This window comes from Neorhizobium tunisiense, from assembly GCF_039631515.1.
Taxonomy (GTDB): Bacteria; Pseudomonadota; Alphaproteobacteria; order Rhizobiales; family Rhizobiaceae; genus Neorhizobium.
Genome location: NZ_JBDIUU010000007.1, coordinates 57,672 through 173,014 on the forward strand (window position 1 = coordinate 57,672; position 115,343 = coordinate 173,014).

Below are 115,343 nucleotides of genomic sequence, written 5' to 3' on the forward strand. Positions count from 1 at the left end.
TCATCGCCGATGAGCCCACCTCAGCGCTGGACGTGACCGTGCGCCAGCAGGTTCTCTCGATCCTCGACGATCTGGTGACGGAACGGAACCTGGGGCTGATCTTCATCTCCCACGATCTCAATCTGGTGCGCAGCTTCTGCGACCGCGTCATCATCATGTATGCGGGTCGTGTCGTGGAAACGATCGCGACCGCCGATCTGGACGACGCGCAGCATCCCTATACCCGCGGCCTGTTGAACGCGCTGCCGAGCCTCGACCATCCGCGCGATCGGCTCGAAGTCCTGCGCCGCGATCCGGCCTGGTTGGAGAACTGAACCATGACCATGACCATGATCAAGGTCGATCATCTTGCGGTTTCCTACGGCCACGGCGACAGCATTCTCCGTGTCGTCAACGATGTGTCTTTCGAGGTTGCGAGGGGCGAGACATTCGGACTGGTCGGCGAAAGCGGCTGCGGTAAATCCACGGTCCTTGGAGCGCTCGCCGGCCGCAACCGACAATGGACCGGCTCCATCCGCATAGATGACGAGACGATCGGCCAGAAACGCTCGATTTCGCAGCTCGCCAAGCAACAGATGGTGTTCCAGGATCCGTTCGGCTCCATCCATCCCCGCCATACGATTGGGCGGACATTGCTGGAGCCTCTCGAAATCCACGGCAAGGACAACCGGCAGGAGCGCGTCGAAAAGGCGCTCAAGGATGTCGGACTACCCCTCAATTTCCGCTATCGCTTCCCGCACCAGCTTTCCGGCGGACAGCGGCAACGCGTGGCGATTGCCCGGGCACTCATACTGGAACCGCGGATCCTGCTGCTCGACGAGCCCACATCGGCTCTGGACGTCTCCATCCAGGCGGAAATCCTCAACCTGCTCAAGGATCTGCGCGATCGGGAGAAGCTGACCTATATCCTTGTCAGCCACGACCTGGCGGTCGTCGCTCATCTCTGCGATCGGGTCGCCATCATGCAGAACGGAGGCTTCGTGGAAGTTGCGACCAAGGCACAGCTGCTCGCGGACACCGTCGCGCATCCCTATACCCGCGTGCTGATGGATGGCAGCCGAGGCTATGTCGCCTCCCAGCGTCCGGTTGGGGTTACAGCCCCCTGACTAAAGGAGACAGATGGAGGGATCGAGATAAACATCCCGTTCCTCTCCTGACTCTTGCCGTGCCGCACATCGCCATGCTTGCGCAATCGCCTGAGGCTGGCCTAACGTCCGCTTCATCGCATGCAGACGAAGGGTGCCTCGTGAGTCCGTCCCGCAAATCGACAGCCCAGCAACAGCCGCGCTCGCTCGAGGCACGCATCTACGCGATCTATTCCACGCTCTCGCCCGCCGAAAAGCGGCTTGCCGACATCCTGCTGCAATACCAGATGGACCTGCCGAGCTACACGGCGGGCGAGCTTGCGGAAAAGGCGCAGGTGTCGAAAGCGACGGCGGCACGGCTGATCCGCTCGCTCGGTTATGCGACCTATCCCGATGCCAAGCGGCAGATCCGCGCCGACCAGCACTGGGGATCGCCCCGGGCGGGCCTGGAAGACCCCGATCGCGCGCCGTCAGGCAAGGTCTCGCTGAGCAGCACGGTCCAGATGGACCTCGACAATATTCGAACCACCGCCGAAAGCCTGTCCGAAACCACGTTGAACGAGGTAAGCCAGGCGATCGTCGGCGCCCGCCGCCTGTGGATCATGGGCCTTCGCAGCGGTTACGGCCTGGCGCTCCAGGCCGCTCATTATTTCACGCTGATGAAGAGCGATGTGCAGGTGATCCCCGTCGGCGGGGGAAGCTATTCGCACGAGATCGCCTCCATCGCCAAGGGCGACGTGGTGCTCGTCATCGCATTCCGCCGGCGCCCCAGACTGTTGCCGACGATCATCAAGGAGGCCCGCGCAGCGGGCGCGATAACGGTGCTGATCACCGATCTCAGCGCCGCGGCGAGCGCCAAGGCCGCCAACCACGTGCTGCGATGCCGCTGCCAATCGCCGTCGCCCTTCAACTCCTTCGTCGCTGCCGTCACCATCATCAATTATCTCGCCTGGAGCGTATCGACGGCGATGGGGGAGGAAAGCCTTGCCCGGTTCGAAAAGATCGACAGGCTGGTGAAGCTGCTCGACGACGTATCGACCCCTCAGACCAATATCGGCCGATAGCCCCCAGGCACGACCCCGGTCAGGAAAATTTCTCGAGCACGTGCAGACGCGTCGGTGGTGCCCAGACGCCGGATTTGGAAGTGGTCAGCCCGCACCTGACGAGCGTTTCGGCAAGACCGACGGCCGCCGAGACGCCATCGACCACCGGAATGCCGTGCATGCGCTGTAGGTCGAGCGCAAATTCCGCCATGCCGGCACAGCCGAGCGAGACGCCCTCGGCCCCCATGGCCAGCCCCTGGCGGATGAAATCCGAGATCCGCTCGAACGCCCCGCTTTTCGGATTTTCCAGCTCGAGCACCGGAATGTCAGTCGCAAACACCCGGCGGCAGCGATGACCGAAACCGTAGCGGTGGATATTGTCCTCGATGACCGGCGCCGAGCGGGAAAGGGTCGTCACCACGCAGAAGCTGTGCGCCACAAGGCTGACGGCGTGGAACGAGGCTTCGCCGATGCCGATCACGGGTTTTGTCGCGATCGCCCTTGCCGCATCCAGCCCGGTATCGTCGAAACATGCGATGATATGGGCGTCGGCGCCGTCGCGTTCGGCGGCAACGATTTCCTTGAGGAGGCCAGGCACCGATAACGCACCGTCAAAGGGACCTTCGATCGCTTCCGGACCGGTTCCCGGGTGCCGGCCGATGATTTCGGTGTCACGGCCGGCAACGGCGCGCGCCGCAGCCGTGATGCGCTGCGTCATCGACGCAGTCGTGTTGGGATTGATGACGGCAATGCGCATCGTATTTGATACTCCAGGGATCAATTTGGGGTCAGGCGCCGGCGAAGGCCGCCGTCGGGCGGGTGTCGATAAGATCTCCGTAGGCGATGGGCGCCCTGGTGAGATGACCGTCGGCAATACCCCGCTGCCAGCGTGCATAGGCATCGGGGTCGATCCGTGGCGTCGTCCACATGCCATTGGCCCGATAGATGTCGGTCAGCCTCACGAGCAGGTCCGGCGAAAATTTCGGGAATGTCCGGGCGAGGAAGTCGCGGTACCCCTCGGCTTCATTTGCCAAAATCCACGCCATGCCGCGGCCAAGCGCTCTCGAAAACCGGATCTGGGTGTCCAGCCGAACATCGTCGCTCTCGCCCTCGGCATAATAGACGCTCCACGGCACGTTGCCTCCCGTGATGGGGAGTTCGGCCACCACATGGACGTCCGTCTTCGACGCGAGCGTGACGGCGGAGGGATAATCGATCACCAGATAATCGCCCATGCCGCCCACGAAGAGATCGGACAACATCTTGCCGTCGAGATCCTGGACGAAATTGACCGCCCGCGGATCGACGCCGTTTTCGCGCAGCAAAAGCTTGGTGAACAGGCCGACGCTGGCGCCATTGCTGCCCTTCATCGAAATCGTCTTGCCGGGCATGGCCTGCCAATCGAAATCCCCGCGCTGTTCGTGGCCGAGGATGGCGAGCGGGGCGCGGGCGGCGATCTGCGCGAAAGGCGTGTAACGCTTGCCACGGCCATGGAACATCGACGGGACCCAGATGCCGCCCAGCGCGGCGTCGGCCTTGGCGGAACCGATGTCGCTGAGCACGAGATCCCAGGGAGAAGGAACGCTTGCGGTGACGCCGAGCCCCTCCTCCTCGAAGAACCCCTGCCAGACGGCGACGTATTCGGGAAGATAGTTGAGGCTATGCCCGGTCGCCGAGACGTGGAAAGTCTGCATGATGTTTACTCCTGGCCCGGGAAAATGCGGTCGCCGCTATCGATGTCGAACCACAGGACGTCGCCCGCCTGGTAATCCAGCGAACAAAGCTCGCCGATCCTGACTTTTGGATTGCCGGAGACCCTAACGAACACCAGATCGTGTTCCAGCAACCGCTGATCGTTGTTTTCCTCGCCGGTCATCAGCCGGCAACCGATCACCGTCTCGGCGCCCAGGCGTTCAACCACCGCCACCTGTGCGGGCAGGCGCCCCTCCCCGGCCGGATGAAGGGTGAGCTTTTCCGGCCTGACGCCGAACGTCATGTGCCGTCTCGAAGGAAGCGGCGCCGCATGATCGACCGCGAGCTTGCCCGAAAGCTGAAGAGCGTCGTTGCTGACCGAAGCTGGAATGAGGTTCATCGGGGGCGACCCCACGAAACGCGCGACGAAGGTGTTGGCGGGGTGATCGTAAATCTCATCCGGCGTATCGACCTGCTGGACGATGCCCTTGTTCATCACGATGATGCGGGTCGCCATGGTCATGGCCTCGACCTGGTCATGCGTCACATAAACGAAGGTCTTGCCGACCTTGTGATGCAGAGCCGAGATCTCCGAACGCATCTGCGTGCGCAGCTTGGCATCCAGGTTGGAAAGCGGCTCGTCGAGCAGGTAGAGGTCCGGATTGCGTACCAGCGCGCGGGCAAGCGCGACGCGCTGGCGTTGCCCGCCCGACAGGCTCGCCGGTCGTCTGTCGAGCAAGGGCTCGAGCTCCAGCTGGCGGGCGATGCTGAGCGTCCGCTCGGCGATATCCGCCCGCTTCATCAGCCGATGGCGGGCGACGATGTTGACGATCGGCAGATGGTACCATTTGCGGAACGCGTCCATCACCAGCGGAAACGCGATATTCTCGCGGACCGTCATATGCGGGTAGAGCGCATAGGTCTGGAAGACGAAGGCGACGCCGCGCTTTTTCGGCTCCCAATCGTTGGCGACGGAGCCGTCGAAGAGCAGGTCCCCGGAGGTAATGTCGCTGAGGCCGGCGATCATGCGCAGCAGCGTCGACTTTCCGCAGCCGGAGGGGCCGAGCAGGACCAGGAATTCGCCATCATGGATATCGGCGTTGAAGGCGTTGATCACGGTGTGATCGCCGAAGGTCTTGGAGACTTTATTGAAGGTCAAGGCGGGCATGGATTATCCCTTTACGGCGCCAGCCGTCAGACCGGCCACGATCTTGCGCTGGATAAGAAGGAAAAAGACGATGGCGGGAAGGCTGAACACCAGGGCCGCGCCAAGTACGGCGGACATCGGCGTTTCATACTGTCCGACGAACGAGGCGAGACCGACGCTGGCCGGCCACAGGGTCCGGTCCATGAGGAAGGTCGAGGCAAACAGGAACTCGTTCCAGCCGGCAAAGAAGGACACCACCGCCGCCGCCGCGATGCTCGGCATGATCAGCGGCAGGATGATCATCGTCAGCACGCTGAACCGCGGACAATTGTCGATGATCGCGGACTCCTCGATCTCGTAGGGCACGGCATCCATCGCCCCCTTGAGGACGAAACACGCGACCGGCAGCGAGAACCCGACATTCGCGAGGATCAGGCCCCAGAGACTGTTCAAGAGGCCGAAGGTGATGAACATCGCATAGAGCGGCACCAGGATCAGCGCTTCGGGAACGACCTGCGTCATGAACAGCAGAAAACCGACCAGGCCGCGCCCATGGAACTTGAAGCGGCTCAGCGCGTAACCGGCAAGCGCGCCGAGCGTCAGGCTCAGCACGGTGCCGCCCGAGGCGATCAGCAGCGTGTTGAACAGCCAGCGGCCGATCGGAACATTGCCGAGTTCGGTCACCAGATCCGGCAGGTGCTGTAGCTGCGGCCAGGCCACCTGGCCGGTTCCATAAAGCTGGGAATTGACGTTGAGCGCGGTGGCCGCCATCCAGTAGACCGGAAAGCCGGCGAGCACGACCAGAATTCCGATCAGCATATATCGCAGCGCCTTCACGGCGAGTTTTCGGGGTGTCGTCATCGAGACATCCTCTTCATGCGGCGTTGTTCGGCGGTGTAGTGGATGGCCGCCACCATCAGCGCCAGCGCGAGGCCGATCGCGCCGTAGGCGCTCGCCATTCCCAGCTCATGGCCTTCGAACGCGGTCTGGCGGAGCTTGACGACGAGGGTGCTGGTCGAACCGAGCGGACCGCCGCCGGTCAGCAGGTAGATGATGTCGAAGCGGCGGATGGACCAGACGGCGACCAGAAGGGCCGCGAGCTGGATCGATGGACGGATATGCGGCAGGGTCACGGCACGGAAGGTGCTGATCCCATCGGCGCCATCGATCCTGGCTGCTTCGCGCACCTCCTGCGGCACCGATTGAAGAGCCGCCAGCACGACCAGCATCACGAACGGCGCGACCTGCCAGACGGTAACCGCGAGGACCGAACCGAGCGCGTAATCGGTGCTGGTCAGCCACGAGAAGCGTCCGAGGCCAAGCAGTTCGGTGATGCGATTGAACACGCCCGATCGCTCGTTATACATCCAAAGCCAGATCAGCGAGGCCGCGACGCCCGGCACGGCCCAGCCGAACAGCAGGATGGCCCGCGCGACCGCCCGTCCCTTGAAGGGGCGATCGATGGCAAGTGCTGCCACGACGCCGAGTGTTACCCCGATGATGACCGTCAGAACCGTGTAGACCAGGGTCGCCTTGAGGGAGACGTAGAACGCCGGATCCTCGATCAGCCGTTCATAGTTGCCGAGGCCGATGAACCGGCCTCGGTTGGGATTGACGATCCGGGTGTTGGTCAGGCTCATGTACATCTGCCGCGACAGCGGCCAGAACATGAAGACCAGCAGGTAGATCATGGGCGGAAGAATGAAGGCATAGGGCAGCAATCTGACCATGCCGCTCCTGTTTTTCAGGCCACTCGCGCTCACATCAGTCTCCCTTCTTGAGGCGACGTTCTCAGAACTGCTTGTCGATGGCGGACTGAGCTTCGGCGAGCGCCGTCTTCGGATCGGCATTCGCAAGGATGACCTTTTCGACCGCCTGCATCACGAAACGCATGATTTGAGCCGTTTCGACTTCATATCCCTTGATCAGCGTGCTGCGGGAGGTTTCGGCGAGCTTGACAAAGGTCGGCGCCCAGGGATTGGCCTTCGAATAGGCTTCACTGACCGGGACATCGGTCGCAAGCGCGTCCGGGCCTGACGCCTCACGCAGAGCCTGCTGGCCGACGGGACCGACCAGCCACTTGACGAAGGCCATCGCTTCCTTCTGATGTTTGCCGTGCGAGCTCACGCCGACGAAGATCTGCTGATGCGCACCGGGATTCTTGAACGGCATCGGAGCGGCATAAAGATCGCCGGACTGAAGGGCGCCGCCGGAGGCGATGTTGAGCGTGCCGCCGGAATTGTCGATCGAGAAGGCCGCGTGCTTCTCCTTGAAGCGCGTGCGCTGCGTCGGGAAGCTGTCGCCGATCGGAATGATGCCGGCGTCATACGTCTTCTTGAAAGCCGTGACGGCGGCGACGGCTTCCGGCGTGTTGATCGTCAGCTTGCCGTTCGCATCGACCCAGTTGACGCCGTAGCCATAGGCCCAGCTCTGGAAATCCATGAACCAGCCTGAAAAGTCGTTGATCTGGTGACGCGCGGTGAAGCCGATCACGCCCGGTGTTGCGGCAGATACAGCCTTGGCGGAGGCGATGAGCTCATCCACCGTCGTCGGCACCTTCGCGTTGGCGGCATCGACCAGGGGCTTGTTGTAGATCAGGGCATAGACGGCACGCTGCCAGGCGACGCCGAGGCGCTTGCCGTCGACCACGCCGTTTTCATTGGTCTTGTTCAGCTTGGCGCCCTCGGCTGCAGCCGAAAGATCGACGAGGAAGCCTGCATCCGCCATCGCGTAGAACAGGCCCTCCTGCATCATCGCCACATCCGGCCCCTGGCCCGCACCCATTTCGGTCGTCAGCTTGTCAGCGAATTCCGCAGACGGAATCGCTTCCTGCTCGAGCGTGACGTTCGGGTTGGCTTCCTGGTACTTGCTGACGGCTGCCCAGAGGTTCTTGCCGCGCAAGGCATCCAGCCATTGGGAATTGGCGAGTTTCAGCGTGACCTTCTCGCTCGACTGCGCACGCGTTTCGCCTGCGCCGAGCCCGACGGTCCATGCAAGCGCCGCAATGGCTGCCGTAGCCAACAAGTTTCGGCGGCTTATCTTATCAAACATATCTGTTCTCCATCTGGGTTTTTTATTTGACGGTTTCTTATTGGCATTCACGGATCAGGCAGTGCGTCAGGCGGCAGGCATCAGATGCCTGCTTTGACACGATGCACCGCAAGCGGCGTATGGTGGCTGAGATTTTCGGCCCCGGTATCGGTAACGAGATAGCAGTCGCCGACATTGCAGCCCGCAACCTCGGGCTCGAGCCATTGCGAGTGCAGGACGAAGGTCATGCCTTCCTCGAGCTTGTCGTGGTTGTTCGACTGGATGTTGTAGTTGGTGAACTTCACCATCGACACGGAATGTCCGACATTGGGATTGTGAGGACCGAGCGTCGCCGGATAGACATGCATCAGCTTGCGGCCCTGGCGTTCCCAATCTTCGTCGACGACATGCTTTCGCGGGATCAGGCGCGGCTTGCCGTCGTCTTCGGACACCCAGTTGTAGGGCATCGTCCGGCTGTCGTGGGACGAAAGGTAGCCGCGGGCGATATAGGGTTCGAAGGAGGCGTTCGCGAGGTCGGAGATGATTGCGCCGGGCCTGATCAGCGCCGCCGCTTTCTGGACTCCCTCCGTGCACATCTGCAGCACGTCTTCTTGTCTGTCGGTAATGTCGCCGACCGCGATCATGCGGGCGATCTGGGCCGTGTAGCCCTGATAGATCACCGCCGAAATGTAGAGATTGATGATGTCGCCGTTGCGGACCACGTGACCGTAGGGCTTGCCGCAATGGGTGCCGTATTGGTTGATGCCGATCTGATAGCCGTCCCCGCTTTCGCCGCCTCGCGCCATCTGGGCGTAGGTGAAGGCGGCATAGATTTCATAATCGGTCACGCCAGGTTTGATGACGTGATATGCGGCCTCGATGCCGATGCTCGCCAGCTGTGCTGCCGCCCGCACCACCGCCTGTTCGCGCTTGGAACGCACCTTCTGCATGCGGTCTATGATCGCGCTTGCCTGCGCGAACGAGCTCTTCGGCAAACGTTTGCCGAGACCGCTCCAGTAGCCGGCGGACGTCGCATCGCCGATCAGGCCGATCTGCGACGACGCAAAACCCTCGCGCTCCAGGAAGGAGCCGACCGCCTCGACGACCTTGTCGACGGTCTTGCCGGGACGATTGTAGGTCTCGCGGCCCCAAGTACCGACCTGCCAGATGTCCTCGACCAGCACCGCCTCGCCAGCCGGCGGCAGCAGCACCGAACTGCTGAAGATGGAAAACAGCGTCAGCGGCTTGTCTTCGTCAGTCGGAACCACCAGCACACCTTCACGTGCCCAGTCGCACATATAGCGAAGGTACGAATTGGAAACGCGATAGGAACCGATGGAATCCGCATGGACAAGCATGACGTCATGCCCTGCGACGGTCGCCTCGCGCCGAATGCGGCGCAACCTGTCGACGAATTCGCTTTCCGGGAGCGGACCGACCGGCTCGAACTCGAAGCTCGGGCTGAAACCGTCCAGCAGGCGCTCGAAACGCACATCACCGTGCTGAAAGGGGTGATTAGGACGAGTTTGGGCGGTCATTGGGCGTCTCATTTAGCAGATACTGATGAGACTAGATTATATCTGAAAATTAATTTGCATAGTCCGCCGAACGATCATTTATCGATCGAACTGCCGTCAAAACAGGCATTTGAAAAAAATGGCGCGGATTCCCGCTCGAAATGATTCAATCAGGAGCGCTGAATTTGCTCCGTTTTTCATTATATATCAAGGATATAAGCGGCTTTCCGGCTTGAGACGAGGGCAAAAAAAGTATCTTCGCTCATGAAAAATCGGCATCCGCGGTTGGTGCCCACGCCTATCGTTTAGTCACGCGCGGCGCCCGCTTTGGTGCGTGGCAATACAAGAAAGATGAAAAAAAAGTTTCTAAACCGCCTGTGCGACCGCATCGGGGAATGACTGGAGGATAACGCTCGCACCGAGCGGCGGCCTTGGGTTTCGAGGCTCTTTCCGCCCTGCTTCCCGCAGCCGGAACGCGGGCCAGCGCACCGAATGGATCCGGCGCTCGATAAGTACAGCTTTATCGCGCGCACCGAGCGCTACGGTTCGCGTGTTTCAATTTGCCAGCGCGACGAGAAGCACGATTTTCCCGGCATCGCGGAAGATCAAGGTCATCGATCAATAGCGGATCGTCAGGATCACCGATGCCAAAGAAGATCTCTGCCGGCATCCATTCTGCCAATACCCGCCACGTTCTCGATCAGCATCGCCATATAGCACGGCGCGCGAACAACCTCGGCCAGGTTAGATAACGCCGATTGAGATGGCCGGTATCAGCGCTATGGCAAGCAAGCCGATGAAGAGGGCCGCGAGATAGAACCATACCGTCTTCATTGCCGCAGCCGGATCGACCTTCCCGATCGAGCACGCGATATAGTGACCAATACCTATGGGAGGCGCGAACAAGCCGATATTCATCGCGACCACAACAACCATCGCATAGTGGACACTGTCGATCCCCAGCTGTTTCGCGATCGGGAACATCAAGGGCGCCAGGAGGACGATCGCGGGCAGCCCCTCAAGCAAGCAACCGAGCATAAGGAACGTCACTATAGTGACACCCATGAACACGATCCAACCGCCCGGAAGCCCCTGCATAACGGTAGCGAGGTATTGCGCAAAGCCAGTCTGGGTGAGAGCCCAAGCCGCTGCGGAGGCCGTGCCCAGGATGAGCAGGATCGCCCCTGTCATCGCCGCCGTCTCGACCAGCATGCGATACATGTCGGTGAGCTTGATGCCGCCATAAAGGATCATGCCGGTGACCGCCGCGTACAGAACGGCAATGGTCGACACCTCGGTCGCCGTGGCCACACCCTCCGTCACCGCACCACGGACGATGAAGGGTAAAACTAGAGCCGGCGCGGCGAAGATGAGCGCCTTGCGAATGACCTTGAACGAGGCTCGATGAACACCTTCGAGGTTCTCATGACGCGCCTTCCAGCGCGCCCCGATAGCCAAAATCACAAGAAGAAAAAGGGCAACGATGAAGCCGCTCGCGAATAGCGCGGCGATTGAAATGCCCGCCACCGAGCCGATTACGATAAGCACGATACTGGGCGGAACGGTATCGGCCATGATGGCACCAGTGCCAAGAAGTGCCACCATTTCTTCGGGCTTGTTACCCCGTCGCTTCATTTCAGGAAAGAGGGCCGGCGCGACCGTCGCCATATCCGAGACCTTCGATCCCGAGATGCCGGACACCAGGTAAAGAGAGCCGAGCATGACGTAGGACATCCCGGCCCGGACGTGGCCGAGAAGCGAACCAAGGAAGTCAACAATAGCCTTGCCCATCCCCGTCGCATCCAGGATGCAGCCGAGCAGCACGAATACGGGCACGGAGAGGAGGACCAGGCTGGACATGCCCTCGTCCATGCGGCCGATAATCACGCTCAACGGCAAATTCGTTGAGAAGGTCAGGAACACAAGCGCGCCTGAACCGAAGCAGAACGCGATCGGGACGCCGATCGTCAGGCAGATCGCGATGGTCCCGACTAGAAGCACAAGAATATTGGCTCTGCCGATTGACGCGAACATCGGGATTGCGACCCAGAGCAGGCACAGCAATGCGACAAGGCTGGCAAGGCTGATCAACAGATCGACCGGGCGCGACTCGCGCACGAGTTTCACTGCGATTACCATGAGCATAAGCGCCATGCCGAGCGGCACGCCGGCCGCGCGCCAAGCCATGGAAATTTCGAGACCAGGCGAGACGATATCGTTTTCGTAATAGGTGTGTTCGATCGCCGACGGCAGAAGAGCCCCGAGAAGTGCGGCCATGATGACCAGCCCCAGAGGCTCGAGTATCTGCCTCACGCGAGGCCGCACGGCATTGAGGACGATCGCCAATCGCATGTGTTCGTTTCGATCGATGGCGATCACCGATCCGAACATTACGATCCACAGGAACATGAACGATGCGATCTCATCAGATGCCGTGATGGGTGAGCCAAGCGCATAGCGCCAGAAGACACTCGCCAGGATCAACCCGATCAGAGCGACTATGAGGACTGCCGCGATCATCTCGATGGGGCGCATCAGCGGCCCGATGCTGGAGCGGCGAGCCTCACCGGCGTTTTCGAATCCGGCAAGCGCAAGGGGATCCGTGTTTGGTAAACTGTTGGAGGGTGCATCGACCATAGCTGCTTCCTTCAAGAGGGCACGCCTCGAGACGAACCGCCGACATGATGATCGGCAGTTGCTGTCTGCTCCGGCATCGTCTTCGATGGCTGCGACCAGGTCAGGCCGCAGCCAATCCAATGGATGGTTTTATTAGGCGAGCTTGCCCACGGATTCCTCGAGCAGTCCCCAAGCGTCCTCGCCGAACTTGTCGCGCCATTCCTTGTAGAAGCCGGCTCCAGACAGTTTGGCGCGGAACGGAGCCTGATCGACTTCATTAAAGGTCATGCCCGCTGCGGCGAGTTCCTTGCGCAGGTCGATGTTTTTCTGAGCGACATCAGCACGCTGGGCCACGCAGGATTCGTTGATGATCTTCGAGACCGTCTCCTGGAGTCCCGGCGGCACTTGGCCCCACGCACGTCGGTTCATGAGGAACCACCAGCCGTCCCACATGTGATTGGTGACCGATGCATAGGTCTGCACTTCATTAAGCTTCGCGGCCGCGATGATCGCTGGAGGATTTTCTTGGCCGTCGACAACCTTTGTTTGAAGCGCGGTATAGACTTCCGCGAAATTCATGCCGGTTGGAGCCGCTCCCAAGGCCTTGAACAGCGAGAGCCAAAGAGCACTGACTGGTACGCGAATCTTCATGCCCTGAAGATCCTCCGGCTTTGTGATCGGCTTGGAGCTGTTGGTGATCATGCGGAAGCCATTGTCCCAGACTTTATCGAGGACGACGAGCCCGCCCTTGCTGATCTGCGAGCGCAGGTGGATACCAAGCTTCCCGTCAAGCGCATTCCAGACCTCCGGATACCCCTTGAACGCAAAGCCCACACCGGAAATGGCGGCCGCGGGGATGAGCGTCGATAGGACGTTAACCCCCGAATTGAGGAAGCATTCCAGCGCACCGGACCTGAGCTGGGAGAGCATGTCCGAATCGGCGCCCAACTGGTTGTTGGGGAAGAGCTGCAGCTCGAAGCGGCCGCTCGTCTCGGTCTTAACCTTTTCCGCAGCCTTTGAGAGATGGACGTTGAGCGGATGCGCGGCCGGGACGTTCGTGCCGATCTTGAAGGTGAACTCCGCCGCGCGTGCGTAGCGCAACGGAAGGGCCGCCGAGACGGTGGCTCCTGCCAGTATGGTTGCGAAGGTTCGGCGTGTCATGCAGTTGGTCATCTGTTCCTCCCAGATAGTCGAGTGATTGGATTTAAGGCTGATCTGTCTGCCCAAGGTTTTTGCTACCGCGGAACATCAGGCCCGCTTCCCTGAACCCTCCGTCCACGTTCAGCGTATGGCCTTGGATGTAGTTGCTTTCTTCAGAACTGAGGAAGAGAGCCGCGTCGGCGATTTCCTCCGGCGTTCCGTACCTTGTCATGGGGATGAGGTAATTGTAGGCGGCGCGCGTCGAGCGATCATGGGCAAACTTCGCCATTTCGGTCTCGATCGCTCCGGGAGCGATGTTGTTTACGTTGATGCCGAACTCCGAAAGCTCGACGGCCATGACCTTCGTGAGGAGTTCGAGACCTGCCTTCGCGGCTCCATAGGCGGCACGACCGTGACCGCCGCGCTGTCCGGAAAGGGACGCGATGTTGATGATCTTGCCGCTGCCTTGCTCGGCCATGACGCGAGCACAGGCTTGGGCGACCAAGAAGGCGCCCGTCAGGTTTATAGAGATGGTTCGATTCCATTCCTCAAGCCTCAGGTCGAGGAACGGCGTATTCCCCCCAATCCCGGCATTGTTCACGAGGATGTCGATGCGGCCGTAGTGGTCGACGATCGTCCTGATCATCGCGTTGACGGAGACCTCGTCTGCGACGTTCACCGCGATGCCGAGGCTTTTTTCCGACCCGAGCGCTTCAGCGGCTTCGCGCGCGCCCTGCTCATTGATATCCGCAATCACCAGAATAGCACCCTCGCTGGCAAGGCGCTTGGCGATGGCGAACCCGATGCCGCGTGCCCCGCCGGTCACCAGCGCAATCTTCTTTTCCAGCCTCATCTGTTTTCTCCTGAGAACTGCCCGTCATTTAAGCCTGTTGCGAAACACCGTCGCGCGCGACGCAGAAAAAGTCGTCGCCGCCGACCTGACCACCCTTCAGGGCGAGCTGCAGACCATTCCGGCCTGGATCGGTCGAGTGACCGAAGCAGAGCGGGGACCCCGGCGAGAGCGGTGCGAGAGCGGTAAGCGCGTCGATGCCGAGCATCGAGGCTGCGTGGCTCGAGGTATCGCCGCCGGAGATCACCACCCGCTCAAGCTTCGCATCGCGCGCCACGCCATCAAGTAAACGGCCAAGTCCCTCACCGATCCGGTCGTTGGTCGCTTCCAGAGAGGCACCTGCGGATTTTACGGCCTCGCGCAGGGTGACCACGGCCGGATCGTCCGGCCCCGTCGCCGTGTAGACTAGCGGGCTGGCGCCGTGAGCCAGCACCGCCAGCGCTTCCTGCTTGACGTGGACGAGCTCGTTTTCCCAGGCTCGTTTGTCGACCGCCTTGTCGCCGCGGATGCGAATACCGGTAAAACCATGCACGACCGCATAGGCGATCTGATCCGCCGTCACCGGTGAGACCGATCCTGACACGCAGGCGATGCGATCGACACGCGCCACGCGCCCAAGCGCCTTCGTTTTCGGTAGTAGGCCCGCGGCTGACCAATAGGCGGCGAGAGCCGCTTCCAGCCCTTGGGAGCCGACCGCAAACAGCGGCTTTTCGCGTCGTTCCCACACAAGACGGCCTGCTTCGACCAAGGTTTCCTGGTCGAGCACGTCCAGCGACACGATCCTCGAACCTTCGGCGAGCGCTTCATCGAGGCTGCTGTCGCCGGACCCGTGTTTCATGGAAACGAAATCGACGAGGCCGCATGATAGCGCGGTCTGTTGCGCCAGGTGCAGCGCGAGGTCGGACTCCCCCATCGGGGTCACCGGGTGCTTCGCCATCGTCGGATGGCGATCCAGCCGGTAGCCCTTGCCCTTCGCCAGGGCAAACAGATGACCAAAGCTTTGGAAGCGACCCATTCCGGGGTCGGCAACGATCATCGGGATCCAGCCTTCAAAGAGTTTCGCCCCGATGTCCGTCGCCCGTCCGATCGAACCGACATGGGGAGCCGAATCAAAGGTCGAACACACTTTGTAATGGACGACCGGCGCACCCATCTTTTGCAGCAGCGAGAAGATCTGCGGCAGGTTGGCGTCCATCCATTCCGGGTTCTGTGACCGTGCGATGCCGGCGATCCCGATACCGCGGTATCGCTGGAATGCACTAAGGCGCTCAGCTGTCGGCGTCGCAAGAAACAACACTGTCTCAAGGCCGGCGAAGGCGAGCGCCTCCATCGCGGCCGACGAGCCCGTAAAATCATCGCCATAGAAGGCAACAAGGCACCCGTCGGGGAGAGGTCGCGGCGTCCTCATCTGCTCATCTCCAAGGCACGGCTGAGGGCAGGATGGGCTTTGGCGTGCTCGTCCATTGCAATGCCGGCCACAGTTGCGTCCCATGCCTCGCGCATCGCACGCACGCCTGCCCCCGGACCATCTGGGTGAGCCACGATGCCGCCGCCCGCCGTGACGATCAGGTCCGTGGATTGCAGGCCTGCATAGGTCCCAGGAGCCTGCCGTACGGTTTGTCCGGACGAGAAAACCGGCATTACGGTGCACGGCTTGTCGTGGAAGATCGGCGTCAGGCAAGCGCGCGCCGAGGCGATCACACTGGCGTCATCCTCGGAAAACTTGTTCTGCAGCCCATTGACGTGCATGTGATCTGCGCCGGCGAGACGCCACAATTTCTGCCAGGCGACATAGGACCAGCCGAGCAGCGGATGCCGGGTCAGGTAGCCCCAGCCATTGCGATGGGCATGGACCGGCAGCTGGGAGAAGCGGCCGAGCTCGATCATCCCCGCCAGCCCCACCGAGTTGATGCTTGCCATGACGCAAGTCCCGCCGTTTTCCAGGACCAGATCGTGACGACGCCGCATCTGATCGATCTCGCCGGTCAGATTGAAGGCGTACATCACCTTCTTACCCGCGCGCTCGGCATTTTCGTTGATGATGCGCATGACGGCTCGCACCCGCTCCTCGAACGGGCAACTCGGGCCATCCGATTGAAGTTCATCGTCTTTGATGAAGTCGATCCCCGCCTCGCAAAGATCGCCGACTAGGGCACCGGTCGCCTCGGCACTCAGTCCGATACTTGGTTTGATAATCGTCCCGATCAGCGGGCGATCGTAGACGCCGGAAAGACGCCGAGTGCCTTCAACGCCAAAACGAGGTCCCGCATAGGCTTTACTGAACGCAGGCGGCAGGCGGATATCGAGCAGGCGAAGGCCGGTGACATCTCTCAGCTCATAGAGATTGCCAGCGATTGTGGAGACGAGGTTCGGCAGCGACGGCCCGATGTTGGTCAGCGGCCACGACAGCGTCAAATGCGCCTGGGTCACGCGCTCGCCTTCTTGCTGCGGAGTCGTGGATGGGAGAGCACGACCCTTCACATCCGTATCAAGAATTTCGAGCCGGGTCACACGGGCGGCGGACCGCTCCTTGAGTTCGGGCGTTTCACCGGGTACCGGTACGAAGGTGCCGCTCGACTGCTCACCTGCGATGATCTGCGCTACGCGTTCGGGATTGCCCGGCGTTTCGATGAGATAGTCCGCTTCAAACCGGTCTTCATGCATTACCATATTCTCCAGTTTCGCAGAGTGTACAAAGGGTCCAGACGAGCTCTGTGCGGGATATTGAGCGGGATGCGTCGCCGGCGTGTAGCGAATTCACTTTGCGCAGACCGGCTGGCATCAAATGCAGGGGAAACAATTCAGCACCCATCGTGTCTTATGCTGTGCCGCGTCCTTAAGACCCCGCCACCTCAGAAACTTCCGGTGCCAAGTGGTCCCAAATACAACTGACTTGGCTGCCGCGCGCTTTTCACCGCACCGGATCGGTACGGCGCACGCCTGGCTCATAACTGCGGTTCCTCGCTCGTATGCGCGTGCTCGTCCTTACGGCGGCCGAAGGCCGTCGCACGCTGACGTTCCTGTTTCTTTAATCCAGCTCCCGGGACTGCCGCCTGGCCCAGCGTGGCTTTCGCCTAGCCAAGGCGTAGCCTTGGGTCTCCTAGCTTGCGTCGACCGTCAAATTCTGCCAGTCCCCTCCCATTCGTCCGTCAGGATCGAGGGTAAAGGCGCGGCCCCATGCGAGGTGCGCTTGCATCCTATTCCGTGACTTGTCGGCCTCGCCTCCGCGTATCGCGTCTACAATGGCCCGATGCTGTTGAGCATTCAAACTCAGCCTCTCCGGGTGGGTGCGGTGCAAGCGGCGCGAAAGCCTGTGCATTTTGTCGCGCATCTGCTGCAGCGTCCGAACCATCTCAGAATTGCCGTGCAGCTCCGCCAGCGTGGTGTGAAAATCGAGGTCGAGTTGGTGGTAGCGGATGGTGTTGCGCGATTGAGCGCAACTGTCTTGTTCGTCTAGTATTTCGTCCAGTTGCTGGAACTGATCGCGGGAGAGTTTACCGGTAAGCGAGGCGACGACATGCGTCTCGATCACCATTCGCATCTCGTAGAAGTCCAAAATTTCTCGCGCGGTGATGTCAGGTAGACGAAGTCCGCTGTTCATCATCGCCGTCAGCAGTCCTTCGGCCCTCAGACGCTCGACTGCAGACCGCACTGGGCCGAGACCAAGGTTGAGGCGCGCGGCAAGCATCCGTTCCGACAAAGCTTCTTCAGACTCTTCTGCGAACAAAAACTCTTTGATCGTTGTATACGCCTCATCACGCAAAAGTACGCGCTTCGGTCCGCTGCCTTCCCAATCCGGGCTGGAGCTAATTTTCATGCTGATCCTCCTTGCAATCTGTGTATTGACATTTCAGTGACATGTCAATGACATTCCGCGGTATGCCAGCTTTTTACCACGTGATAATCGAACGACCAATCACTCCTCGCAGTTTCGCCGCCATGAAGGAGGTGTAAGCGATTCTCGCTTCCACCTCAGGGAGCAGCAAGCAATTCGTCAGGCTTGACCGGCGAATTGGCGAGCTATCAACTCTCACAGAAAGCGACCGGACGAATGGGCGATCCTGATCCTTCCTTGATCTTCAGCGGCGTCGCTACGAAGAGACTGCGCAGCGACAGCTGCTGCAGGTTCGTCAGCATCTCGATAATCAGGATGCCGTTGGGCAACCAATGCGTGGTGTGGCCGGGCGTTTCCTGACCGACGCCATCGACGACCGCCATGTCGCAGGCGACCGTGTCGCAGCCGATCGCGCGGATTCCTCTCTCCTTGAAATAGATGATGGCGTCCTCGCGAATGCCCGGCGCGTTTCTGACGAACCAGGTGCTCCGGTCGTCGGTGCGCCAGAAGCGTTGCATCCAGCCGAAATTGACCAGCGGGATCTCCCCGGCGCCGACCTGCACGCCCTTCTCCGCTTCATAGGCCTTCACCATGTCGAGCGAGATCAGATCGCCCGGCTGAAGGTCCTTGTCGGAAAAATCGTAGAGGACAGCTGGTGCGATCAGGGTGTCGGCCGGGAAGGCGTCGATCGACATGTGCATGAGGTCGTCGTGGAAATGCGCCGGCGCATCGACATGGGTGCCGGTGTGTTCGGATATCCTGCCCGAGCACGCCGCTATGATCGCCGGTCGCGCGGTAACCTCCTGGGCAGGCATCAACCTCGGTGACCTCGTCGTAGCGCAGGGGCCGACCGTCGCGACCGGTCCGCGTTTCCAGCCCGTGACGAAGTTGCGCCTTATTGGAAGTCACCAGCGGCGGGGATTTCTGGATCGTCGCCGTGGAGCCGGTCAAGCGGGCAATACCCGGGCGAGCGGTATCGGTCATTGAGGAGGCTACCTTTATGTTCGAGGTGACGCCAAGCAAGAACCGCGCCAATCAACTGGACCAAACTGATGACGGGCAAGCTACTCCGTCGGCGTGCCTTGCTGCAGGCATGTGGCTGCAAAAGCTATGGGCATTTGCTCGAAAGGCGGGGTCGGGTTGAGAGAGTTCGCGTCGGTCTTCCACACTTTGTGCGGTTCACTCGCCGTTGGATGTGATGCCGCTATGCGCGGGCATGCAAACGAAAGCGAAATGGTCGCCCGGCTGGGGTAAACGCAACGCGTTGAGAGCCTGTTCTCATCGGCGCCGGTAAAGTATCAAACAGTCTCGGCTGCCATCGCCGCGTCCTTCAGGCACCGCCGTATCGCATCTGCCGATCCCGATCAGGGCAGGTGCAACGCAGACCCGTATTTGCATTTAGTGCAGCCCGCCGACACCCAGAAGACGTTCGACAGTATTTTGATCCCGGGCTAGCACTTCAGGCGCGCCTGCCCAGGCGAGCCTGCCGCGTTCCAGAATTATAACCTGCTCTGCGAAATCAAGCGCACTTTGGATGCGCTGTTCCACCAACAGGATCGTCATATTGCCGGTCTTGGCCAGTTCGGCAAAGGCCGTCATCAGTTCCTCGCAAATGACTGGTGCAAGACCTTCCAACGGTTCGTCCAGCAGTAGAACGGACGGGCGGCCGAGAATGGTGCGGGCTGTGGTCAGCATTTGCTGTTCACCGCCGGAAAGCTGGTTGCCGAGGTTGCGGCGTCGTTCCTTTAGGCGCGGAAACATTTGATAGGCCTCCTCGATCGCCGTCCTCGGCCGAGCCTTCAGACCCACAAAGAGGTTTTCCTCGACCGTGAGTGTCGGAAATATGCAACGAGCCTGCGGAACATAGCCAAGACCTTGGATCGCGCGCGAAGCACTCGGCGCCGCGGTAATATCGGCGCCGCCGAGACGGATACGGCCGCCATATCGTTTCGTCTGGCCGACGAGTGAGGCGAGCAGCGTTGTCTTGCCCATGCCGTTGCGACCGAGCACGGCGAGCCGCTGTCCGGCGGGCACGGAAAAGGATATGCCCTCCAGAACCCGGGTAGGCCCGTATCCGGCGGAAAGGTTTTCGACCTCAAGCGACGTGGCTGGCATTGGCGTAACTTCCGAGATAGGCCTCGCGCACGCGGGCATCCTTGGTGACATCGGCGGGCAAACCGTCGAAGATGATGCTACCGCCAGCGAGCACGATCACTCGCTTGGCGAAGCGGAAGACAAGGTCCATGTCGTGCTCGATCATCAGCACCGCCAGATCCTTCGGCAAGTCCTCGAGCGCCTGCTCGATAAGGCCGGTATCGCTCTGTGGCACGCCGGCCGCAGGCTCGTCGAGCAGCAAGACTTTCGGCTTCAGCGCGAGCGCGAGCGCGATTTCCAAAAGCCGTTGCTGGCCATAGGCGATCTCGCTGACCTTGCGATGGGAAAGTTCTGCGAGGCCTAGCTTCTCCAGCAGGCCGGAGACTTCGGCCATCACATCCGGCATCGAGAGGAAGTTGCCGAACAGCCGGCCAGCGCGGCCATCCCGCTGCAGGACGGCAAGCCCAACATGTTCGGCCGGCGTCATGTCCTGGAAGAGCCGCGTTACCTGGAAGGATCGGACCAGGCCCCGCCGCACCCGGCCGATTGCATTGATCCTGGTGATCGTCTCGCCACCGAGGCGCACCTCGCCGGAACTCGGCGGTAACGTGCCGGTTACAAGGTTTACGAATGTGGTCTTGCCGGCACCGTTCGGACCGATCAGCGCCACCCGGTCACCCGGCGCCATGGAAAGCGACACGTTATTGGTGACCACGAGCCCTCCGAACGATCGCTTGAGATTGGTGACTTCAAACAGGGCGCTCATTGGCTGTCCTCCTGGCGGCGGCTGAAACGCGCGACTGCCGTGCCGTAAATACCCTTGGGCGCGAAAAGCACCACAGCGATCAGCAGCGCGCCGACCATTGTAAGCCAATGGAAAGGGTTGGCGGCCGAGACATAGTCCTCGAACAGCATGAAGATCAGCGTGCCGGCCATCGCCCCGAATAGCGAACCGGTACCACCAAGGACCAACATGACCAGCGCTTCCGCCGACTGCGTGAAGGACAGTGCATCGAGCGCCACGACCTGAGTGGAGATAGCACTGAGGGCCCCGCCCGTCCCGGCCACCGCTCCGGAAATCACATACATCTTGACGAGGGCGGTTTTGGGCGAAGCGCCCATGGCACGGATGCGCAACGGGGCCTCCTTGATGCCGCGACACAACAGGCCAAAGGGCGAACGCACCAGGATACGCAGCAGCACGAATACGATGAGCAGCAGTGCTACACCGAAGAAATAGGCGGTATGGCCGAAGAGGTCGAACTCATAGAGGCCGAAGACCGGCCCGGGCATGATCCCGGCAAGGCCATCGCTGCCGCCCGTCCATGAGGAGGCTTTGTTTGCGAATTCGTGAAACAGGTAGATCAGTGCGATCGACAGCACGAGCTGCGGCAGCCCATGCGCCCTGAGCATGATGACTGCACAGAAAAGACCGGCAATTGCACCCGCGATAATGCCACCGAACGTCATCAAGAACGGATTGTTGATGCCAAAATGCGCCGAAAGGATGCCAGCCGCATAAGCACCGGAACCGAACAGGGCCGCATGGCCGAGCGTCGCAACGCCGCAATACCCGGTCACCAGATCGAGTGACAGCACCAGCAGCGCAACGGCCAGAATGCGGGTCAACAGCGCGAGATTGTCCGGGAAGAGGACATAACCCAAAGCGGCGAAGGCCACGATGACGATAATGCCGATCAAGTCCCACTTGAGGGCATCGCTTCGGGGACGGTTGAGAATGGTCTCGTTGTTCATGGCCACGGTCATTTGTTCAGGTCCACCCTACCTTACACGCCCGGCAAAGCCGCGCGGGAAGACGCAGATGATCGCGATCACTGCAAGATAGAAGAAAAATTCGCCAAACTCCGGCATCATGTAGCGCCCGGTCGTATCGATCGCGCCGAGCACGAGACAGGCGATCAGAGCGCCCGGTATGGAGCCCGCCCCGCCGACTGAGACGACGACCAAGAAGGTCACCATGTAGCGCAGCGCGTAATAGGGTTCGACCGGCAAAAGCTCGGCGCCGACCACGCCGCCGAAGGCTGCAAGCCCAACGGCGACGGCGAAGCTCACCGCGTAGACAAACTCGGTGCGTACGCCGAGTGCGGCCGCCATCGCGGCATTGTCCACCGAGGCGCGCAGCTTTACGCCAAAACTGGTCTTCTCGATCACGAACCAAAGGCCAAGCGCCACAACGAGGCCGCATATGATGGCAAAGAGGCGATGGATGGAAATGGCCCGGAAGCCGAGATCGGCGGATCCCTGTAACGGACCGGCGAGCGGAATCGTCTTCAGCGTCGGTCCCATCACGTAATTGGCGATACCGATGATGCAGAAAGTGATGCCGATCGTCATCAGGACCTGCGTGAGCTCCGGCTGCCCATAGATGCGGCGATAGAGCAGTCGTTCGATCGGGATGGCGATGGCGATGGTGATCACCACGGCGGCGATGACCGCCGCCGCATAGCCCATGCCGAGATCGCGCGCGACATAGGAGGCGATATAGCCGCCTATCATCGCAAAGGCGCCGTGCGCGAGATTGACGACCCGCATCAGGCCCATCGTCACCGAAAGCCCGATCGAGATGACGAACAGCACCATGCCATAGGCAAGCGCGTCGATGGCTATGCTGAAGACTGTCTGCATAGGGTTCGCTTAATCCTTGTTATCGGTGCGGAGATGGCCAGCGGGCTCGCCCTGCGTGGCCTTTCGTTCGCCTATCGGCACCTTCTCCCCGCTGGGGGAGAAGTAATTTCTGGGCCGGCCACTCGCGCCGCCTCTCCCGGAGGAGAATGAGGGCTCACGGCACAACAGTAGATATCAACAACCACTTACTTCGCAGCAGCCAGACCCGGATCGCCCTGCTTCTCGAAGGTCTGGGTTTCCTTGTTGATGTAGGTCCCGTTGGTACCTTTGGCGACTTCTCGCAGATAAATGTTCTGCGTGATGTGGCGGCTTTCCGGATCGATGGAAACCGGGCCGCGCGGGCTCGTCCAGGAGAGGCCCTTTACCGCTTCCACCGCCTTTTCGGCATCCTGTTTGCCGCCGGTCGCCTCGATCATCTTGTAGATGACATGCATGCCGTCATAGGCGCCGACAGCCGGGAAGGAGAGTTCCGCCTTGTTGCCGATCGCCTTGGCCGCTGCATCGACGAACGTCTTGTTTTCCGGGGATTCGTGCGAGACGGCGTAGTGGAATGTCGTCTGGATGCCGAGAGCCGCATCACCGAGTGCGGGCAGATCGGATTCCTGCGTCAGGTCGCCGGGTGCGAAAAATTTGATACCGGCGGTCTTCAGGCCGTTGTCGTTATAGGCCTTGACGAAGCCGAGTGTCGTCGGACCGGACGGCAGGAAAGCGAAAACGCCCTGGGCCCCTGAATCCTTGATGCGCTGCATGATCGGGCTGAAGTCGTTGGTGGCGAGTGGTATGCGAATCGACTCGACGACTTCGCCGCCGGCCTTCGTAAAGCCCGCCTTGAAGGCATTTTCCGCGTCTATGCCCGGGCCATAGTCGCTGACAACCGAGATCACCTTCTTCACGCCCGCGTCGAACGCCACCTTCGCGATCGGCGTGGAGGTCTGCCAGGTGGTGAACGACGTGCGCACCACGAGCGGGCTGGTTTTCATGATCGCAGAGGTGGCGGCGTTCATGATCACCATCGGCACGTTGCCCTGTTTCAGGATCGGCGTAACGGCCATGGCGTCCGGGGTGAAATAGAAGCCGGCGAGATATTTGACCTTTTCTTTTACGATCAGTTCCTGGCCGAGCGCCTTGGACTGGGCCGGATCGGCGGTCGGGATGTCCCGGTAGATGATCTCGATCGTGTCGCTGCCGACCTTGTTGCCGTTGAGCGTCATATAGGCGTCAATGCCGGCCTTGAAGTTCTTGCCCTGCAGCGCGAACGGACCCGAGAACGGGCCGACCACACCGACCTTGATGACGTCGGCATAAGCCGTGCTGTTCAATGCCAGAGCAGCAAGGGCGTAGAGAATGATTTTTTTCATGGTTAGTCCTCCCTCTTCAAAATGGTGCACGCCTCCGTAGCTTGTGCACCGATTACAATCGAAATTCATCCAAGAAGCCCGCTGGCGATGGCATGCCATCAATACGGCAGGCCCACATAGTTTTCCGCAAGCGCCGTCGATGCTGCCCGCGAATGCGTCAGATAGTCCAGCTCGGCTTCCTGGATCCTCTGGTCGAATTCGCCCGTCTGAGGGAAGCGATGCATCATCGTCGTCATCCACCAGGAAAACCGTACGGCCTTCCACACCCGGGCGAGCGCCTTTTCGGAATAGGCATTGATGCCGGCAGCGGAACGTTCATGGTAGTGCTCCCGCAATCCGTTGAAGAGATAGTACACATCACTCGCGGCAAGGTTCAGACCCTTCGCCCCGGTCGGCGGTACGATGTGTGCCGCATCGCCAACGAGGAACATGCTGCCGAAACGCATCGGCTCGGCAACGAAGGACCGGAGCGGTGCGATCGACTTTTCAAACGACGGCGCCGTGATCAGCGCTTCCGCATGATGCGCAGGCAGGCGGCGGCGAAGTTCGTCCCAGAACCGGTCATCGCTCCAGTCCTCGATCTTCTCGTCGAGGGCGCACTGGATGTAATAGCGGCTGCGGGTTGGCGAGCGCATCGAGCAGAGCGCAAAACCGCGCGGATGGTTGGCATAGATCAGCTCATGGCTGACCGGCGCAACCTCCGCCATCACGCCGAGCCAGCCGAATGGATAAATCTTCTCAAAGATGTTCATCGCATCGAGCGACACAGCCTTGCGGCTCGCCCCATGGAAGCCATCGCAACCGGCGATGAAGTCGCAATCGACTCGATGGGTCGTGCCGTCCTTTTCGTAGGTGACGTAGGCCGCGGCGCTGTCGAAGTCATGCGGCTGGACATTGCCTGCCTCGTAGATCGTCTCGGCACCGCTCTTTTCGCGGCTCTCCATCAAGTCGCGCGTCAATTCGGTCTGACCATAGACCATGACCCGCTTGCCGCCGGTGAGACCATAAAGGTCGATCCGGTGATCACGCCCGTCGAATGCAAGTGAGAACCCATCGTGTGGCAAGCCTTCAACATGCATGCGAGCACCGGCTTTCGCCTCGTCAACGAGCCGAACAGTGCCTTCCTCCAGCACGCCGGCGCGGACGCGGCCGAGGATATAATCCTTGCTCACGCGGTCGAAAATGATGTTGCTGATGCCCGCCTCCGTCAGAAGCTGGCCAAGCAGTAGACCGGACGGGCCGGAGCCGATGATGGCCACCTGAGTACGCAACCCTTTCCTCCCAAAATCAAACTTGTCTTTTGCCAAATAGTGAGCGGACGCGATTGCAGAAGCAATGGACAATTCGGACCAAAAATTGCACTAATCTCACATTATCTTCCGGAGAAGCCTCGTGGCGAGACGTGTGCCTACCTATCATCTCTATGGTGAAAACAGCGGCAAGGAGCCCGATTTTTGGCTGCATTGTGAGACTATCAAGTCGCGGAGCAGCCTTCACCGCTGGGAAATACGCCTGCACCGACACGAGTCATTTTTTCAGATAATATATGTCGAAGCAGGATCGGGCGACGCGACCCTCGACAGCAGAGTCCACCCATTGGATCCCCAGGTGGTCGTCACGATCCCGCCCGGCGTGAACCACGGTTTTCGCTTTTCGCGTGATATCGAGGGCCTGGTCATTACGATCCTCACCTCGCATCTTGGCCATTCATCGTCGGAACGAAGCCGTTTTGGCGACTGGCTGGCAGCAGCGCGTGTGACGCGGCTCGATCCGCAAAATGACGAGGCGGCGTTCGCAATGCTGACCCTGCGGCGGCTCGGTGAGGAATTCGAGCACCGCCGCAGCGGCCGAAACGAACTCCTGGCCGCCTATGTCACGCAGGCACTCAGACTGACAGCGCGGATCTCGCACGAGGCTGAAACCAGTCAGCTTCCGGCCGAAGGCGGAGAACGTCGGATGGAGGTTTTGAGCGGCCTTATCCAGCAACATTTCCGCGCGCATAAGCCGGCATTCTTCTACGCCGCCGAACTGGGCATGTCGCTGACGCATCTCAACCGCATTACCCGGGCGATGACGGGACATACTGTGCACGACCTTCTCTCCGCCAAACTTATCGAAGAAGCAAAACGGGAATTGCTGTTCTCGATCGCCTCCGCAGGCGAAATCGGACTACGCCTCGGCTTCGCCGACCCCGCCTATTTCTCACGGTTTTTCCTCAAAGAGACCGGCCTGACCCCGCGAACATGGCGTGTGAAGGAAAGAACGCGACTCGATATGGCGATTGGTGGCCAGGTTGCGTTGAGAACCGTTGATCTCAGTAGGAGCACCGACGATTTTCAGCGCGATTCTTGATGAGCGGTTTCAAATGGTTCTGCTTGCAGAATGAGGTGATTTTTGTAAGCAGTACGAGGCGCCCGTTATGCGAAAGCGAAACCTGACCGACAGATGATGCCGCGCTGCGCATGCGATAGCGGCCATTGCAGAGAGGCAACCGCAATTGCCGTCGAGCGACATCCGTAGGGTTCCGGCCAGACCACGATCGAATTCTGGCGGGCGGCGCCAGCCCGTGGCTTAGCGCGGCCAGCCAGCGGACGATACTACGCACCCCCACCCAAAGCCTTCAGAAAAAAGTGGATCTGGTCACGCAGACCTGTTTCGGTATCTTCGCCGTTTCGAACTTGTTGCTCGACGAGGACGGGGTGGTAGAACGGCGTGAAGGCGTTCATCACATTCAGGGCGGCTTGCGCGGCATCCTCAACACCAAGCGCACCTGCTTCAATCCCCTCCGATACGATCATCTCGATGATCGCCGCGATCTCGTCGCCATGGGTCCTGGCAATCGCCCAGTTCTCCTCCGTTGCGACGACGATCAAATCGTGGACCGTCTTTTCCTGGATGAAGGTCGTTTTTCGATTCTGGTGGAGGCAGATCAACAGGTTTGCGAGTTTCTCCTGTGCAGGAGCCCGCATCCGAGAGATCGACTCTGCGCACTGAACAGTTTCCGCGAGGAAGCGGCCACAGATCGACCTGTTGATCACGGCCCTTGAGGGGAAGAACCGGTAGATATTCGCGGTGCTCATTCCCAGGGAGGACGCAATGTCGGCAACCGATGTCTTTTGGTAACCGATGCGGCGAAAGTGTTTTTCCGCCACATCCAGAATGCGCTCCCGCGAGACGTCGATGTCAATCTCCATTGGGGTAAGGCGACTCATGGCGTCTCGCTTCAAGAGCTGCGCTATTCCGCGGCCATGGCCCCGGCAAATTGCGGCGCATCGACAATGGTTTCCGGCTGGCTCTCTTGCTTCGGAGGCTTGATCCGGAACCACACAGCGTATAGCGCCGGTAGGAAGAGCAGGATCATCACGGTGCCTGCTGCCGTTCCGCCGATCAGCGTGTAGGCCATAGACCCCCAGAAGACCGAATGGGTCAGAGGGATGAATGCCAGAACGGCTGCGAGCGCGGTCAGGATGACAGGACGTGTCCTCTGCACCGTCGCTTCGATGACCGCGTGATAGTCGTCAAGACCTGCCGCCTGGTTCTCCTTGATCTGCTCCGTCAGGATCAGCGTGTTGCGCATCACGATACCCGCCAATCCTATCAATCCGAGAATGGCATTGAAGCCGAACGGCTGATTGAAGAAGAGCAATGTTGGGACCACTCCGGCAAGGCCAAGCGGTGCGGTCAGCATCACCATTGTCATCGTCGACAGGCTGCGAACCTGCAGGATGATGATGATCAACATGGCAGCGATCATGAGCGGGAAGACCTGGACGAGTGCGACATTGGCCTTGAGGGATTCCTCAATGTTGCCGCCCATCTCGATGCGGTATCCGACAGGAAGCGATGCGATCAGCGGCTGAAGCGCCTTCATCACCTGTTGCGAAACCTCGGGGGGCTGTGTCGCCTCGTTGATATCGGACCTGATCGTGATGACCGGCGTTCGGTCGCGACGTTTCAGGATCGGCTCCTCAAAGCGGATCTCGGAATGCCCGATCTGATCGAGGGGAATCTGGCGGCCATTCCTGCTCATCAGAGAAAAGTCTGCAAGCCGTGATGGATCGAGGCGGTTCTCGCCAGCACTTCGTGCGACGACGGGCACGTTGCGGATATTGTCGCGCACCTGCGTGACAGGAATGCCGCTGAGCAGCAACTGCATCTGCTGGGCCGCCTCCGAAGGTGAAAGACCGATCAGATTAAGCCGCTCCTGATCAGGGACAAAGCGCAGCACAGGGGTTCGGTTGCCCCAATCGCGATTGGCCTGACGGACATCGGGCACACCCTTCATGATTGCCAGAGCTTGCTCGGAAATCTTGTACAGTTCCTCCTGATCTGGTCCCGTGATCCGAAACTCGACTGGGAACGGCGTATAGGGGCCAAATACGAGCTGCGTGACGCGTACGGATGCCTCTGGCACAAGGCCGTTAGAGATTGCGGTGCGAAGGCGATGCTTCAGCTCTTCTCGTGCATGCGCATCGGGCGTGAGCACAACGACCTTGGCGAAGGCAGGATCGGGCAACTCGGGCGCCATGGCAAAGAAAAAGCGCGGAGCGCCCTGCCCTATATAGCTGGTGACGATTTTGGTTTCCGGCTGGGTTTGCAGCCAGCCTTCGACTTTCTCCACTGCGGCCGTCGTGGCTTCGATGCTCGTACCCTCAGGCATGCGAACCTCGACCAGAACCTCGGGCCGGTCCGATGTCGGGAAGAACTGCTGTTTTACACCTCCCATCCCGACAACCGAGACAGCCATCGTGATGCCGACCACAGCGCAGGTTATGAATTTATGGCGAACCGCAAACTCGATGAGTGAGCGCAGGCGGCGGTAGTTCGGCGTATCGTAGATGGCGTGGTGCCCACCCTCGACCGGCTTGATGTCAGGCAACATCTTCACGCCCATATACGGCGTAAAGATCACTGCAACAAACCAGGAGACGGTCAGGGCAAATCCCACGACCCAGAAGATGTTGCCGGCATATTCACCTGCGGTCGATTTGGCGAAACCAACGGGCATCAGTCCGATGATGGTGACGAGCGTGCCGGACAGCATCGGCGCCGCCGTGTGGCTCCAGGCATAAGCGGCCGCCTTGATGCGATCCATGCCCTCCTCCATCTTCACCACCATGACCTCAATGGCGATGATGGCGTCGTCCACGAGAAGGCCGAGCGCGAGGATGAGCGCGCCGAGCGTGATGCGGTCGAAGAACCGTCCGGTTTCCAGCATGATCAGGAAGACGACGGCGAGCGTCAGCGGCACGGCGAGCGCGACAACAATGCCGACACGCCAACCGAGTGCGACCAGGCTCACGAATAGCACAACACCGAGCGCCATGGCGAACTTGAGCATGAATTCGCCGACCGCCTCATCGATGTTGACGGCCTGATCGCTGACTTTGGTGAGCGACATGCCCAGCGGCAATGTCTGCGCGATCGCGGCGGATCGTGCTTCAAGCGCCTTGCCAAGCTCAAGGCCATTCCAGCCCGATTGCATAACCGCACCCAACATGATCGTCGGCTCGCCCTCATGGCGGATGATGTAGGTCGCGGGATCCTCGTAGCCGCGCCGCACATCCGCCAGATCGGAAAGCTTCAGCGTCCGTCCGGCAGCCACGATCGGCGTGTCGGCAATGGCCTGCACGCTGTTATAGGCTCCGTCGAAACGGATGAAGACCTGCGGCCCACGCGTGTCGATCGAGCCTGCGGGCGTAACCGTGTTCTGTCTTTGCAACGCTGCGGCGATATCCTGCGCCGATATTCCAAGCGTCGCCAGCTTGGCGTAAGAAAATTCGACGAAGATCTGTTCGGGACGTTCCCCGAGGATGTTGATTTTCTTGACACCGGGAACATGCAGGAGATCCTGCCGGATGACCTCGGCCTGCCGCACGAGGTCGCGCATCGGCATCCCCTTCGCCTTCAAAGCGTAAAGGCCAAAGCTCACATCCGAGTATTCGTCATTGACGAACGGACCCATGACGCCCGGAGGAAGATTTCGGACTTCGTCGCCGAGCTTCTTTCGCGCCTGGTAGAACTCCTCTTCAACTGCGGACGCCGGCGTATTATCCTTGAGTGTGACCGTGAGGAATGCGTAGCCGGGCCGCGTCGTGGTTTCGACGCGGTCGTACCATGTGAGCTCCTGGATGCGCTTTTCGAGTGGCTCGGCAACAAGATCCTGCATTTCACGCGCGGTGGCGCCCGGCCAGACTGAGGTGACCGTCAAAGTCTTGATGGTAAAGGAGGGATCCTCAGCGCGGCCCAGCTTGACGAAGGCATAGACCCCGGCGGCGGCCAACAGAACAATAAAGAATAATGTAACGGCGCGTTCACGAACCGCGATGGCGGAAAGATTGAAGCTCATTATTTTGCCACCTCTTGCTGCGAGGCAATCCTGACGGTTGCGCCATTTTCAAGCAGATGCGCACCCAAAGCGACAACCTGTTGACCGACCCCGACGCCGGTGACAAACGCCGTCTCGTCGCCGATCCGTTTGATCTCGACAGGCGTGAAGTTCACGGTGGATGTGACATTGTTGATAGTCCACACCCCTGTGCGGCTGCCGTCGTCCAGGATGGCACCGACTGGAACACCGACCTCTGACTGCCTGTTCGCGTCCGATATTTTGATCGTCACCGTCGAGCCGAGTGGAGCAGACGCAGCCGCGCCTTCGAGAACATAACGCGCCTCGTAGGTCCGCGTTTGCGGGTCGGCAGAATCGGAAATCTGTCGCAGCCTAGCCTTTCCGCTGAGACCATCACCTCCATAAACACTGGCTTGCGCTTCGGATCCAATGTCCAGCCGTAAGGTTTCAGGTAGCCAGACAACAGCTTCACGCGGCCCGGCCTGCGCCAGTTGGACCACCGTCTGCCCCGCGGCCACCACCTGTCCCGGATCTCCCAGAGTATCGACGACTGTTCCATCCGAATCTGCGACAAGAACAGTATAATTGGCAGCGTTTTCGGCGACCTCGGCGTCTGCTTCAGCCGCGGCAAGCTGTGCCGCGGCCGTGTCCAGTGCCGCCTTTGCCTGTTCATAACGCTGTTGAGTGGCAGCCAATCCATTTTTCACCAGCGTCGCATACCGTTTCTCGTCCGCCTGTGCCTGGGTCAGGACAGCACGCGCTGCGGTAACCGTATTGCGCTTCGCCGTCAGCGCGAGCTGGAGATCGGTTTCGTCGATCCGCATCAGGGCCTGGCCTTTTCTCACCTGCTCGCCCGCATCGACCAGCCGCTGGACGATCTTGCCCGGAACCCGAAAACCGAGGTTGCTCTGTACCCGCGAAGCGACCGTGCCGGTAAACGAGCGAGCCGCTGTTTCAGTCCTCGTCGCCTCTGCTACCCTTACCAGTGGCGAGGCAGTCCTTGGGTCCGCAGCCTCTGCTTCCCCTTTTGGCGTTTCGAAAACCAGAAAGAAGGCAGCGGCCCCCGCCGCCATAAGACCCACGAAGGTCAGGACATGTTTGCGTTTCATCTTAAGTTCTCTTCTTGACCATCGACCTGGACGATTTAGATTGCGATCTAACTCTATTTGTGTTATAGATGTCAAGTGAAATCTAATCGGAGATCGATATGAGAGTGAGCCGAGCACAGGCTGAGGAAAATCGGGAAACGGTGATCAACGTCGCCAGCCGTCTGTTTCGAGAGCACGGCTTCGACGGGATTGGCCTCAAGGATCTGATGAAGGGGGCCGGCCTGACCCAAGGCGCGTTCTACAAGCAGTTCTCGTCCAAGGACGATCTTGCAGCCCAGGCGTCCAGGCGCGCTCTGGAAAGCGCTACCCGCAGATGGTCGACGGCGGCTGCGAGCTCCGATCCTCTCGAAGCTGTCCTGGAGTTCTATCTCTCACCGGGACATCTCGGGGAAAAGGCCGACGGTTGTCCTCTAGTAGCATTGGGATCGGACGCGGTGCGGCAGAGTGAAGCGGTCAGGCGTCCGTTTGAGGATGGTGTCCGCGCTCACTTCGAGGTTCTGGATGAGCTGATGGACGACGCCAAGAGCTCCAATCCCAGCAGTAAAGCCATGGCGATACTGTCTCTCATGGTGGGCGCCGTCACGCTATCCCGCATCATGCAGGACGAAAATCTGTCGCAAGGCATCCTCGACGCGGCCGCCGGCGAAGTCAGGCGCATTGCACGCGGTGAAGGTGTCGCCTGAAGCGATCCTTCTTTTTCAAAAGCTATCGCCTGGTTCGATGAACTGGTGCGGATAAGGGCCGAAGTATAGCTGCCATCCGCGTCGGTGAATGCGCACTACAGGCCCCCTGCGCAAACTGCATGTTTTGAGAACAGGGTCTGACCACATCGTAGGTCGGGAGGGTGAAGGCATGCCTATTTTTACGGGTCCAGCCAGCCGCCCGACCTCCTCTGCGTCCCGGCCGCAAGCGGTGCGGGGTCGGTCGTGTCACAGTCTGCGCCGAGCCATCGAGACCGGGCGTCTACCCCTGTTGATCCCTGTCAGCTTGCCGGATTGCGAGCGGTGACGATCCACGCCGCGCCGTTGATCATCACCGACCGCTCACCGGGGCAGCCTGCGAAGACGGCACGAACCGCAGCCGAGGCGCGGGCTCGGATATCGTCGGTCTGATCAGCGAGCGCGCGCGCCAGCGGGCCGACTTCAAGTGTCATCTCCACCGCGTCGTCGAGCGCCGCGTCCCGCGTCTCCCCCTTGCCGAACGGGATGGAGGCATCGAATGGCGCGATAGCGATATCGGTGAAGCCGGCCGCCGTCAGGATACGCGTCACCCGCCCCTGGTCGCCGAACGAGAACGGGCCTGGCGCTTCGGGATCGGGCGGCGCCGTGGGCGGGAGGATGCCCTTCATCGTGCCCATCGGCAAGCGCACCCAGTCGTTCTCGGCCATGCCGCGCCAGCAGACGAAAGCGACCCGAGCGCCCGGCTTGAGCGCACGGCGCATATGAGCGAACGCCGCCGTAGGATCGTCAAAGAACATCACTCCAAAGCGCGAGAACAGGATGTCGAACGCGCCCTCGGGCAACACGGTGCTGCTGGCGTCGGCCACCTGGAACAGGGCGGGCGTATCCTGCGGCGCCAGCGCGCGCGCTCTGCCGATCAGCGGTTCGGATATGTCCACGCCCAGCACATGGCCTCCCGCGCCGACGCGGGCGGCCAGATCCAGACTAGACGCCCCCGCGCCGCAGCCGACGTCCAGCACGCGTTCGCCCGTGACGGGCGCGGCGGCTTCGATCACGGCCTGGCCGAACACCGCCATCATGGCATCGAGCCGGACCTGGTAAGCGACCCAGCGCTCCCCGCTTTGGCCCTTCCAGTCGGCTACCTGATAAACATTTTTCTCTGCCATGCCATATCCATGTTCTGATCCGTTCCAACCAGGCTATCCGCCCGCGTGGCCGTTGCCACGGTGCGCGGCGATGAACATGGCGACGGCCGAACGGCAATAGGATTCGATTTCGTTGTCGTCCTCTGCTCTCGCCTCATCGAAGCGTGCGATAATCAAAAGATCGGATCCTTTGAAAAGCGCGGCAAACAAGCGGGCGGACCGGAGAGGATCGGGCACGTTCAGAACCGCCTTCGCATGCAACTGACGCAACAGGGCCTCGATCTGGGCGATGATATGGGCGGGGCCGGCTTCGTAGTGGAGTTTGCTCAATGACCTTTGACTCGTGACGTCGGCCAAGACCATGGCTTCGACATTGCGGACCTCCGGGCGCAACAGCGTGCGAAGCAGCGATGATCCCACCGTCATGAGCTGATCTTCTGCCGAACCGTCGACACCTTCAAACAGGGTCTCTGGTATAAACTGCTGGCAGCGGGCCGCAAAGGCCGCGCCGAACAGCGCCTCCTTGTTCTCGAAGTGCCTGTAAATGCTGAGTTTGGATATCTTCGCTCGCTGGGCGACCTTGTCCAATGTCGTCGCTTGGAAACCCAGTTCCGCAAAGAGTTCGCCCGCGGTGTCGACTATGGTTTGGCCAAGCGTCTCGTTTGCGGGCCGACCGCGCCGGCCTCGACTATTTTCGGTCACGTCAATTCCAGTCCTTGACAGTATCTTTATTATCGAATTACGATACCATTCAGTTTCACAAATATGCAAGCCAAAATGCACCGACCTACACACGAGGGTGCCATGCAACGACGAACACTGCTGAAGCTGGCCCGCGCTTTCCACCATCGGCGTCCCCCGTGCCCAGGCCGCGGCCACGCCCAACTCAACGCACTCGATCCGCAACTCGGAGCTTATCACCATGGATAATGTCATCATCATCGGCGGCAGCTTTGCCGGCCTCGCCGCAGCCCTGCAGCTCGGCCGTGCCCGCCGCAAAGTCACCGTTCTCGATACCGGCCTGCCACGCAATCGCTTCGCAGGCCGCTCGCACGGAGTGCTCGGCCACGATCACAAGCCGCCATCGGACATCCTGACCGAGGCGCGGCAGCAACTGGCGCGTTATCCCGCGATAAGGTTGCTCAATGCCCGCGCCGACAGCATCTCCGGTACCATCGACAATTTCTCCGTCCTCACCGGCGATGGCGAGAGCCTTGGAGCGCGCCGCCTGATCCTTAGCTATGGCGTTGTCGACAAAATGCCTGCTGTTCCGGGATTTGCCGAAAGCTGGGGCACATCCATCATCCCATGCCCCTATTGCGACGGCTTCGAAGTCGCCGGCCAGCATTGGGGCCTCGTCTGGTCCGGCCCGCAGTCGATGAATCAGGTCAGGCTATTCCACGATTGGACCGACAGGCTGACGGTCTTTGCCGATGGTCATGACATCGCACCCGACATCCGGGCCGATCTGGCGGGCCGAAAAGTACCTGTCGTTGATGGCCGGATCACCGGGATCGCCCGCCGCGGGGACCACAATGCCACTATCAAGCTCGATACTGGCCCCGATGTCGCAGTCGATATCCTGTTCGCGCATCCGCGCAACAAGCCGTCCGCAAGCTTGCATGAAGCACTCGGCCTCGACACGGTCAATACGCCAACCGGCATCGCTATCAAGACCGACGAGCGCCGCGAAACCAGCATACCCGGCATCTATGCTGCCGGCGACCTCGCCAACCCCGGAATTCCCTCGGTCACCACGGCAATATGGCACGGCGCGACGGCGGGTATCTCCGCCCAGCAGTCGATGCTGGTTTGAGAGCACAGATTGGAGATGAGCATGGCCGTCGAACCGGACAGCGCGGGTGTGCGCTTCCCTCCGCCCTTCGTCTATCTCGGAGCGCTGCTGTTGGGGCTGGCGGCGGAGCGGTTCGTCACCCTGCGCTCTTTCGGCATCGACTGGCGATTGCTGGTCGCGACGGGCGCGCTGCTGTTCGTTGCCGGCGCGGCGGTGATGCTGGCGGCAGCGGGGCTGTTCCGGCGGCTGGGCACCAACATTCCGCCATCGCGGCCAACGACCCTCATCGCAACGACCGGTCCTTATCGGTGGACCCGCAATCCCATGTATCTCGGCATGGCGCTTATCTATGCCGGCCTTGCGATCGGCTTCGACGGGCCGATCGCCTTCGCCTTGCTCCCGTTGGTGCTGATCGCGATCCAGACGCAGGTGATCGCCCGCGAGGAGCGCTATCTCGAGGCGAAGTTCGGCGACGACTACCGCCGCTACAAGGCCGAGGTTCGCCGCTGGCTCTGACTATTCCGCCGCTGCCGCCTGCGGGGCCTTCTGATAGATCAGCACCGGCCTCCTTGCCGCGAGCTATCATATTCTGAAGGTTGCGGGCCGGTGTCATTGAAGACCGACCGGCCGGCTGACCCGGCGGTTCACCCGGCGCCTGAGGAGACACACGTGACCAAAACCAGAGACACCGAAGCCAGCGTCGGCATCTCGTCCGACCGCTCTTGGAAAAGGCTGACACACATGGAGTTCGAACACGTCACCTTCGACCTGCCACACGGCACCTTTCACGCGCTGCAGGGTGGTGATCTCGATGGTCAACCGATGCTCGTCTTGCACGGCTTCCCGGACCATCCGCCGACCGCGCCCCCCTTCCTTGCCGAGCTTGGTCGCCGCGGACGTCAGCCTCAGCAGAACGCCTATGTCGAGCGTTACAACCGAACTGTTCGGCATGAATGGCTCGATCTGGATATCTTTGACAGCATAACGCAGGTGCAGGAGATCGCCACACAGTGGCTTTGGACATATAACCACGAACGGCCTAATATGGGCATTGGTGGCATTACACCCGCTCAGAAACTGAAAATGGCCGCGTGAATTCTACAGCTGAACCCCGTTAAAACGAGGAGGATTACCCCGCCATCTTCAGGGAAGCCGGCGCAAAATGCGGTCACAATCTCAATTGGTGTCGGCATCTTATTTTTCCTTATCTTGTTGGATGTCTCGCACGTCGGAGCCCCGGCCGCCGTGATGAACATTACGGCGGCCATTGCTGCAAGCGCATCCTTTGTCTGAAACATCTCGTCGTGGATTTACATCGGACTGCCAGAGCCGCCTACAGCAACTGCCCGCCGGAGATGTCGAAGGTCGTACCGTTCGCCCAACCCATGTCGTCGGACAGGATGGCGGCAACCGCCCTGCCGATATCGTCCGGCAGGCCGACGCGGCCCAATGCGATGCCCTGCGCCACATAGGCGTTCACATGGTCATTGTCGCGCACCGCACCGCCGCCGAAATCGGTCGCGATGGCGCCGGGCGCGATGGCGTTCACCCGGATACGGCGCGCGCCAAGCTCGACCGCCATGAAACGGGTCAGGACCTCGACCGCCGCCTTCATCGCCGCATAGAGGCTATAGCCAGGCAGCGTGAACCGGACGAAGCCGGACGAGACGTTCAGGATGCGCCCGCCATCCTCGATCAGCGGCAGCAGCTTCTGCGTCAGGAAGACCGGTCCGCGAAGATGCGTCGTAGCCAGCGAGTCGAACTGCGCCTCGGTCGCATCAGTAAAGTTGGCGAACAGGCCGTTGCCGGCATTGTTGACGAGAAGGTCGAACCGCTCGCGGTTGAAAACGGTCTTCAGGGTTTCCGACATCTGCTCAGCGAAGGTCGGGAAGCTTTCCGTATTGGTGACGTCGAGGGCGAGCATGGCGACCTTTCCGCCCATTGCCTCGATTTCCTGGCGCACCGCCTCGGCTTCCACCGCGCCGCTGCGGTAGGTGCCGATAATGTGGACGCCGCGTTTGGCGAGATGCAGCGCCATGTTGCGGCCAAGGCCGCGGCTAGCGCCGGTGATGAGTGCGATCTGGTTGGTCATGCTTTGCCCTTGCCTAATGGTCATGCGGGGAGCGCCGCCACGGCGCCGTTCCGATGGTCCCAAGATAGGCGATGTGGCGTCGGCGCGCCCGCCCGATACGCTCAACGTTTTGCCTGATTGTCTCAATCGCTTTACGAGCCGGATAAACAATGGCATAGCTTGACGATGGCCGAAGATCTCATGCCGCATCTCGACATTGCACTGCGCCACGCGCCAACGGGGCTAACCCTCACGTCGATCCCCCGGGTGGAAATCAGCGTGGGACAAGCGACTACCGGCAAGGCACCCTGCCTTTATCGCTCGATGATCTGCTTCATTCTGCAAGGCTCGAAGCACGTGGCGATTAACGACGATCTCTTGAGCTACGACCCCGCGCAGTACCTCATCAGCGCCCTGGACCTGCCGCTGATCGGCCAGATACTCGATGCCGAAGATGGTCGACCCTATGTCGCGGTGTCACTGGTTCTGGAGCCGGCTCTGCTGGCCGATGTGGCTTCCACGATGCCTCAGGTACGCGACGCCGACCCCACGGGTATCGGCATCGCGATCAATCCGATGACAGCGCCGCTGCGCGACACTTTGCTGCGCCTGTTGTCGTTGCTCGACACGCCGGCCGATATTCCCGTTCTTGCCCCCATGGCGGAACGTGAATTGCTCTATCGTCTCCTGCAAGGTCCACAGGGACGGCTGTTGCGCCAGATCGCCCAACCCGAGGGTGCGCTGGGCGGCATCAGGCGTGCGGTGGGATGGATAAGGGACAATCACAACATCCGTTTGCGCATCGAGGCGCTCTGCGATGCCAGCGGGATGAGCCGGGCCAGCCTGCATCGCCATTTTCTGGCTCTGACCGGCCTGAGCCCGCTCCAATATCAAAAGAAACTCCGATTGCAGGAAGCGCGACAGCTGTTGCTCGCTGGCGATCGTAGCGCATCGGATGTGGCCTTCGCTGTCGGCTACGAGAGCGCCTCGCAATTCAGCCGGGAATATCTCCGGCAATTCGGTGCACCACCTGCCCGCGACGTCCGTCAGATCCGGCAGGCGATCGGCAGTCCGGAAATTGCCTGAGCGGTCGCGGGTACATGTAGGCTCTGAACACCGCTTTCAGGGCGCCCCTCAACGCCAGGAACGGCTCTAATGAAGACGCGCAACTGCCTGAGAACGTCGCTTGCAAGTTCGAGCGACGGGGTACAGCAGCGATAGGGCGTGCATCAGATCCTGATGAGATACGAACCGCCGTTCAGCGGGCATGAGCGAGGCTGCCACCTGGCTGTGAATGCCGGCCAGGGTGAGTGCATCATCCCGGCTCGCAGCAGGCGAGGTTACCCGCCTTCGGCGGGGGTTGCCGTATCTGATCCCAGAATTCAAGGCGAACAGCAAGACCCGAGTGATCGTCTCTCCGAACAATGGAAAGAACCTGTTTTACATCCAGACTGTACGCCTTGTGTCTTCAGGCCGTCGGTAACGTTCGGCAGCCCGCCAGAACCGGAAATCGCGTAGCGGGCAACGGTCATCCGCGGCAATCCAAGGGGGTCAGGACAAAATTGAAATCGGAGCGCCAGATCGTCGCTTGACCGATCCGCTCGAAGGGAGCGATTAGGCTGTCCTTCACCCCAAAGACCGCATCCGACTCCAGATAGGGATCGTCGCCGACAAACGTGTGGGTAACGAGCTTCTGGTATCCCTCCGCAGTGATCAGATAGTGGGTATGGGCAGGGCGATATGGGTGGCGGCCCAGCGATCTCAACATCTGGCCGACCGGACCGTCATCGGGGATCGGGTAGGAAACCGGCTTGATGCCGACGAAACTATAGGCGCCGTCGGCGCCTGTCACGAAAATCCCGCGATTGTTCCATTTTGGTTGAATGTCCGGCTGCTGGACGTCGTAGAACCCGTCGGAATTGTCCGACCAGACATCGATCCGCGCACCCCCGACAGGCTGGCCGTCAAGATCCAGCACGCGGCCGGTGAAAAGACAACTCTCGCCCCTGCCATCCAGGGAGATCGTCTCTCCCATCCGGCGCAGTGGCGCTCCTTCGACGTGAAACGGACCGAATACAGTGTTTTCGGTTGCCCCATCGGGCCGGCGATTATTGATGGCATCGACCAGCATGGAAAAACCCAACGTGTCGCTCAGCAGGATGAACTCCTGCCGCTCGTCGTGACAAAGATGGCCTGTCCGGGTGAGGAAACTGATTGCCATCTCCCACTCCTGCTGGGTAAGGCTGACATCCTTTGCAAAGGCATGCAAATGCGTGACAAGCGACGCCATGACCTCCGCCAGTCGTGGCGCTATGTCCGGGGCCATGCGCCCGTTGACCGCTTCTGCGGATTTCTCCTCGCTGAAATATCGAGACATTAAAAGTCCTCCTAACGCGTTATTGCGGTCGCGCGCCCTCCCAGGCGTTTTGCAGCAGGGCGCGGATCGCCTGGCGCTCTATGGGACGCGGGTTCCAGTAGGGGTTGCGGGTGGCCAGATCGGCTGCACGGTCGAGATCGGCTTCCTTCATGCCGAGATCTCTCAACGCCGCAGGAGCGTTGATCGACGCGGCAAAGTCGTAGAGACCGGCTCCCAGTGAGCCCCCGAAGAGGTCGGCCGCCGACTTCAGTTCATCTGCCGCCGCATGGGCGTTGTAGGCGGCGGAATGCGGAAGCACGATCGCATGGGTTTCTGAATGCGGCAGGTCAAAGCTGCCACCCAGCGTGTGGCAGAGTTTGTGGTGAAGGGCCATGCCAACCGTGCCAAGCACCGTCCCGCAAAGCCACGCTCCATAGAGTGCGTCCCCCCGCGCGCCGAGATCTTGCGTTTCGTTCAGAATCCGCGGCAATGCCTGCTTCAGGGCGCGCAGACCTTCCATAGCCATCATCGAGGAGACCGGATTGCGATCCCGTGCGTAAAGACCTTCTACGGCATGGGCCATCGCATTGAGGCCGCTGCTCACGCTCATGGCGACCGGCAACCCGACGGTCAACTCGGGATCGTAAATGACGACCTCGGGCAGTATGCTGGCGGCCCGGACGGTCGTCTTTTCACCGTTTTCCGTCTGGCCAAGGATCGGCGTCACTTCCGAACCGGCATAAGTCGTCGCAACCACGATTTGAGGCGCATCGTTGCGATAGGCGATTGCTTTCCCGAGGCCGATCGTCGATCCGCCCCCGAAAGAGACGACGCAATCGGCTCCGGCGGCACGATAAGCCGCCATCGCCCGCTCGGTCACATCGACCGGCGTATGCATCGTGGCATCGGTAAACAGGCCGGCCGAAAGCGGGCCGAGGGCGGCTGCAACACCCCTGGCATCCGTGTTTTGATGCGGGGTGGACAGGATCAGGGCGCGCTTGCAGCCCTGTCCCGTGATTGCCTCGGCGAGCTGGCCAAGCGAGCCGGGTCCGAAAATGACCCTTGCCGGACCGATATTGTATTGGAAGGACGCTACCACACCCATCGACTCCCTCTTCGTTGCGCCATGTTCAACGATCGAGCTTGAACAGCGAAACTGCGTTGGTCCTGCCGATCTTCAGGCGATCTGCCTCCGAGATCGTGGCGCTATCAAACCAGTCGGCGGCGTGGTCGATATTCTCGAACGGCCAGTCGGTCGAGAACAGGATCCTGTCGGCGCCAATTTCCAGCATGGCGTCGATCAGCGACTGGGTACGGAAATTTCCCGACGTGGTGATGTAGAAGTTCTCGTTGAAATAATCGGCGATGCGGCGCTTGGCGGGATAGCTCTTTTCGACCTTGACCCAAGCATTTCGGTTGTCGATCCGCCACATCATATAAGGCAACCCCTCGCCCATATGACCGACGATGATGCGCAGGCCGGGATGCTCGTCAAAGAGACCTGATCCCATGAGCCGCAGCGCATGCACGGCGGTTTCCTGTGCGAAGGCCCAGGTCGGGCCCATCAGCCACGAATGGCCGGCATAGATCCGGCTGTCCTGCGGCAGGGGATTGCGCGGGTGGAGATAGAAAGGAACGTTGAGCTTTTCCATCTCCGCCCAGAACGGACGGTATTGCGGCAGGTCGTAGTAGAGCGGATTCGAGCCGTCGCCTTCCTGCGAGAACCCGTTCACCAGCGCGCCGACGAAGCCCATCGTCGTCACGCAGCGTTGCAGTTCCTGTATCGCCGCATCCGGATCCTGCAGGGGGAGTGCTGCGAAACCCAGAAAGCGATTGGGGTTCTTGAGGCATTGCTCCGCCAGGAAGTCGTTGGCGCGTCGGGAGATTTCCACGGCCTTGGCCTTGTCCGGGATAGCCTGCACAGCCGGAGCGTTCAGGGAAAGGATCATCTTGTCGATGCCGTGGGCATCCATCAACCGCAGGCGCTTGTCCTGTATGTCCAGAAGGCGGGCCGACAGTTCGGTCCAGTAGTCTCCAGGCACGAAGCCTGCTGAATCCTGCAGCGTGTCGGGAATGGCGAAGTGTTCTTCAAGCGCTATTTTACCTTGCACGATACTCTCTCTTTCTCAGATCTAGAATGGATGTGTATGGGTCAGTACTGACCCTTGGGCGGCAGACCTAAGAGATGCTGGCCGACCATGGTCCCAACGGCGTCCCAATTCATCGAAATGTGGCGTCCGACGGCATTCGCATCCCGCCATGCCCGCTGGACGGGGTTGGACATCTGGAGACCGAGACCGCCCGTGGAGGCGTTCAAGGCTTCGACCGCCTGCAGGGACAGGCTGACGGCGAAGGACTGCGTGCGCCGTGCCAGAATTCTGTCTTCCTCGGTAATCTCGGCCGTGCCGTTTTCGCGTGCCTGTGCAAGCTGCTGTGCCCACGCCACGTCACGCAGCATGATTTCGCGAGCTGCATCGATAGAAGCCGATGCCTCTGCCACCCTCAGCTGGATGGTCGGAAACTCGGCGATCTTGTTGTTGCCCCCGGCGACCGCGCCGCGCGTGATCCGCGTGCCCATATGGTCGAGATAGCTTGTCAACGCGCCTTTCGCGGCGCCGATGGCAGCGCTGCCGAGGCAAAACGGAATTCCCATGAGGAGCGGAATGTTGAAAAGGCCAATGCCCTCATATCCACGTCCGCCCGGCGTTCTGCCCGCGGTCGCATCCGGGAAAGTCAGGATACGGTGCTCGGGCACGTAGACGTCTTTCAGGATCAGGCTCTTGGAACCGGTGCCGGCCAGGCCGACGACATCCCAGGTCTCGGCGATCGTGTAATCGCTGGCAGGCACCAGGAGAAAGGACGGGATGGCGCGCGCTCCTTCGATTTTTGGCGGGACAATGGCAGCGCACAATGCCCACTGCGCATTTTCGCAACCGCTCGCAAAGGCCCAGTCGCCGGAAAGGCGAAACCCGCCCTCCATGCGCTCCGCCATGCGCGTCGGCGCATAGGAACCGCAAATAAGTGCATCGGGGTTCGTGCCCCAGACTTCCTGCTGAACCCGTTCGTCGAACATCGCAAGAAGCCACTGATGTGCCGAGAGAAGTCCCGCCACCCAGCCGGTCGAGGCGCAGGCCGACGACAACTCGATATTGGCATCGACAAGCTCTGCGAAGGAACCCTGGTCACCGCCGAAACGAGCAGGCTTGACGATATCGAAATACCCGACGCCGCGCAGCAGGTCGATATTGCAGGCCGGCACGCGCCCCGCCTTCTCGGTATCACGGGCAGTGGCGCGGATCTCATCAAGAACCGGCGCGATCCGCTTGGCAAGACATGCGTTTTCTGCCCGCATCGAAGCGGGAAACAAGGCTGCTGTACTGTTCATGGAACTGCCCTCAGTTATGGGAGGTAAAAGGCGCGTGCTGTGGCGCGCAATAATTCGAGTTTTCGTACATCAACGGGGTGGTATCGTCGGAAAGACGGGTGTCTATCACCTGGCCGATGAAGATCGTATGGGTTCCATAGGGAACGGCACCCATGCGACGGCAAATCACGGCGGCATGGGCCGAATCCAGGACCATCATGCCCCGTTCGTGGCGAACCCAATCGCCCGCCTCGAACCGACGTTCCGGAGCGATCTTGCCGCTGAACCCTTCCGATACGGAAACCTGTTCGTGCGTCAAAACGCTGACGGCAAATTCAGGCACCTCCAGCAGCATGTCGTGCAGATAAGTGCGGTTGTTCAGGCAGATAATCAGCGAAGGTGGGTCCATGGAAAGCGATGTCACCGCCGTTGCGGTCATGCCGTGATCGGTCCCGTTACGGCAGGCGGATATCACGGTGACCGTCGCTGGAAACCTGCGCATGGTCGCGCGAAACGCATCGCTGATTGGCGGAATTGCCGGCATAGGGCCGGCGGCAGCTGTGGCAGACATGAGTTCCTCCCGAGTCTCCTTGGCGTTAAATTATTGCAAACGCAAATATTGTCAATGCAAATTTTAGACGGCGAACAGTTTCTCATTCAATGCTGCTCCTTTTTGCGAAGTGATCCAGCGGCTCGTGTTGTCATTTGGGCCATTTAGGTGCATGTCGGAACAAGCCGCGGTCAGCCGCACACGAGATTTCGCCAGCAGACTGAGACATGTACAAACTTACCGATTCAGTTCCCTACCTGCTCAACCGTGCGGGCGTGCGTATCGCCGAGGTCTTCTCACAACGAATTGCCGAGAACGATCTCAGCGTCGCCATGTATCGAGTGTTGGCAATGTTGAGGGAGCGCAAGGAAAGCACGCTTGGGGACCTTGCCGACGTCGTCTCGGTTGAAATCTCCACCCTCTCGCGGCTCGTCGGCACTCTGGCGAAACGCAAGCTGGTCTCCAGAACCCGTCCCGAGGACAATGGCCGCATCGTCATCGTTCGCTTGACCCCACAGGGGGAGGCGCTGACTGAAAAGCTGATGCCGCTTGCCATGGAACTCGAGGCCACGGCCGTGCAGGGCATGTCCAAAGAGGAGGTCACCGCGCTGAAAAGTGCGTTGAAGCGGATGCACAGCAATCTGCCGGCCATGTCCGGCAAAGGGAAAACCAGCGACCAGTAAATTTGCACTTGCAAATATTTTATCTGCAAGTATTTAATGGCGCGCCAATCGTTGTCCTGGCATCATCTCTCTTCGGGATGAGGGTCCGGTGTGGGAGGAAACACGCCGACGACGATCCGGAGGATTTGTACATGGATTGATGCTGGCCTGCCGATGGCGGGAGTGTACTTCCTGTACTCAAATGTGTGGGGAGGAAAAATGACCATACAAGATGTCGCTATCGCCAAGGCACGCGTCCGCAGCCCGAATATGATCATCGCCCTATGCGGCCTGTTGATCCTTTTCGATGGTTATGACCTTATCGTTTATGGTGCGGTTGCACCTTCACTGCTTCGAGAAGGAAGCTGGGCTCTAACGCCCGGCATGGTTGGAAGAGCCGCGTCAATCACCCTGTTCGGCATGCTGCTCGGCGCCCTGATTGCCGGAACCCTTGCCGACAGGATCGGCCGTCGCAAAGTCATAATCGGGAGCCTCTTGAGTTTTTCGGTGATGATGATCGGCAGCGGCTTGGCTCCGAGCTTCCTGATTTTCGAAGGAACCCGTTTTCTCGCCGGTCTTGGCCTGGGCGCGCTGTTTCCGACGGTAACTGCCTTGATCATCGAGTTTTCTCCGCCCAAGCGAAAAGCCATGGCCTACTCGACGGCGCTTCTCGGCTATCTCGCCGGCGGCATCATCTCGGGCGTTCTCGGCATTATGCTGATCGAGACTTACGGTTGGCGCGTGCTGATGATCATCGGCGGCGCACCGATACTGCTTCTTCCGCTGTTCCTGCGCCTCCTCCCGGAATCGCCGGAGTGGCTTGCGACCAAGAACCGCCAGGCAGAAGCCAATCGGATAACAGATCAGTATGGGTTGCCCAATCCTAATCCAAGGCCTGCTGCTCTGCGTCAGGCAGGTATCAAGTCGCTGTTTTCCGAAGGCCGTCTGTTGCCGACCCTGAACGCCTGGGGCATCCACTTCTGTTCGCTTCTGCTTACTTTCGGCATGGTGAACTGGCTGCCGACCATCATGAACAAGATGGGCTACGACCTCGGTTCCGCCCTTCTCTTCTCCGTCACGCTCAATCTTGGTGCGGCAATCGGTCTGCTGATCGGTGCGAGAATTGCCGACCTCGGCAATGTCAAGATCGTCGTGGCGGCAATGTTCCTCCTCGGCGCATGTTCCATCTGGATGTTGACCCAAGTAGGCCAGGGCCTTCAGGTCTACGGTCTGGTTGCGCTGGCTGGAACCGGAACGATCGGAACCCAGATTCTAGCCAATGTCCTGGTCGGGAATCTCTACCCGGTCGAGATTCGCGGCACTGGGCTTGGCTTTTCGCTGGGCATCGGTCGCGTCGGGGGGATGATCGGGCCCGCCATCGGCGGTGCCGTCCTGGGAGCAGGACTTGCACCGCAATGGAACTTCTACATTTTCGCGACCGTCGGCGCGGTGGGCTGCGTTCTGGCTCTGGCGACACTGCTGTACAAGAAAAAGGCTATTTGAATCTCGCCGGGATGTCGGCAGGCCAAAGGCAAGCAATTCTGCAGGTATTGAACCTATCAATGTAAAAGGCGGCTTCTCGCAAGCCGCCTTTTACTCTTGTGTCAGCCGCGCGATCGGTAAGGACACACAGCGATACCGGCAGAGGTGCGGTTTCATCCTCTCTGATACCGATCTTGTTGACCCGGGTTCGATTGCTAGAAAGCCAGTTGCACCTTCATCGACCGGGTTCTGTCGCCGGCAGTCTCAAAGGCCTTGACGGCATCGTCGATCGGGAAGATGCCGGTGAGGAGCGGCTTCAGATCGACGCGGCGCTTGCCGATAAGGTCCACGGCAAGCCCGAATTCCTCGTGGAAACGGAATGTGCCCTTCATCTCGATTTCCTTGGCGACCACCAAGTTCTGCGGGATGGAGACATCACCGCCGAACCCGAGTTGGACCACCGTCGAGCGGGGCCGGAGCACCTCCAGGCCTGATCGTACGGCGCGTTCGTTGCCGGACGCCTCGAACTGCACGTCGAAGTAACCCTTGTTGGCGGAATAGGCGGCAAGCTCCTCCGGATTACCGGCGACATCGATAACCCGGTCGGCGCCGACCTCCAGCGCCTTGTCGAGGACGGCGCCCATCACGTCGGTCACGACGATCTCGCGGGCGCCGTGGGCACGCGCGGCGATGATCGCCAACGCCCCGATCGGGCCGCAGCCGGTGACCAGCACGCGTTTGTCGGTGAGCGAGCCGGCGCGGTTGACCGCATGCAGCGTCACCGCGAACGGTTCGGCCATCGCCGCCTCGTTGATCGAGACGCCGTCGGCTATCCTGTGGCACTGCCACTGTTCGGCGACCAGCCGCTGGCGGAATGCACCCTGGATGTGCGGCATCGGCATCGCCGAACCGTAGAAGCGCATGTTGAGGCAATGGTTCTGCTGCCCCTTCAGGCAATAGTCGCAGTCATTGCAGGGCCGGCTCGGCGAAACCGCCACCCGGTCTCCGATCGCAAGGCTGGAGACGCCCTCTCCCAGCGCCTTGATCGTTCCTGCAACCTCGTGGCCGAGGATCATCGGCTCGCGGACGCGCACCGTGCCGAAGCCGCCGTGATTGTAATAATGCAGGTCGGAACCGCAGATGCCGCCCGCCTCGATCGCCACTTCCACCTGCCCGGGGCCGAGCGCCTCGACCTCCCGTTCCTCGATGCGCAGATCCCTGGCGGCATGGATGACGACGGCTTTCATGGGCGTATCCTCAGATGACGGGAGTGGGCAGGGCAGCACCGGCAAAATGGGCGGCGAGATTGTCGCGCACCAGCTTGCCCATGGCCTTGCGGGTCTCGATCGTGCCGGACGCATGGTGCGGCTGCACCAGCACATTGTCGAGTTTCAGGAAACGCGGATTGAGCTTCGGCTCGGCTTCGAAGACATCGAGTGCCGCAGACCCCAGCGCGCCGCTTTCCAGCGCCTCGAGCAGCGCTTCCTCGTCGATATTGGAAGCACGCGAGATATTGATCAGCATGCCGTCCGGGCCGAGGGCTTCAATCACTTGCCTCGAAACAATATGGCGCGTGACGGTCGAGGCCGCCAGCGTCACGAACAGGAAGTCCGAACGCCGGGCAAGCTCGACCGGATCGGGAATGAACGTCATACCTTCACCATACGGCTTCTCCGCGACGTCGCTATAGGCGATGTCCATGTCGAAGCCCTTGAGGCGCTTGGCGACCTCGAAACCGATGCGGCCGAGGCCGAGCACGCCCACCTTCCGACCCCAGACACGGCGCTTCAGCGGATAAAGACCCTTTGTCCCCCAGCTTCCGTCCTTCACCCAGGTTTCCGCGCCGATCATGCCGCGCGACTGGACCAGCATCATCGCGACACCAAGGTCGGCGACGTCGTTGGTGAGCACGTCGGGAGTATTGGTGACCCGGATGCCGCGTGCCCGGCAGGCGTCGAGATCGACTGTGTCGTAGCCGACACCGTAGACCGAGACGATCTCCAGCTTCGGCAACTTGCCGATCAGGTCCGCGGAGGCCCCGAGCTCGCCCCGCGTAGCGATGGCGCGAATGCCGCCCGCGTGATCCTGAACGAATGTATCGCGGTCTTCAGCCTCGTAGAGCTTCAGCACGTTGTACTGCGCTTCCAGCTCGACGAGATCCCATTCCGGGTAAGGGCCGACGAGCAGGATGTCCGGCTTGGCCATTGTTTCCTCCGTTGCGATAGAGATGATGGTTTGTCACTGCCCGTGGCGGACTTCCCTAAAGGCAGGTGGTGATGCCGCCATCGACATAGAGCGTGTGTCCGTTGATGAAGGAGGAAGCCTTGCCGGCGAGAAAAACCGCTGCCCCGACCAGTTCCTCGACATTGCCCCAGCGCGCGGCAGGGGTTCGTTTCTCCAGCCAGGACGAGAATTCCGGGCTGTCGACCAGCGCCTGGTTCAGGGGCGTCTTGAAGTAGCCGGGGGCGATGGCGTTGATCTGCAGCCCATGTTTTGCCCAGTCGGCGCACATGCCGCGCGTCAGGTTCTTCACCGCGCCCTTGGTGGCGGTATAGGGCGCGATGCCGGGACGGGCCAACTCGCTCTGCACCGAGGCGACATTGACGATCTTGCCCTGCCCGCGGCCGATCATGTGGCGTGCCACCGCCTGGCCAACGTAGAAGACACTGGAGACGTTGGTCTTCATGAGCTGTTCCCAGCGATCGACCGGAAATTCCTCCAGCGGGCTGCGGAACTGCATGCCGGCATTGTTGACCAGGATATCGATCGGACCGACTTCGGCCTCGATCGCATCGACGCCGCGTTTGACGGCATCGGGGTCGGTGACGTCGAAATCGGAAACCCTTGCCTCATAGCCTTCATTCTTCAGGCTATCGGCGGCGGCCTGAAGCTTCACCGGGTCGCGGCCGTTCAGCACGACCGAGGCCCGATGCTCCGCCAATCCCTTCGCCAGGGCAAAACCGATGCCCTGCGATGAACCCGTCACCAACGCTCGTCGGCCAGAAAGATCAAATAATGGGAAGGTCATTCAAACCTCTTTCCGAAAGGAAGAACGTCGCTTGATGCGACGATTGCGGGCGGGGCTCAGATATCGACGACCAGGCCCTTGGCTTTTAGCACCGGCTCCAGATTGCTGACCTCGATCACCGACTTGCCCTGCTTGTAGGCTGCGATATAGCCGGCTTCTGCGTCCTCGCGGGCCTGCGAAAGCCTTGCGGCCTCCTGTGCTTCCGCGCGGCGGACAACGACCAGTCCGTCGGCATCGCCAACGATGATGTCGCCCGGATTGATTGTTTCGCCGCCGACGATGATCGTGTCGTTTACCGCCGCAATGGTTTCCTTGACGGTACCCTTGATGCAGACGCTCAGGGAGAAGACCGGAAAGCCGAGGTCCCTCAGCTGCAGCGTGTCTCGCACGCCCGTGTCGGTCACCAGGCCGCCGATGCCCTTTGCCAGGCAGGCATTGGCGAGAACGTCACCAAACGAGCCGGCTTCTTCGTATTCGCCGGCGGAGACGACGATGATGTCACCCGGCTTTGCATAGTTGATTGCGAGCTGAAGCATGATGTTGTCACGCGGCGCGCATTTGACCGTGAAAGCCGGGCCGCATAACTTCATCCGGTAGTCCACCGGCTTCAAGCGGGAGGAAAGTGCTCCGCGGCGCCCCTGCGCTTCGTGGATGGTAGCCGGTGAAAATTTGGAAAGTGCCTCGATATCGGCTTTGCTTGGCCGTTCGGCGATATCTTTTATGTGGATCATGGAAACCTCCCACGGTTGGGCCGACGGCGGGCACGCCCCGCCGCCTGCAGTCTTCGGTGATTTGCAATTGGATGGAGTACCTGGGCCAAAGGCCTCAGGGGATCGGGTCGAACTTCAGTTCGGAAAGCGGTACGACCTTGTCGTTACGCGTCATCTTGTATTCGGTATTCGGGCCAAGCCACTTGTCCCAGATCTTGTTGAGCTCGCCGGACGTATCGAGCTTGCGGAGCACCTCGTTGATCTTGGCAGTCAGCGCCGGATTGTCCTTTGCCATGCCGATGCCGATCGGCTGGAACAGCATCGGATCCTCGATCATCCGCATTTCCTTGCCCTTGGTCTTGGATTCGTTGACGAACTTGGTCGTCGTCATCGTATTCGCCACCATGCCGCGCGCCTTGCCCTGCTGGACGGCGAGATAGGCGGATGCGGTATCCTGGAAGGTCAGCGGCTCGGACTTGTTGAGCTTGATCGACATTTCCGAAGTCGATCCCTTGGTCGAGGCGATGCGCTGGCCTTCGTAGTCGGCCTTCTTCTTGCCGGGGTCATCGGCCGGGACGATCAGCATTTCCTTGGCGAGATAGTAGGGATCGCTGAACTGGATCTGCTCGGCGCGGCTCAGCGTATAGGCAAGATTGGCAACCGTAATGTCCACGCGGCCGAGCTTGACTTCCGGCACGCGCGCTTCAACCGAAACCGGCTTGATTTCGGCCTTGACGCCCAGTTCCTTGGCGATCGCATTGCAGAGATCGACGTCGAAGCCGGCCATTTCGCGCGTCTTCGGGTCGGGTGCTGCAAAGGGCACCACGTCTGCGAACGTCGCGCAGCGAAGCGTCTTGGCCGACATGATCGTGTCGAGTTGGTCCGCCTTTGCCGGTAAGGCCGCCGCGGCGCCTGCCAGCACAGCGGTGAGAGTGACGAATTTCCAGTTCATTGCTGTTCTCCTTTGTTGTTGGTCGTTGGTCGTGAGTATCAATGGCGCAGATCGGCGAGGAACCGCTGAGCACGGGGATGGCGGGGGCTCTTGAAAAACTCCTCGGGCGGGGCCGTCTCTAGGATCTGCCCGGCATCGATGAACCAGATGCGGTCGGCGACATCGCGGGCGAAGCCCATTTCATGCGTGACGCAGATCATGGTCATGCCTTCGGCTGCCAGGCTCTTCATGACCGCCAGCACCTCGCCCACCATTTCCGGATCGAGCGCGCTGGTTGGCTCGTCGAAAAGCATGACCGGTGGCTCCATGGCGAGTGCGCGCGCTATCGCTACCCGCTGCTGCTGGCCACCCGACAGCTGGCCGGGATAGGCCCTCGCCTTGTCGGCGAGCCCGACGCGATCGAGAAGCTTGAGCGCCTTGTCATGGGCGACATCCGCGGCCACGCCCTTCACGCGGATCGGCGACATCGACACATTTTCTACGACGGAGAGATGCGGGAACAGATTGAAGTTCTGGAATACGAAACCGATCCTGCTGCGCAGCAGATTGAGTTCCCTCGTCCGCATCGCCGCATGAATGTTCTGTCCATCGAGGGTGATCGATCCGCTGTTGATCTCCTCAAGACGGTTGATCGTGCGGATCAGGGTCGATTTGCCCGAACCGGAAGGCCCGCAGATCACCACCACCTCGCCTCGGGCGACTTGCGCCTCGATATTCTTGAGGACCGGATAGTCGCCATAGCTTTTGCAAACGTCCGAAAGGCGGATCGTCTGCACCTGCTGGATCTCCGCTGCTGAGGTGCTCATAGCTGCTCCGATATGATTTTGACCGGCACGAGTTCCACCGGCGCGGCGCCGCCAGACAGACCCGCACGGCGCCGCGTTATGCGGCGCTCGACGATGTTGGCGACGTGCGTCAGGCTCCAGCAGATCGCGTAGTAGACGACCGCGAGGATGAAGAAGACCTGGAAGGGCTGCGTCAGAAGCTGGTTGTTGACCTGGCTTGCCGCGAACGTCAGGTCCGGGACATTGATGACATATCCGAGCGTCGTGTCCTTTATCGTCGACACGAAGGTCGAGATGATGCTCGGGATCATGTTGTAGAGCGCCTGCGGAAGAATGATGAAGCGCATCGCTCCGAGAGAGCTGTGCCCGAGCGCACGGGCGGCATCCATCTGGCCGCTGCCGAGTGCCACAATACCGGCGCGCACGACCTCGCTGAGGAAAGCGCCCTGGTAGACGACGAGCGTGGTCAGCATCGTCACGAAGCTCGGCACGTCTGCCCCGGTCCAAAGCGGGACGAGGAAGTAACTCCAGAGGATGAGCATCAGGAGCGGCACACCGCGGGTTATGTAGACGAGTGCGGTGACCGGCCACCGCAGCAGCCGCCATTTCGACAGCCGCGCCAGCGCAAGCATAATGCTGACCGGGAAGGCGAGCGCGATGCTGAGCGCCGACAGGATCAGCGTATTTGCAAGTCCGCCGAGCGGTCCGTTCGGATATTGACCGATCAGCAGCAGAAGCCAGTAGTCCTGGATGATGGCGATGATATCGTGGATCATGCGCGTGCACTCCGGACAGGGTCGGCGCGCATCGAGAGATAAGCGCCGGCGCTCATGATCAGGAGCGAGAAGAACAGGTAGAGAACCGTACCGATCAGGTAGATTTCGAAGGTGCGGAAGCTCAGATTTTCAACTTCCTTCACGGCATGCGTCAGTTCGGACGCACCGATGACGATGGCGAGGCTGCTATTCTTGAACAGGGAAACACTGTGGTTGATCAGCGGAGGAAGCGCATTGCGCACGCCCTGCGGCATGATCACGAAACGCATCGCGGAGATATAGCTGTGCCCGAGAGCCTTGGCGGCTTCCATCTGGCCCGGGCTTACGGAGCGAAGGCCGGACCGCAGGTCCTCGCTGAAATAGGCCGCCTGGCACAGGCCGAGGCCAATGACGGCGAAGATCGCTTCGGCATTGTGGGCCGCAAGCCAGGAGGTCAAGCCCGCGGGGAACAGGGTGAAAATCCCGAAATACCACAGCATCAGCTGGACGAGCGTCGGCACGTTCCGGTGATAGGAGACATAGGCCGCCACGGCCCTGTCGCCGAAGCGGAGCGGCGAAAACCGGATGCACAGAAGCAGGAGCGCGAGCGTGATGGCCAGCAGCCACGAGCCGATATAGATGACAAAGGTCATCTCGATGCCGTGCAAGAGCATCGCGGTATATTCGGGGTTCCTCAGGATGGCCGAGAGATCGAACCCGTTCACCGCCCCGACTCCTTGGAACTGTCCGGACCTGCCGGAGCCGGCTGCGGCCGTGCCGTCTGCAAGCCGCCCATGACCTGCAATGTCGGCGTGATCTCCATGTGGCCGATATTGACCGCGACCGGCGCGGCAATCGCGAACGCTATCGCGTCGGCGATATCGGCTGCCTGCGGCAGTTCGAAACCGTCAATGAACCGTTCCCGGATACTGGGATCGTTGCCGTGCACATGATTGAAAATGTCCGTCGCGACGCGCCCGGGGCAGATTTCGGTCACCCGTACGCGCTTGCCGAAAGCATCGATGCGCAACTGGTTCGATAACATGGCGACGCCGGCTTTGACGGCGTGATAGATGGAGTTGCCGCCGAAATTGTAGTTGCCGGCGATCGAGGAAATGTTGATGACATGGCCTCGATCGCGAGCGACCATTCCCGGCACAATCATGCGGCAGATGTGCAGGACCGCACGGAGATTGACATCAACGAGGAGGTCGATATCGCCCTCGTCCGCTTCCAGGAATTTCTTCGGCCGGTCGACGCCGGCGTTGTTGACAAGAATATCGAACTCGACGCGACCGGTGAGCTCGGCGAGTGCCGGCCGGTTGGTGACGTCTATGACATGCGCGATGCAGCCCGTGCGCTTGGCCAGATCCTGGAGGGCATCGCCACTGCGGGCGATTGCGTGGACCTCGATATTCTCACGGCGAAGCCGCTCCACCACAGCGGCGCCGATACCGGAGGAAGCGCCGGTAACCAGTGCGGTTTTGTAATCGGAGAATGGCATTCGGATCCCCTTGTTGTTGCCGCAGACAGTAGCGAACCTTTAATCTCTTGCCTAAGACCGATTATTTGTGGAGCAATAAGCAACGGCTATGGAGTCTCGATCCCGCAACGTCGGCGGGGGGACTGTCACCGGGCGAGATCGCGGTCGGCGGCGTTGCAAAAGAAGATCGCGTCTGCAAACATACGTCTGCTCAAGACAAAAAGACAAAAATCCGAATGGACATCAGACGCCTCAAATCCTTCATCGTGATCGTCGACAGCGGCAGCATCACGCGCGCCGCCGACCTGCTGCATATCGCGCAGCCCGCGCTCAGCCAGCAGTTGGCGGCGCTGGAAGAGCATTTCGGTCAGAAGCTGCTGATCCGCAGCCAGCAGGGCGTCAGCATGACCGATGCGGGGCATGCGGTGTACCGCCATGCGCAGATCATTCTTCGCCAGATGGAGCAGGCACAGGCGGACGCTTCCGCTGCCGGCAACTCGCTTGCCGGGCGCGTTTCCGTGGGGCTCGTGCCGTTCAGCAGTGCCGCGACGCTGTCCGTCGACCTGCTGGCCGAAACGCGCAGACGCCATCCCGGCATCCTGCTCCATCTCACAGAAAGCGTCGGCCAGACCTACAGTCAGATGATCATGAACGGCCGCCTGGAAATGGCTCTGATCCATGGGGCCGGGCCGATCAAGGGCGTGCGGTTCGAGCCGATCCTCAGCGAAGAATTCTATCTTGTCGCCCACCGCGATTTTGCGATCGAAGCGGATAACAAGCCCGTTGCGGTTACCGCTCTCGACGGTTTGCCGCTTCTGATGCCGCCCGCTTACAACTTCGTTCGCCGTGCGGTCGATACCGCGTTCACGCGCAGCCGGATCAACCTGAAGGTCGTGGCTGAAGTGGAAATCGTCAGGACATTGGCGCGCGCCGTGGGCAGCGGTCTCGGAGCGACCATCATGCCGAAAGCCATCGCCGACCGTATCGTGACGGAATCAAGCGAGCCGCTGATCTGCCGGCTCGTTTCCCCGCGGATCGAGGAAACCCTGTCGCTCTGCGTTGCCGAACAGAACTCACTTTCCGAGCCGGCATTGGCGGTCAAGGATATCCTTCTCGAGCTGACCGCGCGGCTTAGGGCGTAAGGCGGGGCTCCGGCACGACGCGCGACCGCGCCGGATCATCGAACAAGCGTCAGCGCATGTCCCTGCAGAACTGGGCGATCCGCGCGCATCCCTCGTCCAGCATTTCCATGCTCGTTGCGTAGGAAATGCGGAAATGGGGGCTCATGCCGTAAGCCGCACCTTGTACGGTCGCCACATGATGTTCATCCACGAGAGCCATGACGAAATCGATGTCGGTCTCGATCTTCCGCCCACCCTTGCTGGTCTTGCCGATCAAGCCGGACATGTTGGGATAGAGGTAGAACGCGCCCTCGGGCTTGTGGCAACGCAATCCCTCCACCTGCGACAGGCGGTCGAGGACGAAGTCGCGCCTCTCGCGGTAGATCGCGGCCCGCTCCTTCAGGAGATCCTGAGGCCCGTTCAGCGCCGCGATGGCCGCCGCCTGCGTCACCGTCGAAATACCACCGCCGTTCTGCCCGTTGACGTTGCTGATTGCACCGATGAGTTCCTTGGAGCCGCTGGCGCAGAAGCCGAGCCGCCAGCCGGTCATGGCGTAGGCCTTCGAGACCCCGTTCATGGTCAGGACACGATCATAGAGCCGGGGTTCCGCGTCTACGATGGTACAGAATTCGAAACCGTCATAGACCAGATGTTCGTAGATATCGTCGGTCAGGATCCACACGTCCGGATGGCGCAGCATGACCTCCGCGATCGCCTTCATTTCGGCGCGCGAGCAGGCCGCGCCGGTCGGATTGTTGGGAAAGTTCAGGATCAGCCATTTGGTGCGCGGCGTGATCGCGGCTTCGAGATCCTCCGGACGTAGCTTGAAGCCGGCCTGTTCGAAACAGGGTACCGCCACCGGAACGCCACCGGCGAACTTGACGATATCGGCGTAGCTGACCCAGGAGGGCGTCGGAATGACAACCTCGTCGCCGGGATTGCAGGTCGCGAGCATCGTGTTGAAGATCACCTGCTTGCCGCCGCCTGAAACGACGATATGGCTGGCATCATAATCGAGATTGTTGTCTCGCTTGAATTTCTGGCTGATCGCTGCCTTGAGCGCCGGCGTGCCGTCCATCGGCGGATATTTGGTATCACCGCCAAGTGCGGCGGCATGGGCCGCCTCGATGGCATGCGGCGGCGTCGGGAAGTCCGGCTCGCCAGAAGAGAGGCTGACAACCTTGATGCCCTTTGCGGCCAGTTCCCGGGCGCGCTGGGTCATGGCGGCCGAGGCGGATATGGAGACGTTTTTCAGGCGATCGGCGGTAGAAGACATCGACATGATCTTTCGATACGGATTGGAACGGGAGACCGCCGGGCTGGCGGTCGGGATGCGCTAAAGCGCGAGTTCGGCGGCCGGTGCGAGCGTTGCGCCCGAGGCTTCGATCTCGCTTCGGACGATATGCGCAAGTTCAAGGGAACCCGGCGTGTCGCTGTGGACGAGGATTGACCGAGCGGGCATGGCAATGGTGTCGCCATCGAGAGTCTCGACGGTTCCGTCGAGAAGGAAGCGGCGCACCCGAGCCCGCACCGCTCCCTCATCCTTGATCACGGCGCCGGGTAGGCCGCGGACAACAAGCCTGCCGTCAGCATCGTAGGCCCGGTCCGCCAGGAAAAGCGCCAGCGTCTTCAACCGTGCCCGTTTGGCAGCCCGTTCTATTTCGCTTTCGGGCGTCACGAACACGACGAGACCCGGATCCACCGTCGCAATGGCATCCATCATCAGGTCGGCGAGCACCGGGTCGCGGTTGACCATATTGCCCATGGCCGCGTGAAAGCTGATATGCCCGACGGCAACTCGCTCGCTCGCAGCGATCGCCATCAGCGCGCCGAGCTGATAGAGCATCTGCTGGCGCAACTCATCCGCCTGGAAGGGCATTTCGCGCCGTCCAAAGCCAAGCCGGTCGGGCAGGCCCGGATGTGCCCCGATACCGACCCCGTTCGCCTTGGCAAGCCGCACCATGTGCGCCATCATATCCGGATCACCACCATGGAAACCGCAGGCGATATTGGCCGACGACACGACCTTCATCATCGCCTCGTCGTCGCATAACCGATAAGGGCCAAACCCTTCCCCCATGTCGGAATTCAGATCGATTTTCATCGGCAACTCCCTTTGACCGATCGATATTTCAGGTCATCGCCCTCAAGGCGCGCTTGATCATCCCGGATGTGATCCGGACATCTTCGACATAGCGGGCGACAGCCTGCTCCACCGCGCGCGCCTCCGCATGCGTGGACCGCACGAAGCGTATCCGGCTGCCAATACGGGCCTGGCCAAGCCGCCACAGGTCGCATTCGATCACGCCGGCAATCTTCGGATATCCCCCCGCCGTGTTCGCATCGCTCATCTGGACGATTGGCTCCCCGCCGGGCGGGACCTGGATCACCCCGGGCACGATCCCATGTGAACGCATCTCGATCGAGGCCGTCGGCTTGATGGGCTCACCCGACAAACGATAGCCCGTGCGATCGCTGCGGGAAGAAATCTTCCAGGTCTGGCTCCAGAAGGCGTCGCCGTCATCGGGAAACAGGGCATGCTCGCCACCAGGCAGGGCACGGACCGGCAGCACGCCGTCAACGAAATCCGGAAAGGCGTCCCGGAGCGCTGCGGCAGGCTCGATCACGGCCAGGCCGTTCGCCGGCACCGGGGCAAAGTCGGCGCTGTTACCGAGCGGGAGCCGATCGCCCTTTACCAGTGGCCGGCCGGCATTGCCGCCGAAGCTGCCACGCAGGGATGTGCTGCGCGATCCCATCACCGACGGGACGTCCAGGCCCCCGCCGATGCAGACATAGGCGCGCGCCAATGTCGGAGGATGTTTCAGCTCGAGCACCTGTCCGGCCTCCGCGGCATAGGCGCACCAGGGAAGCAATTTTAAAGCATCCAGCATCGGATCGCCATCGGCGCCCGTGACCGCGAAAACAGTCCGCCGGTCGAAACGCAGGCTGAATGGAAAGGTCTGCACCTCTATCCCGGCCGCACCCTCGTCATTCCCGACAAGAATATTGCCGATCCTCACGGCAAGCGGATCCATCGCGCCGCTGGCCGAAACGCCGATATCGCGATAGCCCGGCCGCCCGAGATCCTGGACCGTATTGAAAGGGCCGGTTTCCAAAATCTCGATCATAGCTCGATCCTTGCCGGCACGAACCGCACCGTATCGCCCGGCGCCATCATCGCCGGCGTGGGTGACGCCGGGTCGAACATCTGCAGTTCCGCGAAACCAATGGAATTCCAGCCATTCGGGCCGGTAAGCATCGCGACGCCGGTCTGCATGCCGCCGATGGTCACGCAGCCCTTCGCCATCTTCAACGACGGCACGGTCTTGCGCGGCATGTAGATGCGCTGATCGAGGCCATGCAGGTAACCGAAGCCCGGAGCGCTGCCCAGGGCGAAGACCCGGTAGGTCGCTTCGTGATGAATACGGACGACCTCACGATCGCTCAGCCGGGCGAGGTCGCAAAGCGCGGGCAGATCCACCGCGTGCTCCCCGCCATAGTGAACAGGGATTTCGATGGTCTTGCCCGCCAGATCGATGCTGCGGGCATTGTCCCATGCCTCCAGCAGCCGCGCCACGACAGCATCGGGATCCTCCGGCGCTTCCTGGAATATCGCCAGCAGGTTGGTCATTCCCGGAACGATTTCCGCGATATCCGGCCAGCCTCTGACCGTCTGCGACAGAGCCCAGATCCGGCGCTGTGCGGCGAGATCGAATTCTCCCGGCGCTTCGAGCAGGAAGGACCGGGCTCCGATCGAGGAAACGCGAGCGCGGCCTTGGGCGGCGGGTACGATCTCGCGCAACGGCATATGGTTGTTCAATGTGGCAATCATGATTGAGGCTCGATCTCGAACAAGCGATCGCCGAAGCCGACCAACGTATCGGGCTCGGCAAGCTGCCTAGTGAGAATACCCGAACGACCGGCGCAAAGCGGAAGCAGGATGGGGCCGACGCGAAGGAAGCCGAGGACATCTGCGGCGGAAACCGATCGCGGCAGACGGTCGGCGGCTACCGATCGCGATGAGCTGCCCGAGCAGAAATGGCCGGCCATCGGCGCCTTGACGACCACCGGCGGAGGCGCCGAGACCGGTTGCGCTGTGCTGCTTACATTGATCTGGGCCTCTTCCCCCGTCGCTACGACGATGCGCAACTGCCCGCCGGGCCGGGAGATTTCCAGGCCACTCACCCCGGCTGCCGTCAGTGCATCGGTCAGGAGCGCGATGGTCGTGGGATCGCTGAAATCGATCGCACTCATGGCGCTCTCCGCTGTTTCAGCCACTGTTCGAGATAGTGGATATCCGTCTCGCCGCGCGCGAACGCGCTATCCTCGAAAAGCGCGCGCAGGAAGGGAATATTGGTGGAAATTCCGTCCACCCGCGTCCCGGCAAGCGCCTCGCGCATCCTTGCCATCGCCTCCGCCCGCGTCGGCGCATGAACGATCAGCTTGGCGATCAGCGAGTCGTAATAGGGTGGCACCTTGTAGCCCGGGTGGATGTGGGTATCGACGCGGATGCCAGGCCCTTCTGGCAGGGTGAGGGCGGTGATGATGCCTGCCGACGGCAGGAAGGTATCAGGATCCTCGGCATTGATGCGGCATTCGAAAGCGTGGCCCTCGCATTTCACATCAGCCTGGGCCAGATCGAGCGGATCGCCCTGAGCGACCTTGATCTGCGCCTGGACGATGTCGATCCCGCTTGTCATCTCGGTGACCGGGTGCTCGACCTGAAGCCGGGTGTTCATCTCGATGAAATAGAAAGCGCCGTCCTCGTAGAGGAATTCGAAGGTTCCGACGCCCTGGTAGCCGATCTGGCGGCAGGCCTCGACACAGGCTCTCCCGACGGATCCGATCACATCCGGCGATATCCCCGGTGCCGGCGCCTCTTCCACGACCTTTTGGTGGCGGCGCTGCATCGAGCAATCCCGGTGCCCGAGCCAGACCGCGTTGCCATGGGTGTCGCAAAGGACCTGGATCTCGATATGACGCGGATGCTGGAGGAACTTTTCCATGTAGAGCGACGGCGAGCCGAAAGCCTGCTGCGCCTCCTCCCGGGTGAGCGCGACCGCCTCTTGCAGCAAACCGGCCTCCGGCACGAGACGCATGCCCCGCCCGCCGCCGCCACCGGCAGCCTTGATGATGACGGGATAGCCGATCTCCAGTGCCAGGCGCTCGATAGCGGCCGGATCGTCGACAAGCGCCGTATCCGGCCCCGGGACACAAGGAACTCCGGCGGCGATCATTGCTCTCTTTGCAGAAATCTTGTCGCCCATCGCTTCGATTGATGACGCGCTCGGACCGATGAATGCCAGTCCTGCCTTTTCGACCGCATCGGCGAATGCGGCGTTTTCCGACAGAAAACCATAACCTGGATGGATGGCGCCGGCGCCTGTCAAACGCGCCGCCAGAAGAAGAGCATCCTTGTTGAGGTAACTTTTTGCCGCGCTCGAAGGGCCGATGCACAGGGCGCTGTCGGCGGTCCTGCCATAGGGCGCCTGCCGATCCGCCTCAGAATAGACGACGACCGTCTTGAGACCCAATGCCCGGCAGGCTTTCTGGATCCTGGTCGCGATCTCCCCGCGATTGGCAATGAGAACCGTATCGAAACGCGGACGACTGTCGAACGTCTCCGGCATCACGCGATCTCCGCGAGCAGATCACCCGTCTCGACTTCGCCGCCGTCGATTTCGGTCAGGCTGACAACGCGCCCGGACCGCGGTGCGGCGATCTTGTTGAAGACCTTCATCGCTTCGATAATGAACAGAGTCTGCCCCTCCGTCACCTCATCCCCGGGCTTGACAAACGGCCCCTCGCCCGGTGCCGCACTGCGATGCAGCACGCCGGAGACCGGCGCTTTTACGGGAATGACCGACGCCTGGCCGACAGCCGGCAACTCGTCAGGCCCCAAGGCGATCGACGCATCCGCAACCGGCTGTTGCCCCCGCTCCAAGCCAAGGGAGAACTCCCCCGCCGTCGGCTGCGACCGGAAAATCCGAACCGTCAGGTCCTTTTCGGTCACCGTGAGTTCGGTGATGCTCGATCGACCGACAAAGTCGATCAGGGTCTTGATCTTCGAGAGGTCCATATTCGCGCTCGATATTTCAAATGCCGCCGCGCTTTTGCAGATTGGTCGCGTGATACGGTAACGTTCCGTAACACGACCGGGTCGCCGATGGGGTCAGACGAACTTTTGATGGACTGGCTCAGTTCCGGAATCCATCCGGGACGATCAGCCAACCCCATCGTCGCGCACCACCCGCCATGGCTCCCCAGGAATGCTTGGGCGTCCGTGAAGAGGATTGATGATGCCATGCGAGAAGCGTTGGTACCTCTGGAACGACCAACCCATAAAGCTATGACGACCGACGCTGGGTAGCGCGCACCTGCAGAATCGGATTCTGCAGTTTGCAGATCAGCGAAAACGGGCGGCGGATAGCGCTGAAAGATCGATGGCACATTCCCGCCCAGCGATCAGGCCTGCAACAAGCGCGCCACTAAACGGCCCGGTCGCAAGGCCGACGTGACCGTGGCCAAACGCATGAACGATATCTTCGGAAGATCTCGAAAAACCGATCACCGGAAGGCCGTCCGCAGTCGAGGGACGATGCCCCATCCACCGATCGATATTCCTGTCTTCGGATATGCCCGACAGTGCCGGATAGGTTCCCCTCGCATGTTTCAGCAAGATATCAGCGCGGCTCCAGTTCGGTCTTGCCTCGACGCTTGCCAGCTCGACCTGTCCGGCAATGCGAAGTCCGGCAAGAGTCGGATTGTTGCCCATCCTGCCGTCGCTCGGCATGATCGGCATCTCCCCCCTGGCCAGATGATAGGGAATGACGACGTGGTAACCGCGCTCGCTCTGCATCGGGATTGTGTCACCGGCGAGCGCCGCAAGCTTTTTCGAATGTATTCCGGCAGCGATAACGGCCTTGTCGCACGCCACGATGCCCGCCTCTGTCCGGACACCGGAAAGCCGGTTGCCGGCAAGATTGAAACCGGTCGCCCTTGCATTGATGCGCTGGGCGCCGAGATACACCGCATGATCCACGATCGCTGCGACATAGCCTCCCGGATCCACACAATGACCTCCATCCTCGACGAAGGCAGCAAAGGAGTAGCGGGGCGCAAGATTCGGCTCGAGTTCATACAGTTCGGCCGAGGATAGCTCTCGATAGGAAACGCCGTTGTCGCGCCGCAGGCGCCACGCAAAAGCCTCAGCGTCGAAAGCCGCGCGATCCGGGTATACGTAGAGCAGGCCCTTGCGTCGGATGAAATCCGGCCGTCCGATTTTTTCTGCCAGTGCCTCATGCCGGGCCGGAGCATCGTGCAGGAGGCCCGCCAGAATTCCCGCGGTCCGTTCAACTTTGGCTGCAGTCGAACCGGCCAGCATGAACCGCAGCAACCAGGGCGCGAGGCGCACCAGATGCCGCCAGCGGATGGTCAGCGGCCCGGAAGGATCGGCAAGATAGCCAGGCACCTTCCTCCAGAGGCCGGGCATCGACATCGGGATGATCGAGGCGGGGCTCAGCCAGCCGCTGTTGCCATAACTCGCGGCGTGGCGACCGCCGGGCTGTTCCGGTTCGATGATGGTAACCTCGTGCCCGTCTTTCAACAGCTCGAGTGCCGTCGATGCACCGACGATACCCGCTCCGATGACCGCTACATGCATGGCGTTTCACCCTGCCTATCCAGAATAAGCTGGTTCATTCCTGAAACGCCTCTTCGCGGACGGCTTTGATCTTCGGCAGGGCGACCATGGCGATGGCAAGCACGGCAAGGACAAGCAGACCTGCCGAAATCGGACGATCGACAAATATGCCGGGATTGCCACGTGCGAGGAACATGGCTCTACGGAAATTTTCTTCCATCATCGGCCCGAGAATGAGGCCCATCACCAGTGGTGCCGGGTCGCAATCGAGCTTGGCGAAGATGTAGCCCGCGACGCCGAAAGCGCCGAGCAGCCAAAGATCGAAGACCGAGTTGCTGAGCGAGAAGGCGCCGATGGAGCAGAACACGACGATAGCCGGAAAGAGATAGTGGAAAGGCATCGTCAGCAAGCGCGTCCAGATGCCGATCAGCGGCAGGTTCAAGACCAGCAGCATGACATTGCCGACCCACATCGACACGATGACGCCCCAGAACACGTCAGGGTGTTCGGAAATCAGCGTCGGACCAGGTGCGATACCCTGCATGATCAGGGCGCCGAACATCAAAGCCATGACGGCATTGGCCGGTAAGCCAAGCGTGAGCAGCGGGACGAACGAGGTCTGTGCACCGGCATTATTGGCGCTCTCGGGCGCTGCGACGCCTTCGATCGCACCGCCGCCGAAACCTTCGGGCGGGTTGGCAACGCGTTTCTCGATCGCATAGGCGGCGAAGGCGGCAAGAAGCGCGCCGCCGCCCGGCAGAAGTCCCAGCACGGAACCTATCCCCGTGCCGCGAAGGATCGGCGCAACCATCCGGCGCCAGTCTTCCCGCGACGGGATCATCGAGAAGAACGGTGCGTTGATGGCCGTACGGCTTTCCGGGGTTTCCAGATCCTTGATCAACTCGCCAATGCCGAACAGTCCCATCGCCACCACGACGAAATTGACACCGCTCGACATCTCTTCAAAACCGAGCGTGAAGCGCGGAGCGGCGGTTTGCACGTCCTGGCCGATAAGACCGACCAGAATGCCGATGAAGACCATGGCAAGCGCCTTCGGCAGCGATCCGCGCGAAAGCACGATCGAGGCGACAAGCCCGAGAGTCATCAGCGAGAAGTACTCCGCGGGGCCAAACAGCAATCCAATCTCGGCAAGCGTGGGTGCAAACAATGCCAGCAACAGCGTGGCGACGGTCCCGGCAAAAAACGAGCCGATCGCCGCCGTCGACAGTGCCACGCCCGCGCGTCCGTTACGGGCCATCTTGTAGCCGTCGATCGCCGTAACCACGGACGATGCTTCGCCGGGCAGATTGAGAAGGATGGCCGTCGTCGAACCCCCATATTGCGCACCGTAATAGATGCCGGCCATCATGATCAGCGACGTCACCGGTTCAAGGCCGATGGTGAAAGGCAGGAGGATGGCCATGGTGGCAGCTGGCCCGAGGCCCGGCAGGACGCCGACAAGGGTCCCGAGCAGCGCGCCCATCAGGCACCAGAACAGATTGGTCGGCAGGATTGCCTGGTCAAAGCCGAGAAGCAGGGCGTTCAGCGTCTCCATGTGATCTTCCCTAAAGTCCGAACCAGGGGCCGATGATCGCAATCGGCATGCCGAGCCCCTTGATGAAGGCGAGGCTGCAGGCCGCACCGAGTCCGAGCCCGTACAACGCCGATTTCACCGGTTGGAAAGGACGTGAGGCAAACGAGGAGATGAAACAGCAACAGAAGACCGCCGGCAGCAACCCGCCTCCCCTAACGACCAGTCCAAACACCACGATCGCTGCAATGATGAACATGACCTTCGAGGAATAAAGGCTCGGTGGTTCTTCACCGGCGTGATGTTTCTTGGCCGTAAAGGCGACAATAAGCCCCATGGCAATCAAGGCCGACGCGACCAGGCCGGGAAATGCACCGGGGCCGATTTTGCGCCAGGTACCATAGGAGAGATCAAGACTGCTCAACAGGAAAGCCGCGCCGATCAATACGAACACGAGCCCTGCGGCAAATTGCGGATTGAGACGTAGGGTCATGGCCATTCCTTTCCGTTGGGGGCTTTCAATCGCGGATCGGGGACCAGATCCGGCGGGCGGTAGGCTCGCACCTCTGGCGGCGTGCCGTTGAAGCGGGAAATCTCGACAAGACATGAGTTCGGGCTCGGCCCCTGTGTGAGGCTGGAAGTTCCGTGATCCGGCGTCAGCACATTCGGATTGCCGTTCAGTTCCAGCGACCCCGGCTTCGAAGGATCTGCCGGATCGAACCAGGCGCCCGTCGCCAACTGCACGACGCCGGGCATGACGGCATCGGTGATGGCAACGACCGCAAGGCACGCACCGCGAGCGTTCCAAATGGTCACCACCTCGCCTTGCGCCAGTCCGCGAGCCGACGCGTCATCGGGATGAATCCGCACCGGCTGACGGCCGCCGCTTTTTGTCTGGCGCGACGGTGCTGCATGGTCCCACTGGCTGTGTAGCTTGTCATGCGGCTGGCAGGACAGGAGATGCAGTGGATAGGTTGCCGCCAGTTTGCTGCCCAGCCATTCGACCGGTTCCACCCACGCCGGATGGCCGGGGCAATCGGCATAGCCGAAGCTGGCAATGCGCTTCGAGGAAAGCTCGATCAGACCGGACGGGGTATGCAGCGGATGGGCTAACGGATCCCCGCGAAACGCAGCAAGGAAAGGTCTGCCGGCGTTTTGGTTTTCCACCTCGATCAGTCCCGCATTCCGGAAGGTGGAAAAACCCGGCAAGGAAATGCCGTTTGACGCGGCGTTCGCCCGCGCGTCGGCGTAAAGCTTTTCCAGCCACTCGGATTCGCTCAATCCGCCGGTGAACGCCGCTTCAGTCTCCAGCCGTGCCGCGATGCGGCGCAGGATTTCGTGATCCGAGAATACCTCCGCAGGCGGTGCCGCCGTGTGTGTCGAATATCCGAGAAAACTGTCGCGGCCGCTTGCAACCAGATCGTCGCGCTCCAGGAATGTCGAGGCCGGCAACACGATGTCGGCATGCCGTGCGTGGGCATTCCACCAGTGCTCGTGAACGATGATCGTTTCGGGCCTCTGCCAGGCTTCGACCAGTCGATTAAGATCTTGATGATGATGAAAGGGATTGCCGCCAGCCCAATAGATCAGCCTTATTTCCGGATAGATCCGTTTGTTGCCGTCATGGTCGTATTCCACTCCCGGCGAAAGCAGCATGTCGGCAATTCGGGCGACCGGAATGTAGTCGGAAACCGGGTTCTGCCCTTGTGGTAGCGAGGGCCATTTCACGGCCGGCGCCGGCTGGCCGATGCCCGATACGGATGCATAACCGAAACCAAATCCTCCGCCGGGCAGACCGATGCCACCCAGCAGCGATGCGACCGCGATTACCGCCCAATAGGCCTGTTCGCCATGGTCGGCGCGTTGCAGCGCCCATGCCATCATGATGAAGGTTTTTCGCGAGGCCATATTCCGGGCAAGAGTGCGGATATCCTGCGCTTCAAGGCCGGTAATGCCGGCTGCCCAGGCGACATCCTTGACGACGCCGTCCACCTTTCCGAACAGATAATCCCGTAATGTTTCAAAGCCGACGGTGTAACGTTCGACGAAAGCTTTGTCGTGGCGATCCTCCTCGATCAGCAAGTGGGCGATGGCCAGCAGCAGGGCGGCGTCCGTCCCCGGTCTCAGAGCCATCCATCGGGCATCGAGCTCGTCTGCGGCATCATCCCGGACGGGCCCGATGTTGATGAAATCGGCGCCTGCGTCTTTGCAGTCGAGCAGACCCTGGCGGGTTTCATGGCGGGAAACGCCACCGGCATTGACCTGAGCGTTGCGAAGCGGCGTACCGCCGAACATCACGATCAGGTCCGCATGGCCGACGATCTGGTTCCATGGGCTGTGGCCGGAGATCAGCCCATCGGTGGAACCGATGATGTACGGCAGGATCACCTCGCCGGCTGCATAACTATAGGACTGGACGGAACGAACGGAACCGCCATTCATGTTGAAAAAGCGTTTCAGCTGGCTTTGCGCATGATGAAATCGCCCGGCGCTCGACCAGCCGTAGGAGCCGGAAAAAATCGCCCTGTTGCCATGCTCGTCCCTGACGCGGCGGATTTCGCCGGCGACCAGTTCGAGTGCTTCATCCCAGGAAACCTCGACAAAGGCCTCCGCTCCCCGCCGCCCGGCACGATTACCGGGTCCATTTTCAAGGAAGGACCGCCTGACTGCTGGCTTGAGAATGCGGCATGGCGCAAGTCTGTCGGCTGGAAGCTCCTGGCCGAATTGAACGGGGTTTGGATCGCCCGCCATCGGACGGATGCCGCCTTGCGAGCCATCGTGAGTGTAGAACCCCCAATGAGTAGCGACATGGCGCTGGCCTGCCGAAGGCTCCGAATGTTGCGTGGTTTTCGGAGCCTCCGTCATCTTCATTCTACCTTGATGCCGGCCTTCTTGACGATCTCGCCATAACGCTTTGTCTCGTCAACCACGAAGGTTTTTAGACCGGCGCTGTTCTTGTACATCGGCTCGAAGCCGAAGACCGTCAGCTTGTCCTTGAATTCAGTGGAGGTGACAACATCCTGCAGGGTCTTGCCGAGATATTCCGCCGCCTTTGGATCAAGATTTTTCGGTGCCCAGACGCCATACCAGGAGAGCATTTCCAGTGCCGGCATGCCGCTCTCGGCAACGGTCGGGACATCCGGCGCGAGTGGTGAGCGGGTCAGGCTGGTCACCGCAAGCGGCTTCAGCCGGCCTGCCTTGACATGCGGCAGGGACGACAGGATCGGATCGGCGATCAGTTGTACCTGGCCGCCGATCATGTCGGTAAGTGCCGGACCGGCCCCCTTGTAGGTGACTACTTCGGTATCGACGCCAGCTTCGCCCTTCAGGACTTCCACAGCCAAATGACCAGCCGAGCCATAACCTGAGGTGGCGAAATTGTAGGATTCCGGATCCGCCTTCACCTCGGCGAAAAACTCCTTCAGCGTGTTCGCCTTGTCCGACGGATTGGTGGTGACGAGCAGCGGGCCGGCCGCGATGCCGCTGACATGGGTGAAGTCATTGACGACATCGAAAGGCACGTTCTTGTTGATCAGCGGCGTGACCACATGGATCGACGCGTTCAGCAGCAGCGTGTATCCATCGGGAACAGCCTTAACCACATCGGACGAACCGACCACGCCGCCGGCACCGCCCGCACGGTTATCGACCACGAACGTCTTGCCGGTCTTGACCGAAAGCGCGGCAGCAAGAACGCGTGCAACGCCATCGACTGCACCGCCAGGCGGATAAGGCACGACAATGGACACAGGCCGGCTGGGATAGTCGTCCGCCTTGACGAGGCCGGCGGCCGGCAGCGTCATCGACAGAGAAAGCAATACTGTTCCGAAGCGATTCATAGATGGATTCCTTCTAGCTCCAAGAGGGATTTATGCAGTCGAAAGTCATTGTATGCATCGGCAGATTTTTCCCGGTGGCGAGCGGCGGGAGACAATCTCTTCATTCCGACCGTCAGAACGTTCCGGGATATTGCCCGCCATCGATCAGCAGGTTCTGGGCAGTGACGAAGCCGGCATTCGCCGAGCAGAGGAAGGCAATGTAGGCGCCAACTTCTTCAGGGCGTCCGTAGCGGCCGGCCGGATTCTGTGCCGCACGCGCGGCCCATATTTCGTCGAAAGAGCGACCGCTTTCCTGAGCAAGCACCTCGACATGCTGGCGCTGGCCATCCGAAGCGACAATGCCCGGGAGAATATTGTTGATCGTCACATTATGGGCGATCGTCTGTCGAGCCAGGCCGGCAACGAAACCGACGAGGCCCGAGCGTGCCGCATTGGACATGCCAAGCTCGGCCTGAGCGATCTTGACGCTACGCGACACGATGTTGACGATACGGCCGAACTCGCGCTCCATCATTCCGTCCACGGTCAGGCGCATCATGTCGATCGGTGTCAGCATCATCCGATCGATGCCCCGCAACCAGTCCTCACGAGACCAGTTGCGGAAATCGCCGGGCAGTTCGCCATCGGCGTTGTTGACCAGGATGTCTGGTTTTGGGCAGACTGACAGAACGGCTTCACGACCGGCAAGCGTGGTTATATCGCCGACGACGGTGGTGACGCGGGCACCGGTAACCGCCCGGATTTCTGCGGCTGCCGCCTGCAGTGTGTCGGGCGTGCGGGCGATGATGGTCAGATCCACATTCTCGCGCGCGAGAGCCATCGCCGCTGCCTTGCCCATGCCCCGGCTTGCGCCGGTAACAATAGCATTGCGACCGGAAATCCCGAGATCCATCGGCCGGGCCTCAGGCGGCCAAGGCCGAAGCGGACTGCAGCTTCCAGCCGTATTTCTTGTCGAGGCCGAGATCCTGGACGATGCGAATGCCCTTTGCGAGCGCCTCGCCTTCAAGGCCGGTCAATGGCCGCCGCAGTTCGCCAGCCGGCAGTCCGACAGCCTTCATCAGCGATTTCACGGCCACGGGATTGATGGCCGAGTAATTGTAGTGCAGCAGCGGCAGAAGATTCAAATAGTTGTCGCGGAAGCCTTCGGCTTCGGCATAGCTCGTCCACGGACGTGACATCACCGCCATTTCGGCCGGGGCAATATTGCCGCCCATGTTGGCGGTGCCATGGCCGCCAAGGCTCATTGTCGGAACGACGAGGCCAAGATTGGGGCTGTCGCAGCACATTACCGAGACATCCGGACGGGCGGCGAGAACCTGGGCAACCTGGCCGACGCGCGCGGTGGATTCCTTGTGAATGACGTAGTTGGGATGCTTGAAGATGCGCAGCAGGTGGTCCCAATGCAGGTCGCTCTTGACCCGTGGCGGGTTGTTGTAGAGCCCGAGGGGCAGGTCGGTCGCATCGGCGACTTCCAGGAAGTAGGCTTCGATGTCGGCTTCCGGCGCGCAGATATATGCCGGAGCGGCGAGGATGGCACCGTCCGCACCGTTATCCTTGGCGAACTTCACATTTTCAATCGTAACGTCCGTGTTGTTCCCGGTGCAGCCAAAGAAGATCGGCATCTTGGCCGTTTTCATTTTCGACGTCTCGACGACGATCTTCTTCTTCTCGTCAGCCGACAGCATGGATACCTCGCCGGTCGAGCCCATGATCAGGACGGCAGAGGTATTGTTCTCCTCATGGAAGGAAAGCAATGCACGGAATGCGCCCATATCGACAGTGCCTGCCTTGTCAAACGGGGTGATCAAGGCAACGAAGGATCCGGTGATCTTGGGGGCAGCTGCGGTCATTGCACGACTCCGTGGATGTTAAACAGTGTTTGAAACATAATTTGAGGCGGGACGGAGTCAATGACTTTAATTGGTCAAATCGCCCAACAATCAGGCAGCGGCCGGCGATGTCGGAAAAATAATCGTGCGATAAAGGGGTGATTAGAAAGGCTCACTAAAATCGAAATATATGCCCAGTCATTTTTCTTAGGCTTCAATAAAAAATATAATTTTCACGAAAATATTTTCGCCTTGGTTCCGGCCTTATTTGAGATCAATGTATATCCTTCCATTTCCGGACTATACCTGCCGATCCTAGGATCATCGCCCGATGGCAGGCGCCTGAAATCCAATGCAGATAAACCTTGAGAGCTGACGGATGATCTCCTCGTCGTCGTCGGTGTCACAAAGGCCGCCGGACAGCTGCTTGAGGCGGTACGAAGCCGGGTCTGAATCGATCAGGACCTGCATGATGGCGCCAATCGAAAAATTGTAACGCCAGAAAATATCGCGGCGCTGCATGTCCGGTAGTGCTCGACTGAAGGCGTCGATAAAACGGAACACGGCAGGATCGACGCGCCGTATGAAAAAACGGTTGGTCGATTCACGCGGTCGCGAACGGACCTGCAGGATCAGCCGCGTCAAGGGACGGGCGCCCGAGGCGTCGCGGCTGAACTGTACCATAGGTCGGACAAGAGCCCCGACGACCTCCTCCAAGATCGGGAATCCCGGCCGGGCTGAGGCCTCGCATTTTTCCAAAGCCTCTATCCGGGCATGGGTATAGGGCTCCATCATCAGGTTAAGCACCTCGCTGATGAGCTCTTCCTTGGAGCCGAAATAATAATTGACGGCTGCAACGTTCACGTCGGCCCGCATCGTGATGTCGCGAACCGTCGCCAGATCGAACCCCTGCTCAATAAATACTTCGCGCGCGGCCGCAACGATACGCTCTCGAGGCTCATCCGCGCGATTGACTTTGGAGGTTCCGCTATATGCCTTTTTTGCCATACATCCCAAATTCTTTGCTTCGTGACGATCGTCGTCTTGTAACGGACCAACAGGACCCATCAAGCGCAATTTTGGGGAGCATGAGGATTTGTGGGGGCAGTAATAGGGCTTAGCGCGTTTCGATTTGCTCATGATTGTCGTCGGTCATGCCGGAAGACCGGTGGGTTCGCGGAAAGTCGAGAGTTGCACTTGAGCGGTTGCACGCCAGCATGTTGCTGATAGGGTCAAAATCGCAACGCCCATACGGGGCGACCCTTAAGACCAAATCATAGGCGATGGCCCCCGGGGTACATAAAACCATTGAACTTCACGTCCCACACCTCCCCGCCTCTGAGGCCTCCTGCGCGCGGTATCATTGTCCGTTGGTTCGTATCGAATAGCCTGTTGTCAGCGCCCCAGGCCGCCGCACCGATCGTCTTCGCCCTGGTGGCGCTACCCCTGACCGGCGACGCGAAAAGCGGTGCTGCGATTGTCATGACAATGACGGTGGCGCAGGTTCTTGGCGCCGTGCCGGTGGCCCGGCTCGGGCGCGCCTATAATGCGGTCACGTATCTGAAATTCTTGATCACCATCAGGACGCTCGCCTTGGCGATCATTGCTGTCCTGGCCGTTTGCGAGGCACCGTTGGTCTGGATGGTCGTCGCCGGTGCTGCCGCCGGCCTGGTCAATGGAGCGGCGAGCGGTTACATGCGGTCGGTCCTCAACTACATCGTCGAACCGGCGCGGCTGCTCAAGGCCTTGGGGATCGCGGCGACCCTCAACGAACTGGCGTTTGTCGCAGCGCCCGTCGCAGCGTCCCTCCTCGGTGCATTGTCTCCGCCCCTCGCCATCGGTGTCATGACCTTTTTGGGAGGCGCGCCGCTTCTCCTGATTCCACGCCTGCCCCATGCCCGCGCCAACGCGCCGGTTGCGGCGGATGGCACCCTGATCAAGCCCTCGACCCTGCTCTGGTTATTCTGCGCAATGGCCGGTGGGTCGGCAGTGGGTGTCATCGAGGTTGGCGCCGTAGCCCTGGCCTTAGATTTCGGGTTCAAGCCTGAACTGGGCATCATTTTTACGGTGGCGCTTTGCATCGCCTCCGTGTGTGGCGGAGTGTGGGTGAGCGTGCGCAACCGCCTGGCGCGGCGGGGGACGGTGATCCTTCTCCTGGCAGCGGCGACCACCGGGGCAATGTTGGTTTCGCTGCGCCACTCAGTCGAGCTCTCGGCGTTAGGCTGCGCCATCGTGGGGCTGATGATAGCGCCTCTGGGTACCTACTATTCGGTCGTCCTCGACGGGCTCTCGCCCCCGTCCAAAAGGGCCGAGATATTCGCCTTGCTCCGGACGGCCAATTCCATAGGCATCATTTCTTCGAGTGCGATGCTCACCTGGACGTCGCTCCCGTCGGCGTTGATTGCCGGCGCGGCGTTCTTGCTCATCGCGACCTTGGCCACCACCGCGGTCGCTTTGCACTCAGCGAGGGCGCCTTAGATAACCTTTGGGTCAGGCTCGGGACCGGTTGTAAATTGCCTTTGCCCCTGCATGGTGTCCGGCCACATTGTGATGTCCAGCGCATTCTCCGCCGAGACAGGATCACGGACGGCACAGGTTGTGAATCTGCTGCCGTTTGAATTTTGCAGATTTCCGTATGGATTGCGTCCCCACCAGCGCTCTGCCAGTTCACTTGGCTCGATTGACTACGGGGACAATGACACGTTCAGCGTTCGAACCGCTCCAGCATTCTCTTCAGTTGTGCATTTTGCAGCTGAAGCTTTCTCGCCAGCAGGTCCCGGAGCAACCTGATCTCTTCATCAAGGCTGATTGCATCGTCAGAAACGGTGGGAACGCCTGGAGAGGGTGGGGAAACGACTTCAACCGGCTCCGCTGACTTAGCCAGTTTTCTGCGCTTTCGCGTAGCACCTTCGCCGGTCTGCGAGAGCTTCGGTGCGTCGCGTGCGGCTGTATCGGCGCCATCGGATAAGGCCGGATCAGCCGCGTCCAGGAGCCGATCGCCTTCGATGTCTGCAGTGCCATGAACACCGCTTGCCGTTTCTTCGGAATGATCCGGGGCCGCTGACGCCGCCGCGGATCGATCGTGAGCGACCGTCTCTTCGTCGCCCGGACGGTCAGCGGCATTCAACCCGTTGTCGCCGGCCGTTTCGGTTGGCTTGGCAATGGCCAATACCTCCCGCTTCACGTCATCGGTCGAGCCGTGTTCTTGTCTCTGCTGACGGCGCGGCGACACCAACCGAGCAAGAAGTTTCCATGGAGACGCCATTTTATTCGACCTCGAATTCTACCCCGCATGCAGGCAGCGGGCAAAAGCGTTGGCGGCAGGACTAGCCGCCGCCAATATGTTCGTCTCGATAAGCATGAGAATGCGGCCAGCGCTTGACCGGCTGCTGCCGATCAACCGAGGTTGAGCCGCTTTCGCAGATCGGCATTTTCAGCACGGAGCTTTTCGGCCAGCAGCTTGCGCAGTCTCTGGTTTTCTTCTTCCAGCTGCAAAAGGTCCGCGAACTCATCAACAGCCGGCACCGACGGTGCAGTCGCTGTCTGTGCAGCCTTCGGAGCACGTTTGACAGGCGCGCGCTTGGCACTCGCTGCACCTTCGTCAGACTTTGCCTTGCGTCCTCTCTTCGGCTTTTCAGTTGCGGCATTTGAAGCCGCTGCCGGTTGCGCCGAAACTGCGACGGAGGCCGCTTCAGGCGCGGCCTTCCTGGCGCGCGGTTTGCGTTCCTTCTTCGCTACATCAAGCGCCGCTGCGGCCGGCGTGTCAGCATTAGTCATCGTATTGTTTTCGTCGGCCATTATGGTCTCCTGTAAAGCCGATGCCTTTGTCTCCTGCTCGATCGGCAGTGTCAATAACGCCGCGGCCTGTTCTTCGCCGGTGAAAGCCTTCTCGCTGCTGCCAGCCTGAGTTCCTACCGGTAGAAATGGCATTGCCTCGTCCTGCAGATCTTGCGCAACGGACTTGAGATCCGTGTCTCCCCAGATCGAGTTCGGTTTGGAATTGAGTTTTCGTCGACCAGATTTGTATTCGACAGCAAAGCTGCGTTGGACTTTTTTCACTTTGAGAGGCCTTGGGTGTCTGCGGTGATGTTTCGGCGACGTTTCAGCATCGCAACAAGCCCTGCAAATAACCACTATCGCGCTGGCGGTCCATACCCCTGGCGATACTACGTCCCGAACGCGGTTCCGGATTGCCTTTGGTTGCGCCCAAAGGGTCGACCGGTGGCATTCGAGCGCTGGCCCGATGGTTGCGACACTGATTGCACCTGAACGCACAAACCGGAGCAACACTGCAACCATAAGTCATCCCCTCAGCAAGGGGGTGGCCGAAGCGCCTAGTCAAGGCTCGACTGGTTTGACGCTTATCCAAACAACATCTTCAAGTGGTCGTTCAGGAACCGGCCCTTCGGATCCAGATCCCGTCTCAACTCTCGAAACTCCTTGGCGCGAGGATAAAGCCTTGTGACGTCGTCCGTGTCGAGGAAATGCATCTTTCCCCAATGCGGGCGGGAATTGTATCCCCCGAGAATTTGATCGACGTCCTTCAGGAAGGGCCAATAGTCGATACCCGGACCACCCGACACCGACAGGGTGATGCTGTCCTGGCGGTGAAAGGGGCTCATCCATGCGGGATCGCCAGCGGTAAAGCGGTATTCGATCGGATAGATGCAATTGGTGTGCTTGTTCAGCATCAGATCTCGAACCGCCCTCACCGCGGCCTTGCCGTGTTCGAGAGGAACCGCATATTCCAGTTCGACGAAATTCGGCACGTATTCGATCGGATAGACCTCGGAACTATAGGCAATCTTTTCGAATTCGCTCTCCATCGGAGCGGCTTTTGTGATGTCCATCACCTTCATCTCGCAGACATCGGCCAGCTTGTTCGTGCTCGATACCGCAGACGTGTCGGGAAGGCAGTACAGATGGCGACTTTCCGGCGTCGGGCACCAGAAGAAGCCGAAATGGCGGTGCCTGGAAGCCAGTTCGTCGTGACGCTCCATGCAAGTCTCGAAATCGTCCCGCCAGAGGCGCTCGTGCAGATTATAGGCATCCATGACGTTGAGCGTCAGCGAGGAGATGATGCCGAGCGTTCCCACCGAAACCTGGGCCGCATGCAGCCTGTCACTGTCGCGACCGTCGATATCGAGAACATCCCCGGTCGCGGTGACGATACGCATGCCGGCAATCGATGAGGCCAGGTTTCCGAGCTTGATCCCGGTACCGTGGGTTCCGGTCGTAAACGCACCGGCGACAGCCTGGCTGTCGATGTCACCCTGGTTGATCAGTGAAAGACCGTGTTCTTTCAGCGTCCTCCCGACTTCGTTGATGCGCGTCCCGCCGGCCACCGTGATCTGTTTCCGCCCACGGTCGATATTCTGCACGCCGCGCAGATTCTCAAGCGACAGCAACAGTCCGTTGGTACCGACGACGGGTGTGAAGGAATGTCCCGAACCCGAAACACGGACTGCCAGATCACGCCTGTCTGCTTCGTGGACAAGCTCTGCCACTTCGGCTTCCGTTTCCGGCGATGCCCTGAATTGTGAAACGCAATATTGATTACCGACCCAGTTGCGCCAAAGGCCGCCTTTTTCCAGAGCCATGGTTTCCTCTCACATCGCTGTAAAACAATTATCGACAAACAGATGGGTGCCGCTGACAAAGCTGGCGTCGTCGCTCGCGAGGTAAAGTGCCGCCTTGGCGATCTCGTCCGGCCGGCACATCCTGCCCTGCTGAACCGCGATCGCGGCATCCGAGACGTCGACCCCGTAGCGGGTCAGTTCCTCGACCTCCTTTTGGCCATGCGGCGTCTGGATGAAGCCGGGGCAGACCGCATTGCAGCGAATGTTGCGGTCGCGAAACTCGACCGCGATCGCCCGGGCAAACATGTGGCATGCGCCCTTGGTCGTATCGTAGAGAACTTCCATCGGTGTCGCGGCGACCGCCGAGATCGACGACGTGCAGACGATGGACCCGCCACCCGCCTTGATCATCTGCGGCAGGACGGCACGCGTCATCAGGAACATGCTGCGGACATTGATGGCCATCAGTCTATCCCAGTCCGCCGCCGAGGTTTCGAGGAACGGACGGACGATAATCGTTCCGGCATGATTGAACAGCACCGTTATCGGTCCGAGTTCCTCTGAAATCGCGTCTACCGCCTGCTTCACCTGCAGTTCGTCGGAAACGTCGGCGGGTGCAAATGCGACCTTCAGGCCGTCTTCACGCAAGCGGGCGGCGACCGTCGCCCCCTGGCTATGCGGGAGATCGACGATCCCGACTGCTGCGCCTTCTCGGGCAAACAGCTCGCTCGCGGCAAGGCCGCATCCACCCGCGCCGCCACTGATGAGCGCGACCTTACCGTCCAGACGACCAGCCAATTCATCCTCCAACATTGTTGACAACGGCCGATCGATGGCTGAGTGGGCTCTATTCGCGCCTCTTGTTCTCCAGCCGATGACGGGCGGCTATGCTTCTGCTTGACAGCTGCAAATTGGCCTAATTTTGCGCGGCGGTCTATTGCTGACTTGGCCCGTGCTATTCAGGACATTTTAGATGAGGTGGCTTCGCCCGAAATCATGGAAAATCCGCGGGCTGCCGTCATATGTCTATTGCTTTCGAACATTTTTCAACAAATCGGCCTCATCGGCAACAATGGAGGCTGCTTCGTTCCTCAAGACGTCCTTTGCGTTCTTGCGGGCATTCTCAATCGCGATATCAGCGCTCAAACTACGCTCATTTGCTTGCAATCCATCATCTTTACCGGGAACCAGACCGTCGTTTGTTTGCTCGCGCGCCTTGAGACGGGTTGTAAGAGCACTGAGTTCGTTTCGACGTTCAACTTCATTGAGGGAGATGACTCTTTTTTCGCGTTGGACCTTCAGTTCAGCAGCGTCTTCTACGAAACGTTGAAAATCCCGGTCATCTTGCACCCGAGCATCATGCCGGCTTTTCAGTTGCTGCAGCAACGCAGTCATGTTGCCTGCGGCTGCATAATTGGCAGGCTTGATCTGGGCCCAAGGCAGCGCATTGTCATAACTCGCCTCACCGAGAGTCTTGGGGTCAGAGAGGCCCGGCAAGCTGATGTCCGGCGTCACACCGCGCAGCTGTGTCGTCCCGCCGTCGACGCGGAAAAATTGCGCAATCGTCAGTTTCAGTTGACCGAATTTTGGTTTGCTGTTGTGGGCCACCTGATCAAGATCGACCACCGTTTGCACGGTACCCTTACCAAAGCTAGGCTCGCCGACGATCACGCCGCGACCGTAATCCTGTATCGCTGCGGCGAAAATCTCGGAGGCCGACGCTGAGCCGCGATTGATCAATACCCCGAGCGGACCCGACCAGGCAGGCGTGGACAGATCATCGCTTTCTATCTTGATCTTACCTTCGGCGTCGCGCTGCTGAACCACCGGCCCTTTCCCGACGAACAGGCCAGTCAAATCAATCGCCTCGGCCAACGAGCCTCCACCATTGTCGCGCAAGTCGATCAGGACGCCATCGACGTTCTCCCGCTTCAGCTCGCCAAGAAGCTTGGCAACGTCCCGGCTTGCGCTTCTGTAGTCTTTGTCGCCTTTTCGCCGCGCTTCGAAGTCCTCGTAAAACGCCGGCAAGGTAATCACACCAATTCGGCGCACGACACCGCGATCCTCTATGGGCAGGACAGTCTTCTTTGCAGCCTGTTTTTCGAGGCTGATTTTGTCTCGCACCAAGCTGATGACGCGGTGGTTCCCACTGTCTCCGGCATCTGCTGGCAAGATGTCCAATCGCACAACGGAATCTTTCGCCCCGCGTATCATTTGCACGACTTCATCGAGGCGCGTGCCCACGACTTCCTTTACGGCGCCATCATCGCCTTGACCGACACCGATAATGCGATCACCGACCGCCAGCTTTCCGGACAGTTGCGCGGGTCCACCCGGCACGAGCTCGCGGATCGTCGTGTAACCATCGCGCTCCTGCAGGACCGCGCCGATACCGACCAGTGAGAGCTTCATCGAAATGTCGAAATTAGCCGAAGCGGCGGCGCCAAAATAGTCTGTATGGGGATCAACGGACGTGGTGTAGGCGCCCATGAATGACTGGAACACGTCATCACTCTTGTATGTGTAAACGCGCTCCAGGATATTTTTATAACGTTTGTCGAGGGTATCGCGAATCGCCGCATCGCCTTGGCCTGCCAGTCTCAACCGCAGCCAGTCGCCTTTGACGCGTTTACGCCAGAGGTCGTTGCTTTGCTCTTCGGATTTCGGCCAAGGCTCTTTGTCGCGCGACAGGGGATAGTCTTCCCTCACGCTGAAATCGAAGCCCTGTTTGAGCAGGTTGCGGGCATACGTCATGCGGTCCACAACTCGCTGCGAATAGATGTTGAAGATCGAAAACGGAACCTTCAGGTCTTCGCCGGCGATGGCATCATCGATCTTTGTGCTGTCGGTCATGAACTTGTCGATGTCGGCTTGCAGGAAAAAGCTCCGGTCCGAATCCAGAGACTCGATAAACCGATCCATAATTTTAGCCGACAAGGCATCGTTAAGCGGAACAGGCTTGTAAGCATAGCGCGTCAGGAATTGTGCACTCAGATGAGCAGCTTGCGCTTGCTCCTGTAGCGGAGACAAGACCGGCGGCGGCCCGAGTTCCAAGGAATATGCCGACGGTGCGATTGCAAGGAACAGGCCAAGGAAACCATATCGTATGCGCATTCAGCTTCGATCCCATTTGCAAAGTCGAGTTTGTCCTGCACATGGTGGTGCAGCAATGATGCCGTCTTGGCAACCGGATGAATACGCAATATCTCGTGTTCATCGTCAAAAATGGGGCGTGTGCCTGGGTCAATGAAGGATTGTGTCACCCGACCGGGCCACCGTAGCCTTCATTGGCGGCCCTCACGAACTCCGAAAGCTCCTTTTCGCAGCGAACCGGCTCTTCGTAGAATGGGCTACCCGTGACGCCGCTGCCCGGCGAGATGCCATGCGGGAGCCCATTGCGGAGGCGCTCCCGCCTTTCGCAACCGAAGCCAACCGGCTTGCGGAAACCGCGGCCAGCCACGCCGCTCGGCGCCATGGCGACGCCGGAGCGTTAAAGTATAATCCACTCAAATGGTTGCGGCATGCCTTCGGCAATGTCGACCAGACCCAGCCGCACCGCCGACATCAATGACAATCTTCGGCAACATGATATAATAACAATAAACAATCACCCGCGCCAAAGTCGCTTAAACCGTCTCCAGATTCTCAAATGGAGCGGCATATTGGTCACGATTGTTTGCATGAAATGGGGCACGGCCTTCACCTCCCGCCATGTCAATGCTCTGTATGCCGGTGTATTGCGTAACATGGAGGAGCCTTTCGACTTTGTCTGCTTGACGGACGATCGTCGCGGCCTTGCCTCCAGCATTCTCACTCGCCAGATCCCGAACCTCGGCCTGCCTGAGCAGGCGTGGAGACGAGGTTGCTGGCCCAAGATCGGAGTGTTTGCACCGGGTCTTTTCCCAGCCGGAGACGTCGTGCTTTTCCTCGATCTCGACGTCATGGTCCAACGATCGCTCGCCCCGCTGATCGGGTTGCTTCGGGAGCGCCGTCATTTCATGATTCAACGGGAATGGAACCCGGATCTCTGGACCCTCCTCCCAAGTAGTTTCAGGCCGGACCGGGGTGCTCAGTCATCCGTCTTTGGATTTCATGCGGGAAGTGCCGACGGAATTTACCACGATTTTATATGCAACGCTGACGCGATTATGTCCCAATTCAAAAACGACCAATCCTACCTGACGCATGCCGTGAGGCAAAGAAGTTATTGGCCGACAAGTTTCTGTGTCAGCTTCAAGAGAAGCTGTACGAAATACTTTCCGATCAATCTGCTCTTGCCGAGGATCACGCAGCCTCGGAACGCGAGGATCATCGTCTTTCACGGGAAACCCAGGCCCTGGGATACGATGGTCGAGAAAGGCCAGCGCTGGGGATCGACAAGGAGATTCGGGGTCGGCCCCGTTCCGTGGATCAAACAATATTTCAATCAGGCGGACGCGATGTTGGCTTCCCTCGCCGGCGGCCCGGACCCCGTTGTTCCACGCGCTTGGCGCACAAGTCCCATATCGGCCCCCGGAGCTGCAGACGATGCCGAGGAAGGCGCGCATGCCTCCACAGCAGTACCGAAAGACATTCAAGAACGTTCGCTGCGGCGTTAGGCCAGGATCGATATGCCGCGATCGTCACCAAACCCGCGCAGGTTCATTTCAATATCGCCGCCTTTATCCAGCGTATTCCCTTTCACGCGGCGGATTAAGCCACTTGCCCAAACGTTCACCGAAACTGGGCCGCGACGCCGTCAGCCTGGAGATTTGCCGGAAACGTCAACCGCGCCAACAGCCCGGATGGCTCCCCGTCCAACAGTTCCAGCGTTCCTCGGTGAGCTTGCACGATTTCCGCGACGATGGACAATCCAAGTCCGAAACCAGCGTTGCCATCAGTCCTCGCCGCATTCAATTTGAAGAATGGCTCCAACACCTGCATACGTGATTCCTTCGGTATCCCAGGACCATTGTCGGATATGTCGATCACCACCATGTCTCCGCTTCGCTTCAGCTCGATTGCGGCCCTGTCGCCAAATTTCACAGCGTTTTCACAAAGATTGGTCACTGCTCGCGTTATCGCGAGGGGCTTGCAATTGACGGACAGGTGGTTGGGGCCAATATAGTTGACCCTGTGACCGACATCTGCAAACTCGCTGCAAATCGTCTGCAGCGTCGTTGCCAGATCAATCGTTTCCACCTGCTCGCGATGATGGTCGTCACGCAGATAGCTGAGGCTCTCTTTGAGAAGGCTATCGATTCGAGAGATGTCGGCCAGCAACATATCGCGCAGTTGGCCGTCGCCGACCCGCTCTACTCGAAGTCTCAGTCTCGTCAATGGCGTGCGCAGATCGTGGCTCACCCCACGCAGCATCCGCGTCCTGCCTTGGATCATATCGGTGATACGATCGCTCATCTCGTTCAAGGAGCGTGCAACAGCGACGATCTCCACGCTGCCTTTCTCTTCGAAGATTACCCGGCCGGACGTGATGTCGGCATTCGCAGCCGCTGAAGCAATCTTCCGCAGCGGTCGCGTGATCGCCCAGACCCCGAACGAAGAAAACAGCACGATCAAGGTGATGAGCGCCAGTAGATAGTGTGGCCCCCGGACGAGGACCTCACTCCAGAACGCCGTGCTTGGAAGACCGCCCAGAACGAGGATTGTTTTATCGTCAACCTCGGTTGAGACGACGCGCTCGCCATCAACAAATGTTTGCCAGCCACCAAGTGGCATCTGCCTCCCGTCGGGGGAAAAAAGCCAATCTATCGTCGCGTCCAGGACGCTTTCCTGCGGCGATGAGTTCCTGAACGTTTCCGCCAAGGCACGAGGCCGCAGATTGAGATCCCAACCGGCACGATTGGCTGCCTGAAGAACGATGTCGCGCTCTTCGGGCGTGGCAGTTTTAAGGAGGGAACCTATCGTAAACACACTGTCGGCGAGTTCCTCAACGTCAACTATCGGATATTCATTTTCAACACGCTGCTCGAGAAAAGAGCCGCCTAAAACGGTAATAGTGAGGCCGAGAAGAATAATGCCCGTGATCTGACTATGGATCGTCGATAGGCCTGGAAACCGGCGGAAGAACATGAGCCCCCTTTTCGAATTGCGAAGCGCGCTTGAGCCGAGGCCACTCGGCAAAGCAGGAATATAGTCGAACTCCGTTACGAGATCCCGCGTTTCCTACTGTGCGATTATTACGTTTTGTTACGACAGGGCCGCCTCGTTGCCGATCGCGGCGGCTGCAACAAAGCGTAACAAAAAAACATGCACCGGAGGGCTCCGGCATGAAACACAAGCCGTCGCAGGCTCCTCTGTTGGGGGGGACTGATAACCTGTTCTGGAGCCCTTATGCTACATATTAAAAAAGCCAAGCGGCGTCTTTCGCCCCTCGCCTTATGCGCCGCCTTCAGCGTTGCGGGATTTTCCCCAAACGCCTACGGCGCCGACCAGACCGCCACGGAGCAGACGCCGGAGCCTCCTTTCGACAAGCAGCGTTTCGACAAACGCCAACCGGAGCGCAATTGGAGCCTGATCGTTGGTGCCGGCGCTTCTTACGATCCCAAATACGAAGGGAGCGACGAATTTGAAGTCAGCCCCATTCCTTTCGTGGTGTTCACCTATGGCGAATGGCTGGAAATCGATCCAGGTGGGATCAGCGTCACTGTCCTGGATCAAAGCGGATTTTCCATCGCCGCTCAAATCGGTTATGAATCGGGGCGGGATGACGGTGACGGTGATCGCCTCCGCGGTCTCGGCGACATCGATTTCGCCGCAACAGTCGGCGCAAAAGTCGGCTATGAATGGGGTCCGGTCGAAATCTATGCGAGCGTTGACCAGACCATCGCTGGCAGCGAAAGCCTGATTGGAAAGTTTGGTGTCGAATACTCGGCACCCGTCACGGAGCGTCTCATTCTGGGCGCACGCGCCGAAGCCACCGTCGCCGATGACAAGCACATGCAGGCTTATTTCGGCGTCGATGCCGCTCAGTCGGCACGTTCAGGCCTGCCTGAATATAAAGCAGGAGCAGGCTTGAAGCGCGTTGATCTTTCTGCCTCTGCCACATACGCACTGAGCGATCATTGGTTGGTGCGCGGTGAAGCGGGCATCGGCGTACTCACCGGAGACGCTGCGGATAGCCCAATCGTCGAGAAGAAGATCCAGCCTTCCGTTTCTGCTTTTGTCGGCTACAAATTCTGAAGCCGGGGGAGAAAACAAATGGCGTAAGCCTGCAGGGATCGCTTCCGATCCCGCAGGCGATACGCATTGCCGTGCGGCGACATTTTCGACCGCAAGATGCAATGCTGCGGCAGTCAGGAGCAGGCGCTCAAGCGCCTGAGAACGATCACGGCATATATTTCAGACTTCCTCCACCGACGCGGTGAAAGTATACCCTCCCAGCCTGACCGTCTGCAGAAGCGTTGGCTCGCGAGGATCAGCCTCGATCTTTTGGCGGAGGCGGCTGATATGCACATCAATACTGCGCTCGATCGGCCCAGCCAGCCCGGAATGGGTAAACAAGAGCAGTTCCTCGCGGGTGATGACCCTGCCCGGATTTCTGCAGAACGCCAGCAGAAGATCGAATTCCGTTGTTGTCAAAGCGATGCGGGCGTTGCTGGGGTCGTGAAGCCGGCGCCGCATCGGGTCGATCACCCATCCGTCAAAACGCAGCTTCCTCTGAGCCGAGCTACTTGTCAGGCCGTAAGAGGCGCGACGCAGGAGACTGCGAATCCGAGCGACCACTTCCCTCGGGCTGAAGGGTTTTGTGATGTAGTCATCGGCACCGACTTCAAGTCCTACGATCCGATCGACTTCCTCTCCGAGTGCCGTGAGCAGGATTATCGGGATCGTTCTTTCCGAGCGGATGCGCTTGCAAATGCTTAGGCCATCTTCGCCCGGCAGCATGACGTCGAGAATAATCAGGTCATAGGAATTGCTGCGAAGCAGGGACTGCATCACGTTTCCGTCCTCAGCCACGGTCGGCAGCATCCCGCTTTCCTGAATTGTCGACGCCAGAAGATTGCCGATTTCGAAGTCGTCTTCCACGATCAATATCTTCGCGGATGCTGAATTGGGCTGCATCGAGTCTTTTCCTGTTTGAGGACCCCATAATCGGCCGGCTGCTGGTCCTCGAATATTTCGCTTTATTAAGTTTTGTTACGGTCGCTGCTCGCAGTGATACCAAAAGCGCCCAGCCATGGCGATAAGAGCCGCGACCGCTCGCACCGCCACGCAGAATTGACGTAACCGACAGAGTGGCGGCGCCGCGGAAAAACCGCTCTGCGATAAACGGCAGGGCCGGCCAGGTGGCTGGCCGGCCCTCCGCTGGTCGTGCAAGCGTCCTTGCGGGGCCTGCAACCTTCAGATCTCGGCCGACTGGAGGAAGGGCTTGAAGATCCGAGCGGTACGATCGCCAAAGTCGGAAACGATCAGGTGGAGCGACGGGATGACGAGCAATGATAGAACCGTGGACACGAGGAGACCGCCAATCACCGCGATCGCCATGGGTGCCCTGAATTCGCCTCCGTCACCTACCCCGAGCGCGGAGGGGGTCATTCCCCCGATCATGGCAAACGTGGTCATGATGATCGGGCGAACGCGCTCCAAGCAGGCTTCGATGATCGCATCGACCCGAGGCATCCCACGGGCCTCGCGTTCGATGGCGAAGTCCAGGAGCATGATGGCGTTTTTCGTCACGATCCCCATCAACATCAGGATGCCGATGACGACGGGAAGCGAGACGGCGTGGCCGCTTAACATCAGGCCAGTTGCAACACCGCCGATAGACAGCGGAAGGGAAGCCAGAATAGTCCAGGGCGCCAGCACGCTCCCGAAGAGGAGAATGAGAACGACAAGTACAAGCATGACACCCGATCCCATCGCCACCACAAAGCTTGAGAACACCTCGCCTTCGGTATCGGAATCCCCGGTCGCTTGAATGCGCACGCCCGCCGGCAGGTTCTTGACGCTGTCGAGCTGTGTCAGCCTGTCGAGACCCTGGCCCGACGTCATGCCATCAGCCATATCAGCCGAGATTTCGATGCGACGCTGGCGATCAAACCGCTCGATGGCGGCGACCCTCTCATCGAAGCTGATGTCGGCGACAGACGACAACGGAACCGACGTCCCTTTCGTCGTCGGGACCGACAACATCTCAAGGGTTGGCAAGTCGTCGCGAGCATGCGCCTGGAGCAGCACGCGGATTGGAATCTGTCGGCCACCGTCAAGGAAGTTGGGCAGCCGGCTGTCGACGTCGCCCACCGTCGATACCCGGATTGTGCGCGCAAGTTCTGCCGCAGATACACCGATCGTTGAAGCCTTGTCAGGGTCAACTTTCACCCGAAGTTCCGGGCGCGTAGCTACGTTGTCGGCGCTCGGGTTGACGAAGTTCCTGTCGGCAGTGAGCTCATGCAGTATGCTGTCTGCGGCCCGCTGAGCCATAGCGCCATCCGCGGACAGGACAGCGAAAGATATGTCCCGCCCACCGCGGGTATTGAGAAAGCGCAGCCTGACGTCCGAAATCGAGGAAAGCGCCTTTTCAAGATCGGCTTGTATCGAGAACGACGAACGGTCGCGCTCGGATTTGTGGAACAGATCGATCAGGACGGTCGCATATCGTACATCCTCCTGTCCCGCCGTGCTCGACCCCGCCCTGACGAACACGCCTTCCACCGCGGAATCCCGCCGGATCACGGAAGCTATTTCGTCCGTCGCTGTTCTTGTTTCGTGCAAGGCCGCGCCAGGGGGCAGCTCCACGGAGAGGGTCAACCGCCCCGTGTCCTCTTCCGGCAAAAAGGCGGTGGGCAGGGAGACCAGACCGTATAAAGCCAGGGCGAAGGCCGCAAATGCGCATCCGACCGTCATCCATCGCCACCGCAGACTGACCTTCAGCAGCCGTCCATAGGCCGACACCAGACGCCCTCTCCGGATGTCGGACGGAGGAGCGTTGGTCATGATGTATGCGGCCATGATTGGGGTGATCAATCGGGCCGCCAGAAGCGAAAAGAACACCGCGATCGCAACCGTCAACCCGAATTCCCGGAAGTACAGCCCGACCACTCCGCTCATGAAACCCACCGGCGTGAAGACAGCCATGATCGTCGCGGATATGGCTATGACCGCAAGCCCTATTTCGTCAGAGGCGTCCAATGCGGCCCGGTAGGCGGATTTGCCCATGTCGCGGTGACGCACCACGTTTTCGATTTCAACGATCGCATCGTCCACGAGAATCCCTGTCACAAGGGTGATCCCAAGCAGACTGAGGATATTGAGGGAGAAGCCCAGGAGATCGATGGCAAAAAAGGTCGGGATGATCGAAAGCGGAAGCGCGATTGCCGCAACGATCGTGCCCCGCCAGTCGCGCAGGAATAAGAACACGACGACGATTGACAACGCTGCTCCCTCATAGAGCGTATGCATGGCCGAGTTGTAGTTGCCCGCCGTGTAGGACATATTGTCGTCGACCAGCTTGAAGCGCGTCGACGGCTGTTCGAGATTGAGCTTCTCCAGTGCGGCGGCCACTTCTTCCGCCACGACAAGTTCGCTCGCACCCTTCGAGCGATATACCGCGAAGCCTACGACCTCCTCCTGGTCCAAAGTGGCAAAGGCGCGGGCCTCGGCGATCGTATCCTGGACGCTGCCGACATCGTCCAGTTTCACACTGGCGTCGTCCGACAGGAGGATGCGAGCATCACCGAGTTCTGCAATCGTCCGCGCTGCCGCAGCGGTCGTCAGCGCCCGTTCCCTGCCATTCAGGTTGCTGCGCCCCCCAGAGCGATCCAACTGGCTTTCGATGAGGCTTTCGTTGACGGCATTCGCCGTCAGGGAAAGCGCCTGCAATCGCGAAGGATCGAGCGCGACATGGATCTCCCTGTCAGCACCTCCGACACGGTCAATGCGGCCAACGCCCTTCAGACCCTGCAGCTGCCGGGCAACAACGTCGTCGACGAACCACGAAAGCTCCGCAACGCTCATGTCCTGGCTTGTGACGGCATAGGTCACGACCGCGTGTGCTTCCTCCTCCGCCCGCTCGATGACAGGCTCATCTGTTCCATCCGGAAGATCGCTGCGGATTTTGGCAACTGCGTCGCGGACGTCACCCATGGCGCGGTCAGGCGAAATCACGCCTAACTCAAATTCGACAGCGGTAACGGAGCGGCCCTGGGTGACGGTCGACTTGATCTCTTCTACGCCTGCAAGAGACGCGACTGCGTCTTCAACAAGACGAGTAAGTTCAGTCTCCAACTCGCTCGGCGCGCCGCCGGGCTGGTCGATAGTCACATTCACCGCCGGCTCGTCGATCGTCGGGAAGTAGGTAACAGGCAGCCGTGAGAAGCTGTAGAGACCCGCGGTGACAAGGATTAGGAATAGGAGGATCGAGGGAAGCGGATTACGGATCGCCCAGGCCGATATGTTCATTGAAGTCGAGCTCCGAGCCGATTTGGGGTCGATGTGGATGCGTCGGCACGCGCTTCCGGCGTCGCGGCCAATACCGGCCTCACCCGCTCCTGTGCCTTCAGGAAGGCACCTGATTTCAGGACGACCTCCTCACCCTCCCGGATGCCGTCGACGATTTCCACGAACCCGCTTTGCTGCGATCCGATGCGGACCGGGCGGATATCCACGAGCCCGTCCGAAACGACGTAAACGTTATGGCCAGCCACCGTGCTTTTGACGGCTGTTCCGGGGAGGAGAACATTCTGCCGGCCTTCGACACTGATGCTGCCGCGCGCAAAGACGCCCGGGAAAAGTCTGGCCTTGTCTGCAAGTTCGATCCGCACCGTCCCGCTTCTTGTCTTGGGATCGAGTTGCGCGGCATTCAGCCGGACGGTCCCTGCGATGGCTGCGTCGCGTCCTGGTAAGGTAATTTCGGCGCTCATGCCTTCGCGCAACCGAACGAAGCTCGTCTCCGTCACCTGCGCCACGAACTCGATATCATCGTCATCAGCGATGACAAAAAGAGGTCCGGCGGAACTCGATGTCATAGCACCGACACGCGCGCTCCTGCTCAAGATCCGGCCTGAGCTGGGCGCCCGAAGGGTACTCCTCTGAACGGTCAGTTCGATTTCCCGCCGCTCGCTGGCGATCAATTGTTGATCTGCGTTGGCGAGCTCCAACGATTGGCGCGCCAGTCTCAACTCCGCGACGGCTCGGGCGTGAGCGTTCAAGTCTTCCTCGAGGACATTGTCGGCGATGGCACCTTTCGGCTGCAGCGAGCGGCTGCGTTCCAGCTTCTTGCGCGCTTCGGCTTCGGTGACCATTGCCACATCTATCTTGCTGCTCTCGACGGCCACGGCAGCATGCGCGCGAAGGAGGCTCACCGCATTCTTGTCCAGCAACATCAGGGCTTCGGTCGTGTCCAGGACCGCAAGCGCCTGGCCGCGCTCGACATGTTGACCAGCCTCTACCAGGATCTGGCGCACCTCCTTGCCGAGGACGGCGGGATAGACCTCGATCTCTTCCCGCGCGGCAAGCGAACCAACCACCTCGATCCTTTCCGTCAGCGCGCCTCGCTTGGCGACGATCGTCGTTACCGGCATCTGAGCGTCTGCCGATACCGCGGTCGAAAGCATGCACGCGAGTACCGCTGCTTTACCGACAAGCGCGCAGCAGCGTCGAAGCGTGGATGATACGGTCGATAATGCGATCATTGAGTGGACCTTTTAATTAAGCCGCCAAGCGCCCTTGGCCGGTTTGGGTTAGGTCACACGATAACGATGGGCAGGAGCCGCACTGTGTAGTCACATTAAGAAATGTTACGGCACGCTCATGCGCCTCTCAGCCTGGACCGGCATGCAAGTCGGCCTGCATGATTCGCTGGCCTCCCCTTTACGCATGGGATATTGCGATGCGATACTTTGCGACAATTTCCCTGTTTTGCGGCATACGCGTGCGACAAACACCTGGGCCGGGCGGGCCGGCAAGGCGCCGAGGGACAAACCGTGCCGCCCCGCCAACCACGGCGCAGCGGAAATAGGGGCCCTGCAGCGAATAATGGTTCTGGATCACCATGCACAACGGACAGTCGAAATTTACGTCTCCAAATAGGACCAAAGGCTGCCCCGCCGCGGGGCTAAAGTCTGAATCGCCGTGGCGGCCACAGTTTGGTCCGATTTCGCCTGAACTTTTCGGGCTGCCAAAATAGTTCCTTGGGGTTCCAAACAGAAGCACGGCGCAACAGCAAGCGAGGCGGGAGTTATCACAAGTTCTGCGCAACTGGGGGGCTCCATGCTTCATCATGCACGCGACCGACAATTAGATGGGCTCAGAACCCTTGCCGTCTCAATGGTTCTCTACGCGCATTTTTTCGCGGCCGACGGGTCGCACTGGGGCCATATCGGCGTACGCCTGTTCTTCGTTCTCAGCGGCTTCCTGATAACCCGGCTTTTGCTGGAAGCGCGCTCTGCCACCCAGTACGAACCAGGCACCGCGCTGAGATCGTTCTATATTCGCCGGGCGCTCCGCATATTCCCGCCGTACTTTGCAGTGCTCAGCTTCGTCTGGCTGGTTAACCTCGAGCAGGCCCGCGGCAGCATCAAATGGCATGCCCTTTACCTGTCGAATTTCTGGTACGCCCTTCGCGATGAATGGACGCCTTGGATTCTCTGCCATACCTGGAGCCTGAGCATCGAAGAGCAGTTCTATGTCCTGTGGCCGCTCGTCATCCTGCTCGCCCCGCGTCGTTGGCTTGAGCCGATCTGCATCGCTCTCATCGTGTGCTCGCTTGCCTATCGGTTCTATTGGCCGTTCACGGGGACGCCTTCGCTCGCGCGGGATCTTCTTCCTCCGGCGTCGATGGACGCACTGGTGGCGGGCGCGCTCCTTGCGCTCTATCGCGCGCGGTCACGGACATTGCCGCACTGGATGCGGCTGAGTTCGGTACCCCTGCTTGTTACAACGGCCATTCTGATGTGGCTGAAACCGCTTCCCCTGTCACCAACGCTCGCCTGGATGAATTGGATCGGCTTGGAGGTTCTTCCTCTTATCCCGCTCACGGCTCTGGTCGGATACTGTTCGTCGGGCCTGCGTGGAGCTCCGGGCCGCCTGTTGGAATTTCCCCCGATGACCACTGTCGGACGCGTCAGCTACGGGGTTTACCTGTACCATCCGATCGTCCTCTCCTTCGTCGTCAGTGCACAGCCTTGGATTCCGTTCAACGTCTCGGAACAGGGTTTGGGGCGCCTCATCGTAGCGACCACGGGAACGCTGGTCTTGGCCGCGATCTCGTGGCTGGCGTTCGAAAAACCACTCAACCAGCTCAAGCGTTATTTCCCATACGTCCCCCCAAGCAGACTTGACCCGACGTATGACGCGCCGTCTGCCACAGCCATTTCGGAGGCTGCGCAAATGCAGGAACTTCGATTTGCCACGCCATTGGGAGCCGAACGATGTCCTCCCCGCTGATCTCCGTCCTATTGCCCGTCTATAATGGCGAGCCTTATCTCGCTGCCGCGCTCGAGAGCATACTGCGCCAGGACTACAGGCACTTCGAGGTCGTCGCCATCGACGATGGCTCGACCGATCTGTCGCTGGATATTCTGCACCGATATCAAAAATTTGACGATCGCGTCCGCATCGTCTCGCGCGAAAACCGCGGGCTGATCGCGACCCTGAACGAGGGCATTGCTCTGGCCAGAGGTGACCTGATCGCACGAATGGACGCGGACGACATCTCCTATCCAACCCGCTTTTCCCGTCAGGTCGCGTTCTTTGAGGAGCACCCCCGGCTTGCGATCTGCGGAACGGAAGTCGATCGGCTTCTCGGCAGCCGCGTCGTGCGCAGCACGCCAAATCCCATTTATCAGTCGGGGGATTGGCACATATTGTCGTTGTTCTTCACGATCTTCCTGCATTCGACGGTGATGTACAATCGCAAGGTCATTCCCGAAGATATGCTGGTCTATGACGCAAGCTACGTCCACGCGGAGGACTTCGATCTCTTCAGGCGCATTACACGCGAGTTTCCGGCGGCGATGATCGATGAGGGCCTGATCGCCTATCGTATCCACTGCGACAGCGTCACAAACAGGCACAAGCGGCAAATGCGCCGAACCCACCTGAAGATCGTCGCCGAGAATCTCGAACGGCAGGCTCTCAACGACGATCCCGACGCTCTTCTTGATATCGGCGCAGCCGTTACGCCGGATACGGTGCGCCGAGCCGCCGATTGCATGCTCGCGATCGAAGAAAAGGTCGCCGAGCAAGCTGGTGCGAGCGCCAGCAGCTACGCAGAAGGAGCCCTTTGCTTCTTCTATTTCCTCTACCAATTCATTGCCGATGAGCAACGTCCGGAGTTGACCCACGCATTTCTCATGCGAACGGGAAAATGGGACGTCATCCGGCGACGGGAACGCTACGGGCTTCGAGCCGCCGTCGCTGCGCCCTGGTTGAGCCGCATGTCGGAAGTGGCGATCCGGAGGCTCGATGGGATGGCACGATACTATCAATCGGTGCCGGCCAAGACGGTGTTGCCGCTTCAAGGACTGGCCTGATGTCCGAGGAGAACAAGCAGACCCCGCACGTCAGTCCCCCCTTGTCTCCCGACGGGCGCCACCCCATCGATGCAAGCTTTATCGTCTGCACCAGGAACAGGGCCGCCGCGCTCGAGGCGTGTATCAGCTCGATCGAAGCCGCCTGCCAAGCCTGTTCCCTAAGCTGCGAGCTGGTGGTGGTCGACAACGGATCCACCGACGATACAGCCGCACGTTTGTCGCGTATCGCGGCGAAATCTGCGGTTCCCGTCAGATGGATGGTGGAGCTACAGCCCGGCCTTGCTGCCGCGCGCAATACGGGAATGGAGCGGGCGCGAGGCAGGCTTCTGATCTTCATCGATGATGACTGCGTCGTCGAGACCTCCTACCTCCAGGATCTGAACCGTCATTATTCGGCAGGTGAGCGATGTATTGTCCGGGGTGGCCGGGTCGATCTCGGCAGCCCGCGCGATCTGCCTTTCACCATCAAGAGGTCGCGGTTCCGGGCCCGTTTCACGCCGGATGTTCATCCGGGCGGGTTTGTGCTCGGCTGCAACATGACCATGCATCGGGAAGCGGCAACCCGCATCGGGCGCTTTGACGAACGGTTCGGGGCCGGCGGCCCGCTGCGGTCCGCAGAGGATACGGATTACCTCGTCCGTGCCTATCAACTCGGTATTCCAATCGAATATGTTCCCGACATGACGGTCCGGCATTTTCACGGGCGAACCACGCGCGATGCAATCGAACAGCTTCACCGGGATTACAGCTTTGGAAACGGCGGCCTTTGCGCCAAGCATATGTTCAAGGCCCCCTGGCTGCTTCGTCACTTCTGCTGGACGACCCGATCGGCCTGGCGGGAGCTGTTCGGCGGCTACCGTTTCGATCCGGAGATTTCCCTGTCCCACCTGACGATCGTGGTGATGAACCTGGTCGGAGCAGCCAAGTTTGCCTTGCTCGCCATTCGGTGGCCAAAACAGGCAGACGCTGACACGACCAGCCATCTGCGTCGCCCGCAACGGGAATCGCCGCCATGCTAGATTTCCTCACATCGAGTTCTCACCTCCTGCGCGAGGCTCTGGGGAAAAACAGCGGCCTCTTGGTTGTCGTTGTCATCCTTGGACTGAGCAGCGCCGTGCTCGAAGGCACCGGCATCGGTCTTGTCATCCCGATGCTCAGCATCATTGCCGGCGAAAGCGACGCTTCGGGCATGGCCGGCCTTTCCGCCGTTTTCCAGCGGGTGGGCGCGGGATTGGACGACCAGACGCGGCTGATCGTCATCGCGGCCGCCATTCTCGGACTGATCACCGTGAAGAACGTGCTGGCTTTTGCCAACGCGGTGCTCGCCAATTTCATATATGGCAAGGCCGGCCATTCGATCCGGAACCGTCTCGCCGATCAGCTTTTGACGATCGGCTACCCGTTCTTCCTCCAGCAAAGCCCGGGCCGGCTGCTGAACATCATCTCCAACGAGTCCTGGCGGGCCTCGGATGCGGTCCAGACCATCCTTGCCGCGATCGTGAATGCATCAGCGGCCGTTATCCTGCTCGCATTTTTGCTGCTTCTTTCGTGGCAGATGTCGTTATGCGTTATGCTTGGGCTTGTCCTGATCCAGGCCATCCATGCGTTGCTGTCAGCCGGCCTGAAGGCCCCGAGCCGCAACGTCACGTCGTTCAACAGTGAACTCGCCGCGAGGATGCTTCACCTCGTTCACGCCGGGCGCCTGATCCGCGCATTCGGACAGGAAATGCGTGAAAGAGCGATCTTCGACGCGGCTTCGAATGCCGTGCGGAAGGCAGGTTTTGTTCTTAACTGCCGCCAGGCAGCTCTCCCGCCGCTCACCGAAGTGCTGCATTCCGCCCTCTTTCTGGGCGTGGTTGTCAGTGCATGGCGGGTTGGGGTCGGTTTCCCGGTCATCGTGGCTTTCGTCGTCCTGCTTTACAGGCTACAACCGCATGTCCGCGCGCTGCAGATTGCCTGGAGCCAGATCCAGGGATGGAGTGGTGCGCTGGAAGAGGTCGGATGGCTCCTGGATTCCTCCGACAAACCACCGGCTCCCCAGGGTAGTCGTCCGATCCGGGGGCTCCGCCAGCAGATCAAGTTCGACCAGGTGACCTTCAGGTATCCGGGCGCAAGCACACGACCCGTGGTCCTGCGTTCGGTAAGCTTCGAGATCCGCCAGGGCCGCTCGACCGCAATTATCGGACGGTCGGGCGCCGGCAAGACCACGATCGTCAATCTCCTATGCCGGTTCGTGGAGCCGGATCAGGGCAATATTCTTGTCGACGGCATTCCCCTCCGCCAAATCGATCCCGCTCAGTGGCGCCGGCAGATTGCGCTTGCCAGCCAGGATCTTGAACTGGTGGACGGCACCATTTTCGAGAACATCGTCTACGGCCACAATACCTCCCTCCCCGAGGCCGAAAGCGCGGCCAGACTTGCCGAAGCGCACGAATTTATCGAGAAGCTGCCTGACGGATATGAAACTGTCGTCGGTTATCGGGGAGCGAGCCTGTCGGCCGGTCAACGACAGCGGATCGCCCTAGCGAGAGCGCTGGTCCGCGATCCGGAAATCCTGATCCTGGATGAGGCCACGAATGCCATGGACGGTCTATCCGAGGCATCGATCGTGGAGACTTTGAAATTGAGAGCCGGACGCCGCACCACGATCGTTGTCAGCCATCATCACAGCACCATTTCCTTCTGTGACGAGGTCGTCATTCTCGGTGCGGGCCGCGTCCGCAATCAGACGCCCTTTGCTGAAGTTGCATCCTTGAGCATGGAACAGCTTTACGAACATGAGATGTCGCATGGCAGCCCGTCGTAACCAGTGCCGAGCGGCAATGGGTTTTGCTCCCGACCTTAGCGAACCGTGACAACCAATGGCACAATCTCGTCCTCGGCCATCCGCCAGGTGTTGCGGCCGGCCGACTTTGCCCGATAGAGCGCCCGATCCGCGGCCTGGACAAGCGCTTCTCGGTCGCCGGCGACAACACTTGCGGCGGCTATGCCTATGCTGACACCGATGCTGATCGACAATCCCTTGATCCGAAAAGGTGCGCTCAAGGCCGATATACATCGATCGGCAAGGCCGATATCCGCCTGGCCCTCGCTTTTCACGAGGATGGCGAATTCGTCGCCGCCGAGGCGAGCCACCAGATGTCCGCCCGCAGCCGAACGCAATCGCTCACCGGCAAGCTTTAAGACCTCGTCACCGGCGGCATGGCCGAACGTATCATTAACCGGCTTGAACCCGTCGAGATCGAGGCAGTAAACGGTGACAACGCCCTCGTTCGCTTCGGACTTGAGTGCCTCATCGAGAGCTTTGTAGAATTGCATCCGGTTCGGCAGGCCCGTCAGAACGTCATGATGCGCCAGCCTGTTGGCCTCGGCCTCCGCCAGCACCCGATCGCTGACATCCGCGACCGTCAGCAGGAACCGTCGATCGCCGCCATCGTAGAGCAACCGGACATAAATGAGGACATGGTGTTCCCTGCCCTGCGCCGTTCGCTGGCGCCACACGGTGCGCGCTTCGCAATCGCCACCGAGATTGCGGAGCCTCGCGGCGAACTCCTCGCCCTGGCCTTCGGCGTGCATGTCGAAAACGGCTTTGGCAAGAATGATCGAGCGCTCATAGCCATAAAACTGAAGCGCCGCGTGATTGGCTTCAAGGATCGCAAGGCTGTCGCCATCGCAGAGCAGCATCGGCATCGGGTTTGCGTCGAACAATTGCCGAAGCCACTCCTCCCGTTGCTTGAGGCTGGTAATGTCTATGCGCATTCCGATGGCGCCGCCATCCGGCGTGCGGCGATCGTCGTAGCGCAACCATCGCCCGTCTTTCATTTGCCGCTCTTCCTGCGATACGGGCTGATGAAACTTCGCCATGCGCTCGCTAAGCCAGACGCCCTGGTCCGGCACAACCTCCTGAATGCTGCCGCTTGCAAGGCTGATCTTTAAAATCTCCTCGAACGGAATTCCGGGCGTCAGGTATTCGGCGATATCGGCATAGAGATCGGCGTATTTCTGGTTCCAAAGGACGTAACGGTCCTTGGCGTCGAAGACACAGACGGCCTGCGGCAACATCTCGATGACATATCGCAGGCGAAGATTGGCTTCCCGAGCGGCAAGCCCGGCGGATTTTTCCTGCGCTGCGGCCTCGATCCAGACCACGGTGATCGGCTCGCCCGATCCGGGACATGACGAAACTCTGACGGTGCAGTTCCGGGTTCCTCCTGCCCTGCAGCTCAAGAGAACCGACGAACCCTCGGGATCATCCAGCGGCCATCCAGGCAGGAGATCGGCGATACCTGTGCCGCACAACGTGCCCGGTTCGTCAAAAAGTGCTCTTGCCTCGGCATTCGCAAAGGTGACGAAACCCGCTGCGTTCACAATGAGCGCGGCAAGCGGACAGGATTCCAGCAGGATCATCACTTCCGCACCAAGCATAGCTCCCTCAGGCACAGCCGATCTGCCCGGAAAAATTTACGGATGAAGGATAAGCGGGAAGAATGAAATAAATCACTAAAGTTCAAGTGCCGCATATAAATGACGCGTCCTCGCTCCGAGGCATTCCGACATCTGAGCGAGGGCACCGTTCGTTTTGAAGGCCAAACCCTCAGTCCGCGCGCAGATTTCCAATCACAGGCGGCCTCCAAGCTCATCCTCGATATGGACGCGGATGATCTCGTCGAAATTTTTCTCCGCGGTAAAGCCGAGGGCGGTAGCGCGTTTTGCCTCGAAACCAGGTGCCCAGCCAGCAACCATTCTCATGATCATCTCGTCGGGTACGCGACGAATGAGGTTTACTGCCCTTTCGCCCGCCACGCGGCGAAGCGCATCGATCTGTTCGCCGACGGTTGCGCTGACGCCCGGCATTGAAAGATTGCGGTGTGGGCCGACCGGCTCGAGATCCATATTCGCCGCATGGACGAGGTATCCGACAGCCGAGCGAGGCGATGTATGCCAGTGGCGCACCTCATCCGACACGGGCAGGATCGCCTCCTGCCCGATCAGCGGTTCGCGCAGAATGTTCGAGAAGAAGCCCGACGCGGCTTTGTTGGGTTTGCCTGGCCTGATGCACACGGTCGGCAGCCGGATGCCGATGCCCTCAAAGAAGCCCCGGCGGGTGTAGTCCGAAAGGAGCAATTCCGAAATGGCCTTCTGGGTGCCGTAGCTGGTAAGCGGCGTCAGGTGGAAATCATCGGGAATGGGGAATGGAAGCGGGGCGCCCACAACCGCGATAGATGACGTGAAGACCACCCGCGGCTTGTAGCCGCCCTCTCCGTTCGCGAGGCGGATCGCATCGAACAGATAGCGGGTGCCATCCAGATTGACCCGGTAACCCTTTTCGAAATCGAGTTCCGCCTCCGCGGATACGATCGCGGCAAGGTGAAAGATCACATCGGGGCGGGACCTGATGAACTTTTCGGCCTCGCCCGGCATCGAGAGGTCGGCGTCGCTCGTCATCACGGATCCGGAAAACCCCTCCGGATGATCGGGCTTCACGACGTCGACCAAGGTCAGCTTGTCGATCGGCTTGCCGAGAACGCTGCCATCGGCGATGAGACGCGCCGCCAGTTTGCGGCCCACCATGCCGGCCGCGCCTATGATCAGAATATGCATGCTTCCTCCCATCTCGACCCGAAGCGCACGACTGCCCGGATACGCGAAATTTATATTGTACGGTTGTCTGATAACCTTATATGCTCCCTTTGAAAACAGGATAGTTGTGCGCCGGGAATAAGGCGCGGGGCAAACCGAACTATCCAGCCAGGGGACGGATCATCCGGAGGGACCACTGAGAATGACGAGCCTGCAGACCGACCCGGTCGGGAAACATCGCCTCCTCCTGCGATCGATGCTTGGCGAGGACCTTGTCCTGACCGACACGGATTCAATGGCGCGATACTGTCGAGACTGGCACGGCGACGTGACCAGTGCTGCGGTTGCCGTCCTGAGGCCGCGATCGACGGACGACGTGGTGGCTTGCGTGAAAGGCTGCCGTGATCTCGGCCTCACCATAGTCCCCCAGGGAGGCAATACAGGCCTCGTGCTGGGCGGCCTTCCCGATATGCCGGAGCGTCAGGTGGTCCTCAGCCTGGAACGCATGAACCGCATCCGCAAGATCGATGTCGACGACTTCTCCGCCGTCGTCGAGGCGGGCTGCATCCTGTGGGAGTTGAAGGAAGCGATCGCCGCGGAGGGAATGTTCTTCCCGCTGGCGCTCGGCGCGCAGGGAAGCTGCCGGATCGGCGGCAACGTCTCGACCAATGCCGGCGGCATCAATGTGCTTCGATACGGCATGACGCGCGAACTGGTGCTGGGCCTGGAGGTCGTCCTGCCGGACGGTACGGTTTTCGACGGTCTCTCGACGCTCAGGAAGGACAACCGCGGCATAGACTTGAAGCAGCTCTTCATCGGCGCCGAAGGCACGCTCGGCATCGTCACCGCCGTGTCGGTCAAGCTGACGCCCAATCCCGATCAGGTGGCGACCGCCCTTGTCGGCCTCGCCTCTTTGGAGGATGCAATCACTCTCTATCGCCGGGCCCGGCGGGACTGTAGCGACTTGATGTCCGCCTTCGAATTCATGCCGCCCCTTGCCTTCACGCTCGCCCGGGAAGCCATGCCGGATCTGCCGATCCCGATGGCCACCGACTATCCCTCCTATGTTCTCATGGAGGTTTCCGGTTCGGGCCTCGTCGATATCGCCGACCTGATGCAGCGGTTCCTCGAAGGCGTCATGGAAGACGGCATCGTCCTCGACGGTGCGATTGCCTCGTCACAGGCGCAGGCGCGAAACCTGTGGCTGATCCGGGAGGGAATGAACGAAGGCCAGGCGAAACGTGGTGTCCATATGCGCAGCGACGTTTCGGTTCCGCTCTCCAAGGTGCCTTCCTTTGTCGCCGAGGCCGAAAAGGCGATCCACGACGCGTTGCCCGACTGCGTGTGCGTCTCCTACGGTCATGTCGGCGATGGGAATGTCCATCTTAACGTTCTGCCATCCGTGGAACTGCCCCATCAACAGCGGCTCGAACGGATTTACCAGTCGAAAACGATCCTGAACCAAGTGCTTGACCGGTTCCACGGCAGCCTCAGCGCCGAGCACGGCATCGGCCGGCTCAAGCGGGCGGACTTCGATGCGCGCCTTCCGGAAACCAAGCGCCGCCTTTTGACGTCCATCAAGAATGCCATCGATCCCGACATGGTGATGAACCCAGGCTGCCAGTTGAATTTTACCCGGAAGTCATAGAAGAGCGTCATAGGGGAGAGCCGGCGCCGTGGTAATGGACTTCAGCCAGATCAGACGAAACGAACATCTGCCCGCGCGGATCGCGTCGCAGATCGGACGCGAGATCAGCGATGGCCGGATCGCGCCGGGCGAGAAGCTGCCGACGGAACACATTCTGGCAAAGACCTTCGGCGTCAGCCGGTCGGTCGTGCGCGAAGCGATCGCGCAACTTCGCAATGAGGGTCTGGTCGAGACCCGGCAGGGTGTCGGAGCGTTCGCCACCGATTTTGAGCACCGGCAGTCGATTCGCATTGAACAGGGCAATCTTGCCGACCACGCAAGTTTTCAAAGCCTGTTTCAGCTCCGGCTGCCCCTTGAGATCGAAGCTGCCGGTCTCGCAGCCACCAATCACACCGCCGAAGACCTTGTGAGACTTGACGAAGCGCTCGAACAGATGACAGGCGAAGAGAAGTGGACCGAAAAAGGCGTCCTGGCCGACCTCGCCTTTCATCGCCAGATCGCGGCTTCCACGCATAACGAATACTTCCTGTTATTCCTCGGTTTTATCGCGGAGCGAATTCACCTGGCGATCAATACTGCCCGGGACGCAGCGGTGTTGACCGAGATCGTCGAAGTGACGATCGCGGAACACGTCGCAATCCGCAACGCCCTTGCGAGCCGCGATCCTATCCGCGCCCGGGAGGCGATGCGCCATCATCTCCACGGCGCGGCAAGTCGTCTCGACCTTCAACTGAAAGTTTATTAAGTTCCACCCGGTCGCTCCGTTAGATCGATCCAGGAGATTTCCTGAAAGCAGTCAAGGGCCGCTGGACAGCGAGTAAAACTCTCTTTAGAAATACCGCCGATGGAGAGTTGTCAGACATCCTGACAATAGGCAGGATGCGGGAGATGCGCCTTGTGAAGGCAGGGGAGGAGATGCCGATTACATATGAAATCGGAGACTGCACCGAATATAGAGCCTTCAGGCTCGAGCATTCGTTCCATCAGCGGGAACACGGTGACAAATGCCGGGAGTGGAGCTTTGGGCCATCGGCCTTGATGAAGAACCTCGCCGGGCGTGGGCTTATTTAGACAAAACGGGAGGGGAATATGCAAAAAACAATCAATCTCTTTTTCAGATTTCTGGAAATCCTGCTGATCGTCCTGCTCTCGGCGATGGCGATCATGGTTTTCGCCAATGTCGTCCTGCGTTACGCCTTCAATTCCGGGATGTCCGTCTCCGAGGAACTGTCCCGCTACTTCTTCGTCTGGCTGAGTTTCATCGGCGCCGTCGTTGCCTTTCGCGAGCATGGCCATCTCGGGGTGGAAAGCGTGGTGGCGCTCTTCGGCCGCACGGGCCGCCTGGTCTGCATGATCCTGTCGAACATCATCATCCTCGTCTGCTCGGCAATCTTCTTCTGGGGCACTTGGCAGCAGTTCGAGATCAACGCCAGCATGAGCGCGCCGGTGACGGGCATTTCTATGATCTGGGTCTACGGCATCGGCCTGTTCACCGGCGGCGGCATGTCGCTGATCGCGCTGGAGCGCCTGTTCCGATATCTCAGCGGTCGCGTGACGGAGGAAGAGATCAGCATCTTCGCCGGTGAGAACCTGACGATCGAGCAGATGGCGGAGCGTACCTGATGACACTTATCGTATTCATCGTATCGCTTCTGGGCGCCATGGCGATCGGCGTGCCGGTGGCCTTCTCGCTGATGTTCTGCGGCGTCGTGCTCATGTGGTACATGGACATGTTCAACACCCAGATCATTGCCCAGAACATGATCGCCGGTGTCGATACCTTCACCCTGCTTGCCATACCCTTTTTCATCCTCGCCGGCGAACTGATGAACTCGGGCGGCCTGTCGCGCCGGATCATCGACTTCGCGATTGCCTGCGTGGGGCATATCCGCGGCGGTCTTGGCATTGTCGCGATCATGGCGGCCGTCATCATGGCGAGCATCTCGGGCTCGGCCGCCGCCGATACGGCAGCGCTTGCCGCCATCCTCATCCCGATGATGGCGAAGGCGGGCTACAACGTGCCGCGGTCCGGCGGCCTGATCGCCGCTGGCGGCATCATCGCCCCGATCATTCCACCGTCGATGGCCTTTATCGTCTTCGGCGTCGCCGCCAACGTGTCGATCACCCAACTCTTCCTGGCCGGCATCTTCCCCGGCATCCTGATGGGCGTAGCGCTGGTCATCGCCTGGCTGATCACCGTTCGGAAAGACAACGTTCAGCCGCTGCCCAAGGCTTCGATGAGCGAACGCATGCATATGACGGGCCGCGCCGCCTGGGCACTCGGCATGCCGGTAATCATCCTTGGCGGCATCAAGGCCGGCATCATGACACCGACCGAGGCCGCCGTCGTCGCCGCAGCCTATGCGCTTTTTGTCGGCATGGTGATCTACCGCGAGCTGAAGCCGAGCGAGCTGCCGCATGTCATCCTGCGGGCAGCCAAGACCACCTCGGTCATCCTGTTCCTAGTGGCCGCGGCACTCGTGTCCTCCTGGCTGATCACCGCTGCCAATATTCCGGCCGAGATCGTCGGTTACATCGAGCCGCTGATCGACCGCCCGATGCTGCTGATGTTCGCCATCATGATCCTGGTGCTGGTCGTCGGGACGGCGCTCGACCTGACGCCGACCATCCTGATCCTGACACCGGTGCTGATGCCGATCGTCAAGCAGGCAGGTATCGACCCTGTCTACTTCGGTGTTCTGTTCATCATGAACAACTCCATCGGCCTCATCACGCCACCTGTGGGCGTGGTGCTGAACGTGGTCAGCGGCGTCGCCCGCATTCCACTCGGAAAGGTGACGGCTGGTGTCTGGCCGTTCCTGATTGCCGAGACGCTCGTGCTCTTTCTACTCGTCCTGTTTCCAGACCTCGTCATCGTGCCTGCACGCTGGCTCCGTTAAACCTGTCTCAAACTCATCCATGGGAGGATAACATGAGAAAACTTCTACTGACCACCACTGCCCTTGCCATCGCCTGCTCGTCGGCCGTCCCGGCCTTCGCCGAATTTAAGGCACGCAACATCCGTGTCTCGAACGGCATCAATGCCGACCATCCGGTCGGCAACGGCATCAATGCGATGCAGAAATGCCTGGACGAGAAGTCCGGCGGCAAGATCAAGCTGACGGCCTTCTGGGGCGGCGCTCTCGGCGGCGACCTGCAGGCCACGCAGGCGCTGCGTTCCGGCGTCCAGGAAGCAGTGGTGACGTCCTCGTCGCCGCTGGTCGGCATCGTCCCGGCGCTCGGCGTCTTCGACCTGCCCTTCCTTTTCGGCAACGCCCAGGAAGCCTACAAGGTCCTCGACGGCAAGTTCGGCGACATGATGAACCAGAAGCTGGATGCTGCCGGCCTCGTCAACCTCGCCTATTGGGAAAACGGCTTCCGCAACCTGTCGAACTCGGTTCGCCCAGTCAACAAGTGGGAAGATTTCTCGGGGATGAAGGTTCGCGTCATGCAGAACAACATCTTCCTCGATACCTTCCAGAACCTTGGTGCCAATGCTACGCCGATGGCCTTCGGCGAAGTCTTCTCCGCGCTTGAAACCAAGGCGATCGACGCGCAGGAAAATCCCTATGTGACGATCGACACCTCGAAGTTCTTCGAAGTGCAGAAATACGTCACCGAGACCAACCACGCCTATACACCGTTCCTCTTCCTGTTCTCCAAGGCGATCTTCAACACCTATGCCCCGGACGAACAGGCAGCCCTGCGCGCCTGCGCCGTGGTCGGCCGCGATGTCGAACGCCAGGTGATCGGCGACCTCAACAAGAAGTCGCTTGAGAAGATCAAGGCGGCCGGCCTGCAGGTCAACACGCTTTCGCCGGAAGAGCAGCAGCGCATCCGTGAAAAGTCCGCGGTCGTCTATGAGAAGCACAAGGCTGCAATTGGCGCCGAGGTAGTCGACGCCATCGTCGCCGAGCTCAAGGAAGTCCGCAAATAGGGTAAGAAACCGCTTCGTCCGAAGCGGTCAATTCTCCAGAGTAACAGGCCCGCGGCGCTTCAGGCGCCGCGGGCCTTTATCATTCGGGGATCGCCGGAAGCACGCTCTGGCGCTTCTTGAGCATCTGTTCTCGGATGAAGATGAAGAGGCCTGAAGCGACGATCAGGGCCGCCCCGAGCATCATGCCGAACCGCGGGATGTCGCCGAAAAACATCCAGCCGAAGATCACGGCCCAGAGCAGCAGCGTATATTGAAGCGGTGCGACGGTCGCGGCATCGGAGATCTTCAGGGCGCGGTTGACCAGCATGTGCGCTGCCATGGCGACGATACCGAGCAGCCCGAGCAGAAGAAGATCGCGGCTCGACGCGATCGGTGACCAGTCCAAGGGCGCGAAGGCAAGGCCTGCGACGCCGGCTCCCATGACCTGGAAGAAGACCAGCGCACTATCCGGCGTGCCGCGCAGGAAGCGCCCGGAAATCAGCATGAAGGCAAAGGCGGCGCTGCCGACGATCGAAATGACTGCCGGCATGCTGAACATGGCGCTCGAGGGTTCGAGCGTGATGATGACGCCGACGAAGCCGACGGCGATCGCCGTCCAGCGTCGCCAGCCGACCTTTTCGCCAAGCAGGAAGGGCGAGCACGCAGCAACGTAGATCGGCGCCGCCAGCCAATAGGTCATGACGTCGGCGAGCGGCAGGTACATGACCGCATAATAGAAGCAGAACACTTCGGCAGTCGAAAACGCCACGCGGAAGAACTGCATGCCGGGCCGTTCGACGGTCAGCAGAGTGCCAAAGCCTGTCTTCCAGACCATCGGCACCAGGATGACCAGTGCGGCAAGGCTGCGGATCAGGACAACCTGACCGAGCCCATAGTTTGCGACGAGCCACTTGCCCATGGCATCGTTCAAGGCAAACATCAGCATGCCGAGAAGCATCAGCATCGGGCCGGTCATGCTCGCGGTCCTGAGCACGGTCGCCGAGGATATATTCATTTCAATTGCACCTTAGAGAATGGAGGCGTCGGAGGTTCGCCGGCTGACGGTGAAGGCGCGATCGAGCTCGGGGTTGAGATCCAGCCCAAGACCCGGGCCTGGCGGCACGGTGATCATGCCGTTGTTTATCTCCGGGAGCGCCGTCACCAGATCGCGGTACCACGTCCTGTAGAACGCGCGCACGCTTTCCTGCACCAGTGCGTTCGGCGCGTTGAGAGACAGATGCGTCGAGGCGCAGAGGACCACGGGGCCGGTGCAGTCATGCGGCGCGACCGGCAGATGCCAGGTTTCCGCCATGGACGCGATCTTGCGGGCCTCCGAAAGGCCGCCGCACCACGAAATGTCGAGCATGACGATGCCCGCGACGCCGGTTTCCAGGTAATCGCGAAAACCCCAGCGGCTCGCAAGCGTCTCCGAGGCCGAGATCGGCGCCGGCGAGACTTCCGCATAACGCTTCAGACTCGACAGGCTGTCCATCTTGATCGGATCTTCATGCCAGAAGGTCTGGTACGGGGTCAGGGCCTTGGCGATCTGCATGGCCGGCAGGAGTTGCCACATGGAGTGGAACTCCACCATGATATCCATCCGGTCGCCGACGGCCTTGCGGATCTTCTCGAAAGGCTGGAGCGCAAGCTTCAGATCAGGCATCGAGATATACTGGCCTTTGCTCTTCTCCGCAGCCGCGTCGAACGGCCAGATCTTCATCGCCGTGATGCCCTCTTCGAGCAGCGACAAGGCCAGTTCGTCGGCACGATGCAGAAAACCGTTGAGGTCGTCATAGGTGGTGCCCCCGGTGAGACCGTAGTTGGCGGTCGCCTGTCCGGTGGCCTTCTTGATATATTCCGTGCCGGCGCAGGTATTGTAGGTGCGGATTTCCCGGCGGCTGAAGCCTCCCAGCAGTTGGGCGATGGGCTGATTGGTGACCTTCCCGAAAATGTCCCAGAGGGCGATATCGAACGCCGAATTGCCCCGAACTTCCGCGCCTGAGGACCGAAAACCGACATAACCGACCAGTTCCTGCGCCAAAAGGTCGATCTGGAGCGGGTCGCGGCCGATGACCCGCGGCGCCACGTATTCGTGGATATAGCTCTCCACGGTCTCGGCACCGAAAAAGGTTTCTCCGAGGCCGGTAATCCCCTCGTCGGTATGGACGAGGACCCACAACAGGTTCGCGCGCTCTGCAACGCGCACAGTTTCAAGCTTGGTGATCTTCATGTTTCCTCCCTCGGCGGATTCAACCACAAGCCAGGGACTTTGATAAGGCAAGCCCCGCTATTTTGTCGCCCACAGAATAGTCATCCAAACCGGGAGTGCTGGCGCAGATCGAAAATTCTGAAAGCGATGAAAAAAAGGAGCGGACAGATCGTCCTTGTTGCGGAGCGCCTGCAGAGCAAGAGCAAGGCGCGCAAAAAATGGAACACAGGAACGGGTTCGCCGCCATGAGATCACAGCTTCAGGCACCGCAGACCAGAACGAAGCCGTCGCATCGCGACAATGCGCGACGCTCGCCTCCTGCTCTTCCTCTTCCTGTAGGGTCAAACGTCAAACAGCCCCCTGCCCGGGCGCCGCAGCCGGCAACCCGGAGAACCCATCCGCAGCAACCAGATCACTGTCGGCGCAGGCCTGACTGAAGACCGGCAAAGGCTGTCGGCTCCGGCCGCCTGGCGCCGACAGGAAAGCCATTGCGTGGTCGTCGGCTTGGCAATGGGGATGGAGACATATGCAATCGTCAAGGCAGACCGCTGAAGCGGTGACATTCCAGAGTTTTGCGAACTGCTATCTGCGGGAGGTCAGTTCCGGTACTCGGATTGTCCACCGCAGCATGAGCGGAACGGTCGATGCCATCGAATGGCCACTGCCGCAGCAGCAGTTCCTGCTGCGGGCAGAGATCGTCTCCGCATCCGTCTGCGGGCCGCAGCATTTCGGCAGGTTGTGGACGCGCGCCGTGTCCGATACGTCCTGGCGGGCGGTCGAGCCGATGTCGGCGCTCTATCTCCTCCTCCAGGAAGCCTACCGGCAAATGGAGGAGGACCGGACCGATGCCCTGCGCAGCTTTGAACTGGAACTGCTGGTGCGGGTTCTCGACAGCTACCAGCAGATGACGCTCTACCTCGAAAAGGCCTCTCCCGCGCCGCCGGACGAGGGACATTTCATCGAGGCGGAACAATCGCTCGTCTTCGGCCACTGGCAGCACCCGACGCCGAAGAGCCGGCAGGGCATGACATTCTGGCAGCAGGAGCGATACGCCCCGGAACTGCGCGGACAATTCCAGCTGCAGTATTTTGCCGCCAGGACAGAACATGTCCGCGAGGCTTCAGCACGAACGATGCAGGCGCACGAAATCATCCGCTCCGGGCTTGGCACTTCCGGAGCCGATCTCTGCATCCGACCGAACGAGTGCCTCATACCCATGCACCCGCTGCAGGCCGAAGCGCTGCTTCTCGATCCGGGCATCCAGGCGATGCAGCGCGACGGCCGCCTGCGTCATCTCGGTCCCGCCGGGTCTCTCTTCACCGCGACGTCATCGGTACGCACCGTCTACAGCCCGCATTCCGATTGGATGCTGAAGTTCTCGCTTCCCGTGCGCATCACCAATTCCGTCCGCATCAATCGCCGGCCGGAGCTTGAAGCCGGGGTAGCGATGGCAAAGCTGATGGACGGCATCGGCTTTGCCGAGCGTTCCAAAAATTTCCGCATCATCCAGGATCCCGCCTACATCACCCTCGATATGCCCGGCCGCGAGGAAAGCGGTTTCGAGGTCATCCTGCGCGAAAATCCTTTCAGGGGCGCCAGCGCACAGGGCGTCGTGACGGTAGCCGCCCTCACCGCCGACCCGCTTCCCGGCGACTTGTCGAGACTGGAGCGGACTATCCGCAAGCTCGCAGCCAGAGGCGGCGACGGCATTTCAAACACTGCGCTTGCATGGTTCCGGCGTTATCTTGGCTGCGCCGTCGAGCCATTGATCCGGCTCTACGACGACTACGGCGTGGCGCTCGAAGCCCACCAGCAGAACACCCTCCTCGATATCGGCATGGGTTATCCGGCCGCCAGCTATTATCGCGACAACCAGGGCTTTTATCTTTCGGAGCGTTATCGCAGCCTGCTTGCCGGGCATGCGCCGGAAACGGAAACAATCGCCTCGCTCTATTTCGCGGATGCCGAGATCCGTGACCGGTTCGCCTATTACCTGGTCGTCAACCAGGTCTTTTCCGTCATCAGCCGCATGGGCCATGACGGACTTTGCGACGAGGGTGTCCTTCTATTCGCCCTGCGGGCGCATCTGGAACACTGCGCGGAGACGATGTCCGGCGCCGGCCGGGATTTTGCAAGGCACGTTCTCGATCTGCCGACGATCACATCGAAGGCCAATCTCACGACGCGCCTTTTCGATGTCGACGAACTGCAGTCGAGCGGCGTGCATTCCCTGTATCGGCCGATCCCGAACCCGCTCAGGGTTCCGATCGCGCTTGCTGCCCCGAGGACCGGCCATGCCATTGCCTCTTGAAGCCACTGGAGAACCTCGCGACCGCGTCATCCGCCAGCTCGTGGCGGCACTGCTGTTCGAGGGCATCATAGAGGCGCGCGAAAGCGCCTGTGACGGTGCGACGCAATTTCAGTGGATGCTCGGTGGCCGGGAATTCCGGTGCCACGGCACGATCGGCCCGTTCGGACGCGCCCGCATCGCGAAGGGATCGGTGGAGATGCAGGCTCTGGATGGCGTTTGGGAAAGCGCATCGCTTGGCGCGATCATCCCGTCATTACCCGGCACCGGCATCACGCGCGGCAAGCTGCTCAGCGAGCTAGAGCAGACGATCGCCTTTTCCGAATGGAACCACCAGAATCTACCCTTCAAGAACCGCCGCGACCTCTCACTTGTCGAACTTGAAGGTGCCGTCGACGAAGGGCATCCGTACCATCCCTGTTACAGAGCCAGAACCGGATTTTCGTTTGCCGATCATGCCGCCTACGGACCGGAAGCCGGGCAGGCATTCCAGCTTGTCTGGCTGCTCGTCGCCCAGAAACATCTCGCCCACGCGCTTCCGGTCAGCAGAGATGCCTTCTGGCGTGCCGAACTCGGCGACGAGACCTGGACAGTGCTGGAGGCGAGGCGGAAACAGCTCGGCTTGTCGGCCGAGGATTTCGGGCTGGTGCCGCTCCACCCGTGGCAATGGAAAGACCTCGGCGAAACCATGCGCGCGGGGTGGATCGCCGCGGGAGAGGCGTACTACCTCGGCCCCGCGGGCGATCGTTACCTGGCGAGCCAATCGGTCCGGTCCCTGTTCAATGTCGACCGGCCGCGCGCGGCAAGCATCAAGCTGCCGCTCAACATCATCAATACCTCGTCGCGCAGGACGCTGGAGCCGCATTCGGTCTGCACGGCACCGGTACTATCCGCATGGATCGCCGGCATCGTCCGCGACGATCCGTTGTTTGGCCGGGAATTTCCCCTCACCATCCTGCAGGAATATGCCGGGGTCATCGCCGATGCCGGAGGTTCATTGGCCGGCCAGCTGGGCGCGATCTGGCGGGAGAATGCCGAGGCGACTCTGTCGCCCGGCGAGGCAATCATCCCGTTCAACGCCCTGATGATGATCGAAGCGGACGGCAAGCCCTTTGCGGATGAGTGGATCGAGCATTTCGGCCTCATGCCGTGGATGAACCGGCTTCTGGAGGTCGCCGTCCTGCCTGTCTGGCACCTCCTTGTCGCCCACGGGATCGCCGTTGAAGCCCACGGCCAGAATATGCTGCTGGTCCATCGGAACGGCTGGCCGGTGCGGCTTATCCTGCGCGATTTCCACGAGAGCGTGGAATTTGCGCCCGATTTTCTGCGCGAGCCGAAGAGAGCTCCGGATTTCGCTTCGCTGAACCCGCTCTACCGCCATGCGGAACCGGATCAATATTACTGGACGGACAATCTCGATTCCCTGCGGGAGCTGGTGATGGACACGCTTTTCGTGTTCAATCTGGCGGAGATCTCGCATCTTCTCGACGTCTGTTACGGACTTCCGGAATTCCGTTTCTGGCAGCGGGTCGAAAGCCTGCTCGCCGGCTATGCGCAGGAGCGGGACATGCAGCACCGGCAATCGCTGCTGGGGCACGACCGCGCTCTCATCCTCACCGAATCCCTGGTCACCCGAAAGCTCCTCGCGCTGAAGCCGGAATATCACCACGAGGTGCCGAATGCCTTGGCTGCCAGGACGTCTGAACGAAGGAGAAAGCCATGATCCAGATCGATGGACGGCTCTACGATCACGCCTATTTCGATGAAACATCGAGACGCATCGCCGCGCAGATCGGTCTTGCTGAAAACGACAGCGGCCACTACGCGGTCTGCTTCAGCGAAACGACGCAATGGCTGTCCCTGTTTTTCGCCATCCGCAAGGCCGGCGCCAGCGTCCTGCCGATTCATCCCGGCACACCCTATGCCGCCGCCCGAAAACTGGCGATCACGGCCAACTGCGACCGGCTTTTCTACAACAGCCTTGCGGCCGAAGTGCTCGACGCGAGGCAGGAGGCGCCAGGGCCGGGACGGCTGCTGCACATGAGTTCGGGAACGACCGGGGCAGCAAAATGCATCGCCCGGCCCTGGGCCGAAATCGACCGGGAGGTCGAAAGTTATGTCGCAACCTTCCGTGAACCCGAAGGCATGACGCCGGTCATCGCCTGCCCGACCACTCATTCCTACGGGCTGATCTGCGGGATTCTCGTGGCTCTCAAGCGCGGCCAGACCCCCGTCATCGTCGAGACCGCCAATCCGAAATATCTCCTGAAAGTGCTGCGCGAGACCGAGCGGCCGCTTCTCTATTCCTCCCCCGCGATCCTCCACACGCTCTCGCGGCTTTTGCCGGAGGGAGAAAAGCTTCATGCGGCGATGACCTCCGGCACACTGCTGCCCGATCCGTGGTTCGTGCAGATCCGCGCAAGAAGCGAACATCTGTTCCAGCAATATGGCTGCTCGGAATCCGGCTGCATCGCCATCAATCCGGACATGCGGGCCGCAGGCGACATGGGTTTCGTCCTGCCGCATCTGGCAGCAGAGACCGGAACGGGCCCTGACGATGCCGGCGAGATCGTCGTCCGCAGCGATGGCGGCACGGCAATCCACACCCGCGACCTCGGCTACCGCCGCAAGGACGGCATGCTGGTCTTCGTGTCACGCATGGACGACATGATCAACGTATCGGGTCTCAACGTCTATCCCGGCGACGTGGAAGACGCGGTGATGGCGATGCCTGGCATCACCGACGCCGTCGCCTTCCGCAGGAGCGACCGTTTTGCCGGAGAACGCGTCGCCTTGCTCTACAGCGCCAATCAGCCGGTGGCACCGCAGGATATCCGCGCCTGGTGCAGCCGCCATCTCGCCAGCCACCAGTTGCCGATGGAAATGATCCAGGTCGCAGAAGTCCCCCGTCAGGCGAACGGCAAGATCAGCCGCCGCGAGGTCGCGGCCCGCCATGCGGCCGGCGAGTTCGCAGGCCCCGAAGCAGGAGTTGCCTCATGACCCGCGAAGATATCCTCGAAGCCGTCCAGACCGTGCTTTCCGAGCACATGGCCCATCCGCATATGCGTGGCTTCGCGCCGGAAGCGCGCCTCAACGAGGATCTTTATCTCGATTCCGTTCTGATCCTGCAGATCTTCCTCAATCTCGAGCTGGAATACGGCCTTGCCATGCCGGAAGAGGCGATCGCGCGGCAGGAGCTCGACACGGTTGCGGATCTCGTGGCGCTCTATGTGCCGAAGGCCATCATTCCGTCATTCCCGATGACGGGCGGGACGGCGGATGAGGGCGTCCACGGCGAGGCCTATTACGACATCAAGGTGCATTGTTTCGTCAGTTGCGTCTGCGACGGCCTGAAACGGCAGGGGCTCGACCAGCGGCCCTTCTATTTCGGGGTCTGGGATGCGAGGTTCACCGTCAGCGAAAACTTCCAGCTCCTCTATCATTCGCCCGAGATAACCCAGGACTTCTTCCGCGACTGGTTCCAGCGGCTTTTCCAGGTCCAGGTCCGGGAGTGGTACGACCCTGCAAGATCCAAGAGCGACAACCTTGCCACGCTTTTCGACCTCGTCGACAGCCGGCCGGACACCGGCTCGGTCATGGTCATGCTCGACATGTTCCACCTCCCGGAGCGCGAGAACAAATTCAACCAGAACCCCTTCCCGCATTACCTGATGCTGCAGAAGACAACCGATCCGGACAAATGGTTCGTGCACGATCCCGACTACCGATGGGAAGGCGAGATCGAGCGGGAAAAGGTGATCCACGCGATCATGCAGCCGACGGTCGGCGGCGGTTACGTCTTCGACAACGCGCAGGCACGCAATCCGGCGCCGGAAGACCTCAGGGATTATTTCGAAGCCTGCTTCGTCGCCGACCGCAATCCGCTAGCCGATGCCGTACGCGGCATCGTCACGGCCCATATCGACGGCCGCAACGGGCTGCAGCTGGCGAACCTGGCATCCGCGGTGCGTGAACTGCCGGTGATCACCATCCGCAAATATGCCTATGAGCACGGTTTCGCCTTCTTCTGGCGCGCCCTGAAGCTGCCTGCTGCCGAATTCGAGACCTGGTGCGAGGAGATCGAAGCGCTCGTGCAATCGCTGAAGAACCTGCATTACGCCTGCATGAAGCTCAGCCAGACCGGTGACAGGAACCAGGCCGGTGCGGTCTTCGAGCGCCTTGACGAGGCCGACCGGCTGGAGCGCAATCTGAAGGTCAGGCTTGGCGAGGTCTTTTCCGATTGGTGCGACCAAAACGTACTGCTCACCGCCCCGAAGCTCCGAAGAGCCGCCGGATAGGGCTGAAATATGCATATCTCTCCCGCTTCGCTTCCCCCAAAGTGTCGCGACAGGTGCAGGGCCTAACGGCAGCAAAGGCAATCCACGCCTTTGCTGCCGTCATCATAATATGACTATTGCATTCAAGTTTTTGATGATAGATATGCGCCGCATGATGGGTAATCCAACCATGTCATTCATATCATCGGCCCATCCGTTGCACACCGTGGCGAGCGCTGGGTCAGCATATTAGACGAGATCAGATACTCTGACCCCATGACCTTGGAAGCTGAAAGTCGTCACAGCCTCTATCTCGCCCACCGCTCGGCGCTGGTCGACTATGCCGCTCGGATCCTGGGTTCTAGGGAGGCGGCCGAGGATATCGTGCAGGAAGCCTATCTGCGTTTCGCGCCGGGGAAGACACCCGGCGAATCGGCGCGCCAAGGGCTTGCCTATCTCTATCGTATCGTCCGTAACCTCTCCTTCGACGTCCTGAAGCGCCGCAAGATCGAGTATCGTGGCCATGCCGAAGACCCGCCCTTCTGGACCATTCCACAGGCCGCCGACAACCCGGAACAGACGGTGATGTTCGGCGACGAGGTGCGCGTTGCGGCAGCAGCACTCGACGCGCTGCCAAGCGAGATCCGGATTGCGGTGGAAATGTACCGTTTCGGTGGCCATACGCTCGAAGGCGTGGCGGACCACCTGGGCATCTCTGTCGCCACCGCCCACCGCCACGTGCGGACCGCCATGGTCAAGATCGCCACCGCGCTCGACAGGAAAAACGCCTGAATATCTCCACGCATGCGAAAAATCCGGACCAGCCAATCGTTTATACGCAAGAAGGGGAATTTCGGATAGAGATCGCAAGACATCCGAAGCAGGTTGAGACTTGGCAGGGCACGACAAAACGGACGAGAGCATTCTGGAGGAGGCGATGGACTGGTTCCTGCGCCTGCGCGAACCACATCGTACAGCCGCCGACGAGCGCGATTTCAGCCGCTGGTTCGAGCGCTCGCCTGCAAATCGCGATGCCTGGACGAAGGCCTGCAAGACCTGGGAACTGATGGGCGAGACAACGCCCATCCACGAAGACCTCTGGAGACCGGCCGGCCAGGCGAAAATGCTTGCCGCTCGCCACCGACGGCGGGTCTTGGGTGTGGGCGCGGCGCTGGCGCTGGCGGCCTGTCTTGTGCTGGCGTTGGCCGGCCCCTCCCTCTTCATTCGCTACCGGGCAGATTTCAGGACCGCAACGGCCGAGCTGCGCAAGATCACGCTCGAGGACGGCAGCGCGGTCGAACTCGGCGCCGAAAGCGCGATCGATACGGATTTCGTCAACGGCGCGCGGCATGTGACGCTGCTTTCCGGCGAAGCCTTCTTCGACGTCAAACATGATCCGGCGCGGCCCTTTACCGTCACCGCAGCCGGCGTGAAGGTCACCGTGCTCGGCACCGCGTTCGACGTCCATATCAAGCCCGAAGATACGACGGTGGAACTGGTTCGCGGGGTGGTCGGCCTCACGGTCGACGGCGCGGCGAAAACCTTCGAGCTTTCGCCCGGCGATTCCGTGACCGTCAGCCGCACCGATGGCCAGGTGTCGCGCGCAAGACTGGCGCCGGAAGACATGGCGGCCTGGCGGAACGGGCGGCTGTTTGTCAACGACGTGACGGTCGCCTCGGTCGTCGAGGAACTGCAGCGCTATCACCCCGCGTGGATCAGCATCCCGAGCGGCGATCTCGCCAATCGGCGCGTCACCGGCCTCTACGATCTCTCCGATCCCGATCGGGCGCTCGAAGCGCTGGTCCAGCCCTATGGCGGCAGGGTGCACCACATCTCGCCCTATCTCAGGGTGCTTGCGCTTTTCTAGGCCGTTAAAATTTCCTGAAATTTTTTCGATGCGGTGAAAAAAGCGCCGGGCGCAGTCGTCTCTACCCTGAAGCGCAGGCCGGGGGGCCTTGGCGAACACAGTGTAGCAGGAGACGGGGCGGATGATTTTGCCGGTAAGTGGAGTAGTGCGTGGCGTGGGGGCAAAGGGCAAACGGAACGCTTTTGCAGTGAGCTTGATGACAACGGTCGCAGCCGCCGCGATCGGCGGAAGCGCGATCTTTGCCTCCCCGGCCCTCGCCCAGACGGCGACGCGCAGCTTCAATATCCCGGCTCAGCCGCTTGCTTCGGCTCTCAATGCCTTCGGCCGCCAGTCCGGCCTTCAGGTGACGCTGGCTGCCTCGACTTCCCGCGGCGTTACCGCACAGGCCGTCAGCGGTAATCTCACGCCGGATCAGGCGCTCGCCCGCATGCTCGCAGGAACGGGCGTGAACTACAGGATCGCCAACGGCACGGCCGTCATCGGCACTCCCGCAGGTGCCTCCGGCGATGTGCCGGCTGAAGGAGCCACGACCCTAAGGCCGATCGTCCTGCAGGGCCAGCCGGGCGCCGAAGGCGATGTCGGCGAAACCGTCATCGGCCCTGAACAGCTCGAGCGCATCAACCCGACCGACCTCGCGGACGTGTTCCGGGAACAGGCCGGCATACAGGTGGGAAGCTCGCTTCCGATGTCGCAGAAGGTCTATGTCCATGGGGTTGAGGAAACCAATCTCGCCGTCAGCATCGACGGTGCGCGCCAGAACAACAAGGTCTTCCATCACAACGCGACCAACCTGATCGACCCGAGCCTGCTGAAGGCAGTGGACGTGGACGCGGGCATCGCACCGGCCGACGCCGGCCCCGGCGCGCTGGCCGGCTCGATCAACTACGAGACAAAGGATGCGATCGATCTTCTGGCGCCGGGAAAATCCTTCGGCGGCTTCGTCACGTCGACCTACAACTTCAACAGCGATACGGTAACGACCGGGCTTTCCGCTTATGGCAAGCGTGAGGGTTTCGAGTTCCTGGGCTATTTCAATTTTGCCAAGGGCGACGACTTCGTCGGCGGGAACGGTAGAGAGGTGTCCGGCACTGAAACCGACCTGCTCTCGGGTCTTGGCAAACTTGCCTATGAGGCGGAGAGCGGCGACCGCTTCGAGATCAGTTACGATCGCAGCCGCGACGACGGGTTGCGTCCCTACCGTGCCAATGCCGGCCATATCGTCCGGCCGCCGTGGGAGCCGTTAGTACGCAATTACGAGATCGACCGCCAGAACCTTGTCTTCACTTATACGGATACCTCGCCGGAAGGTTGGTGGGATCCAAAAGTGGTGCTTGCCTATAGCGGTTCGGAAGTTACCGTGCCGGTCTATAACTCTCTGGGCTATCTTTATGACGCCACCGGCAACACGACCAGCTTCAACGGGAAGTTCGAGAACAAGTTCTCCTTCGATATCGGCAATGTCGTCGCAGGCGTCGACTTCTATTCCGACATCGCGGATCTGGATGCCGACGTCGATTCGTCGAAAGAAAAGGCGCGGAATGCTGGCTTCTATGCACAGGCACGGCTGGAGCCTTGGGACCGAACCCGCCTTTCGTTCGGCGGACGAGCGGACTACCAGTGGTTCACCGGTGTCGGCGGGCAGGATTACGACAATGGCGGCCTGAGCGCCAATATCTCCGGCGAATACGACCTCACGGACGTGCTGACCGCCAAGGCCGGCTTCTCGCATGTCTGGGCCGGCATACCGCTGGCGGAAAACTTCGTCATGAACCCAGCCTGGACCTACGGTTCCGATGGGCCGGAACCGGTCACCGCCAACAACTACATGGTTGGGCTCGAGGCGGAATATGAAGGCTTCACTGCGGAGGCAAGCCTTTTCCGGACAGACATCTACAATGCGCGTGCGGTGCGCTACAGCCCGGCCGCGACAGGTTCAATCATCGAACGGGACATGGTATCACAAGGGTTCGAACTCGGCGCAGGCTACGAGTGGGCGAATGGCTATGTGAAAGTCAAATACGCTCATATCCGAGTGGATATCGATGGCGTTCCCGCCGACTCCGACACCGGCAACTATCTCGCCACGCCGGTTGGCGATATCATCACCATCACGGCCGCCCATACATTTGTCGACTGGGGCCTGACGATCGGCGGTGATATCGAGATCGCCCCGGAATATGACCATGTCGCCGGCGGCGCCCCGGCCTACAAGGCCTATGAGGTGGTGAACGCCTTCGCCGAATGGAAGCCCGAGGCTCTGCCCAATTTCACCTTCCGCGCTGAGGTCCAGAACGTCTTCGACGAGACCTATGCGGACCGCGCCACCTATGGTCAGGAATTTGGGACCGTCAGACCCCTCTACGAACCGGGCCGCAGCTTCCTTCTGACCGCCAAGGCGACGTTCTGAAGAACATGATCCTGCGTTCACATGACCGTGCGGCAACCACGTTCCCGGTTGCCGCGGCAGTAACGGTGATATAAGTGGAGATATTTACTCATCTTAAGGAGAGAGCTTTGTTACAGGCGACTACGGAATGGCGCACCGAGCACGGCGGAAAATACCTCGTCCAGTTGTGCAAGCATTTCGCCCACAAGATCGACGTCTCTTATTCCGAGGCCCACGGGGAGTGCCGCTTTGCCTGTGGCACCGCCACTCTCGATGCGGATGACGGCGGCCTCAAGATCCTCGCGACGGCAGCCGACGAGGAACAGCTGACGGAAACGGAATCGGTGATCGAGAGGCATCTCGTGCGCTTCGCTTTCCGTGAAAATCTGGAAGCCTTGCAATGGCAGAGACCGGATCGGGCCGCCTGAGGCCCGATCGAGCATTCGGCCCAAGGTCAAGACATGGTGGAAGAATGAACTTGAGGACGATCGCGGCTTTTGCCGCTTTTGCTTTTTCAGCCCTCCCCGCGCACGCGGTGGATATCCTGACCGCCAAGGGCCTAGTGCGGGTTGCCCCCTCACCCGCCAAAATCGCGGTCCTGGATATCGCGGCGCTCGATACGCTCGATCGCCTCGGCATCAAGGCGGCTGGCGTTCCGCAGAAGCTATACCTCCCGCAACTGGAGCCTCTGAAACAGGGCGCGGAAATCGTCGGCGACCTCTTCGAGCCCGATCTCGAGGCTCTGAGCGCGCTCGGTCCGGACCTGGTCATCGTCGGCGGTCGTTCCTCGACCAAGGCTTCGGCGACGGCGC

The 115,343-nt window shown here is 60.4% G+C and carries 100 protein-coding genes and 1 pseudogene (2 of these 101 cut by a window edge); 33 read left to right on the forward strand and 68 right to left on the reverse strand.

Going from position 1 to position 115,343, the window contains the following annotated elements; translation table 11 throughout:
- The 3 genes from ABCW43_RS20110 to ABCW43_RS20120 form a co-directional block, all read left to right on the forward strand.
- On the forward strand, window positions 1–314 hold the end of the coding sequence (locus tag ABCW43_RS20110) for an ABC transporter ATP-binding protein (protein WP_345927693.1). Its footprint begins 535 nt before the window's first position; 314 of the gene's 849 nt are visible here — the last part of the coding sequence; the start codon falls outside the window, past its left edge; the stop codon is at window positions 312–314.
- 15 nt (window positions 315–329) lie between these two features.
- Window positions 330–1,106, forward strand: a complete 777-nt coding sequence (locus tag ABCW43_RS20115) for an ABC transporter ATP-binding protein (RefSeq protein WP_345928179.1) — start codon at window positions 330–332, stop codon at window positions 1,104–1,106.
- Between the two features lie 140 nt (window positions 1,107–1,246).
- Entirely contained in the window at window positions 1,247–2,149 is a 903-nt protein-coding gene (locus ABCW43_RS20120; protein WP_345927695.1) for a MurR/RpiR family transcriptional regulator, read from the forward strand.
- A 19-nt stretch (window positions 2,150–2,168) separates the two neighbouring features.
- Here ABCW43_RS20120 and ABCW43_RS20125 read toward each other — a convergent pair whose 3' ends face one another.
- The 20 genes from ABCW43_RS20125 to pobA form a co-directional block, all read right to left on the reverse strand.
- Window positions 2,169–2,885, reverse strand: a complete 717-nt coding sequence (locus ABCW43_RS20125) for an aspartate/glutamate racemase family protein (RefSeq protein WP_345927697.1) — start codon at window positions 2,883–2,885, stop codon at window positions 2,169–2,171.
- 31 nt (window positions 2,886–2,916) lie between these two features.
- Window positions 2,917–3,822, reverse strand: a complete 906-nt coding sequence (locus ABCW43_RS20130; protein WP_345927699.1) for an ABC transporter substrate-binding protein — start codon at window positions 3,820–3,822, stop codon at window positions 2,917–2,919.
- A gap of 5 nt (window positions 3,823–3,827) precedes the next feature.
- Window positions 3,828–4,988 (reverse strand): ABC transporter ATP-binding protein, encoded by a 1,161-nt coding sequence (locus ABCW43_RS20135; RefSeq protein WP_345927701.1) that lies wholly within the window; start codon window positions 4,986–4,988, stop codon window positions 3,828–3,830.
- 3 nt (window positions 4,989–4,991) lie between these two features.
- Window positions 4,992–5,828 (reverse strand): carbohydrate ABC transporter permease, encoded by an 837-nt coding sequence (locus tag ABCW43_RS20140; RefSeq protein ID WP_345927703.1) that lies wholly within the window; start codon window positions 5,826–5,828, stop codon window positions 4,992–4,994.
- Window positions 5,825–6,697: a carbohydrate ABC transporter permease gene (locus ABCW43_RS20145; protein ID WP_345927705.1), complete on the reverse strand. Its 873-nt coding sequence runs from the start codon at window positions 6,695–6,697 to the stop codon at window positions 5,825–5,827. The genes ABCW43_RS20140 and ABCW43_RS20145 overlap by 4 nt, the downstream gene beginning before the upstream one ends.
- Window positions 6,698–6,758: 61 nt before the next feature.
- Complete coding sequence (locus ABCW43_RS20150; RefSeq protein ID WP_345927707.1) at window positions 6,759–7,988, reverse strand: ABC transporter substrate-binding protein; 1,230 nt, start codon at window positions 7,986–7,988, stop codon at window positions 6,759–6,761.
- A 110-nt stretch (window positions 7,989–8,098) separates the two neighbouring features.
- Window positions 8,099–9,535: a M24 family metallopeptidase gene (locus tag ABCW43_RS20155; RefSeq protein WP_345927709.1), complete on the reverse strand. Its 1,437-nt coding sequence runs from the start codon at window positions 9,533–9,535 to the stop codon at window positions 8,099–8,101.
- A gap of 723 nt (window positions 9,536–10,258) precedes the next feature.
- Window positions 10,259–12,151 carry a TRAP transporter large permease gene (locus tag ABCW43_RS20160; protein ID WP_345927711.1) on the reverse strand — a complete coding sequence of 631 codons (1,893 nt, stop codon included), beginning with the start codon at window positions 12,149–12,151 and terminating at the stop codon, window positions 10,259–10,261.
- A 132-nt stretch (window positions 12,152–12,283) separates the two neighbouring features.
- A complete protein-coding gene (locus ABCW43_RS20165) occupies window positions 12,284–13,303 on the reverse strand; it encodes a TRAP transporter substrate-binding protein (RefSeq protein WP_345927713.1) in 1,020 nt (339 codons plus the stop codon).
- A 31-nt stretch (window positions 13,304–13,334) separates the two neighbouring features.
- Complete coding sequence (locus ABCW43_RS20170) at window positions 13,335–14,123, reverse strand: SDR family NAD(P)-dependent oxidoreductase (protein WP_345927715.1); 789 nt, start codon at window positions 14,121–14,123, stop codon at window positions 13,335–13,337.
- 28 nt (window positions 14,124–14,151) lie between these two features.
- Window positions 14,152–15,528: a four-carbon acid sugar kinase family protein gene (locus ABCW43_RS20175; protein ID WP_345927717.1), complete on the reverse strand. Its 1,377-nt coding sequence runs from the start codon at window positions 15,526–15,528 to the stop codon at window positions 14,152–14,154.
- Window positions 15,525–16,784, reverse strand: coding sequence for a ribulose-bisphosphate carboxylase large subunit family protein (locus ABCW43_RS20180; protein ID WP_345927719.1), 1,260 nt, complete (start codon window positions 16,782–16,784; stop codon window positions 15,525–15,527). The genes ABCW43_RS20175 and ABCW43_RS20180 overlap by 4 nt, the downstream gene beginning before the upstream one ends.
- A 436-nt stretch (window positions 16,785–17,220) precedes the next feature.
- Window positions 17,221–17,937 carry a GntR family transcriptional regulator gene (locus tag ABCW43_RS20185; RefSeq protein WP_345927721.1) on the reverse strand — a complete coding sequence of 239 codons (717 nt, stop codon included), beginning with the start codon at window positions 17,935–17,937 and terminating at the stop codon, window positions 17,221–17,223.
- Window positions 17,938–18,143: 206 nt separating this feature from the next.
- On the reverse strand, window positions 18,144–18,770 hold the full coding sequence (locus ABCW43_RS20190; protein ID WP_345927723.1) for a cyclase family protein: 627 nt from the start codon (window positions 18,768–18,770) through the stop codon (window positions 18,144–18,146).
- Window positions 18,771–19,353: 583 nt separating this feature from the next.
- Window positions 19,354–20,070: an ABC transporter ATP-binding protein gene (locus tag ABCW43_RS20195; protein WP_345927725.1), complete on the reverse strand. Its 717-nt coding sequence runs from the start codon at window positions 20,068–20,070 to the stop codon at window positions 19,354–19,356.
- Window positions 20,051–20,815 (reverse strand): ABC transporter ATP-binding protein, encoded by a 765-nt coding sequence (locus ABCW43_RS20200; protein ID WP_345927727.1) that lies wholly within the window; start codon window positions 20,813–20,815, stop codon window positions 20,051–20,053. Before ABCW43_RS20200 ends, ABCW43_RS20195 begins: the two co-directional genes overlap by 20 nt.
- The gene (locus tag ABCW43_RS20205) at window positions 20,812–21,816 is read right to left on the reverse strand and encodes a branched-chain amino acid ABC transporter permease (RefSeq protein ID WP_345927729.1); all 1,005 of its coding nucleotides are present in this window, start codon (window positions 21,814–21,816) and stop codon (window positions 20,812–20,814) included. Before ABCW43_RS20205 ends, ABCW43_RS20200 begins: the two co-directional genes overlap by 4 nt.
- A gap of 15 nt (window positions 21,817–21,831) precedes the next feature.
- Window positions 21,832–22,695 carry a branched-chain amino acid ABC transporter permease gene (locus ABCW43_RS20210; protein WP_345927731.1) on the reverse strand — a complete coding sequence of 288 codons (864 nt, stop codon included), beginning with the start codon at window positions 22,693–22,695 and terminating at the stop codon, window positions 21,832–21,834.
- 185 nt (window positions 22,696–22,880) lie between these two features.
- Window positions 22,881–24,053 (reverse strand): ABC transporter substrate-binding protein, encoded by a 1,173-nt coding sequence (locus ABCW43_RS20215; protein WP_345927733.1) that lies wholly within the window; start codon window positions 24,051–24,053, stop codon window positions 22,881–22,883.
- 98 nt (window positions 24,054–24,151) lie between these two features.
- A complete protein-coding gene (gene pobA / locus ABCW43_RS20220) occupies window positions 24,152–25,324 on the reverse strand; it encodes a 4-hydroxybenzoate 3-monooxygenase (RefSeq protein WP_345927735.1) in 1,173 nt (390 codons plus the stop codon).
- A 121-nt stretch (window positions 25,325–25,445) separates the two neighbouring features.
- Here pobA and ABCW43_RS20225 point away from each other — a divergent pair, with 121 nt between their 5' ends.
- Window positions 25,446–26,405, forward strand: coding sequence for a helix-turn-helix domain-containing protein (locus ABCW43_RS20225; RefSeq protein ID WP_345927736.1), 960 nt, complete (start codon window positions 25,446–25,448; stop codon window positions 26,403–26,405).
- Between the two features lie 245 nt (window positions 26,406–26,650).
- On the opposite strand, the gene ABCW43_RS20230 is transcribed toward ABCW43_RS20225, so the two are convergent.
- The 3 genes from ABCW43_RS20230 to ABCW43_RS20240 are packed head-to-tail and all read right to left on the reverse strand — an operon-like array spanning window position 26,651 to window position 31,511.
- Window positions 26,651–27,247 (reverse strand): TetR/AcrR family transcriptional regulator, encoded by a 597-nt coding sequence (locus ABCW43_RS20230; RefSeq protein WP_345927738.1) that lies wholly within the window; start codon window positions 27,245–27,247, stop codon window positions 26,651–26,653.
- A 41-nt stretch (window positions 27,248–27,288) separates the two neighbouring features.
- Window positions 27,289–30,402 carry an efflux RND transporter permease subunit gene (locus ABCW43_RS20235; protein WP_345927740.1) on the reverse strand — a complete coding sequence of 1,038 codons (3,114 nt, stop codon included), beginning with the start codon at window positions 30,400–30,402 and terminating at the stop codon, window positions 27,289–27,291.
- Complete coding sequence (locus ABCW43_RS20240) at window positions 30,402–31,511, reverse strand: efflux RND transporter periplasmic adaptor subunit (protein WP_345927742.1); 1,110 nt, start codon at window positions 31,509–31,511, stop codon at window positions 30,402–30,404. The genes ABCW43_RS20235 and ABCW43_RS20240 overlap by 1 nt, the downstream gene beginning before the upstream one ends.
- A gap of 98 nt (window positions 31,512–31,609) precedes the next feature.
- Between ABCW43_RS20240 and ABCW43_RS20245 the strand changes: the two genes are divergently transcribed.
- The gene (locus ABCW43_RS20245) at window positions 31,610–32,194 is read left to right on the forward strand and encodes a TetR/AcrR family transcriptional regulator (RefSeq protein ID WP_345927744.1); all 585 of its coding nucleotides are present in this window, start codon (window positions 31,610–31,612) and stop codon (window positions 32,192–32,194) included.
- Between the two features lie 299 nt (window positions 32,195–32,493).
- Here the strand turns inward: ABCW43_RS20245 and ABCW43_RS20250 are convergent, their stop codons facing one another.
- On the reverse strand, window positions 32,494–33,357 hold the full coding sequence (locus ABCW43_RS20250) for a class I SAM-dependent methyltransferase (RefSeq protein WP_345927746.1): 864 nt from the start codon (window positions 33,355–33,357) through the stop codon (window positions 32,494–32,496).
- Between the two features lie 33 nt (window positions 33,358–33,390).
- Window positions 33,391–34,038, reverse strand: coding sequence for a TetR/AcrR family transcriptional regulator (locus tag ABCW43_RS20255; RefSeq protein WP_345927748.1), 648 nt, complete (start codon window positions 34,036–34,038; stop codon window positions 33,391–33,393).
- Between the two features lie 220 nt (window positions 34,039–34,258).
- Between ABCW43_RS20255 and ABCW43_RS20260 the strand changes: the two genes are divergently transcribed.
- The 3 genes and pseudogenes from ABCW43_RS20260 to ABCW43_RS20270 all read left to right on the forward strand — a co-directional run.
- The gene (locus ABCW43_RS20260; protein WP_345927750.1) at window positions 34,259–35,152 is read left to right on the forward strand and encodes an NAD(P)/FAD-dependent oxidoreductase; all 894 of its coding nucleotides are present in this window, start codon (window positions 34,259–34,261) and stop codon (window positions 35,150–35,152) included.
- Between the two features lie 21 nt (window positions 35,153–35,173).
- Entirely contained in the window at window positions 35,174–35,647 is a 474-nt protein-coding gene (locus tag ABCW43_RS20265; protein WP_345927752.1) for a methyltransferase family protein, read from the forward strand.
- A gap of 384 nt (window positions 35,648–36,031) precedes the next feature.
- A pseudogene (locus tag ABCW43_RS20270) lies at window positions 36,032–36,226 on the forward strand (integrase core domain-containing protein); the annotation flags it as partial.
- Between the two features lie 238 nt (window positions 36,227–36,464).
- On the opposite strand, the gene ABCW43_RS20275 reads toward ABCW43_RS20270, so the two are convergent.
- A complete protein-coding gene (locus tag ABCW43_RS20275) occupies window positions 36,465–37,223 on the reverse strand; it encodes an SDR family NAD(P)-dependent oxidoreductase (protein WP_345927754.1) in 759 nt (252 codons plus the stop codon).
- A 165-nt stretch (window positions 37,224–37,388) separates the two neighbouring features.
- Between ABCW43_RS20275 and ABCW43_RS20280 the strand changes: the two genes are divergently transcribed.
- Window positions 37,389–38,288 (forward strand): AraC family transcriptional regulator, encoded by a 900-nt coding sequence (locus ABCW43_RS20280; RefSeq protein ID WP_345927756.1) that lies wholly within the window; start codon window positions 37,389–37,391, stop codon window positions 38,286–38,288.
- 442 nt (window positions 38,289–38,730) lie between these two features.
- Here the strand turns inward: ABCW43_RS20280 and ABCW43_RS20285 are convergent, their stop codons facing one another.
- From ABCW43_RS20285 to ABCW43_RS20305, 5 genes are read right to left on the reverse strand one after another with little or no spacing between them, the layout of a single operon-like run.
- Complete coding sequence (locus ABCW43_RS20285) at window positions 38,731–39,579, reverse strand: dioxygenase family protein (protein WP_345927758.1); 849 nt, start codon at window positions 39,577–39,579, stop codon at window positions 38,731–38,733.
- Window positions 39,580–39,598: 19 nt separating this feature from the next.
- Window positions 39,599–40,663, reverse strand: a complete 1,065-nt coding sequence (locus tag ABCW43_RS20290) for a maleylacetate reductase (RefSeq protein WP_445738983.1) — start codon at window positions 40,661–40,663, stop codon at window positions 39,599–39,601.
- A gap of 25 nt (window positions 40,664–40,688) precedes the next feature.
- On the reverse strand, window positions 40,689–41,669 hold the full coding sequence (gene tsdA, locus ABCW43_RS20295) for a gamma-resorcylate decarboxylase (protein WP_345927760.1): 981 nt from the start codon (window positions 41,667–41,669) through the stop codon (window positions 40,689–40,691).
- Between the two features lie 41 nt (window positions 41,670–41,710).
- Complete coding sequence (locus ABCW43_RS20300; RefSeq protein ID WP_345927762.1) at window positions 41,711–42,943, reverse strand: flavin-dependent monooxygenase; 1,233 nt, start codon at window positions 42,941–42,943, stop codon at window positions 41,711–41,713.
- Window positions 42,944–42,953: 10 nt separating this feature from the next.
- Window positions 42,954–43,493: a flavin reductase family protein gene (locus ABCW43_RS20305; RefSeq protein ID WP_345927764.1), complete on the reverse strand. Its 540-nt coding sequence runs from the start codon at window positions 43,491–43,493 to the stop codon at window positions 42,954–42,956.
- Between the two features lie 206 nt (window positions 43,494–43,699).
- On the opposite strand from ABCW43_RS20305, the gene ABCW43_RS20310 reads away from it, so the two are divergent.
- Window positions 43,700–44,155 (forward strand): MarR family winged helix-turn-helix transcriptional regulator, encoded by a 456-nt coding sequence (locus tag ABCW43_RS20310; RefSeq protein WP_046627575.1) that lies wholly within the window; start codon window positions 43,700–43,702, stop codon window positions 44,153–44,155.
- A 198-nt stretch (window positions 44,156–44,353) separates the two neighbouring features.
- Window positions 44,354–45,637 (forward strand): MFS transporter, encoded by a 1,284-nt coding sequence (locus ABCW43_RS20315; RefSeq protein ID WP_345928183.1) that lies wholly within the window; start codon window positions 44,354–44,356, stop codon window positions 45,635–45,637.
- A 194-nt stretch (window positions 45,638–45,831) separates the two neighbouring features.
- On the opposite strand, the gene ABCW43_RS20320 is transcribed toward ABCW43_RS20315, so the two are convergent.
- The 9 genes from ABCW43_RS20320 to ABCW43_RS20360 all read right to left on the reverse strand — a co-directional run bounded on the left by ABCW43_RS20320 (window position 45,832) and on the right by ABCW43_RS20360 (window position 53,350).
- A complete protein-coding gene (locus ABCW43_RS20320; RefSeq protein ID WP_345927767.1) occupies window positions 45,832–46,863 on the reverse strand; it encodes an L-idonate 5-dehydrogenase in 1,032 nt (343 codons plus the stop codon).
- A 10-nt stretch (window positions 46,864–46,873) separates the two neighbouring features.
- A complete protein-coding gene (locus ABCW43_RS20325; RefSeq protein WP_345927769.1) occupies window positions 46,874–47,821 on the reverse strand; it encodes a 2-hydroxyacid dehydrogenase in 948 nt (315 codons plus the stop codon).
- 55 nt (window positions 47,822–47,876) lie between these two features.
- Complete coding sequence (locus tag ABCW43_RS20330) at window positions 47,877–48,644, reverse strand: SDR family oxidoreductase (protein WP_345927771.1); 768 nt, start codon at window positions 48,642–48,644, stop codon at window positions 47,877–47,879.
- A gap of 56 nt (window positions 48,645–48,700) precedes the next feature.
- Window positions 48,701–49,375 (reverse strand): 4-carboxy-4-hydroxy-2-oxoadipate aldolase/oxaloacetate decarboxylase, encoded by a 675-nt coding sequence (locus ABCW43_RS20335; RefSeq protein WP_007752169.1) that lies wholly within the window; start codon window positions 49,373–49,375, stop codon window positions 48,701–48,703.
- Window positions 49,376–49,469: 94 nt separating this feature from the next.
- Window positions 49,470–50,306 (reverse strand): ABC transporter substrate-binding protein, encoded by an 837-nt coding sequence (locus tag ABCW43_RS20340; protein ID WP_345927774.1) that lies wholly within the window; start codon window positions 50,304–50,306, stop codon window positions 49,470–49,472.
- A gap of 38 nt (window positions 50,307–50,344) precedes the next feature.
- The gene (locus tag ABCW43_RS20345; RefSeq protein WP_345927776.1) at window positions 50,345–51,112 is read right to left on the reverse strand and encodes an amino acid ABC transporter ATP-binding protein; all 768 of its coding nucleotides are present in this window, start codon (window positions 51,110–51,112) and stop codon (window positions 50,345–50,347) included.
- A complete protein-coding gene (locus ABCW43_RS20350; RefSeq protein WP_345927778.1) occupies window positions 51,109–51,867 on the reverse strand; it encodes an amino acid ABC transporter permease in 759 nt (252 codons plus the stop codon). Before ABCW43_RS20350 ends, ABCW43_RS20345 begins: the two co-directional genes overlap by 4 nt.
- On the reverse strand, window positions 51,864–52,571 hold the full coding sequence (locus ABCW43_RS20355) for an amino acid ABC transporter permease (protein ID WP_345927780.1): 708 nt from the start codon (window positions 52,569–52,571) through the stop codon (window positions 51,864–51,866). Before ABCW43_RS20355 ends, ABCW43_RS20350 begins: the two co-directional genes overlap by 4 nt.
- On the reverse strand, window positions 52,568–53,350 hold the full coding sequence (locus ABCW43_RS20360; protein ID WP_345927782.1) for an SDR family oxidoreductase: 783 nt from the start codon (window positions 53,348–53,350) through the stop codon (window positions 52,568–52,570). Before ABCW43_RS20360 ends, ABCW43_RS20355 begins: the two co-directional genes overlap by 4 nt.
- A 215-nt stretch (window positions 53,351–53,565) precedes the next feature.
- On the opposite strand from ABCW43_RS20360, the gene nac reads away from it, so the two are divergent.
- Window positions 53,566–54,471, forward strand: a complete 906-nt coding sequence (nac, locus tag ABCW43_RS20365; RefSeq protein WP_046642059.1) for a nitrogen assimilation transcriptional regulator NAC — start codon at window positions 53,566–53,568, stop codon at window positions 54,469–54,471.
- Window positions 54,472–54,520: 49 nt separating this feature from the next.
- On the opposite strand, the gene ABCW43_RS20370 is transcribed toward nac, so the two are convergent.
- The 15 genes from ABCW43_RS20370 to ABCW43_RS20440 all read right to left on the reverse strand — a co-directional run bounded on the left by ABCW43_RS20370 (window position 54,521) and on the right by ABCW43_RS20440 (window position 70,299).
- Window positions 54,521–55,726, reverse strand: a complete 1,206-nt coding sequence (locus ABCW43_RS20370) for a pyridoxal phosphate-dependent aminotransferase (RefSeq protein WP_345928185.1) — start codon at window positions 55,724–55,726, stop codon at window positions 54,521–54,523.
- A gap of 60 nt (window positions 55,727–55,786) precedes the next feature.
- Entirely contained in the window at window positions 55,787–56,554 is a 768-nt protein-coding gene (locus ABCW43_RS20375; RefSeq protein ID WP_345927785.1) for a 5-oxoprolinase subunit PxpA, read from the reverse strand.
- Between the two features lie 28 nt (window positions 56,555–56,582).
- On the reverse strand, window positions 56,583–57,578 hold the full coding sequence (locus tag ABCW43_RS20380) for a 5-oxoprolinase subunit C family protein (RefSeq protein WP_345927787.1): 996 nt from the start codon (window positions 57,576–57,578) through the stop codon (window positions 56,583–56,585).
- On the reverse strand, window positions 57,575–58,282 hold the full coding sequence (gene pxpB, locus ABCW43_RS20385) for a 5-oxoprolinase subunit PxpB (RefSeq protein WP_345927789.1): 708 nt from the start codon (window positions 58,280–58,282) through the stop codon (window positions 57,575–57,577). The genes ABCW43_RS20380 and pxpB overlap by 4 nt, the downstream gene beginning before the upstream one ends.
- Window positions 58,279–58,704, reverse strand: a complete 426-nt coding sequence (locus ABCW43_RS20390) for an acetyl-CoA carboxylase (protein ID WP_345927791.1) — start codon at window positions 58,702–58,704, stop codon at window positions 58,279–58,281. Before ABCW43_RS20390 ends, pxpB begins: the two co-directional genes overlap by 4 nt.
- Complete coding sequence (accC, locus tag ABCW43_RS20395; protein WP_345927793.1) at window positions 58,701–60,080, reverse strand: acetyl-CoA carboxylase biotin carboxylase subunit; 1,380 nt, start codon at window positions 60,078–60,080, stop codon at window positions 58,701–58,703. The genes ABCW43_RS20390 and accC overlap by 4 nt, the downstream gene beginning before the upstream one ends.
- Window positions 60,080–60,529, reverse strand: coding sequence for an acetyl-CoA carboxylase biotin carboxyl carrier protein (locus ABCW43_RS20400; RefSeq protein ID WP_345927796.1), 450 nt, complete (start codon window positions 60,527–60,529; stop codon window positions 60,080–60,082). Before ABCW43_RS20400 ends, accC begins: the two co-directional genes overlap by 1 nt.
- A 327-nt stretch (window positions 60,530–60,856) precedes the next feature.
- Window positions 60,857–62,113 (reverse strand): NAD(P)/FAD-dependent oxidoreductase, encoded by a 1,257-nt coding sequence (locus tag ABCW43_RS20405; protein WP_345927798.1) that lies wholly within the window; start codon window positions 62,111–62,113, stop codon window positions 60,857–60,859.
- 34 nt (window positions 62,114–62,147) lie between these two features.
- Window positions 62,148–63,647: a tripartite tricarboxylate transporter permease gene (locus ABCW43_RS20410; protein WP_345927800.1), complete on the reverse strand. Its 1,500-nt coding sequence runs from the start codon at window positions 63,645–63,647 to the stop codon at window positions 62,148–62,150.
- 10 nt (window positions 63,648–63,657) lie between these two features.
- Window positions 63,658–64,116, reverse strand: coding sequence for a tripartite tricarboxylate transporter TctB family protein (locus tag ABCW43_RS20415; RefSeq protein ID WP_345927802.1), 459 nt, complete (start codon window positions 64,114–64,116; stop codon window positions 63,658–63,660).
- A complete protein-coding gene (locus ABCW43_RS20420; protein ID WP_345927804.1) occupies window positions 64,113–66,488 on the reverse strand; it encodes a molybdopterin-dependent oxidoreductase in 2,376 nt (791 codons plus the stop codon). The genes ABCW43_RS20415 and ABCW43_RS20420 overlap by 4 nt, the downstream gene beginning before the upstream one ends.
- 2 nt (window positions 66,489–66,490) lie before the next feature.
- Entirely contained in the window at window positions 66,491–67,462 is a 972-nt protein-coding gene (locus ABCW43_RS20425; protein WP_345927806.1) for a Bug family tripartite tricarboxylate transporter substrate binding protein, read from the reverse strand.
- A 112-nt stretch (window positions 67,463–67,574) separates the two neighbouring features.
- Window positions 67,575–68,354, reverse strand: a complete 780-nt coding sequence (locus ABCW43_RS20430) for an SDR family NAD(P)-dependent oxidoreductase (RefSeq protein WP_345927808.1) — start codon at window positions 68,352–68,354, stop codon at window positions 67,575–67,577.
- 10 nt (window positions 68,355–68,364) lie between these two features.
- The gene (locus tag ABCW43_RS20435; protein WP_345927810.1) at window positions 68,365–69,312 is read right to left on the reverse strand and encodes a 4-hydroxy-tetrahydrodipicolinate synthase family protein; all 948 of its coding nucleotides are present in this window, start codon (window positions 69,310–69,312) and stop codon (window positions 68,365–68,367) included.
- A gap of 300 nt (window positions 69,313–69,612) precedes the next feature.
- The gene (locus ABCW43_RS20440; protein WP_345927812.1) at window positions 69,613–70,299 is read right to left on the reverse strand and encodes a TetR/AcrR family transcriptional regulator; all 687 of its coding nucleotides are present in this window, start codon (window positions 70,297–70,299) and stop codon (window positions 69,613–69,615) included.
- Window positions 70,300–70,683: 384 nt separating this feature from the next.
- On the opposite strand from ABCW43_RS20440, the gene ABCW43_RS20445 reads away from it, so the two are divergent.
- Window positions 70,684–71,769, forward strand: a complete 1,086-nt coding sequence (locus ABCW43_RS20445) for an MFS transporter (RefSeq protein WP_345927814.1) — start codon at window positions 70,684–70,686, stop codon at window positions 71,767–71,769.
- Window positions 71,770–71,995: 226 nt separating this feature from the next.
- On the opposite strand, the gene ABCW43_RS20450 is transcribed toward ABCW43_RS20445, so the two are convergent.
- The 5 genes from ABCW43_RS20450 to ABCW43_RS20470 all read right to left on the reverse strand — a co-directional run bounded on the left by ABCW43_RS20450 (window position 71,996) and on the right by ABCW43_RS20470 (window position 77,984).
- Window positions 71,996–72,556, reverse strand: coding sequence for a hypothetical protein (locus tag ABCW43_RS20450; RefSeq protein ID WP_345927816.1), 561 nt, complete (start codon window positions 72,554–72,556; stop codon window positions 71,996–71,998).
- A 131-nt stretch (window positions 72,557–72,687) separates the two neighbouring features.
- Window positions 72,688–73,350 (reverse strand): transcriptional regulator, encoded by a 663-nt coding sequence (locus tag ABCW43_RS20455; protein ID WP_345927818.1) that lies wholly within the window; start codon window positions 73,348–73,350, stop codon window positions 72,688–72,690.
- A 302-nt stretch (window positions 73,351–73,652) separates the two neighbouring features.
- Window positions 73,653–74,891 carry a D-arabinono-1,4-lactone oxidase gene (locus tag ABCW43_RS20460; RefSeq protein ID WP_345927820.1) on the reverse strand — a complete coding sequence of 413 codons (1,239 nt, stop codon included), beginning with the start codon at window positions 74,889–74,891 and terminating at the stop codon, window positions 73,653–73,655.
- A gap of 9 nt (window positions 74,892–74,900) precedes the next feature.
- Window positions 74,901–75,668 carry an SDR family NAD(P)-dependent oxidoreductase gene (locus ABCW43_RS20465; RefSeq protein WP_345927822.1) on the reverse strand — a complete coding sequence of 256 codons (768 nt, stop codon included), beginning with the start codon at window positions 75,666–75,668 and terminating at the stop codon, window positions 74,901–74,903.
- 228 nt (window positions 75,669–75,896) lie between these two features.
- On the reverse strand, window positions 75,897–77,984 hold the full coding sequence (locus ABCW43_RS20470) for a carboxy terminal-processing peptidase (protein ID WP_345927824.1): 2,088 nt from the start codon (window positions 77,982–77,984) through the stop codon (window positions 75,897–75,899).
- Between the two features lie 548 nt (window positions 77,985–78,532).
- Here ABCW43_RS20470 and ABCW43_RS20475 point away from each other — a divergent pair.
- On the forward strand, window positions 78,533–79,468 hold the full coding sequence (locus tag ABCW43_RS20475) for a hypothetical protein (RefSeq protein ID WP_345927826.1): 936 nt from the start codon (window positions 78,533–78,535) through the stop codon (window positions 79,466–79,468).
- A 115-nt stretch (window positions 79,469–79,583) separates the two neighbouring features.
- Here the strand turns inward: ABCW43_RS20475 and ABCW43_RS20480 are convergent, their stop codons facing one another.
- On the reverse strand, window positions 79,584–80,939 hold the full coding sequence (locus ABCW43_RS20480) for an ATP-binding protein (RefSeq protein ID WP_345927828.1): 1,356 nt from the start codon (window positions 80,937–80,939) through the stop codon (window positions 79,584–79,586).
- Window positions 80,940–81,200: 261 nt separating this feature from the next.
- Here ABCW43_RS20480 and ABCW43_RS20485 point away from each other — a divergent pair, with 261 nt between their 5' ends.
- Window positions 81,201–82,049, forward strand: a complete 849-nt coding sequence (locus tag ABCW43_RS20485; RefSeq protein WP_345927830.1) for a MipA/OmpV family protein — start codon at window positions 81,201–81,203, stop codon at window positions 82,047–82,049.
- A gap of 159 nt (window positions 82,050–82,208) precedes the next feature.
- Here ABCW43_RS20485 and ABCW43_RS20490 read toward each other — a convergent pair whose 3' ends face one another.
- The 3 genes from ABCW43_RS20490 to ABCW43_RS20500 all read right to left on the reverse strand — a co-directional run bounded on the left by ABCW43_RS20490 (window position 82,209) and on the right by ABCW43_RS20500 (window position 87,388).
- A complete protein-coding gene (locus tag ABCW43_RS20490; protein ID WP_046609676.1) occupies window positions 82,209–82,931 on the reverse strand; it encodes a response regulator transcription factor in 723 nt (240 codons plus the stop codon).
- Window positions 82,932–83,210: 279 nt separating this feature from the next.
- Window positions 83,211–86,267 (reverse strand): efflux RND transporter permease subunit, encoded by a 3,057-nt coding sequence (locus ABCW43_RS20495; protein WP_345927836.1) that lies wholly within the window; start codon window positions 86,265–86,267, stop codon window positions 83,211–83,213.
- On the reverse strand, window positions 86,264–87,388 hold the full coding sequence (locus ABCW43_RS20500; protein ID WP_345927838.1) for an efflux RND transporter periplasmic adaptor subunit: 1,125 nt from the start codon (window positions 87,386–87,388) through the stop codon (window positions 86,264–86,266). The genes ABCW43_RS20495 and ABCW43_RS20500 overlap by 4 nt, the downstream gene beginning before the upstream one ends.
- Window positions 87,389–88,076: 688 nt before the next feature.
- Between ABCW43_RS20500 and ABCW43_RS20505 the strand changes: the two genes are divergently transcribed.
- Genes ABCW43_RS20505 through ABCW43_RS20520 form a run of 4 tightly spaced genes read left to right on the forward strand, consistent with a single transcriptional unit; the run spans window position 88,077 to window position 93,146 of the window.
- A complete protein-coding gene (locus ABCW43_RS20505) occupies window positions 88,077–89,252 on the forward strand; it encodes an acyltransferase family protein (RefSeq protein ID WP_345927839.1) in 1,176 nt (391 codons plus the stop codon).
- Window positions 89,237–90,340: a glycosyltransferase family 2 protein gene (locus tag ABCW43_RS20510; RefSeq protein ID WP_345927841.1), complete on the forward strand. Its 1,104-nt coding sequence runs from the start codon at window positions 89,237–89,239 to the stop codon at window positions 90,338–90,340. Before ABCW43_RS20505 ends, ABCW43_RS20510 begins: the two co-directional genes overlap by 16 nt.
- Window positions 90,340–91,359, forward strand: coding sequence for a glycosyltransferase family 2 protein (locus ABCW43_RS20515; RefSeq protein ID WP_345927843.1), 1,020 nt, complete (start codon window positions 90,340–90,342; stop codon window positions 91,357–91,359). The genes ABCW43_RS20510 and ABCW43_RS20515 overlap by 1 nt, the downstream gene beginning before the upstream one ends.
- On the forward strand, window positions 91,353–93,146 hold the full coding sequence (locus tag ABCW43_RS20520; RefSeq protein ID WP_345927845.1) for an ABC transporter ATP-binding protein: 1,794 nt from the start codon (window positions 91,353–91,355) through the stop codon (window positions 93,144–93,146). Before ABCW43_RS20515 ends, ABCW43_RS20520 begins: the two co-directional genes overlap by 7 nt.
- 35 nt (window positions 93,147–93,181) lie before the next feature.
- Here the strand turns inward: ABCW43_RS20520 and ABCW43_RS20525 are convergent, their stop codons facing one another.
- Together ABCW43_RS20525 and denD are read right to left on the reverse strand one after the other, a co-directional pair.
- Entirely contained in the window at window positions 93,182–94,765 is a 1,584-nt protein-coding gene (locus ABCW43_RS20525) for a diguanylate cyclase domain-containing protein (RefSeq protein ID WP_345927847.1), read from the reverse strand.
- A gap of 192 nt (window positions 94,766–94,957) precedes the next feature.
- On the reverse strand, window positions 94,958–95,941 hold the full coding sequence (denD, locus tag ABCW43_RS20530) for a D-erythronate dehydrogenase (protein WP_345927849.1): 984 nt from the start codon (window positions 95,939–95,941) through the stop codon (window positions 94,958–94,960).
- A 181-nt stretch (window positions 95,942–96,122) separates the two neighbouring features.
- On the opposite strand from denD, the gene ABCW43_RS20535 reads away from it, so the two are divergent.
- From ABCW43_RS20535 to ABCW43_RS20555, 5 genes are all read left to right on the forward strand, one after another.
- Complete coding sequence (locus ABCW43_RS20535) at window positions 96,123–97,568, forward strand: FAD-binding oxidoreductase (protein ID WP_345927851.1); 1,446 nt, start codon at window positions 96,123–96,125, stop codon at window positions 97,566–97,568.
- Window positions 97,569–97,602: 34 nt separating this feature from the next.
- Window positions 97,603–98,313, forward strand: coding sequence for a FadR/GntR family transcriptional regulator (locus ABCW43_RS20540; RefSeq protein WP_345927853.1), 711 nt, complete (start codon window positions 97,603–97,605; stop codon window positions 98,311–98,313).
- A 344-nt stretch (window positions 98,314–98,657) separates the two neighbouring features.
- Complete coding sequence (locus ABCW43_RS20545) at window positions 98,658–99,191, forward strand: TRAP transporter small permease (RefSeq protein WP_345927855.1); 534 nt, start codon at window positions 98,658–98,660, stop codon at window positions 99,189–99,191.
- Window positions 99,191–100,468, forward strand: coding sequence for a TRAP transporter large permease (locus ABCW43_RS20550; RefSeq protein ID WP_345927857.1), 1,278 nt, complete (start codon window positions 99,191–99,193; stop codon window positions 100,466–100,468). The genes ABCW43_RS20545 and ABCW43_RS20550 overlap by 1 nt, the downstream gene beginning before the upstream one ends.
- A 32-nt stretch (window positions 100,469–100,500) precedes the next feature.
- Window positions 100,501–101,505 carry a TRAP transporter substrate-binding protein gene (locus tag ABCW43_RS20555; protein WP_345927858.1) on the forward strand — a complete coding sequence of 335 codons (1,005 nt, stop codon included), beginning with the start codon at window positions 100,501–100,503 and terminating at the stop codon, window positions 101,503–101,505.
- 79 nt (window positions 101,506–101,584) lie between these two features.
- On the opposite strand, the gene ABCW43_RS20560 is transcribed toward ABCW43_RS20555, so the two are convergent.
- Window positions 101,585–102,499 (reverse strand): DMT family transporter, encoded by a 915-nt coding sequence (locus ABCW43_RS20560; protein ID WP_345927860.1) that lies wholly within the window; start codon window positions 102,497–102,499, stop codon window positions 101,585–101,587.
- Window positions 102,500–102,511: 12 nt separating this feature from the next.
- Complete coding sequence (locus ABCW43_RS20565; protein WP_345927862.1) at window positions 102,512–103,714, reverse strand: mandelate racemase/muconate lactonizing enzyme family protein; 1,203 nt, start codon at window positions 103,712–103,714, stop codon at window positions 102,512–102,514.
- A 505-nt stretch (window positions 103,715–104,219) separates the two neighbouring features.
- On the opposite strand from ABCW43_RS20565, the gene ABCW43_RS20570 reads away from it, so the two are divergent.
- The 9 genes from ABCW43_RS20570 to ABCW43_RS20610 all read left to right on the forward strand — a co-directional run.
- Complete coding sequence (locus tag ABCW43_RS20570) at window positions 104,220–106,004, forward strand: IucA/IucC family protein (protein WP_345927864.1); 1,785 nt, start codon at window positions 104,220–104,222, stop codon at window positions 106,002–106,004.
- On the forward strand, window positions 105,988–107,724 hold the full coding sequence (locus ABCW43_RS20575) for an IucA/IucC family protein (RefSeq protein WP_345927866.1): 1,737 nt from the start codon (window positions 105,988–105,990) through the stop codon (window positions 107,722–107,724). Before ABCW43_RS20570 ends, ABCW43_RS20575 begins: the two co-directional genes overlap by 17 nt.
- Window positions 107,721–109,001, forward strand: coding sequence for an AMP-binding protein (locus ABCW43_RS20580; protein ID WP_345927868.1), 1,281 nt, complete (start codon window positions 107,721–107,723; stop codon window positions 108,999–109,001). The genes ABCW43_RS20575 and ABCW43_RS20580 overlap by 4 nt, the downstream gene beginning before the upstream one ends.
- Window positions 108,998–110,299 (forward strand): DUF6005 family protein, encoded by a 1,302-nt coding sequence (locus ABCW43_RS20585; protein WP_345927870.1) that lies wholly within the window; start codon window positions 108,998–109,000, stop codon window positions 110,297–110,299. The genes ABCW43_RS20580 and ABCW43_RS20585 overlap by 4 nt, the downstream gene beginning before the upstream one ends.
- Window positions 110,300–110,554: 255 nt before the next feature.
- Complete coding sequence (locus tag ABCW43_RS20590; RefSeq protein ID WP_046634306.1) at window positions 110,555–111,070, forward strand: sigma-70 family RNA polymerase sigma factor; 516 nt, start codon at window positions 110,555–110,557, stop codon at window positions 111,068–111,070.
- A gap of 100 nt (window positions 111,071–111,170) precedes the next feature.
- Window positions 111,171–112,145, forward strand: a complete 975-nt coding sequence (locus tag ABCW43_RS20595) for a FecR family protein (RefSeq protein ID WP_345927872.1) — start codon at window positions 111,171–111,173, stop codon at window positions 112,143–112,145.
- Window positions 112,146–112,341: 196 nt separating this feature from the next.
- A complete protein-coding gene (locus ABCW43_RS20600) occupies window positions 112,342–114,552 on the forward strand; it encodes a TonB-dependent receptor domain-containing protein (protein ID WP_345928187.1) in 2,211 nt (736 codons plus the stop codon).
- Between the two features lie 107 nt (window positions 114,553–114,659).
- Window positions 114,660–114,959 carry a DUF2218 domain-containing protein gene (locus tag ABCW43_RS20605; RefSeq protein ID WP_345927874.1) on the forward strand — a complete coding sequence of 100 codons (300 nt, stop codon included), beginning with the start codon at window positions 114,660–114,662 and terminating at the stop codon, window positions 114,957–114,959.
- Between the two features lie 44 nt (window positions 114,960–115,003).
- Window positions 115,004–115,343, forward strand: partial view of a siderophore ABC transporter substrate-binding protein gene (locus tag ABCW43_RS20610; protein ID WP_345927876.1) — the start only. 560 nt of this gene lie beyond the right edge of the window; the window shows 340 of its 900 coding nt (coding positions 1–340); the start codon lies at window positions 115,004–115,006; its stop codon lies beyond the right edge, outside the window.

Coding starts and splice junctions, on each gene's coding strand:
- ABCW43_RS20115 (WP_345928179.1), top strand. CDS start 330: ATGATCAAGGTCGATCATCTTGCGGTTTCCTACGGCCACGGCGACAGC.
- ABCW43_RS20125 (WP_345927697.1), bottom strand. CDS start 2,885: ATGCGCATTGCCGTCATCAATCCCAACACGACTGCGTCGATGACGCAG.
- ABCW43_RS20130 (WP_345927699.1), bottom strand. CDS start 3,822: ATGCAGACTTTCCACGTCTCGGCGACCGGGCATAGCCTCAACTATCTT.
- ABCW43_RS20135 (WP_345927701.1), bottom strand. CDS start 4,988: ATGCCCGCCTTGACCTTCAATAAAGTCTCCAAGACCTTCGGCGATCAC.
- ABCW43_RS20140 (WP_345927703.1), bottom strand. CDS start 5,828: ATGACGACACCCCGAAAACTCGCCGTGAAGGCGCTGCGATATATGCTG.
- ABCW43_RS20145 (WP_345927705.1), bottom strand. CDS start 6,697: ATGGTCAGATTGCTGCCCTATGCCTTCATTCTTCCGCCCATGATCTAC.
- ABCW43_RS20155 (WP_345927709.1), bottom strand. CDS start 9,535: ATGACCGCCCAAACTCGTCCTAATCACCCCTTTCAGCACGGTGATGTG.
- ABCW43_RS20160 (WP_345927711.1), bottom strand. CDS start 12,151: ATGGTCGATGCACCCTCCAACAGTTTACCAAACACGGATCCCCTTGCG.
- ABCW43_RS20165 (WP_345927713.1), bottom strand. CDS start 13,303: ATGACCAACTGCATGACACGCCGAACCTTCGCAACCATACTGGCAGGA.
- ABCW43_RS20170 (WP_345927715.1), bottom strand. CDS start 14,123: ATGAGGCTGGAAAAGAAGATTGCGCTGGTGACCGGCGGGGCACGCGGC.
- ABCW43_RS20175 (WP_345927717.1), bottom strand. CDS start 15,528: ATGAGGACGCCGCGACCTCTCCCCGACGGGTGCCTTGTTGCCTTCTAT.
- ABCW43_RS20180 (WP_345927719.1), bottom strand. CDS start 16,784: ATGCATGAAGACCGGTTTGAAGCGGACTATCTCATCGAAACGCCGGGC.
- ABCW43_RS20185 (WP_345927721.1), bottom strand. CDS start 17,937: ATGAAAATTAGCTCCAGCCCGGATTGGGAAGGCAGCGGACCGAAGCGC.
- ABCW43_RS20190 (WP_345927723.1), bottom strand. CDS start 18,770: ATGCCTGCCCAGGAGGTTACCGCGCGACCGGCGATCATAGCGGCGTGC.
- ABCW43_RS20195 (WP_345927725.1), bottom strand. CDS start 20,070: ATGCCAGCCACGTCGCTTGAGGTCGAAAACCTTTCCGCCGGATACGGG.
- ABCW43_RS20200 (WP_345927727.1), bottom strand. CDS start 20,815: ATGAGCGCCCTGTTTGAAGTCACCAATCTCAAGCGATCGTTCGGAGGG.
- ABCW43_RS20205 (WP_345927729.1), bottom strand. CDS start 21,816: ATGACCGTGGCCATGAACAACGAGACCATTCTCAACCGTCCCCGAAGC.
- ABCW43_RS20210 (WP_345927731.1), bottom strand. CDS start 22,695: ATGCAGACAGTCTTCAGCATAGCCATCGACGCGCTTGCCTATGGCATG.
- ABCW43_RS20215 (WP_345927733.1), bottom strand. CDS start 24,053: ATGAAAAAAATCATTCTCTACGCCCTTGCTGCTCTGGCATTGAACAGC.
- ABCW43_RS20230 (WP_345927738.1), bottom strand. CDS start 27,247: ATGGAGATTGACATCGACGTCTCGCGGGAGCGCATTCTGGATGTGGCG.
- ABCW43_RS20235 (WP_345927740.1), bottom strand. CDS start 30,402: ATGAGCTTCAATCTTTCCGCCATCGCGGTTCGTGAACGCGCCGTTACA.
- ABCW43_RS20240 (WP_345927742.1), bottom strand. CDS start 31,511: ATGAAACGCAAACATGTCCTGACCTTCGTGGGTCTTATGGCGGCGGGG.
- ABCW43_RS20245 (WP_345927744.1), top strand. CDS start 31,610: ATGAGAGTGAGCCGAGCACAGGCTGAGGAAAATCGGGAAACGGTGATC.
- ABCW43_RS20250 (WP_345927746.1), bottom strand. CDS start 33,357: ATGGCAGAGAAAAATGTTTATCAGGTAGCCGACTGGAAGGGCCAAAGC.
- ABCW43_RS20260 (WP_345927750.1), top strand. CDS start 34,259: ATGGATAATGTCATCATCATCGGCGGCAGCTTTGCCGGCCTCGCCGCA.
- ABCW43_RS20265 (WP_345927752.1), top strand. CDS start 35,174: ATGGCCGTCGAACCGGACAGCGCGGGTGTGCGCTTCCCTCCGCCCTTC.
- ABCW43_RS20275 (WP_345927754.1), bottom strand. CDS start 37,223: ATGACCAACCAGATCGCACTCATCACCGGCGCTAGCCGCGGCCTTGGC.
- ABCW43_RS20280 (WP_345927756.1), top strand. CDS start 37,389: ATGGCCGAAGATCTCATGCCGCATCTCGACATTGCACTGCGCCACGCG.
- ABCW43_RS20285 (WP_345927758.1), bottom strand. CDS start 39,579: ATGTCTCGATATTTCAGCGAGGAGAAATCCGCAGAAGCGGTCAACGGG.
- ABCW43_RS20290 (WP_445738983.1), bottom strand. CDS start 40,663: ATGGGTGTGGTAGCGTCCTTCCAATACAATATCGGTCCGGCAAGGGTC.
- ABCW43_RS20300 (WP_345927762.1), bottom strand. CDS start 42,943: ATGAACAGTACAGCAGCCTTGTTTCCCGCTTCGATGCGGGCAGAAAAC.
- ABCW43_RS20305 (WP_345927764.1), bottom strand. CDS start 43,493: ATGTCTGCCACAGCTGCCGCCGGCCCTATGCCGGCAATTCCGCCAATC.
- ABCW43_RS20310 (WP_046627575.1), top strand. CDS start 43,700: ATGTACAAACTTACCGATTCAGTTCCCTACCTGCTCAACCGTGCGGGC.
- ABCW43_RS20315 (WP_345928183.1), top strand. CDS start 44,354: ATGACCATACAAGATGTCGCTATCGCCAAGGCACGCGTCCGCAGCCCG.
- ABCW43_RS20320 (WP_345927767.1), bottom strand. CDS start 46,863: ATGAAAGCCGTCGTCATCCATGCCGCCAGGGATCTGCGCATCGAGGAA.
- ABCW43_RS20325 (WP_345927769.1), bottom strand. CDS start 47,821: ATGGCCAAGCCGGACATCCTGCTCGTCGGCCCTTACCCGGAATGGGAT.
- ABCW43_RS20330 (WP_345927771.1), bottom strand. CDS start 48,644: ATGACCTTCCCATTATTTGATCTTTCTGGCCGACGAGCGTTGGTGACG.
- ABCW43_RS20335 (WP_007752169.1), bottom strand. CDS start 49,375: ATGATCCACATAAAAGATATCGCCGAACGGCCAAGCAAAGCCGATATC.
- ABCW43_RS20340 (WP_345927774.1), bottom strand. CDS start 50,306: ATGAACTGGAAATTCGTCACTCTCACCGCTGTGCTGGCAGGCGCCGCG.
- ABCW43_RS20345 (WP_345927776.1), bottom strand. CDS start 51,112: ATGAGCACCTCAGCAGCGGAGATCCAGCAGGTGCAGACGATCCGCCTT.
- ABCW43_RS20350 (WP_345927778.1), bottom strand. CDS start 51,867: ATGATCCACGATATCATCGCCATCATCCAGGACTACTGGCTTCTGCTG.
- ABCW43_RS20360 (WP_345927782.1), bottom strand. CDS start 53,350: ATGCCATTCTCCGATTACAAAACCGCACTGGTTACCGGCGCTTCCTCC.
- nac (WP_046642059.1), top strand. CDS start 53,566: ATGGACATCAGACGCCTCAAATCCTTCATCGTGATCGTCGACAGCGGC.
- ABCW43_RS20370 (WP_345928185.1), bottom strand. CDS start 55,726: ATGTCTTCTACCGCCGATCGCCTGAAAAACGTCTCCATATCCGCCTCG.
- ABCW43_RS20375 (WP_345927785.1), bottom strand. CDS start 56,554: ATGAAAATCGATCTGAATTCCGACATGGGGGAAGGGTTTGGCCCTTAT.
- ABCW43_RS20380 (WP_345927787.1), bottom strand. CDS start 57,578: ATGATCGAGATTTTGGAAACCGGCCCTTTCAATACGGTCCAGGATCTC.
- pxpB (WP_345927789.1), bottom strand. CDS start 58,282: ATGATTGCCACATTGAACAACCATATGCCGTTGCGCGAGATCGTACCC.
- ABCW43_RS20390 (WP_345927791.1), bottom strand. CDS start 58,704: ATGAGTGCGATCGATTTCAGCGATCCCACGACCATCGCGCTCCTGACC.
- accC (WP_345927793.1), bottom strand. CDS start 60,080: ATGCCGGAGACGTTCGACAGTCGTCCGCGTTTCGATACGGTTCTCATT.
- ABCW43_RS20400 (WP_345927796.1), bottom strand. CDS start 60,529: ATGGACCTCTCGAAGATCAAGACCCTGATCGACTTTGTCGGTCGATCG.
- ABCW43_RS20405 (WP_345927798.1), bottom strand. CDS start 62,113: ATGCATGTAGCGGTCATCGGAGCGGGTATCGTCGGTGCATCGACGGCA.
- ABCW43_RS20410 (WP_345927800.1), bottom strand. CDS start 63,647: ATGGAGACGCTGAACGCCCTGCTTCTCGGCTTTGACCAGGCAATCCTG.
- ABCW43_RS20415 (WP_345927802.1), bottom strand. CDS start 64,116: ATGACCCTACGTCTCAATCCGCAATTTGCCGCAGGGCTCGTGTTCGTA.
- ABCW43_RS20420 (WP_345927804.1), bottom strand. CDS start 66,488: ATGACGGAGGCTCCGAAAACCACGCAACATTCGGAGCCTTCGGCAGGC.
- ABCW43_RS20425 (WP_345927806.1), bottom strand. CDS start 67,462: ATGAATCGCTTCGGAACAGTATTGCTTTCTCTGTCGATGACGCTGCCG.
- ABCW43_RS20430 (WP_345927808.1), bottom strand. CDS start 68,354: ATGGATCTCGGGATTTCCGGTCGCAATGCTATTGTTACCGGCGCAAGC.
- ABCW43_RS20435 (WP_345927810.1), bottom strand. CDS start 69,312: ATGACCGCAGCTGCCCCCAAGATCACCGGATCCTTCGTTGCCTTGATC.
- ABCW43_RS20440 (WP_345927812.1), bottom strand. CDS start 70,299: ATGGCAAAAAAGGCATATAGCGGAACCTCCAAAGTCAATCGCGCGGAT.
- ABCW43_RS20450 (WP_345927816.1), bottom strand. CDS start 72,556: ATGGCGTCTCCATGGAAACTTCTTGCTCGGTTGGTGTCGCCGCGCCGT.
- ABCW43_RS20460 (WP_345927820.1), bottom strand. CDS start 74,891: ATGGCTCTGGAAAAAGGCGGCCTTTGGCGCAACTGGGTCGGTAATCAA.
- ABCW43_RS20470 (WP_345927824.1), bottom strand. CDS start 77,984: ATGCGCATACGATATGGTTTCCTTGGCCTGTTCCTTGCAATCGCACCG.
- ABCW43_RS20480 (WP_345927828.1), bottom strand. CDS start 80,939: ATGTTCTTCCGCCGGTTTCCAGGCCTATCGACGATCCATAGTCAGATC.
- ABCW43_RS20485 (WP_345927830.1), top strand. CDS start 81,201: ATGCTACATATTAAAAAAGCCAAGCGGCGTCTTTCGCCCCTCGCCTTA.
- ABCW43_RS20490 (WP_046609676.1), bottom strand. CDS start 82,931: ATGCAGCCCAATTCAGCATCCGCGAAGATATTGATCGTGGAAGACGAC.
- ABCW43_RS20495 (WP_345927836.1), bottom strand. CDS start 86,267: ATGAACATATCGGCCTGGGCGATCCGTAATCCGCTTCCCTCGATCCTC.
- ABCW43_RS20500 (WP_345927838.1), bottom strand. CDS start 87,388: ATGCCGGTAACGACGATCGTCGCCAAGCGAGGCGCGCTGACGGAAAGG.
- ABCW43_RS20505 (WP_345927839.1), top strand. CDS start 88,077: ATGCTTCATCATGCACGCGACCGACAATTAGATGGGCTCAGAACCCTT.
- ABCW43_RS20510 (WP_345927841.1), top strand. CDS start 89,237: ATGTCCTCCCCGCTGATCTCCGTCCTATTGCCCGTCTATAATGGCGAG.
- ABCW43_RS20515 (WP_345927843.1), top strand. CDS start 90,340: ATGTCCGAGGAGAACAAGCAGACCCCGCACGTCAGTCCCCCCTTGTCT.
- ABCW43_RS20520 (WP_345927845.1), top strand. CDS start 91,353: ATGCTAGATTTCCTCACATCGAGTTCTCACCTCCTGCGCGAGGCTCTG.
- ABCW43_RS20525 (WP_345927847.1), bottom strand. CDS start 94,765: ATGCTTGGTGCGGAAGTGATGATCCTGCTGGAATCCTGTCCGCTTGCC.
- denD (WP_345927849.1), bottom strand. CDS start 95,941: ATGCATATTCTGATCATAGGCGCGGCCGGCATGGTGGGCCGCAAACTG.
- ABCW43_RS20535 (WP_345927851.1), top strand. CDS start 96,123: ATGACGAGCCTGCAGACCGACCCGGTCGGGAAACATCGCCTCCTCCTG.
- ABCW43_RS20540 (WP_345927853.1), top strand. CDS start 97,603: ATGGACTTCAGCCAGATCAGACGAAACGAACATCTGCCCGCGCGGATC.
- ABCW43_RS20545 (WP_345927855.1), top strand. CDS start 98,658: ATGCAAAAAACAATCAATCTCTTTTTCAGATTTCTGGAAATCCTGCTG.
- ABCW43_RS20550 (WP_345927857.1), top strand. CDS start 99,191: ATGACACTTATCGTATTCATCGTATCGCTTCTGGGCGCCATGGCGATC.
- ABCW43_RS20555 (WP_345927858.1), top strand. CDS start 100,501: ATGAGAAAACTTCTACTGACCACCACTGCCCTTGCCATCGCCTGCTCG.
- ABCW43_RS20560 (WP_345927860.1), bottom strand. CDS start 102,499: ATGAATATATCCTCGGCGACCGTGCTCAGGACCGCGAGCATGACCGGC.
- ABCW43_RS20565 (WP_345927862.1), bottom strand. CDS start 103,714: ATGAAGATCACCAAGCTTGAAACTGTGCGCGTTGCAGAGCGCGCGAAC.
- ABCW43_RS20570 (WP_345927864.1), top strand. CDS start 104,220: ATGCAATCGTCAAGGCAGACCGCTGAAGCGGTGACATTCCAGAGTTTT.
- ABCW43_RS20575 (WP_345927866.1), top strand. CDS start 105,988: ATGCCATTGCCTCTTGAAGCCACTGGAGAACCTCGCGACCGCGTCATC.
- ABCW43_RS20580 (WP_345927868.1), top strand. CDS start 107,721: ATGATCCAGATCGATGGACGGCTCTACGATCACGCCTATTTCGATGAA.
- ABCW43_RS20585 (WP_345927870.1), top strand. CDS start 108,998: ATGACCCGCGAAGATATCCTCGAAGCCGTCCAGACCGTGCTTTCCGAG.
- ABCW43_RS20590 (WP_046634306.1), top strand. CDS start 110,555: ATGACCTTGGAAGCTGAAAGTCGTCACAGCCTCTATCTCGCCCACCGC.
- ABCW43_RS20600 (WP_345928187.1), top strand. CDS start 112,342: ATGACAACGGTCGCAGCCGCCGCGATCGGCGGAAGCGCGATCTTTGCC.